The 110,110-nt window shown below is 48.5% G+C and carries 98 protein-coding genes and 4 pseudogenes (1 of these 102 only partly in view); 60 read left to right on the forward strand and 42 right to left on the reverse strand.

The window, feature by feature from the left end; translation table 11 throughout:
• From EQP46_RS12065 to EQP46_RS12085, 5 genes are all read right to left on the reverse strand, one after another.
• Window positions 1-149: the 5' end (the start) of a PilZ domain-containing protein gene (locus EQP46_RS12065; protein WP_129493896.1), read on the reverse strand. 238 nt of this gene lie to the left of the window's left edge; the window shows 149 of its 387 coding nt (coding positions 1-149); the start codon lies at window positions 147-149; the stop codon falls past the left edge of the window.
• A gap of 192 nt (window positions 150-341) precedes the next feature.
• The gene (locus EQP46_RS12070; protein WP_129493897.1) at window positions 342-1,091 is read right to left on the reverse strand and encodes a phosphatase; all 750 of its coding nucleotides are present in this window, start codon (window positions 1,089-1,091) and stop codon (window positions 342-344) included.
• A gap of 17 nt (window positions 1,092-1,108) precedes the next feature.
• The gene (locus tag EQP46_RS12075) at window positions 1,109-3,193 is read right to left on the reverse strand and encodes a tRNA(Met) cytidine acetyltransferase TmcA (protein WP_129493898.1); all 2,085 of its coding nucleotides are present in this window, start codon (window positions 3,191-3,193) and stop codon (window positions 1,109-1,111) included.
• Between the two features lie 85 nt (window positions 3,194-3,278).
• Entirely contained in the window at window positions 3,279-4,244 is a 966-nt protein-coding gene (locus EQP46_RS12080; RefSeq protein ID WP_129493899.1) for a ParB/RepB/Spo0J family partition protein, read from the reverse strand.
• A gap of 3 nt (window positions 4,245-4,247) precedes the next feature.
• Window positions 4,248-5,456, reverse strand: a complete 1,209-nt coding sequence (locus tag EQP46_RS12085) for an AAA family ATPase (RefSeq protein ID WP_129493900.1) — start codon at window positions 5,454-5,456, stop codon at window positions 4,248-4,250.
• Window positions 5,457-6,834: 1,378 nt separating this feature from the next.
• Between EQP46_RS12085 and EQP46_RS12090 the strand changes: the two genes are divergently transcribed.
• The 7 genes from EQP46_RS12090 to EQP46_RS12120 all read left to right on the forward strand — a co-directional run bounded on the left by EQP46_RS12090 (window position 6,835) and on the right by EQP46_RS12120 (window position 15,562).
• The gene (locus EQP46_RS12090) at window positions 6,835-8,817 is read left to right on the forward strand and encodes a replication initiator protein RctB domain-containing protein (protein WP_129493901.1); all 1,983 of its coding nucleotides are present in this window, start codon (window positions 6,835-6,837) and stop codon (window positions 8,815-8,817) included.
• Window positions 8,818-9,296: 479 nt separating this feature from the next.
• A complete protein-coding gene (locus EQP46_RS12095) occupies window positions 9,297-9,659 on the forward strand; it encodes a hypothetical protein (RefSeq protein ID WP_192545505.1) in 363 nt (120 codons plus the stop codon).
• A 29-nt stretch (window positions 9,660-9,688) separates the two neighbouring features.
• Window positions 9,689-10,951 carry an ABC transporter substrate-binding protein gene (locus tag EQP46_RS12100; protein ID WP_129493903.1) on the forward strand — a complete coding sequence of 421 codons (1,263 nt, stop codon included), beginning with the start codon at window positions 9,689-9,691 and terminating at the stop codon, window positions 10,949-10,951.
• Window positions 10,952-11,012: 61 nt separating this feature from the next.
• Window positions 11,013-11,933, forward strand: coding sequence for a carbohydrate ABC transporter permease (locus EQP46_RS12105; protein ID WP_129493904.1), 921 nt, complete (start codon window positions 11,013-11,015; stop codon window positions 11,931-11,933).
• A gap of 1 nt (window position 11,934) precedes the next feature.
• Window positions 11,935-12,765, forward strand: a complete 831-nt coding sequence (locus tag EQP46_RS12110; RefSeq protein WP_129493905.1) for a carbohydrate ABC transporter permease — start codon at window positions 11,935-11,937, stop codon at window positions 12,763-12,765.
• Window positions 12,766-12,772: 7 nt separating this feature from the next.
• A complete protein-coding gene (locus EQP46_RS12115; RefSeq protein ID WP_129493906.1) occupies window positions 12,773-14,416 on the forward strand; it encodes an alpha-glucosidase in 1,644 nt (547 codons plus the stop codon).
• A gap of 9 nt (window positions 14,417-14,425) precedes the next feature.
• Window positions 14,426-15,562 (forward strand): ABC transporter ATP-binding protein, encoded by a 1,137-nt coding sequence (locus tag EQP46_RS12120; protein ID WP_129493907.1) that lies wholly within the window; start codon window positions 14,426-14,428, stop codon window positions 15,560-15,562.
• A gap of 125 nt (window positions 15,563-15,687) precedes the next feature.
• Here EQP46_RS12120 and EQP46_RS12125 read toward each other — a convergent pair whose 3' ends face one another.
• The gene (locus tag EQP46_RS12125; protein WP_129493908.1) at window positions 15,688-17,235 is read right to left on the reverse strand and encodes a glutamate synthase-related protein; all 1,548 of its coding nucleotides are present in this window, start codon (window positions 17,233-17,235) and stop codon (window positions 15,688-15,690) included.
• 178 nt (window positions 17,236-17,413) lie between these two features.
• Window positions 17,414-19,030: an alpha-amylase family glycosyl hydrolase gene (locus tag EQP46_RS12130; protein WP_129493909.1), complete on the reverse strand. Its 1,617-nt coding sequence runs from the start codon at window positions 19,028-19,030 to the stop codon at window positions 17,414-17,416.
• A 270-nt stretch (window positions 19,031-19,300) separates the two neighbouring features.
• Here EQP46_RS12130 and EQP46_RS12135 point away from each other — a divergent pair, with 270 nt between their 5' ends.
• From EQP46_RS12135 to EQP46_RS12145, 3 genes are all read left to right on the forward strand, one after another.
• Window positions 19,301-19,726, forward strand: a complete 426-nt coding sequence (locus tag EQP46_RS12135) for a hypothetical protein (RefSeq protein ID WP_129493910.1) — start codon at window positions 19,301-19,303, stop codon at window positions 19,724-19,726.
• Between the two features lie 81 nt (window positions 19,727-19,807).
• A complete protein-coding gene (locus tag EQP46_RS12140; protein WP_129493911.1) occupies window positions 19,808-20,173 on the forward strand; it encodes a hypothetical protein in 366 nt (121 codons plus the stop codon).
• 341 nt (window positions 20,174-20,514) lie between these two features.
• The gene (locus tag EQP46_RS12145) at window positions 20,515-20,694 is read left to right on the forward strand and encodes a hypothetical protein (RefSeq protein ID WP_129493912.1); all 180 of its coding nucleotides are present in this window, start codon (window positions 20,515-20,517) and stop codon (window positions 20,692-20,694) included.
• A 368-nt stretch (window positions 20,695-21,062) separates the two neighbouring features.
• Here EQP46_RS12145 and EQP46_RS12150 read toward each other — a convergent pair whose 3' ends face one another.
• From EQP46_RS12150 to EQP46_RS24110, 3 genes are all read right to left on the reverse strand, one after another.
• Window positions 21,063-22,925, reverse strand: coding sequence for an AAA family ATPase (locus EQP46_RS12150; protein ID WP_129493913.1), 1,863 nt, complete (start codon window positions 22,923-22,925; stop codon window positions 21,063-21,065).
• Window positions 22,926-23,070: 145 nt separating this feature from the next.
• Complete coding sequence (locus EQP46_RS12155; protein WP_129493914.1) at window positions 23,071-23,787, reverse strand: phage antirepressor KilAC domain-containing protein; 717 nt, start codon at window positions 23,785-23,787, stop codon at window positions 23,071-23,073.
• Complete coding sequence (locus EQP46_RS24110; protein ID WP_161972859.1) at window positions 23,784-23,939, reverse strand: hypothetical protein; 156 nt, start codon at window positions 23,937-23,939, stop codon at window positions 23,784-23,786. The genes EQP46_RS12155 and EQP46_RS24110 overlap by 4 nt, the downstream gene beginning before the upstream one ends.
• Before the next feature lie 365 nt (window positions 23,940-24,304).
• Here EQP46_RS24110 and EQP46_RS12160 point away from each other — a divergent pair, with 365 nt between their 5' ends.
• On the forward strand, window positions 24,305-24,712 hold the full coding sequence (locus EQP46_RS12160) for an Arc family DNA-binding protein (protein ID WP_129493915.1): 408 nt from the start codon (window positions 24,305-24,307) through the stop codon (window positions 24,710-24,712).
• 28 nt (window positions 24,713-24,740) lie between these two features.
• Window positions 24,741-25,208, forward strand: coding sequence for a hypothetical protein (locus tag EQP46_RS12165; RefSeq protein ID WP_129493916.1), 468 nt, complete (start codon window positions 24,741-24,743; stop codon window positions 25,206-25,208).
• A 114-nt stretch (window positions 25,209-25,322) separates the two neighbouring features.
• Here the strand turns inward: EQP46_RS12165 and EQP46_RS12170 are convergent, their stop codons facing one another.
• The 4 genes from EQP46_RS12170 to EQP46_RS12185 form a co-directional block, all read right to left on the reverse strand.
• Window positions 25,323-25,838 (reverse strand): hypothetical protein, encoded by a 516-nt coding sequence (locus EQP46_RS12170; RefSeq protein WP_129493917.1) that lies wholly within the window; start codon window positions 25,836-25,838, stop codon window positions 25,323-25,325.
• A gap of 15 nt (window positions 25,839-25,853) precedes the next feature.
• A complete protein-coding gene (locus EQP46_RS12175; RefSeq protein ID WP_129493918.1) occupies window positions 25,854-27,020 on the reverse strand; it encodes a hypothetical protein in 1,167 nt (388 codons plus the stop codon).
• Between the two features lie 200 nt (window positions 27,021-27,220).
• Window positions 27,221-27,736, reverse strand: coding sequence for a hypothetical protein (locus tag EQP46_RS12180; protein WP_129493919.1), 516 nt, complete (start codon window positions 27,734-27,736; stop codon window positions 27,221-27,223).
• On the reverse strand, window positions 27,733-28,989 hold the full coding sequence (locus EQP46_RS12185) for an AAA family ATPase (RefSeq protein WP_129493920.1): 1,257 nt from the start codon (window positions 28,987-28,989) through the stop codon (window positions 27,733-27,735). The genes EQP46_RS12180 and EQP46_RS12185 overlap by 4 nt, the downstream gene beginning before the upstream one ends.
• Window positions 28,990-29,113: 124 nt before the next feature.
• Between EQP46_RS12185 and EQP46_RS24310 the strand changes: the two genes are divergently transcribed.
• The 7 genes and pseudogenes from EQP46_RS24310 (at window position 29,114) to torA (ending at window position 36,981) form a co-directional block, all read left to right on the forward strand.
• Window positions 29,114-29,344: a phage protease gene (locus EQP46_RS24310; protein WP_205685930.1), complete on the forward strand. Its 231-nt coding sequence runs from the start codon at window positions 29,114-29,116 to the stop codon at window positions 29,342-29,344.
• Window positions 29,345-29,359: 15 nt separating this feature from the next.
• Window positions 29,360-29,752 (forward strand): annotated as a pseudogene (locus EQP46_RS24625) (phage protease); the annotation flags it as partial.
• A gap of 187 nt (window positions 29,753-29,939) precedes the next feature.
• Window positions 29,940-30,980, forward strand: coding sequence for a hypothetical protein (locus EQP46_RS12195; RefSeq protein ID WP_129493921.1), 1,041 nt, complete (start codon window positions 29,940-29,942; stop codon window positions 30,978-30,980).
• Between the two features lie 176 nt (window positions 30,981-31,156).
• On the forward strand, window positions 31,157-32,872 hold the full coding sequence (locus EQP46_RS12200) for a PAS domain S-box protein (RefSeq protein ID WP_129493922.1): 1,716 nt from the start codon (window positions 31,157-31,159) through the stop codon (window positions 32,870-32,872).
• A 217-nt stretch (window positions 32,873-33,089) separates the two neighbouring features.
• A complete protein-coding gene (torE, locus tag EQP46_RS12205; RefSeq protein ID WP_129493923.1) occupies window positions 33,090-33,269 on the forward strand; it encodes a trimethylamine N-oxide reductase system protein TorE in 180 nt (59 codons plus the stop codon).
• Between the two features lie 42 nt (window positions 33,270-33,311).
• Window positions 33,312-34,490 carry a pentaheme c-type cytochrome TorC gene (gene torC / locus EQP46_RS12210; RefSeq protein WP_129493924.1) on the forward strand — a complete coding sequence of 393 codons (1,179 nt, stop codon included), beginning with the start codon at window positions 33,312-33,314 and terminating at the stop codon, window positions 34,488-34,490.
• A gap of 13 nt (window positions 34,491-34,503) precedes the next feature.
• Complete coding sequence (gene torA / locus EQP46_RS12215; protein ID WP_129493925.1) at window positions 34,504-36,981, forward strand: trimethylamine-N-oxide reductase TorA; 2,478 nt, start codon at window positions 34,504-34,506, stop codon at window positions 36,979-36,981.
• Between the two features lie 109 nt (window positions 36,982-37,090).
• Here torA and EQP46_RS12220 read toward each other — a convergent pair whose 3' ends face one another.
• Entirely contained in the window at window positions 37,091-37,504 is a 414-nt protein-coding gene (locus tag EQP46_RS12220) for a globin family protein (RefSeq protein WP_129493926.1), read from the reverse strand.
• Between the two features lie 312 nt (window positions 37,505-37,816).
• On the opposite strand from EQP46_RS12220, the gene EQP46_RS12225 reads away from it, so the two are divergent.
• From EQP46_RS12225 to EQP46_RS24635, 5 genes and pseudogenes are all read left to right on the forward strand, one after another.
• Entirely contained in the window at window positions 37,817-38,380 is a 564-nt protein-coding gene (locus tag EQP46_RS12225; RefSeq protein ID WP_129493927.1) for a GNAT family N-acetyltransferase, read from the forward strand.
• 129 nt (window positions 38,381-38,509) lie between these two features.
• Window positions 38,510-39,310, forward strand: a complete 801-nt coding sequence (locus tag EQP46_RS12230; RefSeq protein WP_129493928.1) for an alpha/beta fold hydrolase — start codon at window positions 38,510-38,512, stop codon at window positions 39,308-39,310.
• Window positions 39,311-39,423: 113 nt separating this feature from the next.
• Complete coding sequence (locus tag EQP46_RS12235) at window positions 39,424-40,263, forward strand: isopenicillin N synthase family dioxygenase (protein WP_129493929.1); 840 nt, start codon at window positions 39,424-39,426, stop codon at window positions 40,261-40,263.
• 189 nt (window positions 40,264-40,452) lie between these two features.
• A pseudogene (locus EQP46_RS24630) lies at window positions 40,453-41,979 on the forward strand (PAS domain S-box protein); the annotation flags it as partial.
• 387 nt (window positions 41,980-42,366) lie between these two features.
• Window positions 42,367-42,885 (forward strand): annotated as a pseudogene (locus EQP46_RS24635) (methyl-accepting chemotaxis protein); the annotation flags it as partial.
• A 220-nt stretch (window positions 42,886-43,105) separates the two neighbouring features.
• On the opposite strand, the gene EQP46_RS12245 reads toward EQP46_RS24635, so the two are convergent.
• From EQP46_RS12245 to EQP46_RS12255, 3 genes are all read right to left on the reverse strand, one after another.
• The gene (locus tag EQP46_RS12245) at window positions 43,106-46,003 is read right to left on the reverse strand and encodes a methyl-accepting chemotaxis protein (protein ID WP_129493931.1); all 2,898 of its coding nucleotides are present in this window, start codon (window positions 46,001-46,003) and stop codon (window positions 43,106-43,108) included.
• Window positions 46,004-46,032: 29 nt separating this feature from the next.
• Complete coding sequence (locus EQP46_RS12250; protein WP_129493932.1) at window positions 46,033-46,659, reverse strand: hypothetical protein; 627 nt, start codon at window positions 46,657-46,659, stop codon at window positions 46,033-46,035.
• A 237-nt stretch (window positions 46,660-46,896) separates the two neighbouring features.
• Complete coding sequence (locus EQP46_RS12255) at window positions 46,897-47,802, reverse strand: LysR substrate-binding domain-containing protein (RefSeq protein WP_129493933.1); 906 nt, start codon at window positions 47,800-47,802, stop codon at window positions 46,897-46,899.
• A gap of 193 nt (window positions 47,803-47,995) precedes the next feature.
• Between EQP46_RS12255 and EQP46_RS12260 the strand changes: the two are divergent.
• Window positions 47,996-48,877, forward strand: a pseudogene (locus EQP46_RS12260) (DMT family transporter); the annotation flags it as partial.
• A gap of 316 nt (window positions 48,878-49,193) precedes the next feature.
• Here the strand turns inward: EQP46_RS12260 and EQP46_RS12265 are convergent.
• A complete protein-coding gene (locus EQP46_RS12265) occupies window positions 49,194-50,111 on the reverse strand; it encodes a LysR family transcriptional regulator (protein WP_129493935.1) in 918 nt (305 codons plus the stop codon).
• Between the two features lie 126 nt (window positions 50,112-50,237).
• Here EQP46_RS12265 and EQP46_RS12270 point away from each other — a divergent pair, with 126 nt between their 5' ends.
• The 3 genes from EQP46_RS12270 to EQP46_RS12280 all read left to right on the forward strand — a co-directional run bounded on the left by EQP46_RS12270 (window position 50,238) and on the right by EQP46_RS12280 (window position 53,034).
• Window positions 50,238-50,957: an SDR family oxidoreductase gene (locus EQP46_RS12270; protein WP_017008976.1), complete on the forward strand. Its 720-nt coding sequence runs from the start codon at window positions 50,238-50,240 to the stop codon at window positions 50,955-50,957.
• A gap of 177 nt (window positions 50,958-51,134) precedes the next feature.
• On the forward strand, window positions 51,135-52,340 hold the full coding sequence (gene zigA / locus EQP46_RS12275; protein WP_129493936.1) for a zinc metallochaperone GTPase ZigA: 1,206 nt from the start codon (window positions 51,135-51,137) through the stop codon (window positions 52,338-52,340).
• A gap of 4 nt (window positions 52,341-52,344) precedes the next feature.
• Window positions 52,345-53,034 (forward strand): DUF1826 domain-containing protein, encoded by a 690-nt coding sequence (locus EQP46_RS12280; RefSeq protein WP_129493937.1) that lies wholly within the window; start codon window positions 52,345-52,347, stop codon window positions 53,032-53,034.
• Between the two features lie 101 nt (window positions 53,035-53,135).
• On the opposite strand, the gene EQP46_RS12285 is transcribed toward EQP46_RS12280, so the two are convergent.
• Window positions 53,136-54,011, reverse strand: a complete 876-nt coding sequence (locus EQP46_RS12285) for a hypothetical protein (RefSeq protein ID WP_129493938.1) — start codon at window positions 54,009-54,011, stop codon at window positions 53,136-53,138.
• A gap of 696 nt (window positions 54,012-54,707) precedes the next feature.
• Between EQP46_RS12285 and EQP46_RS12290 the strand changes: the two genes are divergently transcribed.
• The 3 genes from EQP46_RS12290 (at window position 54,708) to EQP46_RS12300 (ending at window position 58,464) form a co-directional block, all read left to right on the forward strand.
• On the forward strand, window positions 54,708-55,670 hold the full coding sequence (locus tag EQP46_RS12290; protein ID WP_129493939.1) for a hypothetical protein: 963 nt from the start codon (window positions 54,708-54,710) through the stop codon (window positions 55,668-55,670).
• A gap of 315 nt (window positions 55,671-55,985) precedes the next feature.
• Window positions 55,986-57,968 (forward strand): excinuclease ABC subunit UvrB, encoded by a 1,983-nt coding sequence (uvrB, locus tag EQP46_RS12295; RefSeq protein ID WP_129493940.1) that lies wholly within the window; start codon window positions 55,986-55,988, stop codon window positions 57,966-57,968.
• 160 nt (window positions 57,969-58,128) lie between these two features.
• Entirely contained in the window at window positions 58,129-58,464 is a 336-nt protein-coding gene (locus EQP46_RS12300; RefSeq protein WP_129493941.1) for a rhodanese-like domain-containing protein, read from the forward strand.
• A 104-nt stretch (window positions 58,465-58,568) separates the two neighbouring features.
• On the opposite strand, the gene EQP46_RS12305 is transcribed toward EQP46_RS12300, so the two are convergent.
• A complete protein-coding gene (locus EQP46_RS12305; RefSeq protein WP_129493942.1) occupies window positions 58,569-60,287 on the reverse strand; it encodes an RluA family pseudouridine synthase in 1,719 nt (572 codons plus the stop codon).
• Here EQP46_RS12305 and EQP46_RS12310 point away from each other — a divergent pair.
• Both EQP46_RS12310 and EQP46_RS12315 read left to right on the forward strand, forming a co-directional pair.
• Window positions 60,286-60,489 carry a hypothetical protein gene (locus EQP46_RS12310; RefSeq protein ID WP_129493943.1) on the forward strand — a complete coding sequence of 68 codons (204 nt, stop codon included), beginning with the start codon at window positions 60,286-60,288 and terminating at the stop codon, window positions 60,487-60,489. The genes EQP46_RS12305 and EQP46_RS12310 overlap by 2 nt on opposite strands.
• 4 nt (window positions 60,490-60,493) lie before the next feature.
• Entirely contained in the window at window positions 60,494-61,249 is a 756-nt protein-coding gene (locus EQP46_RS12315) for an AAA family ATPase (RefSeq protein ID WP_129493944.1), read from the forward strand.
• A gap of 101 nt (window positions 61,250-61,350) precedes the next feature.
• Here the strand turns inward: EQP46_RS12315 and EQP46_RS12320 are convergent, their stop codons facing one another.
• Window positions 61,351-62,199, reverse strand: coding sequence for a type 1 glutamine amidotransferase domain-containing protein (locus EQP46_RS12320; RefSeq protein ID WP_129493945.1), 849 nt, complete (start codon window positions 62,197-62,199; stop codon window positions 61,351-61,353).
• Window positions 62,200-62,373: 174 nt separating this feature from the next.
• Between EQP46_RS12320 and EQP46_RS12325 the strand changes: the two genes are divergently transcribed.
• The gene (locus tag EQP46_RS12325) at window positions 62,374-63,261 is read left to right on the forward strand and encodes a LysR family transcriptional regulator (RefSeq protein WP_129493946.1); all 888 of its coding nucleotides are present in this window, start codon (window positions 62,374-62,376) and stop codon (window positions 63,259-63,261) included.
• A gap of 6 nt (window positions 63,262-63,267) precedes the next feature.
• On the opposite strand, the gene EQP46_RS12330 is transcribed toward EQP46_RS12325, so the two are convergent.
• The 4 genes from EQP46_RS12330 to EQP46_RS12345 form a co-directional block, all read right to left on the reverse strand.
• Window positions 63,268-63,834: a DUF6151 family protein gene (locus tag EQP46_RS12330; RefSeq protein WP_129493947.1), complete on the reverse strand. Its 567-nt coding sequence runs from the start codon at window positions 63,832-63,834 to the stop codon at window positions 63,268-63,270.
• Between the two features lie 143 nt (window positions 63,835-63,977).
• The gene (locus EQP46_RS12335; RefSeq protein ID WP_129493948.1) at window positions 63,978-65,087 is read right to left on the reverse strand and encodes a cytochrome-c peroxidase; all 1,110 of its coding nucleotides are present in this window, start codon (window positions 65,085-65,087) and stop codon (window positions 63,978-63,980) included.
• 23 nt (window positions 65,088-65,110) lie between these two features.
• Window positions 65,111-65,665, reverse strand: coding sequence for a hypothetical protein (locus EQP46_RS12340; protein ID WP_129493949.1), 555 nt, complete (start codon window positions 65,663-65,665; stop codon window positions 65,111-65,113).
• A 247-nt stretch (window positions 65,666-65,912) separates the two neighbouring features.
• Window positions 65,913-66,260, reverse strand: a complete 348-nt coding sequence (locus EQP46_RS12345) for a DOPA 4,5-dioxygenase family protein (protein WP_129493950.1) — start codon at window positions 66,258-66,260, stop codon at window positions 65,913-65,915.
• A gap of 234 nt (window positions 66,261-66,494) precedes the next feature.
• On the opposite strand from EQP46_RS12345, the gene EQP46_RS12350 reads away from it, so the two are divergent.
• The 13 genes from EQP46_RS12350 (at window position 66,495) to EQP46_RS12410 (ending at window position 75,202) form a co-directional block, all read left to right on the forward strand.
• Complete coding sequence (locus EQP46_RS12350; protein WP_129493951.1) at window positions 66,495-67,271, forward strand: ribonuclease H family protein; 777 nt, start codon at window positions 66,495-66,497, stop codon at window positions 67,269-67,271.
• 320 nt (window positions 67,272-67,591) lie between these two features.
• On the forward strand, window positions 67,592-68,455 hold the full coding sequence (locus EQP46_RS12355) for an SDR family oxidoreductase (protein ID WP_192545503.1): 864 nt from the start codon (window positions 67,592-67,594) through the stop codon (window positions 68,453-68,455).
• Window positions 68,456-68,598: 143 nt separating this feature from the next.
• A complete protein-coding gene (locus EQP46_RS12360) occupies window positions 68,599-68,817 on the forward strand; it encodes a hypothetical protein (RefSeq protein ID WP_129493952.1) in 219 nt (72 codons plus the stop codon).
• Window positions 68,818-69,088: 271 nt separating this feature from the next.
• Window positions 69,089-70,189, forward strand: coding sequence for an agmatine deiminase family protein (locus EQP46_RS12365; RefSeq protein ID WP_129493953.1), 1,101 nt, complete (start codon window positions 69,089-69,091; stop codon window positions 70,187-70,189).
• A 225-nt stretch (window positions 70,190-70,414) separates the two neighbouring features.
• A complete protein-coding gene (locus EQP46_RS12370; RefSeq protein WP_129493990.1) occupies window positions 70,415-70,780 on the forward strand; it encodes a hypothetical protein in 366 nt (121 codons plus the stop codon).
• Window positions 70,781-70,831: 51 nt separating this feature from the next.
• Window positions 70,832-71,263, forward strand: coding sequence for a GNAT family N-acetyltransferase (locus EQP46_RS12375; RefSeq protein WP_129493954.1), 432 nt, complete (start codon window positions 70,832-70,834; stop codon window positions 71,261-71,263).
• An 11-nt stretch (window positions 71,264-71,274) separates the two neighbouring features.
• On the forward strand, window positions 71,275-71,673 hold the full coding sequence (fos, locus tag EQP46_RS12380; protein WP_129493955.1) for a fosfomycin resistance glutathione transferase: 399 nt from the start codon (window positions 71,275-71,277) through the stop codon (window positions 71,671-71,673).
• Window positions 71,674-71,687: 14 nt separating this feature from the next.
• Window positions 71,688-71,936 carry a DUF1272 domain-containing protein gene (locus tag EQP46_RS12385; protein WP_129493956.1) on the forward strand — a complete coding sequence of 83 codons (249 nt, stop codon included), beginning with the start codon at window positions 71,688-71,690 and terminating at the stop codon, window positions 71,934-71,936.
• Between the two features lie 479 nt (window positions 71,937-72,415).
• Entirely contained in the window at window positions 72,416-72,934 is a 519-nt protein-coding gene (gene nusG / locus EQP46_RS12390) for a transcription termination/antitermination protein NusG (RefSeq protein ID WP_129493957.1), read from the forward strand.
• A gap of 178 nt (window positions 72,935-73,112) precedes the next feature.
• Entirely contained in the window at window positions 73,113-73,424 is a 312-nt protein-coding gene (locus EQP46_RS12395; protein WP_129493958.1) for a cupin domain-containing protein, read from the forward strand.
• 38 nt (window positions 73,425-73,462) lie between these two features.
• Window positions 73,463-74,119, forward strand: coding sequence for an alpha/beta hydrolase (locus EQP46_RS12400; RefSeq protein WP_129493959.1), 657 nt, complete (start codon window positions 73,463-73,465; stop codon window positions 74,117-74,119).
• Between the two features lie 240 nt (window positions 74,120-74,359).
• Complete coding sequence (locus EQP46_RS12405; protein ID WP_129493960.1) at window positions 74,360-74,833, forward strand: 2TM domain-containing protein; 474 nt, start codon at window positions 74,360-74,362, stop codon at window positions 74,831-74,833.
• A 189-nt stretch (window positions 74,834-75,022) separates the two neighbouring features.
• The gene (locus tag EQP46_RS12410; RefSeq protein ID WP_129493961.1) at window positions 75,023-75,202 is read left to right on the forward strand and encodes a hypothetical protein; all 180 of its coding nucleotides are present in this window, start codon (window positions 75,023-75,025) and stop codon (window positions 75,200-75,202) included.
• Between the two features lie 166 nt (window positions 75,203-75,368).
• Here the strand turns inward: EQP46_RS12410 and EQP46_RS12415 are convergent, their stop codons facing one another.
• Entirely contained in the window at window positions 75,369-76,682 is a 1,314-nt protein-coding gene (locus EQP46_RS12415) for a hemolysin family protein (protein WP_129493962.1), read from the reverse strand.
• A 345-nt stretch (window positions 76,683-77,027) separates the two neighbouring features.
• Here EQP46_RS12415 and EQP46_RS12420 point away from each other — a divergent pair, with 345 nt between their 5' ends.
• Entirely contained in the window at window positions 77,028-78,059 is a 1,032-nt protein-coding gene (locus EQP46_RS12420) for an endonuclease/exonuclease/phosphatase family protein (RefSeq protein ID WP_129493963.1), read from the forward strand.
• A 46-nt stretch (window positions 78,060-78,105) separates the two neighbouring features.
• Here the strand turns inward: EQP46_RS12420 and EQP46_RS12425 are convergent, their stop codons facing one another.
• From EQP46_RS12425 to EQP46_RS24455, 3 genes are read right to left on the reverse strand one after another with little or no spacing between them, the layout of a single operon-like run.
• Entirely contained in the window at window positions 78,106-78,648 is a 543-nt protein-coding gene (locus EQP46_RS12425; RefSeq protein WP_129493964.1) for a nucleotidyltransferase family protein, read from the reverse strand.
• Window positions 78,649-78,650: 2 nt separating this feature from the next.
• Window positions 78,651-78,941 (reverse strand): YciI family protein, encoded by a 291-nt coding sequence (locus EQP46_RS12430; protein WP_129493965.1) that lies wholly within the window; start codon window positions 78,939-78,941, stop codon window positions 78,651-78,653.
• A 31-nt stretch (window positions 78,942-78,972) separates the two neighbouring features.
• On the reverse strand, window positions 78,973-79,287 hold the full coding sequence (locus EQP46_RS24455; RefSeq protein ID WP_240671719.1) for a Flp family type IVb pilin: 315 nt from the start codon (window positions 79,285-79,287) through the stop codon (window positions 78,973-78,975).
• A gap of 186 nt (window positions 79,288-79,473) precedes the next feature.
• Between EQP46_RS24455 and EQP46_RS12440 the strand changes: the two genes are divergently transcribed.
• Together EQP46_RS12440 and EQP46_RS12445 are read left to right on the forward strand one after the other, a co-directional pair.
• A complete protein-coding gene (locus EQP46_RS12440; protein WP_167482765.1) occupies window positions 79,474-80,067 on the forward strand; it encodes a LysE family translocator in 594 nt (197 codons plus the stop codon).
• 70 nt (window positions 80,068-80,137) lie between these two features.
• The gene (locus EQP46_RS12445) at window positions 80,138-80,959 is read left to right on the forward strand and encodes an AraC family transcriptional regulator (RefSeq protein ID WP_129493967.1); all 822 of its coding nucleotides are present in this window, start codon (window positions 80,138-80,140) and stop codon (window positions 80,957-80,959) included.
• Window positions 80,960-80,961: 2 nt separating this feature from the next.
• Here EQP46_RS12445 and EQP46_RS12450 read toward each other — a convergent pair whose 3' ends face one another.
• The 6 genes from EQP46_RS12450 to murQ all read right to left on the reverse strand — a co-directional run bounded on the left by EQP46_RS12450 (window position 80,962) and on the right by murQ (window position 87,985).
• Window positions 80,962-82,989, reverse strand: coding sequence for a tetratricopeptide repeat protein (locus tag EQP46_RS12450; protein WP_129493968.1), 2,028 nt, complete (start codon window positions 82,987-82,989; stop codon window positions 80,962-80,964).
• 187 nt (window positions 82,990-83,176) lie between these two features.
• Window positions 83,177-84,385 (reverse strand): ammonium transporter, encoded by a 1,209-nt coding sequence (locus EQP46_RS12455; protein ID WP_129493969.1) that lies wholly within the window; start codon window positions 84,383-84,385, stop codon window positions 83,177-83,179.
• A 374-nt stretch (window positions 84,386-84,759) separates the two neighbouring features.
• Complete coding sequence (locus EQP46_RS12460) at window positions 84,760-85,569, reverse strand: hypothetical protein (protein ID WP_129493970.1); 810 nt, start codon at window positions 85,567-85,569, stop codon at window positions 84,760-84,762.
• Window positions 85,554-86,096: an RNA polymerase sigma factor gene (locus tag EQP46_RS12465; protein ID WP_129493971.1), complete on the reverse strand. Its 543-nt coding sequence runs from the start codon at window positions 86,094-86,096 to the stop codon at window positions 85,554-85,556. Before EQP46_RS12465 ends, EQP46_RS12460 begins: the two co-directional genes overlap by 16 nt.
• A 9-nt stretch (window positions 86,097-86,105) precedes the next feature.
• Entirely contained in the window at window positions 86,106-86,816 is a 711-nt protein-coding gene (locus EQP46_RS12470; protein ID WP_129493972.1) for a hypothetical protein, read from the reverse strand.
• Window positions 86,817-87,082: 266 nt separating this feature from the next.
• Window positions 87,083-87,985 carry an N-acetylmuramic acid 6-phosphate etherase gene (gene murQ / locus EQP46_RS12475; RefSeq protein WP_129493973.1) on the reverse strand — a complete coding sequence of 301 codons (903 nt, stop codon included), beginning with the start codon at window positions 87,983-87,985 and terminating at the stop codon, window positions 87,083-87,085.
• Between the two features lie 210 nt (window positions 87,986-88,195).
• Here murQ and rlmC point away from each other — a divergent pair, with 210 nt between their 5' ends.
• Both rlmC and EQP46_RS12485 read left to right on the forward strand, forming a co-directional pair.
• Window positions 88,196-89,365, forward strand: a complete 1,170-nt coding sequence (rlmC, locus tag EQP46_RS12480) for a 23S rRNA (uracil(747)-C(5))-methyltransferase RlmC (RefSeq protein WP_129493974.1) — start codon at window positions 88,196-88,198, stop codon at window positions 89,363-89,365.
• A gap of 354 nt (window positions 89,366-89,719) precedes the next feature.
• Window positions 89,720-91,504 (forward strand): zinc-dependent metalloprotease family protein, encoded by a 1,785-nt coding sequence (locus tag EQP46_RS12485; RefSeq protein ID WP_161972860.1) that lies wholly within the window; start codon window positions 89,720-89,722, stop codon window positions 91,502-91,504.
• 55 nt (window positions 91,505-91,559) lie between these two features.
• On the opposite strand, the gene EQP46_RS12490 is transcribed toward EQP46_RS12485, so the two are convergent.
• Window positions 91,560-91,949 (reverse strand): hypothetical protein, encoded by a 390-nt coding sequence (locus EQP46_RS12490; protein ID WP_129493976.1) that lies wholly within the window; start codon window positions 91,947-91,949, stop codon window positions 91,560-91,562.
• Between the two features lie 393 nt (window positions 91,950-92,342).
• Here EQP46_RS12490 and EQP46_RS12495 point away from each other — a divergent pair, with 393 nt between their 5' ends.
• From EQP46_RS12495 to galK, 4 genes are all read left to right on the forward strand, one after another.
• Window positions 92,343-95,783 (forward strand): M66 family metalloprotease, encoded by a 3,441-nt coding sequence (locus EQP46_RS12495; protein ID WP_129493977.1) that lies wholly within the window; start codon window positions 92,343-92,345, stop codon window positions 95,781-95,783.
• A gap of 263 nt (window positions 95,784-96,046) precedes the next feature.
• Window positions 96,047-97,147 (forward strand): alkene reductase, encoded by a 1,101-nt coding sequence (locus EQP46_RS12500; RefSeq protein WP_129493978.1) that lies wholly within the window; start codon window positions 96,047-96,049, stop codon window positions 97,145-97,147.
• Between the two features lie 439 nt (window positions 97,148-97,586).
• Window positions 97,587-98,645, forward strand: a complete 1,059-nt coding sequence (locus EQP46_RS12505) for a UDP-glucose--hexose-1-phosphate uridylyltransferase (RefSeq protein ID WP_129493979.1) — start codon at window positions 97,587-97,589, stop codon at window positions 98,643-98,645.
• 53 nt (window positions 98,646-98,698) lie between these two features.
• The gene (galK, locus tag EQP46_RS12510) at window positions 98,699-99,868 is read left to right on the forward strand and encodes a galactokinase (protein WP_129493980.1); all 1,170 of its coding nucleotides are present in this window, start codon (window positions 98,699-98,701) and stop codon (window positions 99,866-99,868) included.
• Window positions 99,869-99,995: 127 nt separating this feature from the next.
• Here the strand turns inward: galK and EQP46_RS12515 are convergent, their stop codons facing one another.
• A complete protein-coding gene (locus EQP46_RS12515; RefSeq protein ID WP_129493981.1) occupies window positions 99,996-101,003 on the reverse strand; it encodes a substrate-binding domain-containing protein in 1,008 nt (335 codons plus the stop codon).
• A gap of 280 nt (window positions 101,004-101,283) precedes the next feature.
• Between EQP46_RS12515 and EQP46_RS12520 the strand changes: the two genes are divergently transcribed.
• From EQP46_RS12520 to EQP46_RS12530, 3 genes are all read left to right on the forward strand, one after another.
• Window positions 101,284-102,267, forward strand: a complete 984-nt coding sequence (locus tag EQP46_RS12520; protein WP_129493982.1) for a glutathione S-transferase family protein — start codon at window positions 101,284-101,286, stop codon at window positions 102,265-102,267.
• 54 nt (window positions 102,268-102,321) lie between these two features.
• Entirely contained in the window at window positions 102,322-103,296 is a 975-nt protein-coding gene (locus tag EQP46_RS12525; protein WP_129493983.1) for a glutathione S-transferase family protein, read from the forward strand.
• Window positions 103,297-103,365: 69 nt separating this feature from the next.
• On the forward strand, window positions 103,366-104,535 hold the full coding sequence (locus tag EQP46_RS12530; protein ID WP_129493984.1) for a questin oxidase family protein: 1,170 nt from the start codon (window positions 103,366-103,368) through the stop codon (window positions 104,533-104,535).
• A gap of 87 nt (window positions 104,536-104,622) precedes the next feature.
• On the opposite strand, the gene EQP46_RS12535 is transcribed toward EQP46_RS12530, so the two are convergent.
• A complete protein-coding gene (locus tag EQP46_RS12535; RefSeq protein WP_129493985.1) occupies window positions 104,623-105,018 on the reverse strand; it encodes a DUF2750 domain-containing protein in 396 nt (131 codons plus the stop codon).
• Between the two features lie 308 nt (window positions 105,019-105,326).
• Here EQP46_RS12535 and EQP46_RS12540 point away from each other — a divergent pair, with 308 nt between their 5' ends.
• Complete coding sequence (locus EQP46_RS12540) at window positions 105,327-106,853, forward strand: phospholipase D family protein (protein ID WP_129493986.1); 1,527 nt, start codon at window positions 105,327-105,329, stop codon at window positions 106,851-106,853.
• A gap of 59 nt (window positions 106,854-106,912) precedes the next feature.
• On the opposite strand, the gene EQP46_RS12545 is transcribed toward EQP46_RS12540, so the two are convergent.
• The 3 genes from EQP46_RS12545 to EQP46_RS12555 form a co-directional block, all read right to left on the reverse strand.
• Window positions 106,913-108,532 (reverse strand): GMC family oxidoreductase, encoded by a 1,620-nt coding sequence (locus EQP46_RS12545; protein WP_129493987.1) that lies wholly within the window; start codon window positions 108,530-108,532, stop codon window positions 106,913-106,915.
• 3 nt (window positions 108,533-108,535) lie between these two features.
• On the reverse strand, window positions 108,536-109,834 hold the full coding sequence (locus EQP46_RS12550) for an AMP-binding protein (RefSeq protein ID WP_240671720.1): 1,299 nt from the start codon (window positions 109,832-109,834) through the stop codon (window positions 108,536-108,538).
• A 19-nt stretch (window positions 109,835-109,853) separates the two neighbouring features.
• A partial coding sequence (locus EQP46_RS12555; RefSeq protein WP_161972861.1) for a transposase occupies window positions 109,854-110,110 on the reverse strand: 257 nt, incomplete at its 5' end.

The following is a 110,110-nucleotide window of genomic DNA, read 5'->3' on the forward strand; positions in this document are numbered from 1 at the left end:
TGATCAACCTCCAAATACGGATGAACATGTAAACGTGCGAGTATTCCGCCGTTGCCTAACTCAACCCTTTCTTGAAAACGTTTACAGTTTTCTTCCCCACCAGATTCGCCGATCAGGGCATCACAAAGCTTTTCGAATTCTTCCGCCATACTGCCTCCCAACCACTACTGCCAAGACAGCCCACTAAGCAGCAAAATTTAAGTATATGCGTATATTATTTCAAATATTGTATTGAATGTTAGATGCTTACGTTCGAGTAATACACGGGCACAGCATTCAGATTTGACAGGCTAGGCCTCCCCGATTTCAGTACCGATTGCCTACTTTACAGTGTAAATCGATTATTCAGCGAGAAGCGCTGACACCTTACGTTTTCGAATGGCTTGACGCTTTTCAAGATACTCTTCAAAAATCGATGCCTGACTTGTGACGACTTGCGACTCGCTGAGTCCCACCTTTTTGATGATGTTCGCCACATCATCGAGTCGACCAATGTCATTAGCAAAGTGCGCATCAGAACCTGTTGAAATGAATGCGCCGCAATCGCGGGCAATTTCGGCGATTTCTAAACAGTTAGGTTCGCTTCCCTTTCGGGAACCATTCAGTGAGGAGTTATTGAGCTCAAGCGCAACGCCATGTGCAGCCGCCGTTTTGATAACTGCTTCCGTGTCGATAGGAAAAGAAGGATTGCCGGGGTGGGCAATCGCATCCACCAACCCAGTTTTTATCGCCCCTATCATCGCAGAGGTATGCGCAGCCTTCGTGGATGGGCGGAAGACAGGCTCATGCAAGCTGGCATTCACCCACTCTAAATTGCCGTAAACATAGGTCGGCATATCCAGCTCGCCGTGTTCGTTGAGTATGTTTGCTTCCGTTCCTCTGATGATGCGTACATCGCTCAAAAAATCGGGGATCACGCGTTGATTCACAAAGTGCCAAAAGTGAGGAGCGCCGGGCATTGTCGATGCATGGTCAGTCAAACATAAATAAGCCAGCCCGGCCTCTTTCGCCGCCTTGGCATTTTCTATGACAGTGCTGTACGCGTGGCCACTTGCTAACGTATGAGTGTGCGTGTCCGCAACGAGTTTCATTTTTCATCCCTATCTGTTTAAAGGTGCTGTGCGACCCACTGTCGCATCGCCAATTCCGTGTCTTTTCGCCCTTGATACCCAAACTCATTAGCAACCGCATCCCAAGCTTGTCGATGCAATACACGCGCAACCATCAAGGTACAACCTTTCTCTTCGAGCTTAGCCGTGTTGTTTTGACGAGATAACCAAGAGACCATCCATGCAGACAAACTGCCCGTAACCAGATCATAGCCAAGCGCACCCGATGCAAACAGGGCAACTTGCGTAGTCTGAGCGTCTGACAAAGTGGCAGGCTTCGCGACGAGATTCAGCAGCAACGCAGAAAGACGCGGATCAAGCTGGCGGAATTGCTCTGACAATTGAGCATAGAAGTTAGAGGCAAACAGTGCCTGAATATCATCAAACCAGGCGGGTGGCGCAGACAGCGCCTTAATCAATTGCAGCGAATGCGTTCCACTTGCTGCATCTCGCTGAATACCCAAACGTGCAGGTAGGTAACCTTGCGATGACCAAAACTGCCAAAGAGAAGGTGTCACACCAAAGCTGGTTCCCATGACGTCAATGCCGTCTTTAGATGCTTGGGTCTGTGTCGCATTCAGCAACAAGGTGCCGATGCCGCGTCGTTGAAGCGACGGCAATACCGCTATACGTGATACTCGCACTAACTCTGATGTCAGCGCATCCACGGTGCCGGTATGAGACGCCAGACTTTGCGCCAACAAATGTCCCCGAAGTCTACGCTTACCCCCAACGACATCTGCCGCCAATGCGTCGTCAAAGCCGCCTTCTTTCTGAGCGAGCAACGCGCCGACCACAGTGTCATTGGCAAACGCCCCAAACACCGTCAGTGATTCGTCATCAAGCAACTGCAGCAAATCATTCGGCGATGTTTGATAGTGCGCAGTCACCAATATACTGAACAACTGCCTGAGCATCGCTTCGTCTTGAAGTAACGCATCACGGTTGATACGTCGCACCGAAATATCGCCAATGTCATCGGGGTAAACGGGCTCCGCGTCAAACAAGAACGCATCAAACAGCCAGCGTTCTAACGGATCGTCTTGCGCCCATCTGACAGGCTGAGTCAGGGTGACTTCCTTCCACCCTTTGGCTTTTTCATTGAGCAGGTTTCTAAAGCGAAGGCTGAACGCCCTGCCCGTTCCTTCGTACCCGTGTTCCGTGGTAGAAAAACCGATGCGGCTGTAGCTTGCCAACATTTGGTTGAGCATGGGAACAGGTATTGCAGCGGCTTCATCAACCAAGAGCAAATCGCATGTTGGTGTATCTTGAAGCAAGGCGTCAGGTGCAACAAACTTTAATTGGCTGCCATTGCTGTACGTCACCAAGTATTTGTTGGCCCTCGTGCAATCACCGCCCAGTAGCGCATGTTGAAACAGGGTTTCTGCATTCGCGATCGACGGTGCTGTCACCAACACCGTCTTTACCTCAGACGACAACATCTGTTTTGCTGCGATGCCCATGGCTGAAGACTTGCCGCGACCACGGTCAGCGACGATAAGCACAGGGCGACGACGATGACCTTTGAGAACTTGCTTGATGGCATCCACGGCCAATTGCTGATCGTGTGTCATGCCCTCTGACGTAAACAACGAGGTGTATTCAGGACCGTGCCCAGAGAACGACAGGGATTGAGGAAGCGTCATGCTTTCGGTTTGGCTTACGTGCTGACTTTTTTGTTGAATAAGCGTCGCTGCATCAGCATGGTGATAGAAGGTTCGAAAACGTTGGTAGAAGCGGCTTTCACTTATCCCCTCTTCACCATCCACCAAAAAATACACCAACTCGCCGCCACGAACGCATCCAGCCACGGCACACAACTTTTCGACATCGAGGGCTTGGCGAATATCAAGCGCGAGAGAGTGCGTTTCCTGCCCCAATAAACGCTTCACCTGATTCCAAGGCGTTGCGTCAGGCAATACATCACTCACAATCAATGACGGGGATGCTAACGCCAAAAAGTTGGAAAGATAAGCCTCATCGCCAGCAACAAAAACAGGATATCGAACCACACGTTTTGTTGCGGCTTCTTGAAGCGATTGAAGAAATTCGTTTGGAGTCACGGTCATGGCCAAGGTTGTCATCTACCTTTTCATCATACCGTATCCAAGAGACAAGCAAAAAAAAACGTGCCGTCAGGCACGTTTAGTTTGGTTCGCTGTTTTGTACTCAGCCAAGTCGAGATTCAATAAAATCCAGAATGGCTTGCGCATCATCATCACTCATCTTTTTAAGGTTGATCGACAATGCATCACCTTTACGGCGGTAGCTAACACGCCCCTTAATCAGATCCGTTGCCGGCGACTCTTTCTTCACTGAAGGCTTCAGTGATTCACGCCAATCTTCAATAATGATCGTCACTTCACGGGTTATACGACTCACACCATGGGCATCAACCGTTTGCCAAAGTGGCGCTTCGCCGAGCTTCGTCAGAAGCTGAGATTGCTCGTCATGACTCAGCGAAAAGAACAAGCGGTGAAGTTTCACGATTGTCGGACGGCCAAGCTCAGCAACACTTGGATAAGCTTGAAGTACAGGCAATGGCAAAGAAGCCGCTTTAAGCGCACCACTTACCAGCGCTTCACTGCACTGACACACCTTCGCCAGCTCTTTTTGATCGAGCACATCGCCGCGATCAAGCATGGCTTGCATCTCTTTACCGCGCTCAAACAGAGAAAGCGGTTTATGCGCGTTGGCGACATCAGACAAGAATTTTGCGTGCTTGCTGTTAATGCCCTTGGCGACGTAAACCAGGAAGTCTTGTTTCGCCAAAATACACGACATGCGACGACGGCTACCGTCGAGCACTTCAATCTTGTTATCGTCTAACCAACGACCAACCGCAGGATATTGCTGACCACGGTCTTTCAAGGTCACCAAAATATCGGATAACGCGAGTTCGTTTAGAAACGATTGTTCACGGGCATTTTCTGCAAACACAGACGTACGAGAAACCACGTCCCCTGCTGCCACGCGCACGAGTTCAAATTCAACCGTCGCTTCGCCAGCAACAGAAAGCTCAATCACCGCCGCTTTTTCTGAGGCTGCTTTTTGCGCTTCTTGCGCGGTGGTTGCACGTCGTTTATCTGCTTTACCGAACAGACGCGCGTTCAATTCTGAAGTTTTAATCGCCATTTATCACTCCTGATTTCGCTGCGACCAATGGCTGTGAAGCACGCGTTCTAGCTCCAGCCCTGCACGGTGAACCGCTTCTTGTGCGGTAGATAAGGTTTTTTTGCCGCCTTCAAAGTCTTGCGCGGTCAAATCAAACACAGTGCTGTAGGTATCAGCACAGGTTTCAAATGCACGGCTACGAGGAATGGTGGCCATCATGACTTGGTCACTCAGCAGATAATTCATCTCCGTCAGCACCGACACTTGCTTCTTATTGTCGTCCTCAAACATGGTTGGCATCAAGCGAACAAACTCGAGACCAGGCCAATCTTCAGGGAACATTTCGTAAACCGTTGGCAAATGCTGGAAGAAATTCACGGTAGATGCCCAGTCCAAGCGCTTTGCCGCACACGGAATGATCAAAGCATTCGACGCGTACATGGCGTTCCACACCAATGGATCGATGTGTGGGCCAGTATCAATCATGATGATGTCAAACTCGTCAGCAATCGTGTCGATCACTTTCTCTTTCAGCAACTGAACCACATCCAACGAGCCGTTTGTCGCCAGATTTTGCCATGCTTCAGCGTTAAACATTGCGTCTTCTGGGAAGGCTGCAATGGTTTTCAAATTCGGGTATTGGGTTGGCAAGAGAACATTTTTCATCATGAACTCTTTATCAGCGTCTTGTGGCGTGTTTTCCAACATCACGTCCACCGCAGAGTAAATGCCCTCTTGCTCGTTAACGCTGATCATAGGGTTGAGGAAAAGACGCAAAGAGCCCTGTGGATCAAGGTCAATCAAGCAAATGCGGTAGCGCTTTTCGAGGTTCAATGCCATGCAAGCAGCCATATGAACCGCACTCATGGATTTACCCGTACCACCTTTTTGGTTCTGAATATTGATAACCCAAGGCTTATGCCCTGCACCTTTACCTTGATGAAAAGCAGGCATTTTTGCCGCTTCCATAATCTGGTGAGCTTCATCTAAGGTAATCGAGTAATGGTTTGCATTGTTCTTAGTAAACTGATGACCCGCTTCTTCCATGCGGCTGATCGCTTCATCAAGCTTACGTCGGGTTAACCCAGAACGTGTTTCCATCAACGCTTTAGACATAGGTGGGAACAATTGATCGTGACGCTCTTCCATCACAATCTCAATGCGGTCAGCTTGAACCTGCTTGGTTTGCTCTGCAATAGATTGCAGATTTTGTATCGTCTTTTCCCTATTCATTTTTCTTTTCGCCATAAAAGAGAATTAAATTAATTGTACAGCACTTTACAGAACGCACAATAAAAAGCTGAACGTGCTGCATAAAAAGTAAGACGGCGCTCACTTTATGACAAAGCCTTGAAAAAATTCGACAAAATTATGTGACTTTGTCATGGCGTAAAATGGCAGATTTAAAGTGTTACAGCGTCACCTTTTTACAATGTAAACCGATATTGAAGCTAAAAATTACGCACTTTCCCCGGAACAGTGATAAGAACGCGCTAAATTACGGACGTTGTCGATTCAACTAGCGATCATGCTGAAAATCACCAGTACAAAATAAATAACGTGAAAAGCTTACAGTGAAAAGGGGAGGGTAAAGCGAGTTTATCCCTTTACTTGATCATCTTTCCGAAACGATGATCAAGAGAGCGGTACTTTCTAAGATTTACATTGCGAATCACTCCTCGCCTATCCTTGATCATCTTTCCAAGCCAAAACCGGATTAATGGATGAATGATCAAGGTGTTAATGCGCACAAAATTTCAACACTTCATAGAATTCGACGATCCTATTAGCCCGAATAAATGATCAAGGGAAATAACGGTGAAATGGAGAGGATAAATCGCGCCGGAACGATATTGAGTCCCGACGAAATTACGGTACATGCCTTTTCAATACTGGATCTATGGGCTTAACTCAATGAAAAGAGGGTAAAGATGAAGCTCGAACTCATGTTCATATGACAATATTGAAATGCAGAGACACACACTTGATCATTGTTTCGGGCATCGGACACATATTGTGTGCCGTCTAAAATACGTTGGTTGTCGTTTCAACTTGTGTAAATGGACTGGCTTCGGCCACCAGCCTATATGTACCTTGCTGGAATAATGCGCTTTAAAGGCGGAAACATGGTCAAAAAGACGTTCTCTTGATCATTTATCCAAGGCCAAATACCGGATAAAAGCACATAAGAGGGCAGGGGAGGGCGAAGTTATTATTTTGGCTTGTGGATAACATGTGCAGTTGCCATGATCATGCTTTTGGCGGTTCGATGATCACGTTTTCGATATTCTGATGATCATCGTTTCAGGCTTCTAATGATCATGCTTTCATGCGTTTAATGATCATCTTTCCATGTTTAACATGATCATGCTTTCGAAAGCGCTCTATTTTTAATTAACATTTATCAATCACTTATAGCATCGCGAACGGCCAGATCATAAGATCATATAATCAGTAAGATCATACTTAATCAAAAAGATCAGTTAAAAGGGAACAATAAAAAAGATCTTTCTTTCTTATTTTTTTTCTATTAATCTTCTCGGAAAGATGGCTCATTTACGGCCACATGTATTCTGATAACTTTACAGGCTTAACAAGGAGCTGTGGCAAGATGGCCTCAAGTCCCTCGGAAAAAATTCTGATCCCCGCACCACGATCGCACAAGGATGGTCACCTTTTTGAAGTACATGCGCAATTGATCGATTGGTTACCCCAGTACGAGCATTTCCGTGGTGTCACCAAAAGTATTCTTGAATTGCTTAACCTTATCTCACTTCGAGGCTTCGCTTCAAAAGACGGTGTCGTTTCAACCACCGAGCTTGTTGAGGCAACGGAAGGGCAATTAACCCGCGCTGCCATTCAGCAACGTTTGAGAGCGGCGGTACAGATAGGTTTGTTTACACAACAAGGTGTCCGATTCGAAGAGGGTTTGGCGGGCAAAACCATGCTGCACCGTTTTGTTAACCCAAGTCAGTTGATCTCAGTGCTAGGCTCTGCGGGCCTGCAATCTGAAAAAACCAAGGTGATGGAAAAGCAAAAGCGTTCCAAAGCATTGGCACAAAATCACGTCAATAAGCAGCTGCTTAGCGAGCATGGTTTGGGCATTCCACCGTCGATGCAAGATGAGAAAGATCATATCGTGATCGCGCCGACCAGTTGGGCCGGGATCATCGACCAAGCGCTTGCTCCGCCAAGAACGAAAAAGAGTTATCAAAAATCGATGGTGGCGATCAGCGGCACTAAAGCGATCATCGAAACACGATCGTCAAAGTCGATCATGACCGTTGATGATCTGATGACCTTGTTTGCACTGTTTACGTTGACCGTGCAGTACCATGATCATCATTTGCCAAACTACGAGCTACAGACGCAGAAAGTGGGAAATAAAACGCCCGTCTATATCACTGATATTCTGTCGTTACGTGGCAAAAAGGACAGCGGTCCAGCCCGTGATTCCATCCGTGAAAGTATCGACCGTATTGAATTTACGGACTTCCAGCTTCATGAACTGACAGGGCGCTGGTTGAGTGAAAACATGCCTGAAGGTTTTAAAAGTGATCGTTTTCGCTTTATTGCCCGCACCATCACTGCGTCGGAAGAAGCACCACGTGAAGGTGAAGATGGCGAAATTCGTATTAAGCCGAATTTGTACATCCTGGTCTGGGAACCGTCATTTTTCGAAGAATTGATGACGCGAGACTACTTTTTCTTGTTCCCACCAGAGATTTTGCGCCAGCATACCTTGGTATTCCAGCTCTATAGCCTCTTCAGAAGCCGCCTATCGCGTCGATTGGAAGATTCCATGACATTGAGCGACCTGAACCAGAAAATGGCGAGAAACATCGAATGGCGACGTTTTTCGAGTGATTTGATCAGAGAGCTGCGAAAACTGGCGAAAAAAGAAACCCAAACCGAGGATGTGTTTGCGGTGAACTTGTGGGGTTATCACTTAACCGTGTATCAACTCGACAATGATAAGAAACACCCAGATTACCGTTTGGACATCAAATGTAATGTGGATGAGGTGATCCGTTTTTCTCGTGCTAAAACCTACAACGAAGGAAAACGATCTTTGGCACCGACCATGCCAAACCCTCTTCGCAATGAGATCATGCCGAAGCAAGACCTTGATCAGCTTTCCGAGATCATTGACGGTGAATTCGAACCAATTCAGCGTAAAGAAAAGCGGGGAGGACGCTTAGGGCGCCGCGTTAAGCTGCGTAAGCACCTGGTTGAGATCAATGCTGATGAACTGACGATCACCTTGTCGAAGTACACCTCCCCCGAGGCGATGCAGCGCAGTATTACGGCATTGTCAGCCATGACAGGGCACCCTGCGGCGACCATTACTGAAGAATGTCAAAGCTACATGGACAAATTGGATTGGTTACGTGTGGATGGCGAAATCATGTCATACGAAACCTTGAGCCGCACGATCGAGTTTTACAACAGCCAAAACGAAGCGGGGCATTTGTCGATCGAGCGCTTAATCTCAGGCTTGGCCGTACGTCGTAAGGTATGTCGTCAGGTATTTGATGGCCATTTAGATGGCACCGTGTTGGCCGTTTTAGACGAAGTGGCTGCCGGAGGATAAGACAAAAGGGTTAGATAAAATGACCAAGCGTTGACAAAACGCTGACATGTGCGCACGGCCAGCCTACTAGGATTATTAGCGAATAGATACCTTTGTCCTATTGGCATCCGGGCTCCCACCCGATGCACATTTTGCTAACCCTTTCACGAGCCTACTCCGGCTCGTTTTTTTTGCCTGTCATTCAGGAATGCTGCCTAAATAGCTGTTCAAATTTCAGTCGAATTCACTACTGATAAATTAATTTTTAAGCGAGTGATCCAGCTCTCATCGATATATTGCAAATATGTTAATGCGGTGATAGCGTTTCATTCTGAGTCGCAGATATCGACTTGCCGCCCACGTGGCAAAGCGCACGCAATATCTACCACCCTAAAAATTCAAGAATTTGGTTGTCACCCCGGAAGGGATGTGTGCTGTGAGTGGGCCGCTGCGTGCGTATTTTCACCGGTCAATGATCCTTAAGGAACACTGTGGCATCCATGGTCCCGTCAGCCGCTGACATTAAAAATTTCAAGCGGTTAGCTAAACAACAAAAGCGTCTCTTGCATTGTTCTCATATGCAGGCGTTGGAGTGTGTTGCGCGTCAGCACGGGTACGACAGTTGGCATCAAGTGCTCAAAATCGCCGATCAAGGGATTTTGTTTCATGTGCCTGATGACACCCCTAATGCACAACGTGTTCTGCTTGATAACCCCCTATACTCGTCCGTTCCGGTCGGGTGGTTGATCGGTCGAAAGCCCTACCCAGACTTTGCTCTCCGCCAAGGCGACAGTGCTTCACCAGACAAGATGACTGAGCTGGAAGTACCATCTTCTCGTTGGCAAGCGGAAAAGAAAGGGTAACGCCGGGATGACCCGACAGGGAGTTATCCATGAAACGTTCGATCTTCGGAGCTGTTGTTGCTTCAACTTTTTTGAGCTTTAGTGCGCAAGCGGAAACAGTTTCTATCTCATGTGGTGCGGTTGGGCAGGAGCTTGAACTGTGTCAACAAGGTGTTGCTGCGTGGGAAAAGGAAACTGGCCACACCGCTAAAATCGTCACAACCCCTAACTCGACCACTGAACGTCTTGCGCTCTATCAGCAGCTTCTTGCTGCGGGTGCCAAAGACATCGACGTCTTCCAAATTGATGTGATTTGGCCAGGTATTCTGGGTAATCACTTTATCGATCTAACCGAATACACCAATGGCGCACAAGACGCGCACTTCCCTGCCATCGTGGCGAATAACACAGTGCGAGATCGCTTTGTCGCCATGCCTTGGTTCACCGATGCTGGTGTACTGTATTACCGCACTGATCTGCTCGAAAAGTATGGCGAAACGCCGCCTGTTACTTGGGAACAACTGACTACTACGGCCGAAAAAGTGATGAGCGGCGAGCGTGAAGCGGGCAATGACAAAATGTGGGGCTTTGTATGGCAAGGCCGTGCTTATGAAGGGTTGACCTGTGATGCCCTTGAGTGGGTAGCGTCTTATAACGGTGGCACCATTGTTGATGAGAAAGGCAAGATCACCATCAACAACGACAGTGCGAAACAAGCACTCACCACGGCGGCAGGGTGGGTTGATACCATTTCCCCTCCAGGCGTATTGAACTACGGCGAAGAAGAAGCGCGTGGTGTGTTCCAAACCGGTAACGCTGTGTTCATGCGTAATTGGCCGTATGCATGGTCGCTGGGCAACAGCGAAGACTCCCCTGTGAAAGGCAAGATCGGTGTTGTTGCACTGCCAAAAGGCGGTGAAGACGGCAGCCATGCTGGCACCTTGGGAGGGTGGCAGCTTGCTGTGTCCAAATATTCTGAAAACCCTGACGTGGCTGCAAGCCTCGTGACTTACCTCACCTCTTTTGAAGAGCAAAAGCGCCGCGCAATCGTAGGTTCTTATAACCCAACCATTGAAGCGCTTTACCAAGACGAAGAAGTCCTGACCGCAGTGCCATTCTTTGGCAGCTTGTACACCACCTTTGCAAACGGCACACCGCGTCCGTCGTCTGCAACGGGAGCGAAGTACAACCAAGTGTCAAACGCATTCTGGAACGCCACGCATGGCGTGTTGTCAGGGCGTACGGATGCCGATGCGGCTTTGACCAAACTGCAGAAAGATCTGAAGCGCATTAGCCGCGGCGGTCGCTGGTAATTCTTCGTTATAGCCATCAAACGCGCTGAGCGTTTGATGGCGCTATTCAAAAGGACATTATATGGAACAGACCAGCGCACTCACGCGAAAACGCGTACGCGCCGCCTGGTGGTTTCTAGCGCCAATGCTCATTACGCTCGCTATGGTGGCAGGCTGGCCATTGCTAAGAACGTTTTGGTTCAGTTTGACCAACGCGACTTTGGATGGCAGCGGCGTTGCTGAATTTATTGGTTTTGATAACTACCTGATTTACGAAGACGGCGAATTTTACGGCATCTTGGTTGATCCGACATGGTGGCAAGCGGTGTGGAACACCCTCTACTTTGCCATTGTCTCTGTCAGCTTGGAGACCATGCTAGGCATCATTGTGGCGCTCGTGCTCAACACCAAGTTCAAAGGACAAGGGTTGGTGCGTGCGGCAGTGTTGGTGCCGTGGGCGATCCCTACCATCGTCTCCGCCAAAATGTGGGGGTGGATGCTGCACGATCAATTCGGGATCGTGAACGACTTCCTCATGACCCTGGGCTTGATCGCCGCACCGCTTGCTTGGACTGCTGACAGTGATCTCTCTCTGAACGTGGTGATTGCGGTGGATGTGTGGAAAACCACGCCGTTCATGGCGCTGCTTATCCTCGCTGCGCTGCAAATGCTGCCGTCTGACTGCTACGAAGCCGCCAAAATCGATGGCATTCATCCGCTTAAAGTGTTCTTCAAAGTCACATTGCCACTCATCATGCCAGCCGTGATGGTTGCCGTGGTCTTCCGTGCCTTGGATGCGTTGCGGGTGTTTGATTTGATCTATGTGCTCACACCGTCCAATGAACAAACCATGTCGATGTCGATTTACGCGCGGCAAAACTTGGTGGATTTCCAAGACGTGGGTTACGGCTCCGCGGCCTCAACGCTTCTCTTCCTAATCGTTGCACTGTGCACCATTGCGTATTTGTACGTTGGGCGCAAAAGCATGAATGAGGGCTCTTAATATGTCGAAGAAATGGTATTGGCAAGTCGGGTTCTACCTCTTGGTTGCAGCCATTGTGCTGTTCTCCGTCTTCCCGTTTTATTACGCCATTGTCACCTCATTCAAGTCAGGATCTGCCTTGTTTGAAGTGGAATACTTCCCGTCTGTGTTTGACTGGGCGAACTACGCCAACGTCTTCTCTGGCGGCACGTTTGGGCGAAATCTACTGAACTCAGTCATGGTGTCGACCGTGGTGGTGGCGATCTCCTTGTTGCTGGGTGTGACGGCGTCTTACGCGCTAGGCCGCATTCGCTTCCGTGGTCGAAACGTCGTATTGATGACCATTCTAGGGGTCTCGATGTTCCCGCAGGTGGCCGTGTTGTCAGGCTTGTTTGAGCTTATCCGTGCGATGGGGCTGTATAACTCCATGCCGGGGTTGGCACTGGCTTACATGATCTTCACCTTGCCGTTCACTGTGTGGGTGCTCACCACGTTCATGCAGCAATTGCCGCTTGAACTTGAAGAAGCCGCCATCGTTGATGGTGCGACGCCGTGGCAGATTATCGTCAAAGTATTGATGCCGCTGTTGTGGCCAGCACTGGTCACTACGGGCCTGTTGGCGTTTATCGCGGCGTGGAACGAATTCTTGTTCGCGCTCACTTTCACACTCACCAACGAACAGCGCACCGTGCCTGTCGCCATCGCGCTTATTTCGGGTGCGGGTCAGTACGAATTGCCGTGGGGCACCATCATGGCAGCTTCCGTTATCGTGACCGTTCCACTCATCGTCATGGTGTTGGTGTTCCAACGACGCATTGTATCTGGCCTCACCGCAGGCGCAGTTAAGGGATAAATAAAACATGAAAGATCAACAATTGCCTTGGTGGCGCGGGGCAGTCATTTATCAAATTTACCCACGTAGCTTTAGCGATGCTAACCAAGATGGCATCGGGGATTTGCCGGGGATCACCCAGCAACTTCCGTATGTGGCGGCGCTGGGGGCCGATGCGATCTGGCTATCGCCCTTTTTCCGTTCGCCAATGAAAGATTTTGGCTATGACGTCTCTGACTACTGCGACGTGGATCCGCTGTTTGGATCCTTGGATGATTTCAGAACGCTGATCAAGGTGGCGCACGAGCTTGGTTTGAAAGTGATGATCGACCAAGTGTTGAGTCATACCTCGGATGAACACGCATGGTTTCAAGAAAGCCGTCAAAGCAAAGATAATACGAAGGCAGATTGGTATGTCTGGGCTGACCCCAAGCCTGATGGGACACCGCCAAACAACTGGTTATCCATCTTTGGTGGGTGTGCGTGGCAGTGGGAAAGCCGCCGTCAACAGTACTACCTTCATAACTTCTTGGTCAGTCAGCCAGATCTGAACTTCCACAACCCTGAAGTGGTTGAGCACTTGTTGGAGACGGTAAAGTTCTGGCTTGATCTCGGCGTGGATGGGTACCGACTCGATACCGTGAACTTCTATACCCACGATCGCCAGCTACGCGATAACCCGCCTCTGTCAGAGGGGGACGCCAAATCATTGGGTGTTCCGGGGACCAACCCTTACTCCATGCAGCGTCACCAATACGACATTTCACAACCTGAAAACTTGTCGTTCCTGAAAAAGCTGCGTCAGTTGCTCGACCAATATGACGACATCACGACCGTCGGGGAGATCGGTGACGACAATCCTCTGGCATTGATGGCGGAGTACACGAGCGGCAACGACAAGCTGCACATGGCGTACACCTTCGACCTGCTGAATGTGCACCGCACACCGGCTTACTTGGCGTCGGTGATTGAGAACATTGAAGCTGCGATTGGCGATGGTTGGCCGTGTTGGGCGCTGTCTAATCACGACGTGGTGCGTGCCATCACCCGTTGGGGGGAAAACGAAGCGGATCAGCATGCTTACGGCAAAGTGCTGCTCGCCTTGCTGACCTCATTGCGCGGCAGTGTGTGTTTGTATCAAGGGGAAGAGCTTGGTTTGCCGGAAGCAGAGATCCCGTTTGAGAAGATCCAAGACCCGTATGGCATCCCTTTCTGGCCTGAATACAAAGGCCGTGATGGTTGCCGCACGCCGATCCCTTGGGTCGCTGGCTCTGAAAACGCAGGCTTTAGCCATGCACAACCTTGGTTGCCTGTTGATGAGCGCCATGTGCCGCTCTCAGTGGACGCGCAAGAAACATTGAGTGACAGCATGCTGGCGCACTACCGCACATTCCTGCGTTGGCGCAAGCAGCACCCTGCGTTGGTGCAAGGCGACATCAGTGATGTGAAGGCCAATGATCAAGGGCTGCAATTTGTCCGCACAGACACCCAATCGCCCGATAACGCTCGCGTTCTGGTGGTGCTCAATTTGTCTGATGCGCCGATGACGGTATCGCTCCCGAAAGGCACTTGGCGCGCCTTGGATGGGCATGGTTTCACCTTCGACCTTAGCAACGAGAAGGTTAGCGTTCCGCCCTATCAGGCGGCATTTGCAACAGATTCAACCGGGTAAGGATGCATTATGGCTGAGGTAGTTTTAAATAAAGTGAATAAGAAGTTCGGCAAAGTCCATGTCACCAAAGATGTTGATTTGCACATCAACAAAGGTGATTTCGTGGTGTTTGTTGGGCCATCTGGTTGTGGTAAATCAACGCTTCTTCGTTTGATTGCAGGCTTGGAAGACATCACTGAAGGTGTGTTGAGCATTGATGGTCAAGTCTGTAACGACTTGCCACCGCCTGAGCGCGGCATCGGCATGGTGTTCCAGTCCTACGCGCTGTACCCGCACATGACGGTTTACGAGAACATGGCGTTTGGCCTGCAGTTGGCAAAAACAGACGCCAATGCGGTGAAAGACAAAGTGATGGGCGTGGCGAAAGCGCTGCAACTTGAACCTTTGCTTGAGCGTAAACCGAAAGAGTTGTCGGGCGGTCAGCGTCAACGTGTGGCCATTGGCCGTGCGATTGTGCGTGAGCCAAAAGTCTTCTTGTTTGATGAGCCATTGTCGAACTTGGATGCTTCGTTGCGTGTGCAAATGCGCATGGAAATCGCGCGTCTTCACGAGCGTTTGGGGGCGACGATGATCTACGTGACGCACGATCAAGTCGAAGCCATGACACTCGCGACCAAGATCGTGGTGCTTGATGCGGGACGTGTAGAGCAAGTGGGATCGCCGCTAGAGCTTTACAATCATCCTGCAAATACCTTTGTCGCCGGCTTTATCGGCTCGCCAAAAATGAACTTTTTGACGGCAGATATCGTGGAAACCGGCGAAACGATGACGCGTGTGCAAATTCACCGTGGACAAGAAATTACAGTGGCGGCGGATACGCGCGATGCCAAAGTGGGTGACCCTACGGTGATCGGTATTCGCCCAGAACACATTCAGTTTGGTGAAAAGGATGCGATTCAAGAAGGCGGCGTTGAGCTGAGCGTGGTGGAGCAGTTGGGTAACGAATGCCTGATGTACTTCAGCACGCCACAGAGCAACGAACCTGTTGTTATCCGTGTGGAAGGGCAAACCACCATCAAAGCCGGTGATAAACGTTGTATCGAGTTTCCTGCGGATTACTGCCACTTGTTCGACAAAGACGGTAACGCCTATCCACGTTCCGTGGTGGGTGAAACCAAACCGTCGCTGTTGGTGGGTGGCGAATAAAGGTTCGCGCAATGCGGATGGCTGGCTAAACGGCAGGATCCTTGGGCGAGATAACTAACGCGAAGATCCAAAAAACAAAAGAGGCAGGGACGATCCCTGCCTCTTTTTTATCTACTGTTGGCTCATTACCGTGATCGTGGTGCCACGCCGGAATACGCGATTCCTGTGAGTTCAGCCATGTCTTTGTGGAACGTCGCCAGATCATCAACCACGAACTTACTGAGATGATCATGTCCACACGCACGCGCCATAACCTGCATCAAATGCGTGGAGGCATTGAAGAAGTTCTGCAAGCGCTCAGCGCCCACATCAACATTCATGCGTTTACGAAGCTCTGGGTCTTGCGTGGCAATGCCTGATGGACACATGTTGGAGTTACACATACGCGCGCCCACACAGCCAATGGCTTGCATTGCACTGTTGGACAGCGCAATGCCGTCTGCACCCAATGCCAGCGCCTTCACAAAGTCACTCGGTACACGTAAACCGCCCGTGATGATGAGCGTTACGCCGTCAACGCCTTGCGAATCAAGGAAGTGACGGGCACGCGCTAACGCAGGGATGGTTGGGACACTGATATGATCGCGGAACATCACAGGCGCTGCACCTGTACCGCCGCCACGACCATCAAGGATGATGTAGTCAGCACCCGCTTCCAATGCGAACGCCATGTCGCGCTCAACGTGGTTGGCGCTGAGTTTGAAACCAATCGGAATGCCGCCACTTTCTTTTCTTACATCATCCGCGAAACGCGCAAAATCCGCCGCGGTTTTCATGTCCGTAAACGTTGAAGGCGAAATCGCATCTGTGCCTTCGGCAATGCCGCGCACTTGAGAGATTTTCCCTTTGTTTTTGATGCCAGGAAGGTGACCGCCTGTGCCGGTTTTTGCGCCTTGGCCACCTTTAAAGTGGAAGGCTTGGACTTTTTTCATCAAGTCCTTGTTGTAGCCAAATTCCGCACTGGCAAGCTCGTAGAAATAACGGCTGTTTGCTGCCTGCTCTTCGGGCAGCATGCCACCTTCACCGGAACAAATGCCGGTACCTGCTAACTCTGCGCCTTTTGCAAGCGCGACTTTCGCTTCTTCAGACAGCGCACCAAAGCTCATGTCAGACACAAACAGTGGCGTTTTCAATGTCAGCGGCTTTTTCGCATTTGGGCCAATCACCAACTCTGTGCCGACCGGGGCATCATCGAGTAATGGCTTCGCCGCCATTTGCGCCACCATGATCTGGATTTGATCCCATTCAGGCAATTGATAGCGCGGCACACCCATCGACGTCATAGGACCATGATGACCAAATTTGGTAAGACCATCTTTCGCAAGCTGGTGGATAAGCTCGACGTTCGGTTCTTCTTTGGTCGCTTTCGCAGCAGGTTGTGTGGCGGCGTCGGTAACGATCACTTCTGGTGCAGGTTTACCCACATCATCATCGGTATAGCGGGTATGGGTGCCGTCACAAAATGGCATGTTGGCGGAGTGTTTACAGGCGCAGAAATAGGCTTCGCCATCTTTCTCTGCTTTGTAGGAGAGCGGCGTAATGCCAGTGCCAGCATGGGAGCCATCACAGTAGGGCTGAGAGGCTGATTTACCACAGCGACAGTAGTAATACTCTTTGCCTTTTTCGAGGTCGACTTTTATGGGTTTGTTATCAAACACGACAGGGTCTGTCATCACTTGCTCCTTTTGAATGACATTACTTCCAGTGTCCAAGCTTGTTAATTTATTAGAGTGCTTGGTGATAACAGTATGGCTGTATGTTCCTGTTTTGGTGTGTTCAATAATGAGCTTTATCTAAATTAGTACCCCCTAGAATGGGTTATTTTCAAGAACCCAATGCTTGAATAAACAACTAGTTGCTATGAAGCTCACCTACCCAAACCTGCCAAGGTGCGAGGTGCAATGCGTCATTTTGTGTTGGTGGCGCAACCTGCATATGTGGCAGAGGCAATGTTGTTGCTGGGCTCGGTAAATTGAGGCGGATTGTGGCATCTTGGTTTGAACCATTGATGGCAATCACCAAGGTTTGCGAGGCGTGGTGGCGTTCAAACACCATGAGTGCTTCATTGAACGCCAGTATTCGGCAACTGCCTTCGCACAATGCAGGTTGTTGTTGTCGCCAAGCAAGCATTTCACGGGTGAAATTGAGGGTTGAGTGGGGGTCTTGCTGCTGCGCATCGATGGAAAACGCCTTGTGCTCGTCATCAATGGGGAGCCATGGTGATTGAGTGCTGAATCCAAAGAAGGGAGCATTTTCTTTCCAAGGGAGAGGCGTGCGACACCCATCGCGTCCTACATAGTTAGCGATCACCTGCTGCCCAAACAAATCTTTGCGATCAGACGGGGAAACATGCGCCTCGGGCAAACCGAGTTCCTCACCTTGATAAATGCTGATCACGCCTTGCAGTGAACAAAGCAGAGTCAGCAGCATTTTCGCCGCCGCAGGTTGATTGTTCGCATGCTGCCAGCGAGACACCGTGCGTGCAATGTCGTGATTTCCCAATCCCCAGCAACCTATCCCTGGATGAACAGCATTAAAGAACGCGGTAAATTGCTCGCCCACTTGTTGTACATTTTGGCAAAGGCTCAGTGATTCAAAAATATTGGCGGCATCAAGGGCATCCCCTTCGCTGGTGTAGCGATCAATCACCGCATACGGGGAAGGGTCACTCAATGATCCCAGTAGCCATTTCTTCTCATCATACCCATCCGCAATCACCCGTAATTGTTTGAGCAAATGAATATTCTCAGGACGGCTGATGTTGTAGCGCTGGCTTTGATAACGATAAGGATCGCTTCTGGCTTCATCTTGCCAACCTAAGTGGCGTGGTGGGTTATTGCGCAGTTTATCGTCATGTAAAAACAGATTCACGGAATCAAGGCGAAGCCCTGTAATGCCGGTGTCGAGCCAAAAGCGCACGTCTTTCATCAACTGACGAACCACATTGGGGTTGCGGTAGTTTAAGTCGGGCTGATTACTCAAGGTGTTGTGGAGATAATATTCACCGCGGGTAGGGTGCCAGCGCCATGCTGATTCCCCGAAAATGGTGAGCCAGTTGTTTGGCGGTGTACCGTCTGCCCGCGCGGGCGACCAGATGTACCAATCTGCTTTTTCGCTGGTTTTGCTGCTGGCACTGTCTAAAAACCAAGGGTGTTTACTCGAGGTGTGATTCGCCACGAAATCCAGAAAAACTGCAATGCCTCTTGCTCGGGCCTCTTCCACCAGCGCCTTGAACGTCGACATATCACCGTACTCAGGGTTGATCGCACTGAGGTTGGTAATGTCATACCCAAAATCGCTCAACGGGGATTCAAAAATGGGAGACAGCAAAATGCCATCGACGTTTAACCACGCGAAGTAGTCCAGCTTTTCTCTGATTCCATCAAGATCGCCAACGCCATCTTCATTGCTATCAAAGAAACTTCTAACGTAAATGTGGTAGAGGATGGGCGATGCATTTAGTTTCATTGTTTTTCTTAATTTCATAGCGAGTTAACTATCATAGCGTAGCGCAAGAGTGCACCATGTTGGTGGTTTATTATGTGGACTTTCGGTTTACAGTGTAAATGTTACACATTTTTAATCTTCTAATATTTAAGGGAATATTTTCCTTCGAGTATGCCAAGCCAAACTTGTTTAAATCGCCACGAAGAGCCTACTTTGCACACCATCTGTTAATCACTTAAGCTGAACCTCTGGGCTGGGAGATGCCTGTTATCGCGACATAATGGAGTAACTATGGGTGTGCATCGCTTGATTTTGGTTGGATTCCTATTAGTCGTTGTTGGTTGTTCCAGCACGTCAGAGAGCGACTCAATAGACCAATGCTCAAATAAAACACTAGGGTCTTTGAGTAAAGAACTGGAAATGATAGGGAAACCCAAGAGCGACGAAATTGAAGCCCATACCGTTTCTCAATATGTCTATCGAGCGGCAAAGGTGGCAGCCCTATATGGTTATGACAAGTTCGCCCTCATAAATATTCCGGTGTGTGATGAGCCCGTCAACATAGGCGTGTTCATGCATGATAACCAACAAGAGTTGCAGGGATTTATGAGGCGATGCGGTGGGACAAAAGGTCTAGAGTTGTTAGGTGTGTTTAACACAATGGACTATCAAGGAAAGAGATATCTTGATGTTCGTAGTGTACCAGGTGCGGCTTAGCCTATTACGCGCACACAACTCCCTTGAGGAGGTTTTTATGGGGCTGGGGAGTACTCATCATGTCAATGTTAGGTAAAGCATATGAATTTTGATGTAGATCGATTCAAGCGTTCTAGTGTTTATCAGGTAGCTATTGATATCGAAGCCAATACCGTCGAGATAGGGTTCAGTTGGTATCCTGATAAAACTGAAAGTGTGATACTCATAGGTCTTCTATCTATGAGTTATCAACCTGATTTCACCGACGAACCGCCATGGATGTGCCTTGATTTTAGTGTCGAGTTCATCCATTCGATGGATGAACTCGAACAAAGTGAGGTACTTTGGGAAAAGGGGGCGAATGCGTTAAAAGACCTAAGTTTTCCGATATACAGGTTCCATGTAGGCTCTGCTGATTTTGTATTTTTTGCGGTTTGCCAAGAAATAGAACTTTCTCCTTATAGCTAATACTGATGCTGTCATCTCTCTAGTCTCAGGCTGCCCCGCGCAGCCAGCCCTCAAAATCTGCAACCGCCCGATTTCTATGAAAAAAACCTCCTCAAACGAACTCCCAAGCGATCGAAATCAAGTCTCGGTTTGTTCGCTTTGTGGTACATTCAGGTCAGCAATTTTAGACAGTGATGACGTGTTGCGTGCCGAGAAGGGAAGGGCGGTAGGCTTGAGCTAAATGGCTGAGTTGCCTGCTAATAGGTTTGCATGTTCTCGATGGGAACGATGTTTTATCTATACCTTCATAAATGTATTTATATACGCACAGTATTATATCAATTTTGATTTGGAGGTATCTAATGAAAGCAACGCAAATGCAAGATGTAGAAGAAAAAGATGTACCTAATTGTTCTCATTCTCAACTGTCTAAAGAATACCACTTAGGTTCAGCTACTGGTGACTATGTCTGTAACGATTGTGGTAAGTCAGGTTTTGGTCGTGACTGGCCTGAATATTCGAAAAAACAGGAACAACAGTAAATAACAACAGAGGCTATATATGAAAAGAGCAGGTGCCGTATGTCCGAAATGTGGTTCTACTTCTACACCTCATAAAGAGAAAATTATGGGGCAAGATACACAAGACCTAATCTGTGCAGATTGTAATTATATTGGTTGGTGGACTGAATTTCAGCCAACAAACGAAGACGCAGAATAGTAAAAAGTGTAAGTGATGAGCTCAGACACATCAAAAATGAGTCCCTCTCCGGTATATGGGTCGTAGTTTTCGGTCCCCAAAGGGCTCACATCAGTGAGCCCCTAAAGCCTTCCAATTAATCCAATCTCGCCTCATGGCCAAGTATCGCGTCGGCTTGTTGGGATGGCTGTTACGGTTGTAAATGATTCAGTTAGTTGTGCTTCTCAATAAAATCCCAAATCTTCTCACAAAGACTACTCAATTGAGGCGTTAACTCCCACTGTGTTTCCGGATCGTTCATAATTTCAACTGCAGTGCGGCAGAACTTAACCTTGTCTTTGATAGTGCCTGAGTCGTCGCTATAGAACTTTCGCTCCAGGCTAGTGGGCTTTTTATCTACATACCGTTCGAGAATCCGACCGATGCCATGAGTCTCGTGTTCAAAAATACCTTCTTGGATATTGCTAAAGCGTTCAATGGTTGATTCCTTTTTTCCATTGAATGTATCCCATCTTCTCTTGGCCGTATCAATGAGTATGTTGTGAGGGATGTAGTTCTCAATTTCTTTCCACTCTAACAGCTCAAAGTTATCGCCCAATGCCGTTTCAAGCTGATTTGTTCTGTCACCTTTGCCATCAATATCAGCGTCAGCAATCAGCATGATGTTGTTGGATAGCTTTCTTGCAGGCGTTTGACTATTAGACTCTAGGTCATCACCGAAGTCCCAATGCGTGATATTACTGCCCTGATATTCAGTAAAGACGTAATGGAGATTTTCATGGTAGCTACGAAGCTTGGCTTCACGCTCGCTATCTTTTGACTTCAGTTCTTGAAGATACTTTTCAATGTAGGTTCTGAGATAAAGCTTATCTGTAATGCCTTCTACCCATATAGAACAGTTCGCCAACAAGACGGATGATGCCCTTACGCCCAAGTCTGTAAGCAGTTCCGCATGTTTTGTTGAAGGGCTGATAATCGTTTCATCACCCTCTCTACGAACATGCTGAACTGAAACATCGTCTCTTTCCTGTGCTATATCAAGGAAGTGATTGGAGTGTGTTGTCATGAAGAACATGTGTTCTTCGAAACTCGCCAGTGTTTCAATGAGAGTTCTTTGTAGTCCCGCATGGAGATAGTGCTCCGGCTCCTCGATGAAGAACATGGTCGGTTTTTCAGCCATAAAGACCGGAAAGGTCAGCACGATGATGGACTGAATACCATCACCAAGGTCATAAATAGGTCGCTCTTGTTTGTCACCTTCTTTAAAATAAACAACGTCTGCGTCAATACGAGGGACAATGGTGATCGGCTGACCAAAGAAGAAACTGCGTGATAAATACTCTTCATACTCTCTCACTGTTCTGCGTTGTTCGTGAGAGCCAAGGAGGTGTTTTTTCAGATCCTCATACAGACTGTGGCCCGTGAAGATTTTCGGAGTATCAATAGCTGGTTCACCAAAATAGTCACTTTTAGTCCGGGTTAGAAGGATATCTTCGCTAGCGACATGTCGAAGTGTACGAAGAGTTGGGATGTAGAGCCGTTCCCATTTTAGATGTGAAAGATCATGTTCCACAGTTGGTTTGGCACTTGAGATAAGTACTGAAACAGCTCTATCTATAATCGCCTCTGCTTCTTTCTTGGATTCGCTGACTTCGTTTAAATTGACAACATTGTTGGTTCTTCGGAAGTGTTGCTCTATCGCTGCTGACACAAGTCCCTTTAAATCATGGATTTTCATCGCTGGATTTTTTTCAACTACTTCCTCTAGTAAGGAAGCAAAGAATCTTCCTGACAGCCTATTGATTTCAAATTTAAATAAGTGTGTTCTTGCTGTCGGCTTGATTGTTTCTGCTTTAGTTAGTTCAAGTAGTTTCTGAGTGGAAAGATAGTCGTATTCAAAACTGAAACGATCAAAATCTATACTTGATAGGTTCCTGATAAAGCGGCTTTTCCCTGAGTTATTAGCGCCTATGAAACAGTTTATCTGTTTAGTTTGATATAAGTACCAATCTGACGGAATAATATTGCTGGCCTCAGAAATTGCAATTTTCGATATTCTATTCGTTGTTTTCATGCTCAGAGAGTCGCCTAAAGTCGATGATGCTGTGAGGCTACCATTTAGAGTGCCCAGTTTCAGTTTTGGATGTACATATTTTTGGAGTAGTTATAGCTTTTGTAGAGTTTATGAAGAGGTAATGCCTAAACATTACCCACTACAACTACCTCGCCAACATCCCCAAACTCCCCGGCGCCAACCTCTCAGCCAACACCACCAACCCCTTAGATGTCACACGCACTTGCTCAACGGTCCTTTGATTGACCGTCGTCACTTTATGCTCCAGTAATCCCCGTTGGAGATTGTCTTGATAACCAATCCAGCTTTTTCCATCCGGACGTTTGTATATCCAGCGATTCGCAGCCAGCCAAGCGAAGAGGGCTTTGGGCTGCAGCTGCAGGCTCTTGGCGGCATCGGTGATACAACGCGAGCCTTGGCTATCCGCGATGAGGTGATAGGCCTCAACCTTGGGCCTGTCCTCTGCCACTTGGGCTTGAAGCTTCAGTTTCTCTTCCTCGGCCTGCATGGCTAGTTTGAGGATATACATACGGGAGAGGTCAGCTGTGCTGTAGTTGCCGGTCTTTCGGATCGAGGGCAGCACATCTGACACCACCCAGTCTTCGAACTTCTCCGCTTCAGGTAATTTGGACCGCATGATGAGACGGTAGACGTCGCGCTCGGGGATTATTTTTGCAAGCTGTTCACCGCTATTTGTAGGAAGTCGTGTTTCACGCCCCTCTTTGAAGTACCGATTTACAGCATCTCGAGGGTTGCTGTAGCCAAGAATTGACGCAACATCCTTTGCTACAAACCAGGTTTCACCGCTCTGCTCTATTACCCGGATATTTTCATGCTGGAACTGGAAAGGGATGACGTTCATGCGGCCTCCTTGAACAATTGTTGGCAAGCATGGTCGATGTCGGTGATGCGATCGCTTAACAGCCAAAGTGCATTGGATAGGGTGGCGGTATCGATGGTGCGGTATTGGTCTTCGACGCACAGAACGTCAATAAGCGCATTGGCCTGAGCCAACAGGCGATTGATATCGTTTTTGGATTTCCAAGTGGTTGTTTGTTAGAGTCGACATGTCGATTCTCCTACTAGTACTAGGGTGTTGACATAGGGCCTCAGGAGTTACAGCTCTTGGGGCTCTCCCTTTCTTATCTCTTCTTGGTTTCTTCCGCTTTTCTCAAACTTTCGAAGATAAACAGCATCTCGTTGTGTCGAAAACGCATGTTTTGTTTGGAACGATTTTCCAGCCAGTCATTTAAATGAGCTGGCAATCGAAGGCAGACTTGAATATTGGACTTAGATATTTGCGACATACATACCTCTGATATCATGCAGATATATCACGGTGATATATTATCATCAAATCATCTTAAGGAAGTTTTATCATGGCGAGAAATGACCCTCAGATACTGCTGAGGTTACCTATTGAAACAAAAGAAAGTATCCAGAAAGAGGCGACTGAAAGCGGGCGTTCGATGAATGCCGAACTTGTCCATCGCCTAGAAAAAAGCCTTCTGTCTGCCACCACCCCAACCGGCGAGCTCTCTGCCGCTGATGCGAAAAAGCTGGCTAAACACGCGTTGGAAGATGGTTCAGCAGCGCTCGTCGCCAAGTGCCTGGAAGAAGTTTCACGAATGGCTCGTCAGGGCCTAGCGGAAGTGACCGTGGATACCTGCTTTGATGCCATCAGCGCAGAGATGGAAGAGAAGATTCTCCAGCCTGCGAAGGCGAGGCTTGAGGGGTTGGGGTATACAGTCACCTTTGATTCTGGCAACGTGGTGCTAGCGTTCTGACGTATCACTGCCGAAGGGAATTGAAACAGTGAAAAGAAACATCGCAGTTTTCTTGTTGTTTGGTTACCTCTACTACTTCTTATTCCACGATGTAAGTAGGGCTGAGGCTGTTGTTAGCAAGTTAACGGACTACGAAGACCCCAAGGAATACTGCATTTTAAAGACTGAAAAAGTCGACGGGGAATTTCACATCTACATGATGATTTCAATGGAGGTTGAAGGTATTGACGCTGAAAATATCTGGGATGCCCACGACCCGTTGAGGGATGCTTCCAGGTACGTCAAAGACGCAATAGAAACAGAGCTTAATTCAGCCTTTATCAATATGGATACCCGTCTCTACATCAAAAATAAAGTCAACGAGTTATACATCTACACCTACAGAAGCGAAAAAGGTCCTGATGAAGAGGGATTAATTGCAAAATCTTGGAACGATAAGGATTTGAGCCCAAAGGAGATGGCTTATTATGTCGGAGAGCACGCCGTTAAAGACTAGTTGGCGTTTTCTTTGATTCATCCAGCCTGCGAAGACGAGGCTGGAGCGATGCGATTCGGATAAGAAATATCTATAGTTGTTTTTTAAGTAATGCTGTTTACTTATAGAGGTCGATTAAAACTGGTCATCGATGTCTTTGTTATGAATTTTTTTATATAAGTCATTGATATATGTAACATTTATGACTATTACATATATCACAGCCATGAACTGACATGCACCTAAACCGAATAAGATCGATACACTAATGTATTTTAAAGTTAATAGATGCGGTTTCAGATCTATTAGTCCAGGTAGTATCATTTTTGCGGCTTGGAAAATCAATAAACTAGCCATCACAGCTGCAGATACAACGAGCACTGTAACTAGTAATTCTAATCGCTTGGTGTTTTCGCCAAAATCACCATTCTTAACTTTATCGCTTCTTTGTGTGAGACTAGTAACTGTCGTAGGGTAGGTAGAAGATACCCACAATCCAACTATCGCAAATATCATTGCGGATACATTTTGAAGGACCGACACAAAGTCTTTTATTCCGTCAGTGGAAATGTTTGCATTTAGGTTATCCAGAAGCAAAAAAACACCAACTGATGATAAAGCTATTACGATTGCTGTTGTTTTTAGGTTCATGATATTTTGGCCATTTTAACTGTTTTTCTTTCTTTTTTCGCTAGTGTCAGTAGCGTCTTGTTTGTTTACCTTGCTTAGTAGCTCTTTTCTATTGGCTAAAAGCTTTTGCATAATCTGATTCGCAGAATAGGTGTCTTTGTCAGCCAACTTTTCAGGCATTGAAATTTCACTCTTTACTACATACTTATCTAGCCAGACGGTGTCGTTACTTCTACCGTTAAACTTCAATCCAACATTGTCCCAAAGATTAAATTCATCATAATCTTCATTGTACTGTTTGAATATTTCTTCTAGCTCGGTGTAGGAAGGGAACTCTTCAACAATTACCTCGTAATGCCTAGTCTCTGAAACTTTACCACTATCCACTTTAGGAGCACAGAAGCCAAATTTAGGGAGGAATTTATCCATTAGTTTCGCATACTTTCTGCGATCAGTTGAACTTGCACTAATGGTTGATCGAAACACTAAGTGGGTTACCTTCGATTGTAGGCTCGTAAAGTCATCAACTTTAGTTTTTTGTTTAAGCTGTTTTGCTAAAAATTTGAAAACGAAAGAAAAATTATCTTTAGCACCAGATTCACACCTGTAGTGCTTTCTCTGGACAAATACCGAGGTCTGTCCATCAGCCCTTTCTCTTCTAGTTTCCTTAATTTCACCGACGTGCTTATTGCATCGATATTTTACCCATTCACGAACGTACTTTGATAGTCCGTTTATATCACAGACAGAATCTCTAAATTTTATGGATGCAAGTACATTCAATTCTGGGATAAACCAATAGTACATCACCTGTCCCCATGCTACTTCTCGGGCATTTATACCATCGGCAGATGTGACCGTATCATTGGAATCTGAATCAACATTTGAGTCAAACTTTATACCTTTAACGCCACCATTTTCTGCGCCCACAGATTTTATGAGGACTAAGACAAAGTCTCCAGAAGATGGGTCTCGATAATAGCTCTGGCAGTATATTTTACTAAAAGCACTACCAGTATCGCCCCATGGGACAGTATTTTGAAACCGCTTTCCAACTAACCAATCATTTAACCTCTTAAGCATATCGTCAACATCAATATCATAAGGCTCCCCATCAGCGTTTTGACGAATACGATAATACCCACATTTCTCCAAGTCGAAGAATGTGATGAGGCCCTTTTCAGAAAGATCGATATTACTCACGGTGCCACCTAGCCAATAAAAAATGTTTTGCATAATCTTATCAGTTAACCTTAGTTATGTCATGGTAGTTAGGCATTTGTCGGCATTGTGTATGGCTTTGTATGTGGCTTTATTCGAGGCTCTGCACTATTTTTATTGTTCAACCTTCAATTTCTGGCGATTAATACTGCGATGTTTATTGTCTAGGCGGACTTAAAAAATCAGTGTCTTCTCCTAGGTTTGGCTAGTTGGGCGGGAGCGGTAGGTTGGTAAGCTTTTAAACCTTGGTCACCAGTTAAAATCTCTACGCTAACTGTGTTGCTCTTGGCGTAATACTCTGCAACATCCTTAATTGTCGCATCCCCAATACCAATACCCTGATTAGCAAGTTCTGGCCAAGCATTAGCGAGAGTTATGAGGCTTTCTTTAGACCACAATTCAATTTGCCCGTCAAAAGCGGCCCAAGGTGAGGTCTCGTTTGCAGCTTTTGTCATTAAATCTGAGAGCTTATTTGCTATCTGAAATATATTTCCATTTGCTTGAGCAATGTGATTACCTGTTTCAATTATGGTTGCAATAGGAAGAACAAAAACAGAGTTGGCAGCAATACCTGCCGTTACTAACGCATTTATCCTTTGATTATCCCATCTATCACCTTCGGGCCCACATTCGTCTTTTCCCGGAACTTGTAGCCAGCAGCAAAGAACAGAAGTATCAAAAATGTAGATCGTCCTCAATTTTCTGTTTCCTCTCTGACAGCTCTTTCCAAAGCTCCTTTGGTAGATAAAACCCCGATCTTTCCGTTCGCTAACAATTTGGGAAGTGAGTCTATATCCTCAAGTAAGATAAGTTTACTTTCACCTGTACTCGGGTCTCGGTGAGCCATAGATACGAACGGGATAATTTCTGTTCCAAACGCGTCAAGTAATGCGGGGTTATGAGTTGTTATAAGAATGTCGATGTTTCTTTCTAAACTGATTTCCTTGAGTATGTCCACTAAGATGCTTGCTCTAGAAGGGTGAAGTCCATTGTCAATTTCTTCTACAATCAAAACGCTATTTTGAGGCCTTGTGAGAAGTGCCGTAATTATTGCAATAAACCTCAATGTGCCGTCTGACATTCCTCTTGCATCAACAGTATGGATTTCAGAGTGATCCGCCCATCTTTCATCGCAATATAGCATTGCGTCTGAGTCAAATCGTCCAACAGTCTCCGCATATACGCGTTCTATGTCTTTTTCTGGAAGGTTTTTTACGAACTTTGTAATTTTGTTTTCTAGGTTATTCCTATCTTCCTCTTCCATTGCAGCGATAACTCCCGCCACATTAGATGCGTCTGCTTCAAGAGTCTCCGATTTTAGAGAGTACCCACGCATGTGTGATGGAATTGGATCAAGAATAAAGACGTTATTAAGATCTTTAGTAACAATGTTTATGCCTTCTTGTATTTCTTTTCTTAGTTTTTGAGAGGACAGTTGCGATAATATAGAGCTACCTCTTCCTGATTGTCTTGGAGAGCCCTTCCGCTCGTTATATAGCCTTGCAGTGATCGAAGGGTCTGACGAGTCTGCTTCCTCGGTTTTAAATAGCCATATCTTACCTGGGTTTTTCTTGCTATTTTTTCTGTATTTAATACGTTGAAGAGACTCGTACTTGATTTGCGGATGGCTATCAAAAACTTCAATTTCAATAGAATAGTGATATTCCACATCTAAATCATTTCTATCGGATGAGACTGTTTTCAAACGGAAAGATTTGCTTGGCTTTAAGAAAGCCCACTCAAGTCCACCTCTAATGCCGGTAATATTGTGGTCTCCCGACAATGCCGAGCGAACCATTAACCCGCTAGTAAGCCTATTTAACAGTTGCAGAGCATCCAAAATGTTTGATTTTCCACTAGAGTTTGTACCTATTAACACTGTTAGTGGGTCAAAGTACAACGTTGACTTTCTGTAGCTTTTCCAATCTATAAGCTCTATTTCTCTAAGCATGACTTTTCTCAGTTTGTCTGGCTTTGCGCAATGATATCAATACTATGGTTAACAAGATAGAAATCAAATGATACTGAACCTTTTCACCTAATCCCCTCCAAACTACCCGCGCTACCGTGCGGGCATGAACACAGAAACCTTAATCCTCAACACCGATATCTCAGCTCTCGCGACCAATGGCGCCGAGAGTGGTGCATCTGTGTGGGCAGAATTTATCCCTGCGGGAGAGGCCATTACCGGCCGTGATGGACGAAGCTGGATCAATGACGAGCCTGACGCCATCGTGTCAGCCTTTGCATCTAACGGCGCGGACCTGCCCATTGACATCGAACACGCCACTGAAATCGAGGGCTAAGCCGGTGAACCGGCGCCTGCGGTGGGATGGATCAAAGCCCTGCAAGCCCGTGAGGGTGGCGCTATCTGGGGTCAGATTGAATGGAACGACCAAGGCCGCGACCTTGTGGGTCAGAAGGTCTACCGTTATCTGTCTCCGGTCTTCACTTTCGACATCAATTCCAAACGCATTATTCAGCTTTACTCGGCGGGGCTTACTAACCAGCCGAACCTTCATCTTACCGCGCTGAATCGGCGCAATGCACACGACAGAGAGGACATCATACCTTTACCATTGGTGATATTCGTACCACGCGGGCGCGTTGAGCCAAACCGATGCCGCAATACAGTCAGGTCGCGACCGTCATCAAATCGACCTCGGTGGATAGTGTTCAGTTACTCCTTTATGGCTTTTTTGACCTCACTGTAAAGCTCCACATTGCTAGCGTGTGGATGAGATGAACATCTCTGCAAAGCCTTTTCATGAATGTGATGCTGGTTTTCCGTGACCAATGAAAAAAAGGCGAAATGGTCACTGTCATAGCTTTATGTCTGAGCCGCTGATAACGTGGGTTCACAAGACTTTCCCCAATAACCCCACGCGCAAGGATGTGCCGATGAAAATGAGAACTTGGATTGGTGTTGCTATTGCGTTTCTGTCATGGACAGCAGTCGCTGAAGAAAAAGATGTTTATCGGCAGTTTGTGGACAGAAGTGTTAACCAAAACATACCGCTATCAATAGAAATCTGGGCAAATAAAATCTTTGAGGAAGAAGATGATAAAAAGTTTCTACCAGTGATTGAAGACTTTGTTAACAGTACCTTTTCAGACTCTTTTCGCGAGAGAACAGCAAATACTTACCGTAGAATTTTCAGCAAAGAAGAGATGCAAATACTTGCTGAAAACTTGATGTCTCAAATCTGTGCGCCAATTTTTAACACTGATTTCATTGAACGTGCTAGCGGAGATAAGAGTATATCAAAAGAAGATAAAATATCTGTTGATAGGTGTATTGCTGGCTTACAGGATATCGATAATGCGGAAGAGAAGCTAAACAAGTTGGCGGCGATTAATGGGGAACTTTATGACGCGTCATTTAACGTTCACTTCGAAGAGTTCATAGATAAGCTCAAGCAACAAAAGTTAATATTTTATATCGCTGATGAAACTAGAAAAACGCTACCGTTTATCTTTGATGAAGAGCTTACTTGGTTTGATATTGTCGGTGAGTACTTGGTGCTTGAATACCTTTATACGTTCAATGATGTTTTCAGGGAAGGTGAGAGGTATGAATTTGATAGAGATAGTGTATTGAACGATGTTTGTAGGGAGTTTAAAACCCATTTTCGTGACTATATATCAGTGAGGTATTCTGTGTTCGACTTAGATAGCAAACGGGTCGGAGAGGCAACGATAAGGCTCAGTGAATGCCCATGGCTCTCTAACATGCACGGAGAGTTTCTGCACGAGGTTGAAGTCTTACAAGGCAGTTTTACCGTAGATGGCTTACTGGCGAGGGTAGGTTGCTCGCGGACCTTGCTCAATCCCAACCTTGGGCTTGCTGCGCAGGGTGCTAAATTGTCGGCAAGTGTTCACAGTGTAAATGTCATTACATACCAAATATGCATTCATAAACCTCGATCAAAGACGAATTAACGCTGTCTCGCGCTTTCTTCCGTTGATGCGTCATTTTGAACGTCATGTCCTTATTTATTACCCACCTATCTCTTTAAAAAATCTTATTTGTTGGTCTTAAAATCCCTGTCTACTATTTATACAAATGTCACAACTATGACATAAGTGTTCCTTTTACTCATTGCAGGTCTAGAGATATGGGATTGTTTGGAAGCAAAAAAAATGGCGTGAGCAAGCAAATACTGGATAAGGCATCCGACGCAATTGTTTATACTGACAAAAAGAATCGAATTCATTACATGAACGCCTCTGCTGAGCGCTTTTTTGGTGTTTCAGCAAAAGACAAAATAGGGCAAGATATTACGACTTTGCAGCTTGGTTCTCTCCAGGAAGGCACCACGCGGGTAGAGCTTCAAAATCATGCGAACAAAAACGTTTGGTGTGACCTAACCCTCGACAAAGTTGATGTTGCTGGCGGGGTTGGCTGGTCTGCCTTCATTCGCGACGTAACCGCAGAAGTGCTCGCACGAGAGCGCTCTGAACAAATGGTATCGCAATCGGTGAATGCCGTTGTGTCCATTGATGGTAAAAACTGCGTCACATACATGAACGATGCTGCGGTTGAGCTTTGGGGCTACAGCAAGGAAGAAGTCATTGGGCAGAATGTCAAAATGCTTGTTCCTAAAGACATTCGCTCTGTCCACGACAGCTACGTAAACGCTAACCGTGACTCTCGCGTGGATGTGATTGTTGGCACCAGCCGAGATGTAGAGCTTGAGCGAAAAGATGGCAAAACGCTGTGGGCGAACTTGTCACTTTCTCGTATTGAAGTCGGTGATGAGGTGGGTTACACCGCCTTTGCACGAGATATTACCAAAGAGCGTTTGGCACGTGAAGAAAACGAGCAAGTGCTGCGTCAAGCAATCGATGCTGTGGTGAGTATTGATGCGGACAACAACGTCACCTTCTTTAACCCTGCCGCCGAAGCGCTTTGGGGCTTTAGTAGCGATGAAGTGATTGGCAACAACGTGCGTATGCTTGTGCCAGATGAATTTCAGGCTAATCACGATAATTTCGTGAACAGTAATCGACGCTCTGGACATAACAAAATCGTGGGTTCAGCCCGTGAGCTGGAAATGCAGCGTAAAGACAAGTCTCGCATTTGGGTGAACTTTTCTCTGTCAAAAGTCGACGTGGGCGGCAGTATCGGTTATACCGCATTTGTGCGAGATATTACTGAGCAGCGAATGGCGCAAGAAGCGATCAACCAAACCTTATCACAGGCATTGGATGCGGTTGTCACCATCGATGAAAACAACATCGTGACCTTCTTTAACCCTGCCGCTCAGGAGCTTTGGGGGTATGAGCCTTCCGAGGTGGTAGGCCAAAACATCAAAATGCTGGTACCGCCAGAGATTCAAGCCAACCACGATGGCTATGTGAATGCTAACCGAACAACAGGGCATGACAAGATCGTTGGCTCGAGCCGCGAAGTCCCCGTTCACCGTAAAGACGGCAAATTGGCCTACGGGTTGTTGTCGCTGTCGAAAGTCGAAGTGGATGGTAAAACCATGTACACCGCCTTTGTGAAAGACGTTACCGCGCAAGTGCAGCAGCGTGAAGGCATGAGTGAAATCATGGATGGCGTAGCAAACTCGAGTTCTGAGATTTCCAACATTGCAAAAGTGATCGACGGTATTTCAGAACAAACCAACTTGCTGGCATTGAACGCAGCGATAGAAGCGGCGCGAGCGGGTGAGCATGGTCGAGGGTTCGCAGTGGTGGCTGATGAGGTAAGGCAATTGGCTTCGCGCTCATCAGAGTCAACCAATGAAATTAACCGCCTTTCTGATGACACACAGAAACTGCTCGACGAGTTAGCAGAGGTCTTGAAAGTGTCAACAGGTCAGTAAATTTAGACATGGGGACAGCCTGTCCCCATTCTTACATTTCCGCATAATACGTAGTATCCCGCCCTAACACATACCGTACTGTTATCAATGACTTTACATCCATATCTGCATCAATAAAGAGACACGTTTTTGCGTGCCTTCTTCTAGACTATGTTTGAACATAATTTTAATTCTGGAAGTGACTCGGTCATTGGTACCGGGATAGAGGGACAACGTCATGGATCAACATGAATCAGATATCGTTCAAGAACCCGAAAAGCGGAGTTATGAATGGCGTGCATTTTTCTTTATTGCCGTCTTCTTATTCCCCATTTTGAGCGTGATGCTAATCGGTGGTTATGGCTTCGTCATTTGGATGAGTCAGGTGTTCTTTTTCGGCCCCCCAGGGCATGGCTAAAACAAGCAACACCTACTGAGAGATGATGAAGAGCAGATAACCATGAAAGAATTCGTACAAAAACTGTGGGCAACGTTGAAACGTCCCGCAACCAAAATCAGCCTTGGCACCTTGACCCTTGGTGGGTTCATTGCTGGGGTGATTTTCTGGGGTGGCTTTAACACGGCGTTAGAAGTTACCAATACCGAGAAGTTTTGTATCAGCTGTCACTCTATGCGTGACAACGTGTACCCAGAACTTCAACACACAGTGCATTGGTCGAACACGTCGGGTGTCCGAGCAACCTGTCCCGATTGTCATGTGCCTCACAACTGGACAGACAAAATTGCGCGGAAAATGCAGGCGAGTAAAGAAGTGTACGCGCAGATTTTCGGCATGATTGGCACGCGTGAAAAATTCCTCGATAAACGCCTTGAGCTCGCACAGCACGAGTGGGCGCGATTTACCGCCAACGGCTCTGCCGAATGTAAGGCGTGCCACAAGTACGAAAGCATGCAGATAGAAAACATGCGTCCTGCTGCGCGTTTGCAAATGGCGCAAGCGGCTGAGCGCGACCAAAGCTGTATTGACTGTCACAAAGGGATTGCGCATGAACTGCCTGCTGAAATGGATTCCACCGGCGGCATGCTTGGCAAGCTCATTTCGATGTCTCACAGCACCAGCTACAAAAAAGACAAGCCACTTTACAGCGTGAACTTCCTTGAGCTTTACGTTGATAAAAAACTAAAAGATGACGGTGGTGTGCTTGAACCTGCCTCCATGGTGACCGTGCTTGAAGACAGCGATGCGGCTGTCAGGGTGTCACTGACGGGGTGGCGTAAGCTGAAAGGCTTTGGCCGCGTGATTTATGAAGACTTCGGTCTCAACATTCCATCGGCTGCCTTGTCGAAAGCCGTGGCGCAAAGCGATACCGATATCAGAACCTTTGAAACCAAAGAAGACGAACTGACGGGCCTGACATGGCAGCGTGTTGAAGTCGATCTTTGGGCGAAGAAAGCTGACTTCCTCGACAGCATCGATCCTGTATGGACAGAAGCAAAACAAGCGTATCAAACCAACTGTAGCTTGTGTCACACCCAGCCTGATGAAGCACACTTTGATGCCAATACATGGCCGGGTATGTTTGACGGCATGATGGGCTTTGTGAACTTCGATCAAGCCACACAATCGCTGGTACTCAAGTACCTACAGAAACATTCCAGCACGTTTGTTGAGCACTAAGAGGGATAGCCGAATGAAGATGAACCGACGCAAGTTCCTCAAAGGCATGCTGTCCGTCAGTGCGACGGCAGTGATTGGCCCGAGTTTACTTGTTTCTACTGATGCCAACGCCAGCTCAGAATTGCTGGATGGTGTATGGCGCACAACAGGCTCACACTGGGGCGCATTCCGTGCCCGCGTGGTGGGCGGAGAAGTGGCGGAAATCGAGCCATTTAGCCACGACAAAAATCCAACCCAAATGATCGAGGGAATCAAAGGGCTGATCTACAACCCTTCCCGTGTGCGCTACCCCATGGTGCGTTTGGACTGGCTAAAACGTAATGAAGGGTGGAATACCACGCGCGGCGATAACCGCTTTGTTCGTGTCACGTGGGATCAAGCCCTTGATCTCTTCTATGCCGAACTTGAACGCGTGCAGAAAACCTATGGGCCATCAGGCCTGTTGGCGGGTCAAACTGGCTGGCGCCAAACAGGTCAGTTCCAAAGCTGTACCACCCACATGCAGCGTGCCTTGGCCATGCATGGCTTCTTCGTGAAGAAAATTGGGGATTACTCCACTGGCGCAGGCCAAACCATCTTGCCGTATGTGTTGGGGTCAACGGAGGTATACGCACAACAAACCTCATGGCCATTGGTGCTCGAAAACGCCAAGCAAATCATTATTTGGGCAAACGATCCGGTGAAAAATGCGCAGGTTGGGTGGCAATGCCCAACCCACGATGTGTATGACTACTTCGCCCAACTGAAAGACAAGGTCGCGAAAGGGGAAACGCGCGTTATCTGTGTTGACCCTGTGGCGAGCAAAACCCAGAAATACTTGGGGTGTGAACACCAATACATCAACCCGCAGACCGATGTGCCGTTCATGTTGGCGATTGCGCATACGCTTTACACCGAAAAGCTGTATGACAAAAACTTCCTTGATGTGTACTGCTTAGGCTTTGAGGATTTCATTGGTTATGTCATGGGACAAACCAAAGACAAGGTCGAGAAAACGCCAGAGTGGGCCGCGGAAATCTGTGGTATTTCTGCCGATGGTATCCGTGATTTTGCCCGTATGCTTGCCAGCGATCGCACCCAAATCATGTTTGGTTGGTGCGTTCAGCGTCAGCAACACGGTGAACAGCCATATTGGATGGGCGCGGTGATTGCGAGCATGCTGGGTGGTATTGGCTTACCGGGCGGCGGCGTGTCTTACGCGCACCATTACAGCGGCATTGGTGAGCCAGCAACAGGTGCTGCGGGCCCTGGTGGCTTCCCGCGTAACCTTGACCCAGGTATGACACCGGTTCACAACAACAGCGATTTCAAAGGCTATTCCAGCACCATTCCTGTGGCGCGTTGGATTGAATCCATCGAAGAGCCGGGGAAAGAGATCAATTACAATGGCAGCAAAGTGAAGTTGCCGCCGATCAAAATGGTTGTGGTCAGCGGGAACAACCCTTGGCACCACCACCAAGATCATAACAGGATGAAAAAGGCCTACCACAATATCGAAACGGCAGTGACGATCGACTTTGCGTGGACCGCAACCTGCCGCTTCTCTGACATTGTATTACCAGCCTGTACCCAGTTTGAGCGCGACGACATTGACCTGTATGGCGCGTATTCCGCAACTGGCGTGCTCGCCATGCACAAGCTGGTGGATCCGCTCTATCAATCCCGCACGGATTTCGACATCTTCAAAGGGCTGACACTGCGCTTTGGTGAAGGCAAAGACAAAGAATTCGCGCGCGACATGAATGACATGCAATGGGTGGAAAAACTCTATAACGAGTGTGTCGAAGCCAACAAAGGCAAGTTCCCAATGCCTGATTTCGACACCTTCTGGAAAGACGGTTACGTGAGCTTTGGTGAGGGCAGTACCTTTGTGCGTCATGCGGCTTTCCGTGAAGATCCGGAATTGAACCCGCTTGGCACGCCTTCAGGCTTTATTGAAATCACCAGCCGTAAAATTGGCAGCTACGGTTACGAGTATTGCCAAGAGCACCCTATGTGGTTTGAAAAAGCAGAGCGTTCTCACGGAGGCCCAGGGTCGGACAAATTCCCGTTCTGGCTGCAATCGTGTCACCCAGACAAGCGTTTGCACTCCCAGATGTGTGAATCGCCTGCCATGCGTGAAACCTACGCGGTGCAAGGGCGTGAACCTGCTTACATCAACCCTGCGGATGCAAAAGCCAAAGGGATCAAAGATGGCGACTTGATCCGCGTGTACAACGATCGTGGACAGTTGATCGCAGGGGCTGTGGTATCAGACAGCTACCCACCGGGCGTGATCCGAATTCAAGAAGGCGCGTGGTATGGCCCGACAGGATCGGAAATTGGCGCGATCGATACCTATGGCGACCCTAACACGGTGACGCTGGATGTTGGGACGTCTGAACTGGCGCAAGCGTGTAGCGCGTACACTTGTCTCGTCGAATACGAGAAGTTCAAAGGGGAAGCGCCTGCAGTGAATGCCTTTAGTGGCCCGATAGAAGTGAAAATCTAGCATTAGGCTTAATTGACGGCATGAAACCCAAAAAACGGACGCGTCTCTCGCGTCCGTTTTTTATGGATGGGGTTGGGTGACAGGCGCTTAATTTGGTCGAGGTATAAGCCTAAGCTGGCATTTCTTCTTTCATGGTGTCTGCCACAAAATGCAGCAAAGCAACCCAAGCCGCACGCACCTCTGGCGTGAACGCATCACCCAATCCGAGTTTCAAGGTATTCAGCAACGCATTACACACCGGGGTGAAATGGGATTTTTTCGCCCCATACGCCACATGCCGTTTGGCTAATTCTTGCAATACAGGGACAAGCTTGTCCGGCGCATCTAAACTGTAAACCGCGGCATGCAACATTGCCATTAACTTTCGACCTTGTTGTTTCATGTCGCCTTTGAACAAGCGTTTTAAGCTTGGATCATAGGAAAACAAGGTGTCATAGAAAATGTCCGCCGCTTTCAACGCGATGGGTTCGACTTGGCTAAAACTGTGTGTGATGAGTGCAACTTGCTGTGATGTCAGAGACATAGCGTCAATTCCTCTAGAGCATGTCATTGGCGCCATGTGGTTGAACGCCTTGTCTCAAGATTAGGAAAGACCCCGTCAAAGTCCACTTTTTTATTGTGTCTAAAACGTTCTCAATCGCGAGGTAAGAGAACGGCGCGTTGACAAGGGATTTTCAACCCAAGCAAATGCCTGGTCAGCACGCATTTTCTCGGGAATTTGACGAAGGCGAAACTCTTGATGCTATTGTCATGAATCCAGTTGGCGAAGTGCAGACACCTGCTATAACGTAAGGAAAAACAGACCGCGATACAGCGGCGATGACAAAGGATTGTTATGTTGACGCTAGACGATATTTGCTTGCGACCCGCACGGAGAAATGAAAAAGATTTCCTGTGGCGGTACATCTATATCCATAACGAATGGAAAGCGCACGACGCCCCCTATATTCCTCTTGAATACCAATCGCGATTCCAATTTGGACGCCGTCTCTTTAAGCGATTGAAGGAAGGGGAAACCGCCATGGTGGTCGATTACCATGGCGAAGCCATTGGTTACCTTTCTTGCTACTGGGAAGATCAATCAACCCGTTGGCTTGAAGTGGGGATCACTTTGTTTACCTCCCACCATTGGGGGAAACAACTAGGACGAAAAGCGCTTACCCTTTGGATTACACATTTGTTTGAACATTACGATGTCGCCAGAATTGGCTTAACAACGTGGTCGGGAAACCCGCGCATGATGAAATGTGCCAAGGCACTTGGCATGTGTGAGGAAGGACGAATGCGCAAAGTGCGTTTCTATCAAGGCGAATATTACGATTCGTTACGATACGGCGTGCTGAGGGAAGAATGGCAAGCGCGCCACGCTGAACAGTCGCCGTTAAAAAAAGTCGGTTGATGAGCTTTTACACTGTAAAACTCGGTCTCTCTTACCGTGGCGATGGCCTATATTCAAGCGCGATGACGCTGTTTGGGTGTATTGCGCCGCGTCGATAATATCAATGCGACGGAAAGGGGAAGGTTTTCAATGCCAACTTGTCAGTGTGCAGACACGGCGATTCATTATCAACGCGAGGGAGATGGCCCGACGCTTCTGCTGCTTCACGGATTAGGATCCAGCCATCACGATTGGCAGGCGCAGATTGATGCGTTCAAAACGCATTTCGACGTTATCGCCCCTGATTTCCCGTTACACGGAGAATCCAGCGGCGACATTCGTACCTTTAGCTTGCCCCATTGCGCCAGAATCATTCATGCCTTGCTTGATGAGCTAGAGGTTGATCAAGCCATTGTCGTGGGGATTTCGATGGGAGGCATGGTCGGGCTTGAGCTTGCAATCCATCACCCGCAAAAAGTGGCGCGCTTGGCCGTGGTGAATGCCCTTGCTGAATGCAAACCCCGCCGATGGAATGAATGGTGGATGTTGTTATCTCGCCGATTTTTATTGGCCTACGTCTCTGTCGAAAACATTGCCAAATTAATGGGCAAACAATTGTTGCCGGGCAAAGGCTTGGAAATGGCCCGAAAAGGGGCAGTTGCTCGTTGGTCGCGTAACGACAGAGAAAGCTATATCGCGGCATTTAATGCCGTGGTTGATTGGAGTGTCACGGGCAGGTTGTCGGCGGTGAAGTGCCCGGTTTTTGTTCTCTCGGCTGAGCACGATTACACTCCTGTCGGTGCGAAAAAAGTCCTCGCCTATATTTACCCTGATGGCGAAATGGACAGCCTCAAAGGGGCGCATCACCTTGCGCCGCTCGAAGCCCCAGAGCAATTCAATCAGCGCCTTTCCCTGTGGTTACTTAATTCAGAGCACGTTTCCTCAGTCTAAGGTTTGTTGTCTGTCGAACCATTGCTAGAATTCACAGCAATTCCCTCGTTGGCGCTGTGACTGGGCGCATGGGAAGACATAACAATAATGAAACCCAGAGAAAGTGAGTCACCATGAAATTGGAAGCAGTAGACTTTAACGCGGAAGACGCCGCAGAGCGGTTTGTCGAATCGCTTCGAAACACCGGCTTTGGCGTCCTGAAAAACCATCCAATCAGCCAAGATTTGGTGTCCTCTATTTACGCAAACTGGCAAGGTTTCTTCGATAGCGAAGACAAAGGCGATTTTGCGTTCAACCCAGAAACCCAAGATGGTTTCTTTTCCGCCAAGGTCTCTGAGGTCGCGAAAGGCCATAAGAAGAGAGACATCAAAGAGTTCTTCCATTATTACCCTTGGGGACAATGCCCTGAGGCGTTAAAAGCCGAATTGGATAACTACTACGCGCAAGCCAACAACCTCGCGTCGCAATTGCTTGGCTGGGTTGAGCAACACTCGCCTGAAGACGTTGCCGCGAACTATTCGCAGTCATTGTCGAGCATGGTTGATGGCAGCGACAAAACCCTGCTGCGCGTGCTTCACTACCCGCCAATGAGCGGTGAAGAAGACGTGGATGCCATTCGCGCAGCGGCGCATGAAGACATCAACTTGTTGACCATACTGCCGTCGGCAAATGAGCCGGGGCTGCAAGTGCTATCAAAAGACGGCGATTGGCTGGATGTGCCATGCGATTTTGGTCATTTGATCATCAATATCGGTGACATGCTCCAAGAAGCGTCTGGCGGCTACTTCCCTTCAACGACCCACCGCGTTGTGAATCCTGAAGGGGCTGATATGTCGAAATCCCGCATTTCTCTGCCGCTGTTTTTACACCCAAAACCAGACGTTGTGCTCTCTGAACGCTACACGGCGGACAGTTACCTGATGGAGCGTTTACGCGAACTTGGCCTGATCTAAACGGGCAATATTTTTGTCATCGAAGCCAGTGTTGCATTCACGTAACGCTGGCTTTTTCTTTCCTGCTTTTTACTTCGTTCACCTTCGTTTCGTTTTGACCTCTCAAATGGCGGAATTTAGCGGCAAATCGCGCCTGTCATCCGAAAGAACTCGACTAATATTCATATATTCGGAACAGGAGTCTAAATAATGCGAACGTCTAAACTGACCGATTTTGTGCACGCATTCCGCAAGGTAATAGGCAATCTTAGAACGTCCAGCGATGATGCAAATGCAAAGATAGCGGCATTGGACAAATCTCTCGCAGTGATAGAGTTTGATCCCACGGGAAAGATACTCACGGCAAACGACAATTTTCTCAACATCATGGGGTATGAACTCTTGGATGTTCAGGGTAAACGTCACGCCATGTTTGTCGATGCTGAGTATGCAAAAAGCCCGGAATACAAAAGATTTTGGGCGGAGCTTGCTCGTGGAAAATCGAAGACTGCGGAATTCAAATGTGCGGGTCATGGCGGGAGGATTGTTTGGATCCAGGCGTCTTACAATCCCATTCATGATGATGCTGGTAAGGTTGTGAAAGTCGTGGAATTTGCCTCCGACATTACCAAAGAAAAAATACAATCATTGAATGCTAAAGGTCAGATCGACGCGATCAACCTGAGCCAAGCGGTGATTGAGTTTGATACGTCGGGCCACATCCTGCATGCCAATGAGAACTTTCTGTCCGTCATGGGGTATACCCTCGATGAAGTGAAAGGGAAGCATCACTCCTTATTTGTAGAACCACAGATGGTGAAAAGCCTGGAATACGCAACCTTCTGGGAAAACCTCGCTAACGGTGTGCACAAGAGCGCGCAGTACAAACGCATAGGCAAGGAAGGGAAAGAGGTTTGGATTCAAGCGTCTTACAATCCCATCTTTGATGACAGCGGGAAGCCGTTCAAAGTGGTGAAGTTCGCCACTGATATTTCAGAACAAAAGCTGATGACCGCGAATTTTGAAGGTCAAATTGATGCCATCCATAAATCGCAGGCGGTGATCGAGTTCGATCTCGAAGGCAATATATTAACGGCGAACGAAAACTTCCTTGATGTCATGGGATACGAACTGGAGGACATTGTCGGCAAACATCACTGCATGTTTGTCACAGACACCTACCAGAAGAGCGCCGAATACAAAGGGTTTTGGCGGAAGCTCGCTGAGGGTAAATACCAAGTAGGGGAGTTTTTGCGTGTGGGTAAAGGCGGTCGTGATGTGTGGATTCAAGCGTCTTATAACCCGATTTTTAATGCGTCTGGCAAGCCGTTTAAAGTGGTGAAATTTGCGTCCGATATTACGGAAGCGAAAAATCGAAATGCCAATTTTGAAGGGCAGATTGAAGCCATTGGCAAATCGCAGGCTGTCATCGAATTCAATATGGATGGCACGATCAGAACTGCAAATGACAACTTCCTCAATGCGGTGGGTTATTCGCTCAACGAAGTGGTAGGGCGTCACCACTCGATGTTTGTGGATCCTGAATACAGCGGCAGCGCAGAGTACAAAGCGTTTTGGGACAAACTCAATCGCGGCGAATTTGAAAGTGCAGAATTCAAGCGCTTTGGCAAAGGTGGGCGCGAAGTGTGGATCCAAGCGTCTTATAACCCGATTGCGGATATCAATGGCAACCCGTTCAAGGTGGTGAAATATGCCACTGACATTACTGCGAAAAAACGCGCGGTTGCCATGATCAGTGAAAGTTTAGTCAAGCTGTCTAAAGGGGATTTGAGCCATTCGATTGAAGAATCCTTGGATGAAGAGTTCGAGCCTGTGCGTGATGCACTCAACTCGACAGTGCATCGTTTAAACGAATTGGTCGGTGATATTTCTCGTTTGTCTACCTCAGTGAGTGCGGCGGCAAGGGAAATTAAAATGGGCACCACTGATTTGAGCGACCGTACAGAGTCGCAAGCCTCTAGCCTTGAACAAACCTCTGCCAGTATGCAGGAAATGACCTCTACCGTTCGGCTCAATGCCGACACGGCAGTGACGGCGAACACCTTGTCGGCTGAAGCGACCACCAAAGCTGAGCGCGGTGGTAAGGTGGTGTTGGAAGCGGTGGATGCCATGGCGGAAATCGAAAATTCGAGCAAGCAGATCTCTGACATCATCGGCGTAATTAATGAAATTGCCTTCCAGACAAATTTGTTAGCACTGAATGCGGCGGTAGAAGCGGCGCGTGCGGGCGAGCAAGGTCGCGGGTTTGCCGTGGTGGCGGGGGAAGTGAGGAACCTTGCTCAACGCAGTGCGAAAGCATCAGTGGAAATCAAAGAATTGATCAATGCGAGTGTCACCAAAATCAAAGATGGTACCCATTTGGTGCGAGAGTCTGGTGACAACTTGGTGAACATTGTTGAGGCCATCAAAGAGGTCTCTGGAATGCTCTCTAACATGAGCACCGCGACGCGCGAGCAATCACTCGGGATTGAAGAGATAAACCGCGCTGTGACCGAAATGGACAATATGACGCAGCAAAATGCAGGTTTGGTTGAAGAAACCACGGCGGCGAGTGAGAACTTACTGATTGAAGCTGAAAACCTGCTGGATCTGGTGAAGTACTTCAAAACCTCTGCAGCTTAGCTCTGTGGCTTAGATCGGTGACATAGTTCACGCAGCGTTAAGTCCGTCAGCGACAAACAGAGAAACAAAAAATCCGGGATACTCTCCCGGATTTTTCGTTGTCTGCCTATCTACTGTCGCCTACCATTTCTAGCTTCTAGCTTCTAGCTTCTAGCTTCTAGCTTCTAGCTTCTAGCTTCTAGCTTCTAGCTTCTAGCTTCTAGCTTCTAGCTTCTAGCTTCTAGCTTCGCTCTTCCCATTCAAACTCATCGTCGTCGTCATCACGGGTTGAGCTTTGCGCCATGTTGTCATCTTCAAAGAAGCCATTTTCTTCGATGTCGGAGTCTGAGTAGCGGTTTTCCCTGAGTCGGTGGTCGTCTTGTAACAGTTCGAAGAAGGCCATCATTTCCGTCATGTCTTGAGACAAGATCCACATGTTCTCGCTGGCCGTGGTGGCTTGTTGCACCAAGGTGGCATTTTGTTGAGTAACATTATCCATTCGTGTAATCGCCAAGTTTACCTGCTCAATGCCGACACTCTGCTCTTGGGCGGCATCACTGATGTCTTCCATCTTGCTACCGACTTCTTCCACCATGGAGACGATTTCCGTCAGGGTTTTGCCTGATTCGCTGACCAAGTCCGAGCCGATACAGACCTTTTTATTGCTGGCCTGGATCAGTTCTTTGATTTCTTTTGCGGCACTTGCCGAACGCTGGGCAAGGTTTCGCACCTCTCCGGCTACCACGGCAAACCCGCGGCCTTGTTCACCGGCTCTGGCGGCTTCGACGGCCGCGTTTAATGCGAGCAAATTGGTTTGGAAAGCAATCTCATCAATCACGCCGATGATCTCGCCAATCTCATCGCTGGCGGCGCTGATTTCTTCCATTGCGGTGATGGTGCGTGAAATGGCATGGCCACCTTCGCGGGCTTTTTCTCGGGCTTTCATGCTCACCATTTTGGTCGCGAGAGCATTCTCAGCACTTTGCTTCACCGTGCCCGTCATTTCTTCCATGCTGGTGGCGGTGGCTTGCAAAGAGGTGGCTTGTTCCTCTGTGCGAGCGCTGAGGTCTTGATTGCCTGTCACGATTTCCCGTGATGACACCGAGATGGTGCCTGCGGTTTCACGGATTTTGCTGATCACTTCCGTCAGCTTATCAATGGTGAGGTTGGTGTCTTTTTTCAATGCCGCAAAACTGCCGCCGTACTTTTTCTCCATGCGCTCAGTGAGATCACCTTGTGCCATCGCTGCGAGGATTGTCTGCATGTCTTCCAGTGAGGCTTCAACGTTTCGGGTGAGCGTGTTGAGCCCTTCCGCCAAGTTGTAGAAGAAGCCTTGCTTGCCGTCCATTGTGAGCTTCTGGTTAAAGTCACCGCGAGATGCCGCCAAGATAACGGCATCAATTTCTCGTTCGATAGCCACTTCATCGGTGCGATCTTTCCACTCAATCACAGTGCCAATACGGTGTTTTTCCGTATCGAAAATCGGTACAGCGTTAATCGCCATCACTTTTTTGCCCACCGTGAATTCACTGCGGTGTGACTCTTCGAGGTGAGAGATAATAAATTGCTGATGTGCCGGATTTTTGTGGAACATATCGATGGATTGGCCGATCACGTTTTTCAGGTTGAAATTATGGATCTCTTCTGAAAAGTCGCGTTCGTTTTCGCGCAGCATCTGGTAGGCAGCTTCATTCAAATAGATGATGATGTTGTCGACATTGGCCAGCATGATGTTGTTGGATGCGCTGTCCAATGCCTGACGGACTTGTGCGTTTTCTTCTGCCACTTTTCTCGCTTCTTCTTCGAAAGCGAGTTTGGCGGCTTCGGCGCGTTCAATGTTGTCTAACGAGGTATTGGTCAACTCTTTAATGGCCAGCAAGTCGCCTTTGTAATCCCCTTGTACTCTGACGCTCAAATCCCCTTCAGAAAGGCGTTTCATCACGTTGTTTATTTCACTCAGTGCGCGCTGCGTTGCTTCCATCAAGGTGTTAAATGCATCTGCAGATTGGCTTATCTCGTCATTTCCTCGCACCCGTAAACGTACAGAGTAATCGCCTGATTCTGCGATGTTTTCAAGTCGACGTGTGGTGCCCAGTAACGGTCGTGCCACCGATCGCGTGATCACAAAGGCAATCACGGCACCAATCAACAAACCAAAGACACCCGAAATGCGAAGCACAGTGACGACGGAGGCATTCCACTCTTTTAGCAGACTCACATTTTGTTCGAGCGCCAGTGTTTGGATATCTACCATTTTCTGCACCAGTGCAAGAGCACTCTCGGCAGTGGGTGCGGCTTTGCTGCCGACTAAATATTGCGACATGTTCCAGCGTTCAGAATCGCGAATATCAAACATGCGATCCACCAATGGCGAAAGGTGATTGCGTTTGCTGGCATATTCATTGAACAGCACTTTTTGTTCGGCGGTGAGCAGGTGTTGGCTCTCTTCAATGGCATAGAAGTTCGAACTGTTGGTGGTCCAGTGTTGTAAATAGGCGGCTTTGAACAGCGGGTCGCCGCTTAACAGATAAGAACGAACGGCAGACAGGGCGAGTGAGAAGGACGCGCTGGTTTCGGCAAAATGTCCGAGCATTTTCTTACGCTCAGGGGTGGCCGGCAGGGTTTGCTCTATGGCTGAGAGCTGTCTGACGGTGGCGACCAAGCTTACGATGTCGGGTAAGGCTTCGTTCTCGAAAATCTTCATGGCGGGTTGCTCATCCATGGTATGAGCAATATTCTCAGCGTCGTCTTGTTCCAAGCGAAGTTGCTGGAGTTTTTTGGAAAGCTCAAACAACACGTCTTGGTAGTCTTTTTCTGCTTTGGAAAGCTCGTTGGCTTTTAAAATGGCGAGTTGAGCATCAATGTTTTTCCATACGTCTTGCCTTTCGGCAATTAAGCTGACATCCCCCAACACAAGATAGCCACGCAGTACGGCAAGCGATTTGTTGATTTCACCCATTAAGGCGCTGCCAGCAAGGCTGGTGGGGAAGGTGTCATTCACCAGGTTGTCTTCAACACGCTGCAACTCGGCCAGCCGACTGTTCGAAAAGATGATGGCAGATCCCATGATGGCGAGGACCAAGCCAAACCCCAGCACCAAGCGTTTACCAATCGTGAAATGTAAAATAGGTAATCTCATCACTGTTTCTCACCTTTTCCATAAAAGGGTTATTGCTGCTGTGAACCGACGTCGAGCAACACAAAAAATTTACGATGAACAAGATCGACAAGGGCATACACGTCTGAGGGCGTTTTTGTTTTGTCGTCCTCTTTAAACGCGTAAAAATCACCAAACGATGTATCACTTTCAATGCGCGACATTGTCATCACCAGCGAATCTAAACACGCGCCTGCTTGTAAATAGACTTCCGCGGGAATGGCGTAGCGTTGCTCTCGTTCAATGCGTTTGATTAGAGGGAGGTTGTTGGCTTGCAGAAAACGGTCGATGTTGTCGCTGAGGGCAAGCAATGCCACGAAAACCTGCTCGGGTGTGTAGTTGGACACCCGAATAGGCTCCGTGGGTAAAGCATTGACTTTCTGAGGGTGGTGGCGCTCCGCATAGTGCATCACCAGCATGTCGATATTCTTTACTAATTCATAGACTTGAGAGGGCGTGAGTTCGCCATAGAAATCGGAGTAACCGTACGTCGATTTGTGTGTGTCGGCGGCGGTGGACGACGAGAAAGTGAGGATAAAACAGAGGAATAGGCCAACCATTAAACCAACCAGCAAACGCACGGTTTTTTGCCGGGCGGGAAGAGAGGAATTCGCTATGTTTGACGGTACTGGCGTCATCAGTCGTATCGTCCTGTCGGTTAGTGGTTTGACATGCTCAACTGTAAGAATAATGGCTCATAAATAAGTTTAGTCAGGATTGACGTAAATGCCTGTTTAGCTGGGAAGTGTGCTGGCAAATGGCACTGTGTTCGCTTTCTTTGAAACGAGAATGGGAGGCGTGTGTCTCGTGATGAGACAAAGTGGATGTGTCAGACCTTGTGAATTGGGTGCCTAATACATCCGATGTTGGGCATGTTACTTATCATAAGAGGACGGCTGAGATTCACCTTGTGCCGAAATTTGCTGTAGCCACCGACCTAGCTTCACGATGTCTGGCTGACGTGCACGATGCTTCTTGTAAACAAAGTAGAGACTGTCGCCCGTGGGCATCTCGTGCATAGGAATACGCACTAACTGTTCGCGGTCGATTTCATTCATGAAGTAATAGTTCAACAAGGTGATCCCTTGTTCATAGCGTGCAGCTTCTGTGGCGAGTAGCATGTGACTAAATGCATGAATTTTGACTGTGTTTGGCAGCGGGAAACCGCCCAGTTTGCACCATTGCCCCCAATCGTTTTCCATCAATGAGGTCACGGACAGCAGGGGATAATCCCACATGGCTTCTGGCAGGGGCTTGTCTTTGATTTGTTGCCAAATTTTGCGGCTGCAAACAGGGTAGAGGTATTCATGATAGAGCAAATCGTATTGATAGTTTTTGCCCGGTTCAAAATCGATGATGAAGCAATCTGCAAGTTTGTCTGACAAGTTCGGGTGGTCAGCGAACATTTCAAGGGAAAGGTCGATTTCAGGGTGCTTTTGACGAAAGTCGGCCAATTGGGGCATTAGCCATTTCACGGCCAACGAGCTAAATACCGCGAGACGTAACTGACCAGATTCCCCTTCACGTACTTGATGGCTGGCACGGCCAATGGCTTGAAGTGGATCGCTTACGTCATCGTAATAACGTTGTCCAACGGGCGTCAGTTGTAAGTTGCGCCCTTGTCGCTCAAACAGGGATTCCCCTAAAAAGTCTTCGAGTAGCCGAATTTGGTGGCTCACGGCGCTTTGAGTGACGTTCAGTGTTTCCGCTGCTTTTGAAAAACTATTCAGTCGAGCAACGACATCGAAATATTGCACGGCGCGAAGTGGGGGAAATTTCATTATCTAAAAAACTCATGAATAACGAATATTCATCATTATACGTCATGATAAACCCGCGCTACTATGCCAGTTCTGTGATCTGGATATGATCTTTTGGCCCTTACTCTCGTGAGGTTGCACGTCATAACGTCTTTTGTTTTGACAGCTGCAACACCGTGAGAGAGGAAATACGACATGAACAGGAGCCTTTATCATGCGTAATATTTCAGTTGGGATGGCCATGACCTTGTTGGTGATTGGCAATCTTGCCGCGACGTTCTCTGACGCGCTGGTAAAAACTATGGAAGGGGGTGCTGATGGCGCTATCTTTCAATTTGCTCTATTCCGTCAGGTGTCTGCCGTTCTCATTTTGCTTCCTTTCTGTTTAACGGCACCGAAGAAAAACCTGACGCTTGGTCTTAAATGGCATTTCTTGCGCGCTCACGTGTGGCTTGTCGGTGTGTTCTTTTCGGTGATTGCGTTAACGACCATGCCATTGGCAACGGCGAATGCGATCTTCTATGCCGCACCCTTGATCATGCTTCCGTTGGCTGCGATTTTCTTGCGAGAGAAGTTGTCAACAGCGTCAATTATGGCGGCTGTTGTAGGCTTTATCGGCGTGCTGATTTTGGTCCGTCCGACCGATCTAAGCTGGGCGGCAATTTCAGCTATGATCGTGGCGGTGACGCTGGCCGTGAACAACTTGCTGATCCCTAAGATTCCACGCGAGCAAACAGTGCCGCAAACACTGCTGCTGCATAACTTGATTGGTATTCCAATCGCGCTAGGGCTGGCGTTGTACGAAGGTGTGCCATTTAGCATGGATTTGTTCCTGCGTGCATCCGGTTCAACCGCGTTCATTTTGGTGTATGCCGCTACTTGTGTGATTGCTTATCGTGCTGCGGAAAGTAATAAGATTGCGAGCGCAGAATACAGCGGCCTGGTGTGTGCGGTTGGCGTCGGTCTCGTGTTGTTTGGTGAAGTGCCAGACATGCTGATGATTGTGGGTACGACCTTGATCGTTGTTCCTCTCATCTGGCTTGCGGGTCTCGAGAAGCGCAAAACAAAACGCGCAGCGAAAGCACAAGCATTGGCGGCAGAGACAACCTTTGTCAGCCTCACTGAAGACATGCGCACCGAAGATGATGACATTGCGTTGACTGAAAAATCGGCAATGGCAGATAGCATCGTGTTACCCGATGATGAAGCCTTATCGAATACTGATGAAGCAAATGGCGAGCACATCATCTCTTCGAAAAAAGCCACTGGGGCGGTGTGACCCTGCTCAGTAAGAAGCGATAAACGCACGTCTAAAAACATTAAACGCCACGCTAAACAGCGTGGCTTTTTTATGTCTCATTGAGTTTAGTAAGCATGTACTCACTTTGGCGGTACGACAGAAAAAACAGTGCCTAAGAAAGTTGAGGCGGTACTTCCGCGACCATTCTTTGTATCAAGGCTTTTAGTCGTTTCGGCTGGTGGCGGTCTTTGTGATAAAGCAAATAGAGCGGCACTTTTTCCACTTCCCAATCAGAAAATACGTTCTCTAATCTGCCCGCTTGAACATGGCTTTCGCAGTAAAGCGCTGGGAGTCGACAAATGCCGTTTCCTTGTAGCGACGCGCTCATTAGCACATGGCCATTTTTACATTGTAAATTTCCTTTCACGTCGACATCGACATGCTGAGAATGCGCATCCACTTTTACGTAACGCCAACGCGTGACCGATCCCGTCAAACAATCGTGCTTCTGCAAATCTCTAGGGTGTTCGAGGCGACCGTGCAGCGACAAATAATGCGGCGCTGCGTAGGTGCCGATTTCAATGTCACCCAAGTAGCGGCCAATTAATCGTGAATCATTCAGCGCGCCCATTCGTAGTACGAGGTCAAAACGGGATTCAATCAGATCAACGCGCTCGCTGCTGAAATCCAGTTCAACATGAATATCAGGGTGGTCAAAACAAAAGCGGTGGATCACATCACCCACCAGCGATTCCCCTAATATGCCCCCGACACAGTTCACCGCGATGCGACCGCGCAATTGGTCTGAATCATCAATGGCATCCGAAATGGCATCATCAATCTGCATCATCGCCACTTGGCAACGTGTAAAGAAGGCTTCACCTGCGGTGGTTAAACGTTGAGAACGTGTCGTACGAATAATGAGTTGAACGCCGAGGCGGCTTTCAAGCTGACTAAGCTGACGTGACATGTGCGCCCGTGATGCACCGAGCTTTTCTGCTGCTTTGGAAAAGCTGCCAGATTCGGCAATCGCCACGAACGCACGGATATCACTGAGGTTGTCATTCAATGGATCTTTATTGGTGCTCATTACACAACACTGAGTTTTATTGTGACATATATATCAACAATCATGACTTATTTAGAATGCAGCCTCAATAAGAAACACCCAATAAAAACGCAATAACAAAAACAAACAATCCGATCGAGGTAGAACATGAAAAAGTTAGTTGTTATCACAGGTGCAAGTTCAGGCATTGGTGAAGCCATCGCAAAACAATTCTCAGCGCAAGGTCATCCACTGTTGCTGCTTGCGCGTCGTGTTGATCGCTTAGAAGCCTTAAACCTACCAAACACCTTATGCAAACACGTGGATGTCACTGATAAAGCCTCTTTTGATGACGCGATCGCGGCGGCAGAAGCCATGTATGGCGAAGCGGATTTACTGGTTAACAATGCTGGTGTGATGTTGTTGGGCGACATGGCAACGCAAGATGCTGCGGAATGGCAGACCATGTTTAACGTGAACGTGGTGGGTTTGATGAACGGCATGCAAGCAGTGCTCGCGCCAATGATTGCGCGCAACAGCGGCACCATCATCAACATCAGTTCAGTTGCAGGCCGTAAAACCTTCCCTAACCATGCGGCGTACTGCGGCACAAAATTCGCGGTACATGCGATTTCTGAAAACGTTCGTGAAGAAGTGGCAGCCGCAAACGTTCGCGTGATCACCATTGCCCCTGGCGCAGTAGAAACCGAATTGCTTTCTCACACCACCAGTGACGAAATCAAAGCGGGCTACGAAAGCTGGAAAGAAGACATGGGCGGCATCCTCGCGGCAGATGACATTGCGAATGCCGTGACCTACGCATACAGCCAACCACAGAATGTGTGTGTCCGTGAAATCGTACTAACGGCGACGCGCCAACAGCCGTAAGGTTTTTGGAAGCCAGTTAAGCAAAAAAGCCATCTGAAAAGATGGCTTTTTTCGTTCTGCTGCTCACCGTTGATACGTATCGTGCTTTGTTGCGTTTTGATCAGCGAGTGGCGATGATCCGTCTTGTTCATTATGTTATGTTATAACATAACTAAAAATAGTGAAGAGACGCTAGCAATGTCGTCAAGTGTGCAAAACAAGCTGCCAGTCACTGTGCTGTCTGGCTTCCTTGGTGCTGGAAAAACCACCATCCTCAGTCATTTACTCAACAACGTAGACGGAAAGAAAATCGCCGTCATCGTGAATGACATGAGCGAAATCAACATCGATGCGGCGATCGTGAAAGACCAAGTCTCGTTGAATCACAGCCAAGAAAAACTCGTTGAAATGAGTAACGGCTGCATCTGTTGTACGCTGCGAGAAGATTTACTGATTGAAGTGTCCGCGCTTGCCAACAGCGGAAAGTTTGATTACCTCGTGATTGAATCCACCGGCATTTCAGAGCCTCTTCCTGTTGCTGAAACCTTCACGTTCGCGGATGAAAATGGCGTTTCACTGTCTGATGTTGCCGAGCTCGACACCATGGTCACCGTGGTCGATGCCGTCAACTTTTTAAAGGATTTTGACGAAGCCAAAGATCTTACCGAAACGGCAGAATCGCTGGGCGAAGAGGACGAGCGAAGTGTGGCGGATCTTCTTGTCGATCAAGTTGAGTTCGCCGATGTCATTCTGATCAGCAAAACAGACGTGGCCTCGCCCGACGAGCTTCAGCGTTTAATCGCCATCCTCAAGAGCCTCAACACCGAAGCCAAAATCATCCCGATAGCAGAAGGCAAGGTAGACACAGATGCCATCTTGAACACCCGTCTCTTTGATTTCGAGCGTGCCCAACAAGCCCCGGGTTGGCTAAAGGAAATGCGCGGCGAACACATACCCGAGACGGAAGAGTACAACATTGGCAGCTTCAGCTACTTGGCGCGACGTCCTTTCCATCCTGAAAAATTCCATCAATTCCTTCATCGCACCGAAAACTACGGGAAGTTGCTGCGTTCGAAAGGGTATTTCTGGCTAGCGTCTCACCCTGATTTCGCATGGCAATGGAGCCAAGCGGGTGGCATGGCGAGATACGGTGCAGCGGGACTCTTTTGGAAAGCCGTTCCAAAAGAAGACTGGCCGACAGACAGCGATTACCTCGAATCAATCCAAAAACAATGGGTAGAACCTTTCGGCGATAAGCGACAGGAGCTTGTCTTCATTGGGCAAGGGCTAGATCAGGCGCAAATGATGGCTGATTTGGATGCGTGCTTGTTGAGCGACGATGAACTATCAAAAGGCCACGCTTACTGGCAAGGCGTAAACGACCCATTTATTACCGCGGAGTGACCACATGTATTCTGATATTTCCCCTACTCAAACGAGCGACACCGAACATCATCCAGCGGCGCTTCTGACACGCACAGAAGCGATTGGCCCGCATCCAACCGTGCTGGGTGATATCTACCGTGATGACACCAACATTGCGATTTGGGAGCGCGATCTTCCAGAGGCGGTTCAACATGCGGTTAGCGCCTTGATCAGTGAAAAGCCTCATTACGGCGTATCGCTCAACGTCACACCAGACAATGTGCGTGAAGGCCTAGAAGAGTCGCTCGATCTTGTGGTGCATCAAACGCTGATTAATGACATCGAACTGCTGGTGAACATGTTTTGCTGTTTGTTCGATCTCAAGCGAGTCGGTTTACGATTAACCGTGATTGATAAAGCCATGTGCCCGCGTTTTCACACCGACAAAGTCCCGTGCCGCTTGGTCACCACGTATCAAAACGTCGCGACAGAATGGCTACCGCATAACGTGGTTGATCAAACGAAGTTGGGCAGAGGAAGTAACGGGAAACCGGATAGCGAGTCTGGTCTGTATGCGCATGCAGAAGACATCCGTCAGCTCAACTGTTTTGACGTCGCCTTACTCAAAGGAGAAAGCTGGGAAGGAAACGAAGAAGCAGGTCTTGTGCACCGATCCCCCGCGCATGATCCCGACCAAAGCCGACTGCTTTTAACGCTCGATTTTGCGGATTGATAGGATTATAACGCTGCACGCAGCCCCGCATGGAAGGCTCGAGGTCACGTTTAATGATTGAATGAAAAACGCTGGACCATTGGCCAGCGTTTTTCATGCTATTAATTTTCTACAACCAAACTATCAAATGGTTGCCCTTGCGGATTTTGACCGCTGTACATTGTCTTCAAAACACGCTCGGCGTTTTTGCCCCATGCACCATCGAATCCGAACCCACTAAAATGGTTATACATGCCTAACGCGTGGGAAAACTCATGTGTAGCAACATCTTGAGGCGCTGTTGCATTACATGTAATCAGCCCGTTATTCGCACCTGCAACACTGTCTAAATTCACCCATGTGAATCTATGATCACGGCTCCACTGAATTGCTGGATATTTTATCCCGTAATCGGTGGCAGATACGATATGTGAGGACATATTGTATGAAAACGGTGCGCTGGAGACAGTTCCCTGACTACAGAAGCCACTCATTAAACCAATTGATGTACCTTGGCTTAATATGAATCCCCAATCGGTATCTAAACCGGATAGGTCGATGTTATAGGGGTCAGAAATGTCAATATTAACCACACCTTTGCGGTCAAACATCTGGTAGCCCACTAATCCTTCGATATAGTCCATCGTTGCAACGAAACGTGCATCAGCCTTTTCTCGATAGTAAACAGGGATAAGTTTCCCTTCGACAAATCGCGTTAATCCGGGATTTTGCGGAGCTTCAGAGCCATCATCAAAACAATATAAGGCAGAGTTGCACATGTCTGGGTTTAAGTAGTCTGTTACTCCCCAAGTTTGGCCTGAGCTATTTTTTTCACACAAACCACCTTCAGCTTGGTTTGTACACTTTACTGCACTCGCTACCTGTTCAACTGTGTAGCTCTTACTCTCTTTATCACCACTGTCACTACCAGTGCCACATCCGGTAACGGCAAAAATCGACAATGCGAGTGTTGAGATTTTTAGTGTATTTATACTCAAGAGATTACCAATCAATTAAAAAAAACGGCCAATGGTAAGTGGTTAGCCTTCCTAAATAATTGATTTTTGTCACCGCTAAACTCTTTTGCACAACTTATGAACGTTTTTCACGGCATTTCTGTCAAGAGGAAATGAGGCAACGACATTTGAAGCGTGTTCTTATGCGAAACGGCGTGCTTTTGCCCCATTTTGTGTTACAAAAAACAAATCGAGTCTGTATCATTTAAGGAGTTCTTGCTAGATTTTCTCATGACAATTTTATACAAGTCTTGAAAACTTTCATTCTTTAGCTTTTTCGTAAAATCATACCTCCCTTTTAAGTGTGCTTAGGTTGATCGGGGAGATAAGTCAAGGTTCGATTCCTTGGACGTATGTTGGCTCCATAGCTCTTTTTTTTGTGCTTTTGCGTTACTTTAGTATCCAGTTGGCTTCGTCAACCACTGCAGACAAAAATCAGGAGGTTTCTATGAGACATACATTATTAGCTAGTACTCGCGTTCTCTTTAGTTCATTATTTGAAACAATATGGGCTATTGGAGTCGGCTGCGTCGCTGGCCACTTATCAACCTAAGTGCACTTTTTACTCGCCTTAAAAAGGCAAGTGATCCATAGAGTTATTTTCATTTTTAAATATTTCAACCACGTAGTTAGTTAATTATTATAATTTTATTAAATTTATACGCGAACAAGATAGATATGTATAGAAAAATAATTTTTCCACATGTTCATGAAAAAAAACAATTTGGTCATGCCTTAGTCCGTTGCTTTGAAAAATTTGACAAAATATTTGATACATCACCATATAAATCTTTTGCTGTTTACTCTGACTATTCTGGTAAGACAAATGGCGATTACAATGTGTATAGCTTTTTGTTTACTCCGATTGATACAACTGGAGTCTACTATCACAAAGTTGAACAGGCTCGGAAATACTATGGTCTTGAAAGAGGAGAGATCTCTTTTAAAAAAATGGGGCACAATGAACGCATGCTAAAAGTGGCTAATGAGGCTTTAAGAGCCTCAAATAATAGTCTTCCAGGGATTCTGGTCAATGTATGTATAGATAAAAGTGTAAATTCATTGTTTACTGATCAACAGAGAAATAGTAAGAAATATCTGAATAGAATATTGTTGGATGGTGGGTTTAAGAGCATACCAAAAAATAGCATTGAAACGGCACTTAGAATTTCCCACATATTTTCATTTCTATCCACCACATTTCTTTCAAAAGAACACCTGATTTTTTGGATGTCTGATAACGAAGATGATTTTTACCCTAAGAGTAACGAGAAAATCCGAAAGGAATTTATTCAGTTGCTTGACCGAGTTTTGCCATTGTATACAAAAGAAGGTTTCGAGTTTTTGAATTTCTGTGTTCAAGGTTCGGTAGACGCCAAGTGGCATCGAGAGCTTGTAAGCCTCGTCGATATGAGTGCGGCTGGAATCAATGATATTCTTACTCTTAATAAAAAAGAAAAGGAATTACCAAAAAAATCAGAGTTAGTAGGCAAATGGCTATCGCTACCTACTGGTTTGTCCTTACAAAAGTTCAACTTGCTTATTACCAGAAATAAAACTGATGTACTTAGTGGAAGTATTTCACTAGATTACAACGGAGACCGTTCAAATATGGTAGAAATACCAATTACTCAAATATGATTACTTATTCATTCAATAGACAACAGAATTATTTTGGCTGCATCAGCAGCCAACACCTCTCAAAAAACAAAGCCGTCTACTTCGTTTCCCCAAACTAAAGTTATCCGAAACAGACACTCGAGTGTGCAATCCCTAACTCGAAATTGTCCAAAAGCGATTTAGGGCAATCCCCCTAAACCGCCAAAAAGCTGCCAATGTCGGGCTTTGCTTTCCACAATACCAATATTCCCAGTTCTAGCACGCTATACGGTTTGACAGCTGACGTTGGCCCGTCCTTTACTTGGTGATGCGTATATAGTGACTAGGGAATCAGGCATGGGTCAGCACACTTTTTTGCTTCACTCTAAGAATTCACCGGCGGGCGATCAGCCAGAAGCGATAGCAAAGCTCATCGCAGGGATTGAGGCGGGGAAAACGCATCAGACATTGCGGGGCGTAACAGGATCAGGCAAGACATTCACCATGGCAAACATCATTCATCGTTTGCAGCGACCCACCCTTATTCTTGCGCACAACAAGACGTTAGCCGCCCAGCTTTACCATGAAATGCTGGCGTTTTTTCCGCAAAACGCCGTGGAGTATTTTGTCTCTTACTATGATTACTATCAGCCCGAAGTCTATATTCCTGGCAGTCAACGTTTTATCAGAAAAGACTCCGCGGTGAATGCGCAGCTTGAACGCTTGCGGCTGTCGACCACGAAAGCGCTGATTGAGCGTAAAGATGTGATTGTGGTGGCGTCTGTGTCCTCGGTATATGGTCTGGGCTCACCCGATGACTACCGAGCGCTGCAAATTCCGGTAGCGCTTGGGGCGCAACTCAATCTTATGGCACTGGAGAACCAACTGGCCAAACTCCACTATGAGCCCGGCGGTGAGCCTTTGTCGCGAGGGAGCTACCGTATTAGCCCGCGTAAGGTGGATATTTTCCCGGCAGATTCAGAAAAAGAAGCGATTGTGGTCATGCTCGACAACGCCAACGTCATTACGCAATTGTTGCGGGTGGATAATGCGACCGGAGAAATCCTGGGGGAGTTGGAACACTATCTGGTGTCACCCAAAACCCTGTATTCAACGTCTCCTGAACAGGTTGCCCGTGCCTGCAAAGCGATCGAAGCCGAGCTTGAAGAGCGCACTGCAGCGTTGAGTCGTAACCATCAGGTTGTGGAGGCTGCGCGGCTTTACGAACGCACCACACGTGACATAGAAATGCTGCGCTTGCAGGGGTATTGCGGCGGAATAGAGAACTATGCGTCTTACCTCACGGGTCGAGACACGCGCTTGCCACCAACGACCTTGATGGATTACCTCCCAAAAGGTGGGTTGCTGTTTATGGATGAATCCCACGTCATGGTGCCGCAAATTCATGCCATGTATAAGGGCGATCAAAGTCGTAAAGACACCCTGATTGACTATGGCTTCCGTTTGCCGTCTGCCAAATTTAACCGTCCTCTTAGCTTTGAAGAGTTTGAGAAGATCAAACCACAGACCATTTTTGTGTCAGCGACACCCGGTCATTACGAGGTGCAACGCTCGGGGGGAGAGGTGGTTGATCAGGTGATACGCCCGACCGGATTACTCGACCCAGAGATTGAGATTGTGCCATTGGCGCAAACACAGGAAGACTTAATGGCACGGGTTCGCGCCTGCATTGAGGTTCAAGAACGGGTGTTAGTGACCACGCTCAGTAAGCAAAGTGCTGAAGCGCTTTACCATCAATACATTGAGGCAGGCATCCGCTGCCAATACATTCATAGTGATGTGAAAACGGAAGACCGCATTGAGATCATCCGTCAACTTCGACGTGGTGAGCTGGATGTGTTGATTGGGATAAACCTACTGAGAGAGGGGCTAGATATTCCAGAGGCCTCATTGGTCGCAATTCTGAATGCAGACCATGCTGGCTTCCTACGCTCCACGGAAGCACTGATTCAGATCATTGGACGTGCGGCCAGAAACGCGAAGGGTAAGGCTGTGCTCTATGCCGACAGTATTACACCAGCGATGCAAAGAGCCATGGATGAATCTAACCGTCGCCGTGCTAAGCAAATTGCTTATAACGAGGCGCATCAACTGCAGCCGAGAAGTTCGAGCCGGACGATTGATCCTGCCATAGCGCAACCACGTGAGAGCAAAGATGCCTTAATGTGCGCCACGCTTGAGGAACTGTGCCACCGGATCACGGAAACTGAGCGAGAACTGTTAAAGGAGTGTGCCGAAAATGGCGGAACGGAAAATGCGGAGACCAATGCCTTACGGGCGACGCTCGATACCCTCTATCGGCAGTATATCTTTATGTAAGCGGTTGTCATTTTTGATGGGGGCGACTGCACCTAGACATGATATGAACCGCATCACGATGCAGTGACCTAAAGCTCATCGCTGACTCAGCGCACTGACCATCAATCGCGGATAGCGTTAAAATAGGAAAAACTGTTGATGTTCATAGGACGTGATAGTCATGACGTTGTTAAGTGTGAAAAATGGGATTATTGGCTTGGCGGTCATGCTGCTCAGTGCGGCTGCGCATGCAGAAGCTGTTTGGATTGATACACGAAGTGCGGCGGAGCATTTTTTCGATAACATTCCGGGGGATGTTAGGTTTTCGCATTCGGATATCGTGAAAGAAGTGACGGCGCTTTACCCTGATAAAAACCAAGAAATTCGCCTCTATTGCCTCAGTGGCGTGCGTTCGGGAAAAGCGATGGAAGCGCTCAAGGCAGAAGGCTACCAAAATGTGTTTAACGCGGGCGGCATTGCAGACGCGAGAGCGCAGCGCGGTTTACTTGATGAGTGATTAAGCGACATTTTCCCCATCAGAATTGAAAAAGACCTTCATTGATTCATCACGTGAAGGTCTTTTTTTTGTCTGCTCGGTGGGTGTTTTTTAGCTGTGACGCTTTAAAACTCACACTCAGCATCGAACGTCATGCGTTGATGGTTGTAAGGGTGATCAAACGAAAGCTGTTCGGCATGAAGGTGAAGACGTGTGTCGGGTTCGCCATATAATCCGTCGCCGACCATCGGCATGTTCAAGCCTAAGTGGTGCGCGCAATGCACACGGAGCTGGTGGGTGCGGCCCGTTTTAGGATGCATGTGAAGCTTACTGCGACCTTGTTCAGTCTTGATCAGTTGCCAATACGTGGTTGCAGGTTTTCCATGTTTAAAGCACACCAATTGGCGCGGTCTGTCGTCAGGATCGCCGCGCATTGGCAGGTTAATCTCACCGCTTGGTTGTTCCACAATCCCTTCCACCATGGCGACATAGCGCTTCTCAACACCACGGGTGATGAACTGTTTTTGCAGGTTTTTGTTTGCGCGTCGTGTCAGGGCAAACACCAATAAGCCAGATGTCGCCATGTCTAATCGATGCAGAACAAAGATCTCTTCAACCTCTGGCAGCATGGCAATCACGCGGGTGTAGGCCGAATCTTTAATGGTTTTGCCCGGCACGGAAAGCAGGCCTGATGGCTTGTTCACCACGATGATGGCCTCGTCCTGATAAACCACCTCTAATGTTTTGTCTTCTGCCCAGTTGGTTTCAAGCGGGTTTGGATCAACCTCTAACCCTTCCAGCATGTGACCCAGAATGGGATTGCACTTGCCGTGGCACGATGGGTAGAACTTTTTATGCTGACGCACTTCTGATTTCGGTGAAACGCCCCACCAAAACTCCGCCATCGCGAGCGGGGTATATCCGTGCTTGTAAGCATAGTGCAGCAACTTAGGCGCGGCGCACTCCCCAGCACCTGCAGGCGGCGTCGGGCTGGTGGTTGGGGCAAAAATGGCTTTGAGGGATTTTTCTTCACCGTTCGCATTGAGGAAGCAATATTGCTCAAACAGTTTGTTTTGCAGCGCGTTCGACAAGGTTTTACGTTGCTGCTTCGCATCGTCAATGGCGGCGGTTAGCGCGGTTAACTCAGCGTGAAGGGCGTCGATTTTTTTATCCCATGCCATCTTGAGGTATTTGAGGTCGTTTTTCTCGGCAACGCTTTGCTTGGCAAGCGCCTCTAGCGCGGAGTTCAACGCCTCGCCCGTCAAGTGGGCTTCGGCATGCTGGCGCTGCTGTTTACGCTCTGCGCGTCCTTCAATCATGGTTTGGCGCTGTTGTTGCTCTAGCGCTTTGTAGTCGGCTTGGTATTGCGCGACTTTGCCACTCAAGTGCGATATTTGAGGGTTGGCAGAAAGGGCAGTGACTTGCGCGTTAAGGGCGGTGATCGCTTCCAATTCGGTTTGGAAGAAACATTCCTCGGCCAGCATATCAAACACAGGCGGTACGAAATTCGGCAGGATGTTTTGATCAGCAATTTTGCCGGAAAACGCACTGAAATAGCCGAGCTCCCCGCGTGGAGAGCGCACCAGCAAGACGCCAAACATTTTGCCTGTGCCTTCTGCTGTATTTTCGCCATCCAGTTCGTGCTCACTGTTAAGCCCAAAGTCATGTTGCCAATCGATTTGCGTGGCAAGGTGTTGCTGCAGTTCTTGCGCAGCAAGCACACAGAGCGGGTGTGGCTGATAGTAAAACGGGAAGGTAAACGCGCTCGGCAATTCGAGATGATCGATATCGGCGTTAAAGCGGGTAAATAGCCCGTCTGGGGTGAACGGTGCGTCTGTGTGCATGGTAAAAGTCTATCAGCAACTCGATTGGGGGCGTGATTTTACCTGTTTAGGTGAGAAATACTACTTTGTGTTGGCTCGAGACCATCCACTTTCCTGCCGCATGTTCAGGATCATCATCAAACGTGAGTTCACTTTGGCGTATTCTTCTTCGGCGCGGTATGTTTCACTGTCAACGCTCGCGCCTCCAACGTTAGGAATGTAAACACATGGAAGCATTGCCATATCTAAAAACGGTTAGTTTAAAGCGGGATCGGGTTGATTCATTCAACGCTTACCCGTTTTCTATTCCAGCGGTGAATCATCTTAATACGCTCGAGTTTGCAAAAGACGTGACTATTTTGGTGGGGGAGAATGGCAGCGGGAAATCAACCTTGCTAGAGGCCATTGCCGTTGGAATGGGGTTTAACGCTGAAGGCGGCACCAAAAACTTCAACTTCGGCACCCGATCTACGCACTCGTCTCTCTATGCGCATTTAGGTTTTTCAAAATCCTACAAGAAGCATCGTGATGGTTTTTTTCTGAGGGCGGAAAGCTTTTACAACGTTGCCACGAACATTGATGAATTGGATGAAGAACCTGGACCTCAGCCGCCGATTATCAATTCATACGGCGGTGTTTCTTTGCATCGCCAATCTCACGGCGAGTCGTTTCTTGCTTTGATGGTGGAACGATTTGGAGGGGAGGGTTTGTACATACTTGACGAACCCGAGGCGGCACTGTCGCCAACCCGGCAGCTGTCTGTATTGAGCCGAATGCATCAACTGGTGAAAGCCAATTCCCAGTTTATTATCGCAACGCATTCCCCAATATTGATGGCCTACCCGGGCGCGCGGATTTATCAGATCGATCAGTCTGGTATCAACCAAATCAAATACGAAGACACCGAGCATTATCAGGTCACCAAAGCGTTTCTAAATAATCCTGCACCGATGCTGGCACAATTGTTTCTGGATGAATGCTGACGTTAACTCGAAATATTCAGATCAGAAAAGGCCTGACAATATCGACGTTAAATCGATGTATCTCAGGCCTTCTCTAAGAAGTTAAAGCGTGTTGTTGACGGTTACTTTTGCAGTTTATTAAGCACTTCTGTTGCTACTCCAGCAGCAGATGCAGGGTTTTGACCTGTGATGAGCTCTCTGTCTGTGACAACGTTCGGGTACCATAAATCATTACCAACATTGAACGTTGCGCCAGCTACGCTCAAGGCATCTTGCGGGTAAAACTTCATTTCTCCGCCGCCCAACCAGCCTTTGCTTGCTTCCTCTTCACCATTGCTAAATGCAGTCACTTTGTAGCCGTTGTAGATCCAATCTTTTGGTGTTGCAGGAGATTTGCCTGCTTCTAGCGACTGCACGAACGCTTGCGCGTTTGGCAATGTTGAAATCAGCGCGATGGGTCCGTGGCATACCAGCGCTGTGACTTTCTGATTGTTATGGAAATCAGTCAGCAGTGCCCCCATTTGCTTGTCGGTCAGCAGATCGTTCATTGGTGCGTGTCCGCCTGGTACATAAACAGCATCGAACTTGTCATAACCGATTTGTTCTACGCGGCTCAGGCTAATGACAGGGGAATTTTCTTTGTCAGTGATCTTGAGCTTTTCAAGCAGCGCTTTGTGCTCTGCCATTGATTTTTCATCGTTACCAAAGAACATCACGTTGTCAGACAAAACGTCGACAGTTGGTGCTAAACCGTTAGGGGTTGCGAACGTGAGGTCATGACCCGCATCGAGAAACATTTTTACTGGCTGCATCAACTCATTCAGATAGAAACCTGTTTCGTAGACATCCGTGCCTTTTAGTTTTAGGTGGTCTTCATCTGACATGACGACGAGGATGTTGTCTGCAAGGGCAACTTGGCTGCCTGCCGCGAACACGAGGCTTGCTAGTAGGGTTTTAGTCATTGATTTCATCGTATTCTCCTTGGGTTATTTTTAACTGACGGTTTGTTTCCAAATCATCAACTAAATTTGATGTGTGGAGACTGTGTCAGCGATGAATGCAGTCTATAGGGCAAAGGTTGAGAGAAAAACAGGGTGTTTGTGTATGATTGGTTTCCAAAATGGAAATAAGTGTAGGGCGTTGGTATGGACACATTGAGGGCGATGGCGTTGTTTGTGAAAGTGGCTGAAACGGGCAGTTTTAAGCAAGCGGCGATGGAAATGAATCATTCAAACTCGCTGATAAGTAAAGATATCGGGAAATTGGAGGAGTTAGTGGGCGCGCGCTTATTGCAACGCTCTACCCGCAAAATACAGCTCACTGAAATTGGTCGAGGTTACTTGGAGCATTGTCAGAACATTTTGAGTTCTCATCAAGACGCGCAAGATTATGTGCAAGACATGCAAGGGCGGCCTAAAGGACGCTTGAAGATCAACGCACCGATGACGCTAGGGATTACCGCCTTAGGGCCAGCGTTTGCCGCGTTCACTGCATTGCACCCTGAAGTAGAATTGGATGTGAATTTGAATGATGATCCGGTCGATTTGATTGCTCAGGGGTTTGACTTGGGCTTTCGGGCTTCCAGTGTCGGTGTGGACTCAAACTACATTGGTAAACCCATCACGACATTCTCTTTGCACCTCGTGACAACGCCCAGTTACCTCGATGCACACGCACCACTGCATTCTGCCGATCAACTCAGCCAGCACAATTGCTACATATACAGCTTGGCGATGGGGAAAAACCAGTGGCCTGTAAATGGTGGTATGGCAGTGTCTGGCAACATCATCGCGAATAACACGATCTTCTTGAAAGAGGCATTACTTCAAGGGTTAGGAATTGGTCTTCTCCCCAGCTTTGTGTGCGCTGACGAAATCCAATCGGGGCAGTTTGTGGAGCTTTTGAAAGACGAACCGTTACCGACGCTGAGCTTTTATGTGCTGTATCCGAGTCGGCATTACACGCCGCCGAAATTGGTCAAATTCATTGAGTTTATGCAATCGTGGTTTAATGATGAGCAAAGCCGAGAGTGAAAACGTTTAGTTGCGCTCGTCTGGCTTTACAACCGCTTGGCCATTGTCCTTGAAAAACGGCGTCGGCACGTTGTTGCCCTGAATTTTATTCTTAAGCATGAACGACATCACGGCCGCGAGTGAGGCAAAGGAAAACTTAGGGTGTGGGTTAGTGGGTGGCGTGCCTTTGGCAAATTTGCCCATGACATAACATTTCACTGGGCCAACAGCGGCTTCTTTGCCTTCACCTTGAAGTGCGGTGAGCGGAATGCCGGCAAATGGCATTTTTCTGCTGATGGTGTTCACGATAGGGGAATGACAGCACGCGGTATAGAAGCGATAAACGCCTTTGGGTGTCATGCGCATGCAGCGCAATTGGTCTGCCCCTTGGTGGATTTCAACTTGCGAGGGAGCCAGTTGGAATAAATCCGTGCCACCAAATTCATCGAGCCATTTCTCTTCATTGCCAATGTACTTTGCGAAGCCTTGGCAATCGTCACAGTAGCAAACCATATGGTTGCCTTTCTTGGGTGATACATTCTTGACTGTGCCTTTTAATGTGCCGCAATCACACTGCAATGATAAATCTGTCATAAGAGAATTCCATCCGTTGAAAAAGGTAAGCGAATTATTGCTACCCTCTTTTGACACTATAACGAATGTTATCAAAGCGCGAGTGTATGGACGGGCGATTGAGCGCCCGTCTCATAAAAGATCCCACTATTTCCGCATCTTACTTAAATATTACCGCCCGGATTAAGCCCGCTCGGCACCGCGTCTGGAATGGTTTTGTCAAAGCTCTCGTCAGTCAGTGACATCAAGAAGGCTTCAATCGCGTCTATGGTGTCGCCGTTATTATCAAAGTCTAATGCGGCGAGGTCAGGATCATTGCTTGGGTTACCCACGCCGTTGTAAAAAGCAATGGCATCCCTGAGTGTCCTCTCCGTGCCGTTATGCATGTAAGGCGCGGTGAGGGCGACGTTTCTCAAGCTTGGTGTTCTGAATTTACCGTCAATGCCGTTGTCTTCAATGCCTGCATTCGTCAGTTTAGGGTTGGTTTCAACGGTGAGTTGGTGCAACGAATAATCTGAGAACATTGGTCCACTGTGGCAGGCATTGCAGCCCGCATCTATGAATGCATTTAGCCCGCGAACCTGCTGTTGCGTCAGTGCTGATTCATCGCCTCGTGCATAGCGATCAAAAGGGCTGTTTGCTGAGATCAGTGACCTTTCGAATGCAGCAAGCGCCTGTGCAATGCGTTCATCATTGATGGTGCTATCACCAAAAGCGTCGGTGAACAACGTTATGTATTCACCATTCGCATTGAGACGCGACACCACCTCATCTAAGATTTCAGCTTCCGTAAACTGGTCGCCGCGCATTTCTTCCTTCGAACGAATGGGATCGAGTGCTTGGTCTTCCAGCGAGGTCGCACGGTTATCCCAAAACATGACGGTCGCAGATGGGTCGTAGTTGCTGTTTTCATCAATCCCGTTGTAAGCCGTGTTGACGATGGTGGGGGAGTTTCTCTTAACCAAAGCGCCAGAGATACGCGCTTCGGACAACCCTACACCGCCAACACCCATGCTGACATCAATGTGCTCGGCGTAGCCATTATCAGGGTGATGGCATGTCGCGCAGGCCACATCTTGGTTGCCTGATAAAATTGGATCCCAAAAGAGTTGTTTTCCAAGTGCGACTTTTTCAGCGGATGATGGGTTATTGGCTGGCTCGATAAGGGTTAATGGCAAGCTGCCGACCTGCTCGCTTGTTGGGTCATCACTGGGTGATGCACCACCACAGGCAGCCAGAACGAGAGGAAGCATTACAGCGCTTAATTTCTTCATGATGAAACCTATTTATGTGTGCATTAGAAGGAGTATGAAAAGCTAAGTCCGGCGGTGAGATCATCGGAACCGTATTGGTTTACAACGAGCGTCGTACCAAAGGCTTTTTGCCATTCAACACCCAGCCCCAGCGATGCTTTGAAATCAAAATCCGAGTAGGAATTGTTGGCTTCTCGATCAAGCAGTGAAACGGCAATTTCTTCATTGATGTAAGCCGCGCCAATGGAGGCTTCCAAGAAAGCGCGATTTCCCCAAAATTCTGCAAAATCCCATTGCGATCCAACATCCGCATACACGATATCTACCGCGCTGCCTTCTTTGTCGATGTCAGTTTTGTAGCCAGCAACGAGGAAAGGGTAAAAGGGGTTGGTAGACAGAAAGAAGTATTTGAATTCCGTGCCGACGAGCATTTCATCTTCCCCCCCGAGTGCGCCCGCGGCAAAAGTCTCAGCAGAAATGGCTATTTGAAAGGGGTTGCGCTCCTTGGCTTGAACCATGCCAGAGGAAAGAGCAAGAGGGAGTGCAAGAAAGGGGATAAAAACGGATGCGCTTTGATTTACAAAATGGGGCTTCATCATCTAATCACCAAGGACAAGGTTACGTGAATGGTTCGAGTCGACAGGTATAAGGGATGGGGTGTGAAAAAAATGTAGAAGTTGTTAATTTTTTACAGTGAGGCGTCTTGGTGGGGAGACGTTATGATTGTGGCTCTAAACGTTCAGGCGGGATCGGCGAACAAATAAACAGGCAAACGTGGGTTTACTATGCCACGTTTGCGGTGGGATTCTTCTTATTCACCTCGGAGAGACGCTAATGGTGTTTTCTTTAAAATCCGCTTAGGTCAAGCGCTACGGCATTCCCAAGCCAATAGGCGTGCTGTGTGTGGTCAGCAAGATCGTCGCCGGTGCTGGCATGCACTAACACATTAAGGGTGTCACGTTGCTCATCCAGCCAAGGAATGAAGTTATCAAAATCCGTATCAAAGAAAAGCACCTGATAGCTCCACATCGTGTGGGGGCCAACAGGTCTTTCATGGATTCGCCCGAGTTTGAGTGAAAACGCATGTTGGGTTTTCTCATACAGGCGCTTCGCTGCGTCTAACGTGTTTGCATCAAAATACACATGGGCGTGGTACGCTTTATGTAGGTTTATCGGTTTTCTTGGGCTGTCCATCCTTGTCTCCTCAGCCTTGGATCTTTCTTTCAGCGTAGCGTATTTACCCCTGTAGATTCCATGACTTATTTGCCGCACGCCGTGTGCCTGTTCGTCTTGTTATGTGGCGTCATTGGCAGATTTATGAATAATGACAGGGGGCGGCAATCGCTGTATGAAAGGGGCTTCAACACATGGGCACGTTTCTCTTCACCATCACGTCAGTTCCCCTCAACCATTAAGTAAGGATCCGGTTTGGCTAAAAAATATTATGTTGTGTGGAAAGGCCGTAAGAACGGCATTTACACCGACTGGGCACAGTGCAAAGCGCAAGTGGATGGCTTTCAAGGTGCGAAATTCAAATCTTTTCCAACACTCGCAGAAGCAGAGGCCGCGTTTGGCGGAAAAGCGGGCGCTGGCGCTTCCAAGTCTTCTGCGGCTAAAACATCGTCAAGTTCCACCGCCACGAAATCGAAGCCAGCCGCGCTGACACAGACGCAAATTACCGACATGCCTTTTGATATCAAGATTTTCACAGACGGTGCATGTGAGCCCAACCCTGGCGAAGCGGGAACCGGGCTAGCGGTTTATCAAAACAATACGCTGACTGAACTGTGGTATGGGTTATACCAACCCGTCGGCACGAACAACACGGCTGAGCTTCACGGGCTACACCAAGCCTTCTTGATTGCCAAAGAAAAGCTTGCGAAAGGTCTGTCAGTGGCGATCTATTGTGATTCTCGTTATGCCATTGATTGTGTCACCAAATGGGCATCGGGTTGGGAAAAGAAAGGGTGGAAAAAGGCTGGAGGGGAAATTAAAAACCTCGACATTATTCAACCCGCTTATGCCCTTTATCAAACGCTGCAGTCGCAAATCACGATACATCACGTGAATGGCCATGTTGGCATTGAAGGTAACGAGCTTGCTGATCGCATGTCGATTGTGGCGATTGAGCGTCAAGATGAAGCGTTGAACCTGTATCAAGAAACGACAGAAATCGACGAGATTCTGGCATTGCGAAAAGGCTGATACATACGCGTTAAGGTATTAAATCTGGGGGCGCCTCAGTTTCTCGACCCTGTGTTGAAAAAGAGGCGTGTTCATCTTTGTTTTCCTCCCCCTTTCATTTCCATTGTTTTGTCTGCGACCGCGCCCACCATGCCTCCAAGCTGTTTATAGTAATCAATGGCATAGCTTCGATTACTCACGTTTGGAGAATAATGAATTCAATTTGTGTGTATTTTCTGCACATTGGCTACCCGCTATCATGAATACTCAAGGTGCGTTTTCGTTTCTCTGAGAGACGACATTCGCCATCTACCTGCTACGCAAACCAAGCGAAAAGGATAATGACAGTGAAAGTAGCCGTTACTGCAGCGAGCGGGCAACTGGGCTCTGAGATTGTGAAAGCCACGGTTGCCTTGGTGTCGAAAGAAAACGTCATCGCACTGGCGAGAACGCCGGACAACGCCAAGCACCTTGGTGTTGAGGTTCGTGGAGGGGATTACGACAACCCAGGTCAGCTTGAGGCGTCTTTGCAATCGGTGGACGTGTTGTTGTTGCTTTCAGGTAATGGTGCGCCGGATGGACGAATCGGTCAGCATCGCAATGTGATTGAGGCGGCCAAGCGTGCGGGTGTGAAGAAGATCGTTTACACCAGCGTGCAGGGTGCTGAAGAAGGCACGGCATTTTCGCCGATCATTCAAAGTAACCGACAAACCGAGCGAGACGTGCGTGAAAGCGGATTGGCGTGGTCGATTGGTCGCAATGGCATTTATATGGAGCCTGACGTTGAGTACATCGAAGGCTATAAAAAAGCGGGTGGCATCGCGAACTGTGCAGGTGAAGGGAAATGTGGCTATACCACGCGCCCAGAGCTGGCCTATGCCTATGCAAAAATGCTGACGGAGGACGTGCATAACGGACAAACCTACAATTTGCACGGTGAGGCGCTGACCCAATATCAAGTGGCGGCATATTTGAACAGCGCGTTCGGCACAAAACTGGCTTACACACCCATGACGGTAGATGCCTATCGACAAGATCGTATTGCAGAACTTGGGGATTTTATCGGCACAGTGATCGCCGGCATTTACGAAGGCATTAGCAATGGGAAAGCCGATAACCCTAGCCACTTTGAAGCCGCTGCCGGTAGGCCGCATCAAAGGTGGCAGGCTTACTTTGATGCATTAAAAACCCAACAAACCGGATAAATGTAAACGCTCAAATAGCCAGATGTGAAGCAAGATCATCATGCTGCGAGATTAGGCGTGCTGAGTCAGAAATATGATACATCTTGCGTAGGAATACCCCGCTACCTTAAACGAGCAATGCTTGAAGACACAAAGGAGCGGGTATGAGCGAGATCGATGAAGCATTTGGCGCCGTTGTTGACATGCACAGCAGCGGAAAGAACAAAGTGGAAATTGCAGGCGAACTGTCCCAGCAAGGGTGGAGTTTTTACGAAGCACTGGAATTTACCAAAGGCGTTTATGAATGTGAGTCCCTGTCTGACCCGATCATGATGGGGAGCTCACTTGAAGAGATGCGAAAGAAACCGCCACTCGATATTTGATGCGTTTGAAGAAAAACAGTCAGCAGATTTGCTGGCTGTTTTTTTATGCGCGTCCATCACGCGCGTTTTTGTCCGTTTATCCCCACCGTTCATTTGCCTCTAAGTGCATATTTTTATAGGCAATCAGGTGCATTTTCTCCTAAGTGTTAGCCACGAGAAACGCGCCGCACGTAACATTTCTCCCCTTCAAACAGAGCGTGTTAAATCAAAGCGCTTAGACTGAGAGTGTTTGTGTCTGCAAGGTTTTCCGCATTCATTCTTTGGATTTATAATGCTTTCTCGACGTCGATTTATTCAACAAACAAGTGTGCTCGCCATGACATTACCCTTCACCCGCCATGTAAGTGCCAAAGGTATAACGAGTCGGTGGTCGATGCCTGATGAGGCAGCACCACATGCACGGACATGGATGGTCTTTGGTGCCAATAAAGACATTTGGGGGAAGCGCTTATTGCCCGGGGTGCAGGAAAACCTCGCGAATATCGCCCTGACCATCGCGGAATACGAACCTGTTTCTATGTTGGTTCCCCAAAGAGACATGGCAAGGGCTTATGCTCTGATGGGCGATAAGGTCGATTTCATTGAAAGTAACATGAACGATCTGTGGGCAAGAGACACTGCGCCCTTGTTTGTTGAAAACGCAAACGGTGAATGCGCCGCCGTGGATTTCAATTTTAACGGCTGGGGTGGAAAACAAGCTTACCGATTGGATGCGAAGGTGGCGGCGCAGATCGCCAAATACGCTCAAGTCCCGCTTAAAAAAGCGCCTGTGGTGATGGAAGGCGGGTGCATCGAGGTGGATGGCCACGGCACCGCAATCATTACGGAAAGCTGTACCTTGAACAAAAACCGCAATCCGGGCATGTCCAAAGCGGCGTTTGAAGACGCACTTTCGCCTTTGCTGGGGTTGGAGAAGATCATCTGGTTGCCGGGCATTAAAGGCCGCGATATCACGGATGGACACACAGATTTTTATGCGAGATTCACCACGCCAGGCAATGTAGTGGTGGGGATTGATACCTATCCTGACTCCTACGAATACGATTTAACGCGTGAACATGCCGACATACTTGCGAGTGCTACAGATGCTCAAGGTAATAAGCTGATTGTTCACCCTCTGGAAACGCCAAATACAGTGCGTGAGAAGTACGACAGCCCTGATTTTGCTGCTGGCTACGTGGGTTTTTATGTGTGTAATGGTGCGGTCATCATGCAAGAATTTGGCGACGTTGAGGCAGACACAAAAGCCAAAAACACACTGGTTTCATTATTCCCTGAACGTGACATCGTGGCGCTGAACGTGGATGCCATTGCCGCAGGTGGTGGCAGCATCCATTGTGCCACGCAGCAAGAGCCAAGATGCTTAACCTAAGCGACGGGCGTCAGTATTGGGTGTGAATTCATCGCGCCATTTTAAAATAGTATTGTCTCCAAACTGCACGCGCTAGCGTTTCGTAACAAGAAATGAGAGCGAGATAGGCGTGAACCACTCTGTGCGAGAAAAGGCTTCTGGTATTATCAGCACCTAAGCACAATGAGCATGAAGCAGAAAACAGCATGTGGTCGTTTTCTGTATGGCATGAAAGGAGAGCAATACATGGATCTTAAAGGTCTGGAAAAATATCTGGCAGCAAACAATTACGATTCAAAACCTGTCACCGGTGGTGTTCTGATCAACTTGGGAGCGCTGGTGGGACGTGTGCACGTGAAGTACGACGATGCCTCGAAAACCATGAGTTTTAATGACAAGTCTCGCTGGGTTACTCAGTCCATTCTCGCCCTTATCATGTTGTTTTTCCTTATCACCAACTTCAATGTGTATTCCCAATTGCAATTGTACTCATGCATCGCGGTCACCATTGGTATGTTCCTGATCTTTTGGTTTAAAGAAAAGAAAATCACTGCATTGAAACAGGCCTTAGAAGCGGCTGGCGCTTCACACAGCGCACCCAAAAAGAAATAACCCAGCGATAAAGACGCGAGCGAATTGCAATAACGCGATCAGGAGGAAAGCATGGAATTCCACATCGTGAATGATCCCAACGCGGACGACATCATGGATGTGCGACGAGGCCTGATTGCGTTCAATGACCCGTTTGTTGAGGACGCACAAGACATTGATGTCGGCGTGTATGCCGTGGATGATGCGGGCAAGCGTGTCGGCGGCATCGTTTCAAAGATCTGGGGGAATTGGATGTATATCCGCTTTCTCTGGGTTGATCCCGCCCTGAGTGGAAGTGGCCTCGGTACCCAACTCATGAAACGCATGGAAGACTATGCCATTGCGCAAGGTTGCCATTCGGCGTGGGTTGATACGCTCAGCTTCCAAGCCAAACCCTTCTATGAAAAATGCGGCTATCAATGCCAAATGACCCTCAATGACTACCCAGTCGCTCATCAACTCCATTTCTTGACGAAAAAGCTGGTTATAAACCCCACGCCATAAGGAATTCGCTAATGTTAAGCGGGCTAAACCACATCACGTTAGCCGTGAGCCATCTTGACACATCTCAGGCCTTTTACACTCAGCAACTAGGCTTTAAAGGGCATGTTAAGTGGGATGGCGGCGCGTACCTCTCCCTCGGTGATATCTGGCTTTGTTTGTCGCTAGATAGCCCCTGCGAAAAAACCGATTACACCCATATTGCTTTCTCTGTCGAAGCAAGTGCCTATGCCGCTTTTGTCGAAAAGATAAGGGCGGAGGGTGTGATTGAATGGAAGCAAAACCACAGTGAAGGACGCTCGCTTTATGTGCTTGATCCCGATGGTCACAAATTAGAGATTCATGTGGGAACGCTTGCAGATAGGCTCGAAAGTTTAAAGAGAAAGCCTTACGCTGGATTGGTCTGGCTATAAACAAGGAGAGTGTGATGTTAGAACTTCGACCTAGCTGTGAGTGCTGTGACAAAGCCCTGCCGCCGGAATCTACTGAGGCGTTTATCTGCACCTTTGAATGCACGTTTTGCAAAGACTGTGTGGACTACGTGCTAAAGGGCGTATGCCCGAATTGTGGTGGAAACTTCTCACCTCGCCCACTTCGTCCTGTCACCTTGCTTAAGAAATTTCCTGCATCAACACAACGGATCGTTAAACCCAATGGCTGTGGTGACGTGGCGTAGCCTCTGAATACTGTATCTATTCATGCAATGAGCGATAATGAAGTTGGCGTTTTCTGAGCGTGCGTTACCGCCATTAAACGTTGGCTTTGCGAGGGACACCCAAAACACCATAAACGGCGATGAAAGCATGTCCCATCCTGCTTCAATTCCGCTTTCCTACTGGGCTAGAAGCAGATAGTATCCTGTATCAACCAGTGAGTTTGGGAAATCGGCTAGACCCTTTTCTTTCAAGACTGACTTTTCGTCATCGGCGATAAGGTAGGTCTTACGTTACGCCTTTCGCATATTGCATGTGTTTATCATGGCGATAACGTCCTCAATGTTGGTGCTCACAACGGAGCTTTGTGCGCACGTCTCTAGCCAATCTTTGCCGAACGGAATCTCAATTCTCCCAATCTCATCCCGCTTTTTGCGGAGCTTTTATTTTTCTGAGCGACCCCATTTTTCCGCTCAGTATGTTGCGTCAACAGGAGAGTCCCTTGCACAGTTATCGCTGGTACGTTGCGTTTACGCACGTTGGTGAAGAACAAGAATTCGTCGAGCGCCTTCAACGTAAGGGGATGGATGTGTATTTGCCTGTGCGTACCTTTTCAGAAGTGACGAATGGCAGAAGGCGCACCCGCTACGAGCCATTGTTCAAATGTCATGTCTTTGTTCGAACCACGCCTGAAGGGCTACAGTGGGTAAAAACGGCACCGGAATTGTCTCACTTTGTCAGGCACGGTAAATACTTGGCCTCCGTACCGGGCTGCGACATCGTTAAAATCAAAACCGTGCTGCACTACTACGAGCAAACCGAATCGATCAACAACAACATGGTCGATGGTTGCACGATTGCGGTGATTAACGGGTCGCTAAAAGGCATTACCGGAAAGTTCGTTGAAATGGGCGACGCGAAGTTGATTGCCACACCCGTGACTCAGCTTGGTTACTCAATGCTCCTCGACCTGCCTTCAAGCTGCTATGTAAGAACCGAAATATCCGAATTTACTTGGTGAGCAGTCGTCGCACACGCTGACTGCTCCCACACGCGCCAAGGATGGCGCTTGTCGGTATTCTTTGGCGTCTCAATGCATGACCTTACCGCTGATTTTCCCTGCCTTTGTTTTCAATTCCTCTTACGATCTATAAGCTTTAGCCTCAATCACCAAAGATGAATACCGCAAGGATTGCTGTATGAAGTTTATTAAAAGCGCCAACTTTACCGCTGAACGCCCATGGGGAGCGATGGACATCGCCAACATGAACGGCATTACCACGCGTCTTCATTGGACTGATCAACCTTATAAATGGCACATCAACGACGGAGAAGAAATCTTTGTTGTGCTCGATGGCGTGGTTGAAATGCGTTATCGCGAGAACGGTGTTGAGACATCAAACCTGATGACGGTGGGGGATATTTTTTACGCCTCGGTTGGCACTGAACACGTGGCGCACCCTGTCGGTGAAGCACGCATCTTGGTGATCGAGAAAGAAGGCAGTGTGTAACCCACCCCCAAATAACCTCATAGATATGGAACGAAAAGATGCTGACATGCGTAGAAGTTGAACCGCAAGTTGCCGCGACAGCGGCGGTGATCTGGTTACATGGTTTGGGCTCAAATGGCCATGATTTTGAAGCGATTTTGCCTGAACTCCGCCTTCCGGCCGATGCCCCTGTACGTTTTATTTTTCCGCATTCACCGTCAATGCCTGTCACGGTAAATGGCGGTATGGTGATGCCTGCATGGTATGACATTCTTGAAATGGGCGCTGGGCGTAAGTTGAATACCGCACAACTGCGGGACTCGGCAGCACAAGTGTCTGAGCTTGTTGAGCGTGAAATAGCGCGAGGTATTCCCTCTGAGCGCATTATTCTTGCCGGTTTCTCGCAAGGTGGCGCAGTGGCGTATCAGGCCGCGTTGAGTTTCCCTAAACCTTTGGCTGGGCTATTAACGCTCTCAACCTACTTTCCAACCTCAGATACCATTGAGTATGCCGACGCCAATCGCACTATCCCGATTGAAATCATGCACGGCAGTTATGATCCCGTTGTGCTTCCTGCGATGGGCGAAGATGCGCGTGATGATTTGATTGCCGCGGGTTTTAAACCAAATTGGTCGACTTACCCCATGGAACACCAAGTGTGTATGCCGCAGATAAAAGACATTGCCGCGTGGCTTTCAGCGCGTCTAGGTCTTTAACGCTTCGGCTCTTAATACTTTGGCTTTTAACGCTAAGAGCGAAATGTGGCAGATATTTCATCGGATTGGCCGTTGAGTCGGCTTTCTGTCGCATCGCTGACGCCTAAATTTGAAGTCATGATGATGCAATGATAACTGTATGTTTTTAAAGCACTGTCAGGTAAGTGTCACCATGGTGACGTGGTGAATGTCTTCCCGTTTCTCGTAGATTGAAAGGGCACACAGCAGAAAGGAAACGACATGATTATCAGGAAACTAAGATTGCAACGTGGGTGGTCACAAGAGCAACTTTCGGAGATGAGCGGACTGAGTGTAAGAACCATTCAACGCATCGAAAGGGGTGATAAACCGGGATTGGAATCGCTGAAATCGTTGGCTGCTGTATTCGAAGTCCAAGTATCAGATCTTCAAAAAGAACCGGAGCCCGACATGACAGCTGACGTAAAAATTACAGAAGAAGAAACCCGTGTGATTAACCAAGTGAGAGAAATAAAAGGTTTCTACTCACACCTAATGACCTATGCGTTAGTGATCACGGGATTGTTTATCTTGAACTACATGACCAGTCCGGAATATATCTGGGCGTGGTGGCCTGCAATGGGGTGGGGCATTGGCATTATTTCTCACGGATTAAGCGCATTTGAAGTGCTGAACTTCTTTGGCGCTGATTGGGAGCGCAAGCAAGTTGAAAAGCGGTTAGGCCGAAAACTGTAGCACCACATAGTCTAAAGCCAATCATGGCCTGGCAGTGTCTTACCAACATGCCTAGATACACAGAAAAGTACCATTCAATCTAAACCCGCATTTGGCGGGTTTTCTTTTGGATGTCACCCTGAAAACCCGAAAACACATGGATTTAGTGGTGTGTCGTTGGGGCGTAAAAAATAACGATGAGGGGAAAATGTGACTGAATCTGTTTTCGTGAATATCTATAGAGGTGTTGATTGCGGTGAGCTAGGCAAAATCACTGTGCGAACTGATGGAGAAAGTGACGTGAAAGCGGGAGATCAAATTGGTCTGTCATTTCACACCAACAAGCTTCACTTTTTCGATAGCAAAGGGCTTTCTGCCGCTTACTCGTAACAACACTGCTCACACCTTGTGTGTTGGTATGAGCAGCGAAACATTCTCCCTATTTGTAGCAGTTCTCCCAATGTAATTCTGCTAATAAAACCCGGTATACCTCTTTGGATGCCGGGCTTTTTTTTCTTTATTCTCGCTTCTCGCTTCTCGCTTCTCGCTTCTCGCTTTACGCCGCCTCATGCGTTTTCGTGGGTTCTTTCGGCGGCACGATTAAAGGCATCATCTTCACATCGGCGATACGGTTATGCGCTAATTTGATGATTTCAAAACGCCATGATTGATAGCTGATCACCTCACCTTCATTTGGAAGACGCCCCGCCACCCACATCAACAGACCATTCAGGGTTTGGAAGCCTTCTTCTGCCTCGCCCAGCAAGGTACTGATGCTTAATCGGCTCTTGAATTCGGCGATGGGTATCATGCCATCCATCAACCAACTGCCATCGGGAAGTTGCTTCGCCCATGCATCTTCTTCCGACAAAGACAAATCACCCGCAATGGCTTTTAGTAAATCGTAATGGGTCACTAACCCTTGGATATCACCATATTCGTCGACGATAAACGCCAATTCACCACTTTTTCGCTGCAAGTAGTTCAGCAAGGTTAAGCCGCGCATAGACTCAGGCACGTAGATCGGACGTTTTAACAGGCTGGCGATCACCGGAATGGATAAATTGCCTGCTTGGTTAAGCATGGCTTTAGAAGAGACCGTGCCTACCACGTTATCCAAATTGCCTCGGCAGACTGGAAATACGCTGTGTTTGGTGTTTCGAATGCGCTTGAGAACCTGTTCGACGGGTTGGTCGATGTCGAGGAAATCAATGTCGCGGCGTGGCGTCATCAGTGAACTAACGAGCCTGTCATTGAGATGCAGTATGTTGTTAATCATCTCGTGTTCTTGCGGTTCAATCGCGCCTGATAACGACCCTTCGCTGACCAGTGCCTGAATATCATCTTCCGTCACGGCATCATCATTTTCTTGGCTGACGCTCAGCGCGCGAAGCGATGCCTCTGTTGAATGCGTCAGCAAGGCAACAAAAGGCGTAGCGATTTTGGACAGCCAATAAATCGGCAATGCCACCAACACAGAAAGTTGCTCGGCGTTTGATTGCGCAAAACGTTTAGGCACCAATTCACCGATAACAATGGCGAAGTAAGTAATTGCTAACACGACGCAAGCCGTAGAGAAAATATCTGCGGTGTACACATCCAAGCCCATCACCACCAACCACTCAGCAAAGGGCACAGACAAGGTCGCTTCACCCACGATGCCGCTCAGCAGACCAATCACGGTAATGCCGATTTGAATGGTGGAGAGAAATCGGGTGGGGTTTTCTTTGAGGGTGAGGGCAACGTGCGCGGCTTTGCTCTTTTCCGCTAAACGCTTTAATCGACTGCTTTTGGCGGTGACCAACGCAATCTCCGACATGGCAAAAATGCCGTTAATAACAATTAAACTAACAAGCAGTAGCACGTCCATAGTGTATTGATTCCGCTGATGAAATTATCTACAGATTAATCTGGAATCGTGTTGCTGAATGTGATTGTACCCAAACAACCTGCGCTTACTTTTTCCGCGAAACTAAGCGAATTGATCCGCGACTGAACGCTCGTCATGCCGTTTTATGAAATCTATCTTGGCAAAGTCTTATGGACGTGAAGTTTGCCCACTTTGTTGGCTGATAAAATACACAATATACAGCAGGTGAACGACGTCATGTGTTGTTGCGGTTTGAGCGGTATTTGAATCATACCCAAGCAACCTGAAGCTCGCTGAATCCGGCATCTTCAGGTTGCTTGGGTATATTATAGAGAGGAAAAGAAGATGGATATTCGATTCGGTACATTTAATCTCTACCAATTCGCTGCGCCTCCGGTGGCATGGTACGCCCCTCAGAATACGTATTCAGACAGCGATTGGTTAGACAAAAAAGCATGGGTAACTTCGCAGCTCGATACGATGGCGTGTGATGTGGTGGGCTTTCAAGAAGTGTTCAGCCCCGACGAGCTTGAAGCCTTGGTGAACGCTGCGGGATACCCGCATTTCGCTGTGGTTGATACGCCCGCAAAAGGGGATGACGGCGACAATGTGTATGTGGGGCCTGTGGTGGCAATCGCCTCCAAGTTCCCTCTGGTTTCGGCGGAAAAGGTGTCATTCAATGACAATTCCAGCCAGCATTTACCGCTGAAAGAAGACACAGAGTTTTCGCGCACGCCTATCCGCGCGGAAGTCCAAATCGATGGGGCGGTCAATGCGATTGTTTACGTCGCGCACTTTAAATCAAAACGCCCTGTTTCTATCCCGTCAGATGTCTGCGACAACGCAGCATGGGATGAGCGCGTGTTGGCTTCCATGCAAGCGAGATCCATTGGTAACGTGGCGTCCATGCTGCAACGTGGCGCGGAAGCGAGTGAGCTCTACGAGAACATCTCGAAAGATCTGCACGCATCATCAGAAACGCCAGTGGTGTTGCTGGGGGATTTGAATGACAGCATTCATTCCATTGCCATCGAAGCCCTCTCAAACCGAGGCCGTGTGTATGACATTGACGGTGTCGCTTGGGCTGACCTACCGATTGAGGCCAAAGTCGCAAGTTACAAACTCAAGTTATACGATGCCTTCGACATGGCCCCTAACCCTGATGGCACCGCAAGAACGCCGACCCACTATCATCGTGGCGAAGGCGGTACCTTGGACTACGTGTTTGTTTCAAATGCTTTGAATGAGAAGAACAATAACGCCGCAGGCAGAGTGTCTGGGTTTGATGTGTATGACGCCCATTTGAAAAATGATGGCGTGAGCAATAAGAAGCAATCAGACCATGCGCAAGTGGTGGCGACAGTGGCTTTTAACTGATCTGTCGGTTCTCATCATGAACGAAAGCGGCCATTGCGCCGCTTTTTTAATGGGGCGCGATCTGAAGTTTTGGCCACTGCTGTAACCAGTTCTTAGTTGCAACCCTCTGTTCAAAAAGGCGCTTATCCCTTTTAGGGTTATAAGTCAGAGACAGTGAAAACAGAGACGTCAATCCAAAGGGCGCGATGCACTCATACTCCCTGTCCCCCACTTTTCGGATGCCAATCGCTGTTTCTTTTTCCGGCCAGTAACGCATAGCATCTTCACTGCTTGCGTAAGGGGCATCGCCATTTCTTAGGTGCATGTGCGCTTGATTTCGAACTTGCCAGTTAAGACTTGGCATCATGTTTTTCAGCGTTTCTTCATGCTGTAAATCGGCAGTAGTATCGACACTGATAGGGTCAAAATAGATAACATCTATGTCATTTAGCGGCGTAGGGATGTCCTTTTGATGCAGGTAATCCCACACTCGATTGCGAACAAACCCTGCTGCGATGTATGCATCGGGAAGTGCTAACGTGAAGAGGCAATCGAGGGCTTTTTGGCGAACAGGATCTTGTAAGACGAGAGAAATAACCTTTTCATTCATCGCTAATTGTCTAATAGCCCATCCAGACCTTCGGCAGCCATGGAAGGTTCAAACTCCATCACGTCATAGTCCGCCACACCCGCTTGATAGAAAGGATCTTCACGCAGAATAGCATCAAGGTGTGCGCGATCGTTGGCGCGTGCCAGAATGATCCCGCCAGTGCGCGGCACTTTGCGTCCTGATGCCAGAAAATGCCCCTCAGCGTACTGTTTTTCTAAGTAGGCAATGTGCGCGTCAATGTATTGATCAACCTCAGAGAGCGCGACGGTATACGTGAGTGATACAACAAACATGGAGTGGCTCTCATCGTTAAAAAATCAGGGACTAGTTGGTTACTGAGTCGATATTTGTAGCAATGATTTGAAACGCGGAGATAAGGGTATCTCTGAACGTGGTATCTGTAATGAAGACCGCAAGAATGATGGCGGAAATCCCCACACCCATAATTGCGTACTCTATGGCGGTAACCCCTGATTGATCCTTCATATAGCGGTGAGTAAGTTGAGCTAAGGCTTTCATCGTTATTATCTCGACAACTGACGGCAGATTCTGATTATTTGTTAAACACGGTCGTTCATCCTGAATGACAATGTTTTTCGCAACCCGATCAGCGTAGCCACTAAGTTGCTCATCTTCCAATAAAAAATCAGAATTATTAGAATTATTAATTCGAAATCAAACTCTTATGATTGCAGTGGCATATTGATCTGTTTGAATTTCGAACGTTTCAGCCGCAGCCCACCTCAGTGCAATATCGTTCAATACTTGGCGATGCCGATCTCGTAATCTCAAATGCTCAAAGACGGGTAGACAGGTGTGGTTGTAATGGAAAATATCCTCGTTGCCATGGCGACATTTGCGTTTGTAGGTGCAGTCACGCCAGGGCCGGTAAACATACTGGCGACCAGTACGGCGGTGAACTTCGGCGTGCGTGAAGCGGTTAAACATGTTGTGGGAGCATCGGTCGCGTATGCCGCGGTGGTGTTTTTCTCTGGCAGTGTGATGCAACTGTTGTTGGCGCTGCTGCCCAAGATGGAATTGGGCATGCGGATGTGCGGGAGTGTGTATTTGTTTTATCTGGCGTACAAGATTTTTACCGCGCCAGTATCAGGCATTGATGCATCCCAAAAAACGCGTTCAGGGCTATGGACAGGGTCGCTAACCCAACTGCTGAACCCAAAGGCGTGGCTGGTCGCCATGTCGGGTATCAGTTTGTTTGTGGTCGGGCAAGGTGATGAGCACACCTATCTCATGGTGTTTACCTTGGTGTCTTTGGTCATTTGTTTGATAGGCGTCGGGGTATGGGCGGTTATCGGCACTGTTTTGGCTAACTACCTTGATAATCCCACTCAACAGCGTCACTTTAATAGAGTGATGAGTGTGTTGCTTGCTGTGTCAGTCACCATGATGTGGCTTTGAACGCCATCAGTCATCATTTGCATCGGGCGAGGGAAGGTTCAAGGGTTTTGCGGAAGGACGTCGAGCACGCATGAAGAAGGATAAAAGCGCCAGTTTTAAGCAAAGCACATTGCTGCCTTGGGTTGAACTGCGTGTCGCCAATCAAAGCACTGCTTGTTATGAAGCGCATTCGCACGATGAGTTTTCTTTCGGGATCATTCAGCAGGGCAGTGCTAACTACAAAAACCGGCAGACGACGCATGCGATCGGCAAAGGGGATGTGGTGACGATTAACCCCGCTGACGTGCATTCCTGCAACCCTAACGTGGGGACGTGGTCTTACAACATGTTGTTTGTGGATACCCTCAAAATGGGCGATGTTCAGCGTGATGTGTTACAAAGCGACGCACACGATTACACCCCGTTTATTCATGATCTTGAACGTAGTCCCGACATTCAGCAGCGTTTTCGTGCTTTGTTTGAAGCATTGAAAAGTGATGCGAGTGTGCTGCAGGCACAGGTATGCTTTTACGATTTTATCGAGCACATTTTGGGGAAACAGCAGCAAGATTCGCTCAGGGCGATGATGTCTCAACCGCCGTTAATACGCATTCGGGAAAGGCTACTGGACGATATCGAGCACATCCATCAGCTCGATGAACTGGCGCAGGAAGCAGGCATGAGTCGCTACCAATTGCTCCGCGCGTTTAAACATCAATTTGGCTTGCCGCCGCATGCCTATTTGATGGATGAGAAAATCAAGCGAGCCAAAATCATGCTGAAATCGGGCGATGATATTTCGGATGTTGCACTCAAGCTCGGCTTTTCAGATCAAGCCCACTTCCAACGCCAATTCAAAAAGAAGTTAGCGGTCACGCCGAAGTTCTATCAATCACATTTCGTCATCAAATAGCCTCATATTCCCGTTGGACACGTTGCCGCAAAGGTGTGTTGCGGGGTGAGCACGGCGGCTATTTTCTCATCCGCTTCGTCACTGCCGAGCTTCTTGGCTTCAAAGAAATAACTCACGGATTTCATGATGTCTTTCTCTACGATCACCCCGCGGTTGTGCCAATCTGCCAGAACGAGGTTTGCGCGAATGTTTTGCTTTCTGGCTTGTTCTAGGTAGTAATCACGCACAAGGACGATGTCACTTTCTGTGGCATTGCCTAATTCCACTTGCGCAATGAAGTTGTTGAGCCCGCGCTTGTGGCCTTGGCTGGCGGCCTTTGCGTACCAGGTTACGGCCTCTTTCGTGTTCTCTGGTGCGTTTTCTTCGAGATACACTCCGTAGTTGTTTTGGGCACAAAAATGCCCATTTTCTGCCGCGGTTTTTAGGTAGCGAACGCGAGCTTCGTCATCATAAAGGGGGCTTTCCTTATTGGCATAAAGACTGGAGAGAAACCAATTCGCGAGGTTTTCATTGTTGTCTGCGGCAGCAAGCAACAATGCCTTGGCCTTTTCCTCGTCGGTGTCTAATTCTCCCATGCCACGCATATAGGCTGCGCCTAACCGCATTTGCGCCCGTTGATCGCCTTGTTCATAGGCCAACTGATAGAGCTCAACCGCTTTTACTGGGTCTTTTTCAACACCGTCACCAAACTCATAGAGTTCCCCAAGGTACGTTTGACCTTTTGCATTGTTCTGGTCGGCGGCAAGTTGATAGTGCTTAGCGGCGGTTTCGGCATTCTTTTCAACACCATCGCCATATCGGTAAAGTATGCCTAGATTGACGTGAGCCGATGAATTTTCCAGTTCAGCCGAGCGCGAATACAATTCAAAGGCTTTGTTCAAATCTTTGGGTACGCCTTCGCCTATCTCATATTGCCACCCAAGGTTATTGAGGGCAGTGCTGTGCCCATTGTCGGCAGCTTGTTGAAGTAACGAAATGGCTTTATTAAGGTTTTTAGCCACCCCTTCCCCTTTCCGATAGAGAATCGAAAGGTTGTTTAGTGCCGAGGAATGACCTTGGTCGGCAGCCAGTGTGTAGAGCGCAACCGCGCGCTTAGGATCTTTCTCAACGCCTAAACCTTTGCTGTAGCAATAAGCCAGCGCCCATTGTGCAGAGGCGTTTTCTTGATTTACTGAGAGGGTGTAAAAATGCACCGCTTTTTTTAAGTCAATCTCCGCGCCTTTTCCAAAGCGATACATATCCCCCAAGTGGTACTGGGCATCAGCATTGCCTTTGTTTGCCGCCAGCGTAAATAGGTTCATGGCAGCAGCTAAATCTATGAGAACGCCGTCGTCACCATATTTATACAAGAGAGCCAATTCATATTGTGCGGGGACGTACCCCTGGTTTGCAGCGAGCGTATAAAAATACTCTGCTTTCACTGCGTCTTTAGGCAAGTTTTCTCCCGCCTCGTAGATGGATCCTAAATTGGTTTGCGCCCAAGCAATCCCTTTCCATGCCGCGCGCTCATAGAGTGAGATAGCCTTCTTCTCATCTTTCGCCACGCCGACGCCATTATAGGTTAGCCAACCCAAGGTATATAAGGCTTCGGCATGATCGACTGCGACCAATTTATTGAGTTGAGGTAACGCTTTAGTCGCCCAATACTGTGCGCCATCCTCATCTTTTGGCCCAATTAACCCGCGCCATAGAAACTTGGCTACGGCTGCCTGAGCAAGGGGGTTTTCATCGTTTGCCGCTGCGAGATAGGCAACATATGCCGCTTCATCGTCGTTACCATGGAAATACTCACGTTGACCGATTTTGAAGTTTTCATCATCAAGGTAATCGGTATCACTGGATTTAGCGGTGAGGTATTCGTAGAAAGAGACAATGGGTGGAACGGCTTGAGACAAGGCGATAACCACCGCCGTGATGATAATGATGGATGCGCCAATTGGGTGATTAGCAACGCGCTTTTTTAAGCGAGATACTAAGTCTTCTTTTGGGGGGACAGTGACTTGGTTTTCATTGATATCTTGATGGCTCATTCAACAACTCCCAACGGCGTATCTCATCAAATACAATAGACAGTATTGGCATGTTTGCGAGAGTGGGCTGTCCACATTTCAGGAATTTACAGTGGAGAAAATTATGCAACTGGGTGATTTAAGACAATAAAAAAAGAGCCCAATTCCGTTGGGCTCTTTTACGTTTTGTTGTGTTCGTGTTTAGCAATTAGTCTTCTGAGGTGGACGCAATCTTATGAATGGCCAAGTCAGCGCCGTTGTATTCGTCTTCTTCTGTCATGCGAATACCCGCTGTTTTATCGACCGCCGTGTAAACAATCCAACCGCCAACAAAGGCAACAACCACGCCTGCTATCGTACCGATAAGCTGAGACATAAAGCTTACGCCGCCTAAGCCCCCCAAGGCTTCCAAACCGAAGATACCTGCAGCGAGGCCGCCCCACATGCCACACACACCGTGCAATGGCCAAACACCCAACACGTCATCAATTTTGAAACGGTTTTGCGTCAAGGTGAACAACCAAACAAACAGCGCACCTGCAACGCCACCCGTGAAGAGTGCACCAATTGGGTGCATCAAGTCAGAGCCCGCACACACGGCTACCAATCCTGCGAGTGGACCGTTGTGAAGGAAACCTGGGTCATTTTTACCTACCACGAGTGACGCAACGATGCCGCCGACCATTGCCATTAAGGTGTTCACCGCAACCAAACCGCTGATGCCGTCGAGCGTTTGTGCGGACATGACGTTAAAGCCAAACCAACCGATGGTAAGAATCCATGCGCCGAGGGCAAGGAAAGGAATGTTTGATGGGGCAAATGCAATCAAACGGTCGCCACGGTAGCGGCCTTTACGCACACCAAGAATAAGCACGGCAGCAAGTGCAATCCACCCGCCCACAGCGTGGACGACGACTGAGCCTGCGAAATCATGGAAGGCCGCGCCAAATGTCGCTTCTAGCCAGTCTTGGAAACCAAAATTACCGTTCCAGATAAGACCTTCGAAAAACGGATAAACAAATGCCACGATGGCTGCTGCTGCAATCAGCATTGGCGTAAACTTCGCGCGCTCTGCGACACCACCCGAAATAATGGCAGGGATGGCGGCGGCGAAAGTCATCAAGAAAAAGAATTTAACTAACTCATAACCATTGTTGGCGGAGAGGGTTTCTGCGCTGCTGAAAAAGGTGGTGTCGTAGGCTACCCAGTAGCCAATGAAAAAGTAAGCGAGGGCTGAAAAACCGAAGTCTGACATGATTTTAACCAGTGCATTCACCTGGTTACGGTGTCTGACGGTGCCGACTTCTAAAAAGGCAAATCCGGCGTGCATGGCCAAAACCATGATGGCACCCATCAAGATAAAGAGCGTGTTCGCGCTTTCGGTCAGCGTTTGAATCGCGCTACTGATATTTTCCACAATGTTTTCCTCTACTTCCTTGAGAACAAATTTTCCTAGTGGGTGGTCAAGCACGAATCGTGCCGAGTTGATCAAATAGGGTGCAAGGAAACACCAATAGGGTGCGCTTTGTTTATAAAATATTGATATTAAAAGAATATAAAATCGCCCCGCATTGAATGAATTGCACAAATCGTTAACGTGCGTATAACGTTGAATGCATCATGCTTGTGCAATGAAAAGGTGTTGTACGCACCAAAATGGTGCTTTAGCAGGAAGGCCGAATAGGGAAGAGGGTTTAGGCGGTATGTGTGTTGTCGGTTTCAAGATCAAAGAAAGCACACTCGCGATGGCCAAGTATGCTTTCTGGACCGGTAAATGTCGGATGGCGTGCGCTAAATCGCGTTCCAATCACTCAATTCAACACAATCACCTTGGTAAATCACTGTGCTGTTTGGATCGTTGGTTTCTGTCACCAATAGCTCCGAGCTGTTTTTCAGTGCTTTCCATTCTGTAGGGCTCATAAAGCGCGTGTCGTTGATGCGTCTTAGTGTGTCTATGGGGTTTAGTTTTCCGCTCGCTTTATCACGCATCCACACCATCGCCGTCTCGGACGGCAGATTGGTTTCCCGCAGGTTTCGTTGTAAACGGATTGTGGATTCACCAGGCTTCGCGCCTTGATATGCCACCAATGCGAATTGATTTTCTTCAATGTTAGACGACATCATCGCGAAGTAGGCTGCGGGTTGAACGCGCGAAATCAGAGATGTTGTCTGTGTGGACTCGCTTGTAGGGATGACAGGATCAGGCGTCATTATGGGTCTGATGAACATTCCTAGCATGAGCGCACATGCAAACCCAACAGGCGTAAACCATGCTGGCCATCGACGAGTTGGTTGGCTTGCCTCTAGGTGAGGGGCGTTCCCGTGCGTCCGTGGCAACAGCGCGAGAGAAATGCGATCCCACACTTTTGGGGGGGCGGGTGAAAACCCCTGTTCGTCGAGGTGATCATCCATTGATGGCGTTAGCCCACTAAAGTGCTTTTGCCAATGGGCGATGTTTTCCCACCATGTTGGATCTTGTTGAATCAATTGTTCGAGTCGGCGGCGAACGCGCGGTGTCAACGTACCTAAAACGTACTGCGCAGCGAGTCTGTCGCGAACCTCGAATGCCGCATAGCGTTTGGCTGTTATTCGGTTAGGCATCGTTTTAACTCCTGCAGTCCGCGTCTGATCCATGACTTCACTGTACCCAGTGGCGAATTGATGTGCTCAACGATTTCTTGGTGTGTCATGCCGTGTTGATAGGCAAGCACGATGGCGTTGCGTTTTTCATAAGGCAACGCCTCGAGACACAGATCGAGGCGTTGAGGCTCCTTCGTATTTGTCGATGATGGGCTATCATCCGCTACCGTTTCTCGGGAAAGAAGCGTCGAATCCGCATCGTTTTGTTGTCGCCGTCGTCGTTGGCGTAGCTCATCAATGGCAAGGTTTCTCATGCTTTGGCAAAGCCACGCCCACGGGTGTTCAACCGGATGACGTTTGGCGTTAAACCAAAGCTTTAAAAAACCTTCTTGGAGGAGGTCTGCGGCGAGTTGATCATCTCGCACGATGGATTTTACTAAGCTGAAAAGTCGCGCATTCGTCAGAGCATAAAGCGCCTCGAAAGCCTCTCGGTCTCGAAGCGCTATGCGTGAGAGTAGCGATGTTAGCTGCTGTTTATCGACGCTCACTGAATGTCCTTATTGCTGTACGATATGCCAAACGTTTTTCACTCCATGACCGGTCGTGTCGCCGGGTGCCTTATCTTTAAACCATAGATACAAAGGCTTGTTATTGTGCATCCATTGGTATGTGCCATCTGCTCTTTCTGTGATACCAAAGCCCCCCGAAAGAGAAAGCGTGCTGATGCCTTGAGATGCCAGGGTTGATGGAACGAGGGCTGGCGGCCATTTCACCGCGCAATCGCCATAACATGTCGATTTACCGTCTATGTCTTTATCAAATGTGTAGAGGGTGCGGTTGTTCTCATCAACAATGAAGCGTGCCTTGCCCGCGCTGTAGAGCTTGAGTGACACATCATCTGCACGTGCCAATGGCCATACCCCTTTGATGCCGGCACCAGAGATGTCTCCGCGTTTCTTGTCATTTATCCAGCGGTAAAGTGGTTGCCCATCTTTGGTCCACTGCTTGCTGCCATCAGCCCGACGAATCGTTGAAAAGCCTTCTTCTTCAGCAAAGAGTGCGTTGTTTGCTTGGTCCGCGAGCAATGGTGGCCATTTTGCAGCACATCCGTCATTACAATTCGATACGTTTGGCACATCCTTCGCAAAGGTATACAAGGTTCTACCCTTCGCATCGACATAGACGTCGCCAATGTCAGTGTCTTGTTTGATCGCAGCGGCAGAGGCCAGCGCTGGAAAAAGTAGAGCCAATAAAGTCCAGTGTTTCATTTATTTATCCTTTCAAAGTACTTCGGTGTCGAAGTGGTAAGCGCATTGCTTTTTCTCACGGCCATGTGAAAAGAGTTTTCAAGATAAGAGACGACGGGGTTTGGGATTTAGATGCAGGGCAGATGAAAAAATAGGGATAAGAAGGAAAGCAAGGTCAGAAGCATTTGTTGAAAAGAGGCGTTATGTCGATACAAAAAAGCCCAAGTCCTCAGTGATAGATTTCTTGAGCTTTAGGCGCTGACGTTACATTCAGCTTTTGTCGAGGGTTACTTGGCGTTCAATGCGGCGCGGATAAAACCATTGTGTTGTTCAAGACGCGCTTTTGCTTCTGATGCATCAATCTCTGCCAATAGCATCAAGATGGCGGTTTTACAGTGGCGATGGCAGGCATTGAGTGCAGCTTCTGCCTCTTCTGAGCTTGCGTCTGTTGCTTCCACCACAATGTTCACTTGGCGCTGAACCAGTTTTGCGTTGGTGGCTTCCACATCGACCATCAAGTTACCATATACCTTGCCGCTGCGAATCATCGCGCCGCTGGTGAGCATGTTGAGCACCAACTTCTGCGCCGTGCCCGCTTTCATGCGTGAAGAGCCTGTGACCACTTCAGGGCCAACGATGGGAGTGATGGCGATATCGGCTTCATCCACCATCGCACACTGCGGATTACACGCAATCGCAATGACGGTCGCGCCCAGCGTTTTTGCATAGCGCATACCGCCCAACACATAAGGTGTTCTGCCGCTTGCGGCAATGCCGACAACGACGTCCTTGCTTGTTAAAACCAGCTCTTCAAGGTTGCGTTGACCCAACTCGGCGTTGTCTTCGGCGTTTTCGACCGCTTTCAAAATTGCTGGGTGACCACCCGCAATCAAGCCGACAACCATCTCTGGTTTTGTGCCATACGTTGGGGGGCATTCGCTGGCGTCTAAAATGCCTAATCGGCCAGATGTGCCCGCGCCCATGTAAATCAAACGGCCTTGGTTTTCGAAGGCTTTGGTGATGGTATCAACCGCGAGGGCAATATTGGGTAACTGCGCTTCCACGGCGAGCGCAACTTTCTGATCTTCTTGATTGATCACCGTTAGCATGTCCAGTGTCGATAAGGTATCGATGTCTGCACTGGCGGCATTTCGACTTTCAGTGACTAAGCGGGTTAAATCAATCTTCATTGTGGATCTCTCGTCATCATGATGGTGATCAGTATTCCTTATAGGCATGGGAAACCACAACGATTTTTTGCGCGATTCGCAAAGCTGAAATGCATCGGTTTGCATGGGTTTCCTACCATGAGAATTATTGATTAATACGAGCAATAACTCGAATGGTCATTTTTTCCCAGAAGCATAGACTTGCGTTTTTTTCTTGGCGGTAGAGCCCCTATGCAGTGCAAATTCTACGATCAACACCAGTGCCGTTCTTGCGAACTTAGCCATGTACCCTACATGGAACAGGTCGCGCAGAAAGATCAGGCATTGAAATCATTGTTTGAAAACCGAATGCCTACGCAATGGTTGCCACCTGTGCTGAGTGAAGAAACGGGCTGTCGAAATAAAGCCAAGATGGTGGTGTTGGGGGCGGCGCATGCGCCCGTGCTAGGCGCTGATGTTAAAAGCACCGGTGCAAAAAGTGTCGATGCGAAGTGCGGCGATCCTATTGAGCTGGTGAGCCTGACACATTGCCCTTTGTATACCGAAGACATGCAAGCACTGTTGGCGTATCTGCAAGATTGGATCCGCGTCGCAGGTATTCCGCCGTACAACAAAACCAAGAAAAAAGGCGAACTGAAATACATTCTGCTCACGCGTAGCGATCATAGTGGCGAATTTATGCTGCGTTTTGTGTTGCGCAGCCGTGATGCATTGCCACGTATTGAAGCCAACTTGGAAAGGTTAAAAACCGCGTTTCCAACCCTACGCGTGGTGACGGTGAACCTTCAACCGATTCATATGGCGCGATTGGAAGGGGAAGAAGAAATCTTCCTGACAGAGGCAGAACATTTGGTTGAGCGTTTTAACGATGTGCCGCTGGTGGTGCGTCCTAAAAGCTTCTTCCAAACCAACCCCAAAGTTGCAGCGCAACTGTATGCGACCGCGCGTGAGTGGGTAAAAGAGATTGCGCCAAAACACATGTGGGATTTGTTCTGCGGTGTGGGTGGTTTTGCGCTGCACTGCGCGAGTGTCACTGATACCGTTACTGGCATTGAGATTGAACCTGAAGCGATTGCCAGTGCAAAACGGTCTGCCGCGGAAATGGGGATCACGAACCTGAATTTTGATGCGCTCGATTCTGCCAAATTCTCTGAAATGCAGAACACCGCGCCTGATTTGGTGCTGGTGAACCCGCCGCGCCGTGGTTTGGGCAAGGCCCTTGTTGAGCAGTTGGTCGAACTTGCTCCACAACACATTCTCTATTCAAGCTGCAATCCCGACACGCTGCGCGCTGACATTGAAGCGATGCCTTCTTACTCGGTAAAACGCCTGCAATGGTTTGATATGTTCCCTCACACAGAACATGCGGAAGTCATGGTGTTGCTGGAAAATAAAAAGTAACAAAGGCTGGAAGGCGAGAAAAGAAAATCGACCGATAGTCTTTTGACTTTATTACGCGAATTGACATGAAAAAAGCCATGAATACACCGTCTTAATTCATGGCTTTTCTTTTTTCTCCTACATTTTCTTGTGGCGAAATCTTCGTGCATTACGCCCCCCCGAACTCGTGAGAAACGTAAAACCCTGTTCTTGGGATCTCGTGTTGAAGAAGTGGCGTTGTAGCAATTTTAATAAATTGCTGGGCATTTATTTCTATAAAACAATCAAATACATCTCACTATGTGGACACATTTCTCGACATCCTTTGCGTAGAGTTTCTCTGCAATTCATCGAATGAATCAAAGGATGCTCGAAATGATAGGAATGCTTTTCAGACGCTACATCGCGCTGGCAATCTCGCTTGTGTGTGTATGTGCTTCTAGCCTTGCCGTGGCGGCAAATCTTACGCCCAAAGATGTGGTTGATGGGCAGCTGCCGAGTAACGACAGAAACATCACCTTTACCACCTATAACGGGAATTGGGTACGCGATATAAAACTGCCTTTGACGCCGGAAGATAATACGGTGGTGACCGTGATATCCAAGGCTGGATACGCTTCAAACATTGCGCATGCGACCCTGCAATTTGAACAACTTCTTCTAACGACTGGGGATCGCGTGACTGTTCGTTATAAGGCTAGCAATGCGTCATGGTCTATCGACATGGAAAATCAATCGCCGAATGCGACGGGCAGCCAAATCGATAACAGCGCGGGGCAACAATACGTGCACTACCGTGTGTGGAATGGGAATTGGACGCGCCAAATCACCTTGCCTGAAGACGCGCAAAAATTGCGTGGCATCATTATTTCATCGGATGCCGCGTGGGACGCTGAAATCTCGAGTGATCAACTGCTGACAAAGAGTTCAACGCGTTTGAAAAGGGGCGATACATACAAGCTCACGTACAACACCACCTACAAAAAGTGGGCGTTTCAACACACCCCACAACGTGTGATCAACGCGCGTGATATCCGAGATGGCACCGTCCCAACACCTACATCTCCCGATACCTTGGTGCAGTTTGCCAACGCCAATTTTATCCATACTCTTTCATTACCAGCGCAAGGCAAAGAGGGCGATACGGTGACTGTTCGTTCGCGCGCCGCATGGACAGCCAGCATTCTCAATGCGAACACCAACATGAAAACGCCTGTTTCGTTACGCACTGGGGATGAGTATGTCTTTGTGTATCGAAGCGATCGCCGCCATTGGGCGCTGTTTACGCACCCCGAGAAGTCTTTTAATGCGCGTGATGTGAAAAACGGCCAACTTGCCGTTGTATCGCCAACAACGAAAGTGTATTTCTCAAACGGCAACTGGCAACGCAACCTGTACCTACCACAGAGCCCAGAAGGCTTTCGTGTTCATCTGAAAACCGACGCTTGGTGGTCTTTTACTGTTCAAGCACAAGCCATGAAGAATGAAGCTATCCATCGTGGCGAGCATGTCACCTTTGTGGTGAATGCATCTGGCAATTGGGAACGTGAAACGGTCACCATTGATTTGCTGGGCTACTACAGCCACAGAAATGTAGAGCGGTTGGGGGAGGCTGCTTCAAGAAATCGTCTTGTTGAGGGCATGAGCTTGACGAACGAAGCGCTCATCAATTCACACGCGAACTTCCGTTTTCGTTTCGTCAGCATCGAACGTTTTCAATCGCCTTCTACATGGTTACGACTCGGGGATGCGTTGTCTGCGTTACGCTCAGACAAAACGGCACAAGACAGACGCAATGCGTTGAAAGCTGACGGTATTTACTACGAGGGTACTGAAAGTGGGTGTGGATTGGCGTGGGTTCGTGCTAGCCGATTCAACATGGTTGCGAGTGGCACCATTCATTGCGGGACGACAGTCATGCGTCACGAGTTAGGCCACAATATGTCGTTGAATCACGGCGTGTCATTGCCGGAACAAGCGAGCAACTACAACGTGGGATATTCGCGTGAAGGGACGGTGATGGGAGGCAATCGTCAACCCTATTTCTCGACACCAGAGTTGCTGTCGCCGACCACCAAATTGCCATTGGGTTTTGAAGACCAGATTGATGGTGTGCGCGCGATGAATGCGTTCTCTCATCAGGTCGCAAATTACAACTAACCCTTGTTCTTAACCCATAGAAACCATGGAATGAGCGGGCGAGATGCCCGCTTTTTTAATTTCGATAGTAATCGATCACCTGAATCTCATGCGGCTTTGCACCGCCTAGCAGCGTGACCTCAAACTGGTACGGTGACAATCGTTTGATCGCCTCTTCGGGTTGCCTGCAAACGTCGATGCCTTCTAACTTTTTAAACGGCTGATCTGCGCCGTAATACATGCTAAGAGTGACTGTCTTTGGCTGGTTTGTCGCAAGTTCAAATCGGCATATACCCGTGGGACACACAATATCGACCTGTGTATCTGAGTGTTGCACTATCTGCTCAATGCCTTGAATGGACGTTGCTGAGATGCTGCCCTTGCCGTTCAGAAGGCTTTGCTGGCTACAACCCACCAAAAGCGTGCTGCCAAGTAGCGCCATGGATAGCATGATTTTCTTGGTCATTTTGTTCTTATCCTCTTTTCTGCTCAACGCAACTTTTGCTCGAATAGCGCATTCAAATTGCAAGTCTTTCCATGTGCAAATTTCACATTCACGTCATGCTCAACAAGCATCATTTTTCTTTGCACGCTCTAGTGTGCATTCTTATGCTCTCATTGACCAACAAAATAGACTGTTTTATCGACAGGGATGCTGTTTAACATGATGATTTAGCTTTATTTTTTCGATGTTTTTATCTGCAATAATCTCACTAATGTGGAAGTAATATCGCCAATGAGAAAAAACGCCTTGCACCAAGATCAATGAATTGCATATTGCTGGCTGCGACTTCTTGATAACTAGATGAAAATTGGATCTGAATCACATAATTCTAAGTAGAACGATCAGGGACAATTTATGAAATTAACACTTTTGTCATTGCTTATAGGAAGTGCGTTAGTCAGCCAATCAACATTTGCAGAAAACACCACGTTAGTGGCGTTGGGTGAGCAAACCCGAGCTTCGCTCGAAAATATGCAGTTGTTGGCGCAAAACCCCGTCAATGTTGTTGAACGAGATGGCCGTCGTTTTCTGAAATACCAAGGAAAAGAGTACTGGTTGAATCACGAAAACTACCCCATGTTTCCGTTGAACGACACCCATGGCGAATTCAGCACCGCGTTTCCGTTTGTAGACGCTGATTGGGAATATGTGCCTTACAACGGTGGCTTCTATCTGATGCACCGTGAATGGGGTGTGATGAACGCGAATGACACGGGCTGTTATGTTGAATACGTTCCGGCTGCGCGCGGCTCCAAAGACGATGAAGGCAATTACATTTGGGAGAGTGATTTGATTCTCCGCACTGTCCTGTCTGACTGCGGCGCACAAACCCTACCTGATATTACAGAACTTAACGCTGCGTCTGTGTCTGACTTGGGCGTAGAGCTGGCTTGGAAAGCAACGAGTGAGGACGCGGAATACAACATCGCACTCACGACGTACCCTGAGAATGCATCGTCCATCACGTTTAACTACAAAGCGACGGGTTCCCACTTTTACATTGGCGATCTTGAACCGGACACGGAATACGACGTAGTGCTAACAGGCTGCAATGCCTTGAGCTGTGACACTGAACAGTTGACCTTCAATACCTTGCCAGCGCGCCTCAGCTACAACGACAGCCGAGACGCGCAAAACCACCTACAAGGCAACCTGCGTGCACACGTGAACTTCGCGCAAACACACACCAGTGTGATGCCAACCGGTAACGACGATATTCGCCACCCGAACCTTGTGATGTCCCGTGAAGCGCAGTTGCTGGTAACACCCGCACAATACGGCATCAACCAATTGTGGGTCGATGTCGCTGTGGATGGTGTCAGCATGGGACGTTTCCCTATGCAGCCACCAAGTGCATTGGCAGACGCGGATCAGGTAAAAACCGACCGCAGCAAAGTGGTGTTCTCTCACTATGCATGGAGCTTCCCGTTAAGCTGGGAATGGATGAAGCCGGGCTTATCCCTGCGTTTCAGCGATAACCGTGGCCGCGAAGGCGATCTCACCAGCGACAGCTTGGTCTTTGGTGGCGCACCTGAGATGGTGATCCAAAACATCGATATCGGCATGCTGGTTGAACCGCGTGACCGCTATGACATGATTCAGCAAATGCCAAAACTGGCAACTGACTATTTCCAGAAAATCCCCGTTTCTAAACTGGTGATGGCAGATTACACCCCAGTTCACCTGAAAAAAGTCACCCTACCAAACGGCAAGGTGTATACCAAAGCCAGTGAGTATGAAACGCCGGGATGGCACGGTGGCGACATGCGTGAATACGTCGGTAAGCGCCTGTTCTCTATCGGTATTAATAACGCTAACTTCGGCGTAACCGACACTGCGGGTGGAAACGCAAGCTGGCCGCGTCCATTTAGCCACATCACCTCGCACAACAGCCGCGGACGATACTTGGCGAAAGATGCAGAAACCGGCGTTGTTACCTCTAAAGTTGTACAACACGGCGGAAGCGGTGGTGGCGGCATTGTGACGCTCGATGCAACACGCGGGAATGAATGGTCTCACGAATTAGGCCATAACTATGGCCGAGGACACCATCCTCAGGGCTACTCCATCCATGATATGGAATCCGGTTGGGGTTGGGATGTACGCTACAAGCGCTTTATCGGTAACCTGCACTGGACGGATACACCGATTACGATGGAAAATGAAAACAGCGGTGAAATTGTCCCACCGTTTGCTGGCGAATTCCGCTTTATGCGAGAAGCCATGGGCGGCGGGGAATACGCAAAAACGGGCCTAATCAGCCACTATACGCTTGAGCACCCGATTGCATCACGTGTCACACAGGATTGGTTCAACCAATCAAACAACCTAGACATGAACAGCACCACGGGCTTTTCGCAATGGGAGCACACCTCGCAGCAATATGTTGAGGTAGATTCAGACTTTACCAAGCCTGAATCAAAAGGTGTTCCAGTGATCACTGTGTTGGGTATTTACGACCCTGCAGAGCAGAACGCAAGCCAGATCTATCCGTTGATCTACTCAAACTACGGCAACCTGTTTGAGCTTCCTGCGCCGAACTATATCGAAACGCAATTAGAAGGTTGGCAATCGGTGCGCCACCTGAGCGAATCTGATCGTCTAAGCACGGAATGGCAAACCCTGAAAATTGATAACGCGCAGTTGCCTGTTTGTCAGTTCAGTTATACCAACGCAAACGGCGAGCAAGCGAACTTCGTCGGTTATGAAGATGCTAACGACAACGTGTGCCGCACGGCGCCTGAAATGTATTGGGCGGTTAACGGGCAACGCGAAAACCCTGTTTCTCCGTTAATGGATTATCAGTTGCTCTCGGCCAAAGGTGAGCACCTTGGCGCTGTCATCTATACCCCTACCGCTGCCTTGGGTGAACAAACGCTGTGTAGCTTAGATAAATCAGGCACTTCTCACGATGGCGCAGGATTCATTGCCGACGGGAAATGTCAGCAAATTGATGACGTAAAACACGTCAATGGCGCAAGATGGTCATATGCTGCTCACCAAGGTGGCATTGCGCAATATACTTTGCAGTCCCAAAAACAGTGTGAGTTGGCGGTTGAAGGCGAGAATGGTTCAGTACAACGTATTGCGCTAGCAAGCACTCGCTACAGCAGCGGTGAAAGCAACAAGTTCCACATTAACTTGCCAATGGATAACCACCCTAAACGTCTCACCCTAAGCTGTTCACATGCCGATGGTGCCGTCAGCGTGCTGGATAGCCAAGAGACGCCGCGCAACTCTGCGGTGAATGATTTGGTCGGCCCAGTGATTATTGGTCAAGAGCATGGTTATGAGGCATTCGAATCTGCCTTGCCACCAAGCTGGTTCGCACACACAGAAACCTTTGACCCTGCGGACCTGTCGAAAGCAGACCTAAACAATCTGGCGACATTGCGTTTGGGTAATGATTATCCGTATGTTTGTCGTTTCCCAATGACCGTGAGCGGCGTTGAAAAAACGCTGCACGGTTATGTTGAAGACCTCGGCAACGGTGAATTCCAATGTACGGGTGGGGATGACATTACGGTAAGAGATGCAGATGGTGAACGCCCGATGTTCTCTGCTGTTAATCAGTTTGAATGGCTGTCATTGAACAACCCTGCAGGGATTGGTGAACGCGTCAAAGCCAAAGCTGGCAGCGATGCGAATCTATGTAGCTTAACCAGCGGTGGAGAATTCTACGGTGCAGGCTTTGTGAATGAAGGCGGCCAATGTGTTCAAGAACCTGAAGTGTATTGGTCAAACGGTAACCGTTGGGTTTTCTCAAGCCGACATGGTTCTTACAGTTACCAATAGTGTTTGTCGCTCATTTCTATCGATAAGCGATAAGCAATAACTCGCTTCCCGCCCTCTGGCCGTTTTCGTTGTCAGCGGGCGGGATGTTTTCCCTTCCACGTAGATTGAACCTTGCGAACCTTCCTTCTTGCCTGCTTTACTTCCTCAATCGCAACGTGCTCCTTTGTTCATAACAAAACATTATTCATTTTATAAAAATCGATAATTTCAAATACCAAGTAATCATGCGTATTCTGACTGCTATTAAGTATTAGGAGTCCGACATGACCAATGCATTGTTTCAACCGATCCAACTCGGTTCGCTTTCTCTTAAAAACCGGATTGTGATGCCTCCAATGACCCGCTCACGCGCCAGCCAACCGGGTAATGTTGCCAATGACATCATGGCAACCTACTACGCACAACGCGCCACTGCTGGCTTGATCGTTGCTGAAGGCACGCAAATTTCTGAAATGGGACAAGGTTATGCGTGGACACCTGGCATTTACAGCCAAGAACACATCGCAGGATGGCGCAAAGTGACCGATGCGGTGCATGAGAAAGACGGCGTGATTTTCGCGCAGCTTTGGCACGTTGGCCGTGTGACGCACCCTGATAACATCGGTGGGCAGCAACCTATTTCATCCTCTGCATTAAAAGCAGAAAACGTGCAAGTGTTCATCGACAATGGCACAGACGCACCGGGTTTTGTGGATGTGGTTGAGCCGCGTGAAATGTCGAAAGACGACATCAAACAAGTGATTGCTGAATACCGCCAAGCGGCGTTGAATGCATTAGAAGCCGGATTTGATGGCATTGAGCTGCACGCCGCCAATGGCTACTTGGTCAATCAGTTCATCGACTCTGAAGCCAACAACCGCACTGACGAATACGGTGGCAGCATCGAAAACCGTTTGCGCTTCCTAAAAGAAGTGGTTGAAGCCATGGCGGGTGCGATTGGTGCTGATCGTGTTGGTGTGCGCCTTGCACCCTTTACATCGCTGAATGGCACGGTTGATAGCACGCCAGTGGAAACCTATGTTGCAGCGGCTGCGTTGTTGAACAGTTTGAACGTTGTTTACATTCATATCGCAGAAGTGGATTGGGACGACGCACCAGAAGCACCCGCCGTGTTTAAACATGCGATGCGTGAAGTGTATAAAGGCGTGTTGATCTACGCAGGTCGCTACAACAGTGAAAAAGGCGAGCAAGCCATTCAAGAGGGTGAGGCTGACATGATTGGCTTTGGTCGCCCATTTGTAGCGAACCCTGACTTGCCAGAGCGCTTGAAAAACGGCTACCCGTTAGCGCAGCATGATCCAAACACCTTGTTCGGGGGCGCTGAAAAAGGGTTGTTGGACTACCCCACCTACCAAGCAGGCTAACGACCGCTGTGCATGATGCTTTTGAAAGCCGCTGTTTCCGACAGCGGCTTTTTTGTGCACCTACGTTGTGTCTTGGTACTGAGCTATCGGGGGAGAAAGGCGCATATTGATGGAAAGCAGGTGATCGCATTTCGTCTTGAACCACGTAATGGGTGAGCGGCGTTATCGCCACGTTGTTCACCCACATCCACCGTTTGCCACCACCTTTTACCGATGGCGGCTTGCGGTTTAAGACAAAGGTAGATTTGAAGCGCGCGGATTATTCATCTAGACTGAATGGAAACGTTTACATGGTCTGTTTGCACTTTAAATGGTGGCGAACGGACACGTTCTTGTGAATCGCACCCTAACGTAAGCGCGAGTGGCTAGCAGTGAGGAAACACTGCAGCGCGGTTGAATACAAATGCCACGAAATTCGCTTAAAGGATTGAGAGCTGACATGGATAACACTGAATTTAATCCCGTCGATCACCCACATCGCCGTTATAACCCGCTGACGGGCCAATGGGTGCTGGTGTCTCCACACCGCGCAAAGCGTCCTTGGAGTGGTCAGGACGAGAAGCCTTCGACAGAGGTTCTACCCGCATACAGCGAAAGCTGTTTCTTGTGCCCCGGGAATATCCGTGTGTCGGGTGATCAAAATCCAAACTATGAAGGCACCTATGTGTTTGGCAATGATTTTGCAGCCTTAATGCCCGACTCCCCCCATGCCCCTGAACCGACGAATCCGCTGTTCCAAGCTCAAGGTGTGAGAGGGTTGAGCCGCGTGATTTGTTTTTCACCCGACCACAGTAAAACCCTGCCTGAATTACCCTTGTCAGCGATTCGCGGCGTGATTGAAACCTGGAATGCGCAAATCGAAGAACTGGGTCAAGAGTACATTTGGGTTCAAGCGTTTGAAAATAAGGGTGAAGCCATGGGGTGCTCGCAGCCGCACCCTCATGGGCAAATTTGGGCAAACAGCTTTTTGCCTAACGAAATCGCGCGAAAAGACAAATACCTGCGTGATTATTATCTCCAGCATGGGCGCAATTTGCTGGTGGATTATGTCGAAGCAGAAATGTGTGACGGCGCGCGAACCGTGGTAGACACAGAACATTGGCTGGCGGTTGTGCCGTATTGGGCCGCATGGCCGTTTGAAACCATGCTACTGCCTAAAACGCACATTCGCCGCATGGAAGAACTGACGTATGAGCAACGCGATGATCTGGCCTTGGCCATCAAAAAGCTCACAACCTATTACGATAACCTGTTCCAATGCCCGTTCCCGTATTCGATGGGCTGGCATTACGCGCCGTTTTTTGAACCAGGCACTGACATCGAACATTGGCAATTGCACGCGCTATTCTACCCACCGCTTCTTCGAAGCGCATCGGTGCGCAAATTTATGGTGGGGTATGAAATGTTGGCAGAAACGCAGCGAGATTTAACCGCAGAACAAGCGGCAGAGCGCCTGCGAGCTTTGAGCGACGTGCACTACAAAACTCACATGGATTGAAGAGTAACGCGTTATCCACGCTGTGAAACAGGGGGCTAACGAGAGATAACCTTATGAAGAACATTATTCAAAACGCCAACGACGCGTTTCAACAGGCGTTTAGCTATGACGCCACGCTCGCCATTCAAGCGCCAGGACGCGTGAACTTGATTGGTGAACACACAGATTACAACGACGGTTTCGTGTTGCCGTGCGCCATCAATTACCTAACGGTGGTTGCCGCAGCGAAAAGAGATGACAATCTGGTTCGGGTTGTCGCGGTGGATTTCGATAACGAGCAAGATCAGTTCTCGCTCGATGAAGAGATTGCCTTCCTGCCAGAGAAGATGTGGGCTAACTACATCCGCGGTGTGGTGGTTTGCCTTCAACAACGCGGTTATGACATTGGTGGTGTTGATTTAGCGGTGACGGGTAATGTGCCGCAAGGAGCTGGGCTCAGTTCTTCCGCATCCCTTGAAGTGGTGATCGGGCAAACCTTCAAAATCTTGTTCAAACTGAACGTCACTCAGGCAGACATCGCCTTAATCGGCCAGCAGGCAGAAAATGACTTCGTGGGCTGCAACTGCGGCATCATGGACCAACTGATTTCCGCTGAAGGGCTTGAGAACCACGCCTTGCTCATTGATTGCCGTTCGCTTGATACCTTGCCAGTTTCTATGCCTCAAGACATTGCCGTGGTGATCATCAATTCGAACAAAAAACGCGGCTTGGTGGACAGCGAATACAACACACGTCGATTGCAGTGTGAATCGGCTGCCCGTTTTTTTGGTGTGCTGGCATTGCGTGATGTGACCCTTGAAACATTTGAAGACAACGCTGAGCACCTGAATGAAAAAGTCGCGCGTCGTGCTCGTCATGTGATCACCGAAAATCAACGCACCTTAGAGGCTGCAGATGCCCTTCGCCGTGGTGACTTGCAGACAATGGGGGCGTTGATGGAAGCATCACATGCGTCAATGCGTGATGACTTTGAAATCACGGTGAAAGAAGTGGATACCTTGGTCGACATCGTCAAATCCGTGATTGGTAAAGACGGTGGTGTGCGCATGACGGGTGGAGGTTTTGGTGGGTGCATCGTCGCGTTAGTCACGCCATCTCATGTTGACGCCATCCGTGAGGCTGTTAATACGCAATATGAAGCGTTAACGGGCTTGAAGGCCGATATTTATGTGTGCCAGGCGAAAACGGGTGCGGGGTTAGTGAAAGACGCCGCGATGGCGTAGCGTCTAGACCGCCGTACTATTAGAGGAAGAGGGATTGCGCCTCTTCCTCAACACGTCATGCTTTTCTCGCTTCTCGCTTCTCGCTTCTCGCTTCTCGCTTCTCGCTTCTCGCTTCTCGCTTCTCGCCCTATTTTTTACGAACGGGCGCGACGGAATCTCGTCTTACCAACGTCGGTGTAAACTGCATGGCTTCGGGGATGTCGCCTCGCCCTTTGGAGAGCTGAAGCGCTAGTTGTGTTGCCTGCTCCGCCATCATTTTTATCGGGTAACGAATGGTGGTGAGTTTCGGGTACACATAACGCGCAATCAAGCCATCATCAAAGCCCACAATCGATATGTCCTCAGGAACGTTAATGCCGTTCTCTTGCGCGACCGACATCGCGCCCGCCGCCATGTAATCGTTGTACGCCACCACCGCGGTGAATTCCACAGAGCGCGTCAGCAGTTGCGTCATCGCTTCTTCACCGCCATCACTGCTTGGGTCGCCCAATTCCACCCGTCGTTCGCACGGAGAGATATTGTGGTCATGCAATGCGGCTTCAAATCCTTTCTTACGCTCGTGCGCATCTTCAATGTCGTGGTTAGACGAAATCAGTGCGATCTTGGTATGGCCGTGTTTGATTAGAAACTCGGTGGCCAAATACGCACCACGAAAGTTATCAAGTGAAATGCAGCGTCCTGCCAGTGCATCAATGTGGCGGTTAATCAGCACAAGGCTTTTTACTTCTTCGGCATAGCTGATCAGTGTTTCATCAGACAAGGCTTTGGCGTGAATGATCAGCGCATCGCAGCGATTGTTGATCAGCAGATCGATTGACTCTTGCTCTTCGCGCGGGTCGTGATAACCGTTACCGATTAACGTGTGCTTTCCCGCTGCGCGGGCAACGCGATCGACGGCTTGCGTGAGGGTGCCAAAGAAGGGGTCGGAGACATCCGCGACCAACACGCCGATGGTGGCACTGTTCTGGCTGACCAGCGCTTTTGCGGCGGCATTAGGGCGATAGCCGAGCTTTTTCATCGCCGCGGTCACGGCCTTAATGGATTGCTCGCTGGCATTCGGTGATTTGTTGATCACACGAGAAACGGTCGCGATAGATACGCCGGCTTCCTTCGCCACATCTTTGATCGTTGACATGAAGTACCTCACTGTTCACTTGCAGCCATTATACCCAAACAACGTGAAGATGCAGGATTCGGGGCGAACGCGATCCGATAGCGCGCTCACAATCAGGTGCTTCTTTTGCCTCACCTTGCGTTGTGTTTACGCCATTTCCGCATAATTGCGCGTCGGCATTCTTACGCTTTTACGTTCTCCAATCGAGAACAATTAATTCATGTTATGTCTGTTTATGCAAAACACGACAACCCGTATTGTTACTCCATCAGCACAACACATAGCTTAAGAGGGACACATTATGGGTTTATTGGTCGACGGAACATGGCGCACCGATTGGTATGACACATCGAAAACCAACGGACGTTTTACCCGCAAAGCCACCAGCTTTCGCAGTTGGGTCACGCGGGACGGTTCAGCAGGGCCAAGCGGTGAAGGCGGATTCAAAGCCGAACCCGGTCGCTATCACTTGTATGTGTCTCTCGCGTGCCCTTGGGCGCATCGCACTTTGATCTTCCGAGCGTTAAAAGGGCTAGAAGAGATGATTTCGGTGTCTGTCGTGAATGCCTTTATGGGCGATGACGGTTGGACATTCTTGCCGGGCGACGACGTGATTGCAGACGGCGTGAACGACAAAACGTACCTGCACCAAGTGTATACGGCAGCCCGCTCTGACTATACCGGACGCGTAACCGTGCCTGTGCTTTGGGACAAGAAAACCCACACCATTGTGAGCAATGAATCTGCAGAAATCATTCGCATGTTTAACAGCGCGTTTGACGATGTCGGCGCAAAAGAAGGCGACTTCTACCCCGAAGCGATGAGAGAGGCTATCGATGACATTAATGACTTCATTTACCCGAACATCAATAACGGCGTTTATCGCGCAGGGTTTGCGACAACGCAAGAAGCCTATGACGAAGCGGTGGAGGAGCTCTTCAGCGCCTTGGACAAGCTGGAAACGCGCCTGGCAGAAAGCCGATATTTGGTCGGTGACCAAATCACTGAAGCAGACTGGCGTTTGTTCACCACCTTGGTCCGATTCGATGCTGTTTATGTCGGACATTTCAAGTGTAGCCGTCGCCGCATCGTCGAATACCCAAATCTCTCAGGTTACTTGCGCGAGCTTTATCAACAGCCGGGCATTGCCGAGACAGTGAATATCGACCACATCAAGGCGCACTATTACGGCAGCCATGAAACGGTGAACCCGACGCGCATTGTGCCGCTTGGCCCAGCATTGGATTTCACGACACCACACGGCCGAGAACAAATAGGTCAATGATTCAAACACGTCAACGCAGAGCAAGCGAGTGACGCGCAGTAAAGGAGTGAAGCAATGGGAAAATTAGTTGAAGGCCGTTGGCTGACCGATGATGCGTTGCGTGAATTGGAAGCCAAAGAATATGAAAACGCACAAGGGCGATTTGTGCGCGGCACGGCCAAATTCAGAAGCTGGGTAACCACGACAGGTGAAGCAGGGCCAAGCGGCGATGCAGGCTTTAAAGCCGAAGCAGGTCGTTACCACCTCTTTGCCGCGCTGAACTGCCCATGGGCGCACCGTACCTTGATTTATCGCCAAGTGAAAAAGCTGCAAGACGTGGTGAGCGTGTCGTTAGTCGCGCCGCTGCGCACCGATCAAGGTTGGGTGTTTGATGCGAGCAATCCGCGCTTTACCGACGAACTGCTAGGCCTTGAAGCCATGCACCAGCTTTACGTGAAATCGAACCCTGATTTCACCGGGCGCGTCACGGTGCCCGTGCTCTGGGATAAGAAAACCCAAACCATTGTCAGCAATGAATCCTCAGAGATCATTCGCATGTTCAACAGTGCGTTTAATGACGTCACGGGTGATGAGCAAGATTTTTACCCAGCCGCATTGGCGCAAGACATTGATGCGCTGAACGATTGGATTTTTAACACGGTCAATAACGGCGTGTACAAAGCGGGTTTTGCACGAACGCAAGACGCTTATAGCGAAGCGGTGACGGTGTTGTTCGAATCGCTTGAAAAGATCGAAGCCCGCCTTGGCGAGCAGACCTTCTTGCTGGGCGATGCGATCACCGAAGCGGATTGGCGATTATTGCCCACGCTGGTGCGCTTTGATGTGGGGTATTTCACCGCCTTCAAATGCAACCTGAAAGCGTTACGTGATTACCCGAATATCTCGGCGTATTTAAAAACACTGGTGAAACAACCGGGCGTGCGAGACACCATCGATCTGGATGTGTATCGCCGCGGCTACAACTCAAAAAGTCCACTGCGCAACCCGCATGGTATTGTGCCGGTTGCCCCAACGGTCGACTTTTTGTAAGCGCATTTTTTCTATGCGTTAAGAAAAACACGAACAAAGAATTCATTACCAACGTACGGAGGAGTCATTATGTTATTCACAAAATCAAACACGGCGACAAGGCTATTCAACGCAGCGCCAGACATGTCTGCGTTGGTAAACGATGAAATGCAAAAAGACAGCGCGTTTCACCCCAACTTGGGGGGCGTGACAAAAGGCGGCATGGCGAACCATTACCCGATGACCATCATGTCATTGCAAGGTTTGGGAGCGAGCGATGAAGACATTCGTAACTTCCGTTCAACCTGGCCGCGTTATCGTTCAAAAATCAGCGATGATTTACGCCTGATGGACAAAGGCGTGATCACCCAAGAAAACTGGCCTGACTATTTAGGGCAAGCCAACATGCTGGCAGATTTCCAGCGGGTTTTCTTTGAAGGCTTGAATGCGACTGACGATCAAAACGCGTACTTGCTTTCCGTGCTTGAAAGGCTGCAATACGCACTGCCAATGGGCTTGTTTCACCCATTGATCAGATTGAGTTTTGCCATGATGCACGGCGATAAAGGCTTGATTGCGGATGCACTCGCTTACTGGGCGATCCGTTACGAAGATTTGTATAAGCGTATGCTGCCACCTCGCACGAATTTGACAACGGTGTCAGCCAGTGCCGCGGAGAATTGGGCACTGCTGCATGCGGCAAAACCCCAAATCAGTTTCTGGGGTGGAAGCCTGAGTGTGTGTGAACGCTTGTGTTCTGAACCTGTGCTTCACGACATCGCCGTTGCTGAGAATTTCTTTATTACAGAAGAAAACCTTGAGCTTAAAATCCAAGAGATTGGTGATCGTGCCATTAGCTTGTACTTGTTCGAGCCAGCACTCACGACCTTACATGGTGTGACGGCGTATCAAGCACTGGCGGATATCACTCAGCAAATGCTGCAAAGTGGTAACAGTGTTCGCCCTGTATTGGCCGAGCTTTGGCAGCGCTATTGGGTATGGCTGACAGGCTTGTACCTTGAAAAAGGTTTCCCTGAAACCTTGCCGACGATAGCCTCAGAAGCGCAAGCGTATGTGGATGCGACGGAATGGCAAGACATTGCAAGCGGCATCACGTCAGTGCCAGAAGTGCACGCCATTAAAATGGTGTTTAGCTGCAAGTGGCTTTACGAAAACATTGAAGCCAATCCGCTCTACAAAGCGGCGGCCATCAATGTGCTGGCAGAGCACACGAGGGTGAACCCTGTGGCTTTACGCTAGAACAGCAAAAACAAAAAGAGCGGGCAATGCCCGCTCTTTTTCTATTCAGCATTGAATAGCCGCCAGCCTTAAAGAGGCAACGAGCAATTAGCGCTTTTGTTTTTTTGCTTGGTCAGACAGGTCGAAATCGAACTCGTCTGGGAACAGCACAACGCCTTCCAGTTCGATGTTCGGGAACGCAACAATAGACAACTCATCGTCCATCAAACCGTTCGTCCAGCGGCTGTGCCATTTGTTTAGGCCAATCGCTTCTGGTTTACAATGTTCCCACTCACCGGTCGCCCATTCTTGTGCGAACGCTTCGTTAGGCCACACTGGCACGCAATCTTCGTCTTCGGTATTCAGCATCACGCAGCCGTGTTCATCGGTCAGGATCCAAATTTCACGGTTCTCGACAACTTCCTTCACTAAATACTTATAGCGTTGGTCTACGTCGAATTTAAGGATCTCTGCGATACGTTCCTGAGTCAGGGTCTTAGCCATTTTCAATTCCACCTGGCGATGTTAGTTGCCGCTAGTATACCCAAAGACGGAGATGAAACGATGCCTAATTTCCAGTGAGCGATTTTGCGACTGAGCTGAATATTAAAAGGTGGTTTTGGGGAGTGCTAAATATTGGGAGATTGTAAAAAAGAAATGCAGTTTTAAAGTGAGTTGTCAGTACTCAAAGTGTGAAATTTAGAGCGCTACATCAATCCAGATTCAAAATTCGTTAACCTGTCTCACTATATGCGCCAAATTGAACACGATGTGGTAATTTATGGGCAACGAAATTGAATGGATTCAACCTTTTGAGAAAGACACTTTTACTTTCTTTTTTAGCCATCCTCACTGTGTGTGTCATTGTGGCTTTCACTTATCAGCCAAATTATGGCGAAGGGCATGCGCCTAAAGCAGTGCAGTACCACACGGGCTATCAAGCCAATACCTTGCTGTCTGATTACTTTTCGAAGCCAAAGGATGTGCCAGACGTCTTTTCAGGCTTCTTCCCACTAGAAACAGGGCATGATGCGTTACTGACGCGCTTGGCCATGATTGAGTCGGCGGCGCATAGCCTCGATCTGCAGTACTACATTTTCAGTAACGATGAAACGAGCCAACTGATTGCTTGGCGTTTGTATGAGGCGGCGGAACGTGGCGTAAAAGTCAGGTTACTGATCGATGATATGCAAAATCGTAAAGACAGTGATATTGCGTACCTGAATGGGCATCCCAACATTCATGTTCGCTTGTTTAATCCTCACCAGTTTCGCGCCCTTAGAATGCTCTCTTGGATCACCGATTCAGAGCGTTTAAATCGCCGCATGCACAATAAGTCGATCACGGCTGATGGTGTGGTTTCAGTGGTGGGTGGGCGCAATATTGGTAACGAGTACTTCTCATTTCGCTCCAGCGTGGAATTTGGTGATTTCGACGTTTTACTCAATGGCCCCGTGGTAGAAGACACCGCGGAACAGTTCGATTTGTATTGGAACAGCGAACATTCCGTGCCGATGTCTTGGATCCAAAAGAGTAAACGTGTCCCTAACGCGGAAGATGTTGCCCGTTGGCGCGCGGATTCGCGCATCGAACACAAGTTCACCAGTGATGAATACAACTTCGCGACCTTGCCGCTGTACAAGAAAATCAAAGACAACCAGATTGCTCTGAATTGGGGGCCCGCGCGTTTGTTGTTTGATTCTCCCGCGAAGGTCGATGATGGCGACAGCTTATTGATCACTGGGCTTACTGAGGTGCTGGAAGGGGTGGAAACCTCGATGGTGCTCATTTCGCCGTATTTTGTACCCACGGAGGCGGGTACGCGCGCGTTGATTCAAGCCTCGCTAAGTGGCAAGCGCATTGTGGTGCTGACCAATTCCTTAGCGTCGAACGATGTTTTCGCCGTGCATGGCTGGTATGCGAAATATCGCCAAGCGCTGGTGGAAGGGGGCGTTGAGCTTTGGGAAATGAAGGCGCACACCTATTTGCGCCATCATTGGAGTGTGACGGGGAGCAGTCGCTCAAGCCTTCATGCCAAAGTCATGATGCTTGATTCGCAACAGCTCTTTGTTGGCTCAATGAACTTGGACCCACGCTCTGCCCGTTTGAACACGGAAATGGCGGTGATGTTTGATACGCCAAACTACGTCTACAGTGCGCAGCGAACGTTCTTTGAAGCACTGAGCAAGAACGCGTATCAAGTGAAGATGGACAACGGAGAAATGCGCTGGGTTGATCATTACTATCACCGTTCGTTTGATACTGAGCCCGATTCGGGATTCTTGCTGCGCACTGGGGCATGGCTGAGCGGTTTGTTGCCCATTGAAAGCTGGCTCTGAGTGATGGCAATAAGTGCATGAAAAAGTGAAAGAGTTCGCCCAAACTGAGCGAACTTTTTTTATGCAGCAGCGCTTTTGATTGCGTATTTCGCTTTTATCGCAGCGACTGTTTTTTCTGCAATCATGATGGTGGGTGCATTGGTGTTACCGCCCACCAGCGTAGGCATAATAGACGCGTCGATCACTCTGAGGTTCTCGAGTCCATACACCTTGAGCTCGTCATCAACAACGGCCATGGGGTCATCTTTGGTGCCCATTTTACACGTGCCAACCGGGTGGTATTGGGTGTCTGCACGGTTACGCAAGTCTTGCTCAATCGCGTCATCATCGTTTGGATCCACGGGATAGAACCCCGCTTGCCTTACATCGTCAAACGCCTTACTTTCAAGCATTGCATATTGCTTCTTCCATCCTTTGATCATCACCGACATGTCGTCTGGGTGAGCAAAGAAATTGGGATCGATGCGCGGTGAGTCATAAGGGTTTGCACTGTTCAATTTCACCGTGCCAATGCTTTTAGGACGCAACAGCGTGAGGTGGCTGCTGAACCCGTGGCTAGCATGAATTTTTCGCGCATGATCATCAACGACAGCAACAACAAATACAAACTCCAAATCTGGCACGTCAACGTCATCACTTGAGCGAAGAAAGCCAATGCCTTCGGCAAAATTACTGCTGAGTTTTCCTTTTCGATGTTTGGTCCAGTCAGGAATGGCTTTGGTCAGTTCGGAGGCCATGCTGAGCGATACACCAAAAGAATCACGTTTTGCACTGCAGCGGTAGGAATGAATAAGGTCGATATGATCTTGAAGGTTTTCCCCCACACCAGGCAGCTCATGAATGGGGGTAATGCCGTGTTGCTCGAGATCTGCATTTGCCCCAACACCTGATAACAGCAGCAACTGAGGTGAGCCAAAGGCACCAGCAGAAAGAATGACTTCTCGTTTGCAGTGAATCTGATATCGCTTCCCCTGTGAACCGTACTCGACGCCTATCGCTTTTTTCCCCTCAAAGAGCACCTTATGTGTCGTGGCTTTGGTAATCACGGTGAGGTTGGGGCGTCCTAAATGGGGGGTTAAATACGCTTTTGCAGCGCTGCACCGTTCGCCATTGCGTTGGGTGACTTGTGTGGCCATTGCACCGAATTGCTCTTCGCCGTTGATGTCAGGGTTCCTGGGTACACCAATCGATTCGCAGGCTAGAAGATATCGCTCTAACAATGGGCTGGGAGAGCGAAGATCGGTGACATTCAACGGGCCATGTTGGCCGTGATAGGCGTTATGGTGGATTTCATTGTGTTCTGCGCGTTTAAAAAAGGGCAGACAATCGGCATAACTCCAGCCTTGGTTACCGAGGCTCGCCCAGTGGTCATAATCAAACGCATGACCGCGCGCATACATCATGGCATTGATGGAGCTGGAGCCACCCAGCGTTTTCCCTCTGGGCTGATAGCCTTTTCGGCCGTTTAACCCTTTTTGTGGCACAGTTTCAAACCCCCAGTTATTGATTTTGGTGGGCATCATCGCAACCATGCCCACGGGGGTATGAATGAGTGCGCTGTCGTCTTTGCCTCCCGCCTCCAAAAGGCAAACGGAAACGCGAGGGTCTTCTGTTAAACGTGACGCCAAGACGCAACCCGCTGATCCACCGCCAACCACAATAAAATCGTAGTGATCCATGGTTCATTCTCCTTGTTGTTCTTGGTGCAATTCCCGTTTGAGAATTTTCCCTGTGGCGGTCATCGGAAAGGTTTGGCGGACGATTATACGTCTTGGGTATTTGTAGTCCGCGAGTTGTTCTTTACACCATGCAATCAGGGTGTCTTCGCTGGTATCGTCCGCATCTGCTTTCAATATGACGTGTGCGTGTATTTCCTCCCCGAGCCGTTCGTGCGGTTCACCGATCACGGCAACGGTATCGATGCTGGGATGACACATCATCATCTCTTCGATCTCACGCGGGTACACGTTGTAACCCCCTCGAATGATCATGTCTTTCACGCGATCGACAATGAACAAATTGCAGTGCGCGTCCAGATACCCGATGTCGCCGGTTTTAAACCAGCCATTAGCGAATGCGTCTTTGGTGGCGTCAGGGCGATTGAAGTAGCCCTTCATCACACTCGGACTTTTCACGCATATCTCGCCGTGCGCATGGGTTGGCATGAGATTCCCCGCGAGGTCGATGATCTTAATCATGTGTCCACAAAGGGGTTGACCAACACTGCCTGCGAGGCGATCACTGTCGATATGATTGAAGGTGGCGACAGGCGCGGTTTCGGAAAGCCCGTAGCCTTCAAGGATGGGCAGTTCAAAGCGGGATTCAAATTGCCTGATGGTTTCCAAGGGAAGCGCAGAGCCACCAGAGATACCGACACGCAGGCTTTGCTTTACCTTCTCAGACAGTGTGGTGGATTGCTCACTGGCGCGAAGTAATGCGATGTACATGGTTGGTACACCGGCAAAAACGCTGACTTTGTTGTTTACGATAAGGTTCATCACGTCGTTGGGCTCAAAACGAGGGACCAACACCATGGTTGCTCCTGTCAGAATGCTGGCATTCATGATCACGGTTTGGCCGAAGCTGTGAAAAAGTGGCAATGTCGCCATGGTTGTGTCGCTGTATTCCAGTCGCATCAGGTTTTGTGATGACATGGCATTTGTCATCATGTTGCTGTGAGACAACTCCGCACCTTTGGGTTGGCCGGTAGTGCCTGATGTATAGAGGATCACGGCGGTGTCATCGCCTTGGCGGACAATCGATTCAAAGGGCGAAGCGGGCGCTGACAACCAGTGTTGAAACGAAGGCGCTGTTGACGAAGCATGCCCAGGCATAGCGATGAAATGCTTGCAAGCGTCTGCGTGCTGGAAGCCTTCATGGCCGAATTTCCCCATGGGTAAATCCTCGGTTCCATCAAAACACAGGTAGGCTTTGGCTTCGCAGTCATTGAGGTGGTAGGCAATTTCCCGCTGTTTTAACAAACGACTATGGCGTCAATGATTAATTCTTAGCACTGTTTTCATCCCACATGCTGCCGTCTCTGAGCATAGAATTTAAGATAACAACCATCTTTCTCACACAGGCAATGATGGCGACTTTTTTGGGTTTTCCAGCGTTGACTAAACGCGTGTAGGTTGCTTTAAAAGTAGGGTTACATTGCATCGCAGACATCATTGCCATGTAAAGAACTGTCCGCACTTGAGCGCGTCCTCCTTGGATGACGCGTTTTCCTTTGTAGCGTCCACTTTCTTTTGTCA

This window comes from Enterovibrio baiacu, from assembly GCF_004120195.1.
GTDB classification, from domain to species: Bacteria; Pseudomonadota; Gammaproteobacteria; order Enterobacterales; family Vibrionaceae; genus Enterovibrio; species Enterovibrio baiacui.

Coding starts and splice junctions, on each gene's coding strand:
- EQP46_RS12280 (WP_129493937.1), top strand. CDS start 52,345: ATGTATTCTGATATTTCCCCTACTCAAACGAGCGACACCGAACATCAT.
- EQP46_RS12360 (WP_129493952.1), top strand. CDS start 68,599: ATGAGCGAGATCGATGAAGCATTTGGCGCCGTTGTTGACATGCACAGC.
- EQP46_RS12075 (WP_129493898.1), bottom strand. CDS start 3,193: ATGACAACCTTGGCCATGACCGTGACTCCAAACGAATTTCTTCAATCG.
- EQP46_RS12320 (WP_129493945.1), bottom strand. CDS start 62,199: ATGAAATCAATGACTAAAACCCTACTAGCAAGCCTCGTGTTCGCGGCA.
- EQP46_RS12115 (WP_129493906.1), top strand. CDS start 12,773: ATGAAAGATCAACAATTGCCTTGGTGGCGCGGGGCAGTCATTTATCAA.
- EQP46_RS12490 (WP_129493976.1), bottom strand. CDS start 91,949: ATGACCAAGAAAATCATGCTATCCATGGCGCTACTTGGCAGCACGCTT.
- EQP46_RS12070 (WP_129493897.1), bottom strand. CDS start 1,091: ATGAAACTCGTTGCGGACACGCACACTCATACGTTAGCAAGTGGCCAC.
- zigA (WP_129493936.1), top strand. CDS start 51,135: ATGTCGTCAAGTGTGCAAAACAAGCTGCCAGTCACTGTGCTGTCTGGC.
- EQP46_RS12145 (WP_129493912.1), top strand. CDS start 20,515: ATGAAAGCAACGCAAATGCAAGATGTAGAAGAAAAAGATGTACCTAAT.
- EQP46_RS12150 (WP_129493913.1), bottom strand. CDS start 22,925: ATGAAAACAACGAATAGAATATCGAAAATTGCAATTTCTGAGGCCAGC.
- EQP46_RS12445 (WP_129493967.1), top strand. CDS start 80,138: ATGAAGAAGGATAAAAGCGCCAGTTTTAAGCAAAGCACATTGCTGCCT.
- EQP46_RS12300 (WP_129493941.1), top strand. CDS start 58,129: ATGACGTTGTTAAGTGTGAAAAATGGGATTATTGGCTTGGCGGTCATG.
- EQP46_RS12140 (WP_129493911.1), top strand. CDS start 19,808: ATGAATTTTGATGTAGATCGATTCAAGCGTTCTAGTGTTTATCAGGTA.
- EQP46_RS12130 (WP_129493909.1), bottom strand. CDS start 19,030: ATGAAACTAAATGCATCGCCCATCCTCTACCACATTTACGTTAGAAGT.
- fos (WP_129493955.1), top strand. CDS start 71,275: ATGTTAAGCGGGCTAAACCACATCACGTTAGCCGTGAGCCATCTTGAC.
- EQP46_RS12425 (WP_129493964.1), bottom strand. CDS start 78,648: ATGAATGAAAAGGTTATTTCTCTCGTCTTACAAGATCCTGTTCGCCAA.
- EQP46_RS12355 (WP_192545503.1), top strand. CDS start 67,592: ATGACAGTGAAAGTAGCCGTTACTGCAGCGAGCGGGCAACTGGGCTCT.
- torE (WP_129493923.1), top strand. CDS start 33,090: ATGGATCAACATGAATCAGATATCGTTCAAGAACCCGAAAAGCGGAGT.
- EQP46_RS12290 (WP_129493939.1), top strand. CDS start 54,708: ATGTATAGAAAAATAATTTTTCCACATGTTCATGAAAAAAAACAATTT.
- uvrB (WP_129493940.1), top strand. CDS start 55,986: ATGGGTCAGCACACTTTTTTGCTTCACTCTAAGAATTCACCGGCGGGC.
- EQP46_RS12265 (WP_129493935.1), bottom strand. CDS start 50,111: ATGAGCACCAATAAAGATCCATTGAATGACAACCTCAGTGATATCCGT.
- EQP46_RS12225 (WP_129493927.1), top strand. CDS start 37,817: ATGTTGACGCTAGACGATATTTGCTTGCGACCCGCACGGAGAAATGAA.
- EQP46_RS12195 (WP_129493921.1), top strand. CDS start 29,940: ATGAAAATGAGAACTTGGATTGGTGTTGCTATTGCGTTTCTGTCATGG.
- EQP46_RS12370 (WP_129493990.1), top strand. CDS start 70,415: ATGGATCTTAAAGGTCTGGAAAAATATCTGGCAGCAAACAATTACGAT.
- EQP46_RS12400 (WP_129493959.1), top strand. CDS start 73,463: ATGCTGACATGCGTAGAAGTTGAACCGCAAGTTGCCGCGACAGCGGCG.
- EQP46_RS12535 (WP_129493985.1), bottom strand. CDS start 105,018: ATGGCTAAGACCCTGACTCAGGAACGTATCGCAGAGATCCTTAAATTC.
- EQP46_RS12110 (WP_129493905.1), top strand. CDS start 11,935: ATGTCGAAGAAATGGTATTGGCAAGTCGGGTTCTACCTCTTGGTTGCA.
- EQP46_RS12460 (WP_129493970.1), bottom strand. CDS start 85,569: ATGCCTAACCGAATAACAGCCAAACGCTATGCGGCATTCGAGGTTCGC.
- EQP46_RS12085 (WP_129493900.1), bottom strand. CDS start 5,456: ATGAATAGGGAAAAGACGATACAAAATCTGCAATCTATTGCAGAGCAA.
- murQ (WP_129493973.1), bottom strand. CDS start 87,985: ATGAAGATTGATTTAACCCGCTTAGTCACTGAAAGTCGAAATGCCGCC.
- EQP46_RS12185 (WP_129493920.1), bottom strand. CDS start 28,989: ATGCTTAGAGAAATAGAGCTTATAGATTGGAAAAGCTACAGAAAGTCA.
- EQP46_RS12155 (WP_129493914.1), bottom strand. CDS start 23,787: ATGAACGTCATCCCTTTCCAGTTCCAGCATGAAAATATCCGGGTAATA.
- EQP46_RS12125 (WP_129493908.1), bottom strand. CDS start 17,235: ATGACAGACCCTGTCGTGTTTGATAACAAACCCATAAAAGTCGACCTC.
- EQP46_RS12120 (WP_129493907.1), top strand. CDS start 14,426: ATGGCTGAGGTAGTTTTAAATAAAGTGAATAAGAAGTTCGGCAAAGTC.
- EQP46_RS12220 (WP_129493926.1), bottom strand. CDS start 37,504: ATGTCTCTGACATCACAGCAAGTTGCACTCATCACACACAGTTTTAGC.
- EQP46_RS12375 (WP_129493954.1), top strand. CDS start 70,832: ATGGAATTCCACATCGTGAATGATCCCAACGCGGACGACATCATGGAT.
- EQP46_RS12515 (WP_129493981.1), bottom strand. CDS start 101,003: ATGTCAACGATCAAAGATGTGGCGAAGGAAGCCGGCGTATCTATCGCG.
- EQP46_RS12270 (WP_017008976.1), top strand. CDS start 50,238: ATGAAAAAGTTAGTTGTTATCACAGGTGCAAGTTCAGGCATTGGTGAA.
- EQP46_RS12420 (WP_129493963.1), top strand. CDS start 77,028: ATGGATATTCGATTCGGTACATTTAATCTCTACCAATTCGCTGCGCCT.
- EQP46_RS12385 (WP_129493956.1), top strand. CDS start 71,688: ATGTTAGAACTTCGACCTAGCTGTGAGTGCTGTGACAAAGCCCTGCCG.
- torC (WP_129493924.1), top strand. CDS start 33,312: ATGAAAGAATTCGTACAAAAACTGTGGGCAACGTTGAAACGTCCCGCA.
- EQP46_RS12245 (WP_129493931.1), bottom strand. CDS start 46,003: ATGAGATTACCTATTTTACATTTCACGATTGGTAAACGCTTGGTGCTG.
- EQP46_RS12235 (WP_129493929.1), top strand. CDS start 39,424: ATGAAATTGGAAGCAGTAGACTTTAACGCGGAAGACGCCGCAGAGCGG.
- EQP46_RS12470 (WP_129493972.1), bottom strand. CDS start 86,816: ATGAAACACTGGACTTTATTGGCTCTACTTTTTCCAGCGCTGGCCTCT.
- EQP46_RS12395 (WP_129493958.1), top strand. CDS start 73,113: ATGAAGTTTATTAAAAGCGCCAACTTTACCGCTGAACGCCCATGGGGA.
- EQP46_RS12090 (WP_129493901.1), top strand. CDS start 6,835: ATGGCCTCAAGTCCCTCGGAAAAAATTCTGATCCCCGCACCACGATCG.
- EQP46_RS12545 (WP_129493987.1), bottom strand. CDS start 108,532: ATGGATCACTACGATTTTATTGTGGTTGGCGGTGGATCAGCGGGTTGC.
- EQP46_RS12415 (WP_129493962.1), bottom strand. CDS start 76,682: ATGGACGTGCTACTGCTTGTTAGTTTAATTGTTATTAACGGCATTTTT.
- EQP46_RS12505 (WP_129493979.1), top strand. CDS start 97,587: ATGGATAACACTGAATTTAATCCCGTCGATCACCCACATCGCCGTTAT.
- EQP46_RS12100 (WP_129493903.1), top strand. CDS start 9,689: ATGAAACGTTCGATCTTCGGAGCTGTTGTTGCTTCAACTTTTTTGAGC.
- EQP46_RS12525 (WP_129493983.1), top strand. CDS start 102,322: ATGGGAAAATTAGTTGAAGGCCGTTGGCTGACCGATGATGCGTTGCGT.
- EQP46_RS12450 (WP_129493968.1), bottom strand. CDS start 82,989: ATGAGCCATCAAGATATCAATGAAAACCAAGTCACTGTCCCCCCAAAA.
- EQP46_RS12310 (WP_129493943.1), top strand. CDS start 60,286: ATGGTAAAAGTCTATCAGCAACTCGATTGGGGGCGTGATTTTACCTGT.
- EQP46_RS12105 (WP_129493904.1), top strand. CDS start 11,013: ATGGAACAGACCAGCGCACTCACGCGAAAACGCGTACGCGCCGCCTGG.
- EQP46_RS12335 (WP_129493948.1), bottom strand. CDS start 65,087: ATGAAGAAATTAAGCGCTGTAATGCTTCCTCTCGTTCTGGCTGCCTGT.
- EQP46_RS12170 (WP_129493917.1), bottom strand. CDS start 25,838: ATGAACCTAAAAACAACAGCAATCGTAATAGCTTTATCATCAGTTGGT.
- EQP46_RS12365 (WP_129493953.1), top strand. CDS start 69,089: ATGCTTTCTCGACGTCGATTTATTCAACAAACAAGTGTGCTCGCCATG.
- EQP46_RS12340 (WP_129493949.1), bottom strand. CDS start 65,665: ATGATGAAGCCCCATTTTGTAAATCAAAGCGCATCCGTTTTTATCCCC.
- EQP46_RS12250 (WP_129493932.1), bottom strand. CDS start 46,659: ATGACGCCAGTACCGTCAAACATAGCGAATTCCTCTCTTCCCGCCCGG.
- EQP46_RS12230 (WP_129493928.1), top strand. CDS start 38,510: ATGCCAACTTGTCAGTGTGCAGACACGGCGATTCATTATCAACGCGAG.
- torA (WP_129493925.1), top strand. CDS start 34,504: ATGAAGATGAACCGACGCAAGTTCCTCAAAGGCATGCTGTCCGTCAGT.
- EQP46_RS12200 (WP_129493922.1), top strand. CDS start 31,157: ATGGGATTGTTTGGAAGCAAAAAAAATGGCGTGAGCAAGCAAATACTG.
- EQP46_RS12345 (WP_129493950.1), bottom strand. CDS start 66,260: ATGGACAGCCCAAGAAAACCGATAAACCTACATAAAGCGTACCACGCC.
- EQP46_RS12305 (WP_129493942.1), bottom strand. CDS start 60,287: ATGCACACAGACGCACCGTTCACCCCAGACGGGCTATTTACCCGCTTT.
- rlmC (WP_129493974.1), top strand. CDS start 88,196: ATGCAGTGCAAATTCTACGATCAACACCAGTGCCGTTCTTGCGAACTT.
- EQP46_RS12530 (WP_129493984.1), top strand. CDS start 103,366: ATGTTATTCACAAAATCAAACACGGCGACAAGGCTATTCAACGCAGCG.
- EQP46_RS12160 (WP_129493915.1), top strand. CDS start 24,305: ATGGCGAGAAATGACCCTCAGATACTGCTGAGGTTACCTATTGAAACA.
- EQP46_RS12095 (WP_192545505.1), top strand. CDS start 9,297: ATGGTCCCGTCAGCCGCTGACATTAAAAATTTCAAGCGGTTAGCTAAA.
- EQP46_RS12485 (WP_161972860.1), top strand. CDS start 89,720: ATGATAGGAATGCTTTTCAGACGCTACATCGCGCTGGCAATCTCGCTT.
- EQP46_RS12255 (WP_129493933.1), bottom strand. CDS start 47,802: ATGAAATTTCCCCCACTTCGCGCCGTGCAATATTTCGATGTCGTTGCT.
- galK (WP_129493980.1), top strand. CDS start 98,699: ATGAAGAACATTATTCAAAACGCCAACGACGCGTTTCAACAGGCGTTT.
- EQP46_RS12135 (WP_129493910.1), top strand. CDS start 19,301: ATGGGTGTGCATCGCTTGATTTTGGTTGGATTCCTATTAGTCGTTGTT.
- EQP46_RS12500 (WP_129493978.1), top strand. CDS start 96,047: ATGACCAATGCATTGTTTCAACCGATCCAACTCGGTTCGCTTTCTCTT.
- EQP46_RS12495 (WP_129493977.1), top strand. CDS start 92,343: ATGAAATTAACACTTTTGTCATTGCTTATAGGAAGTGCGTTAGTCAGC.
- EQP46_RS12430 (WP_129493965.1), bottom strand. CDS start 78,941: ATGTTTGTTGTATCACTCACGTATACCGTCGCGCTCTCTGAGGTTGAT.
- EQP46_RS12325 (WP_129493946.1), top strand. CDS start 62,374: ATGGACACATTGAGGGCGATGGCGTTGTTTGTGAAAGTGGCTGAAACG.
- EQP46_RS12080 (WP_129493899.1), bottom strand. CDS start 4,244: ATGGCGATTAAAACTTCAGAATTGAACGCGCGTCTGTTCGGTAAAGCA.
- EQP46_RS12440 (WP_167482765.1), top strand. CDS start 79,474: ATGGAAAATATCCTCGTTGCCATGGCGACATTTGCGTTTGTAGGTGCA.
- EQP46_RS12520 (WP_129493982.1), top strand. CDS start 101,284: ATGGGTTTATTGGTCGACGGAACATGGCGCACCGATTGGTATGACACA.
- EQP46_RS12405 (WP_129493960.1), top strand. CDS start 74,360: ATGATTATCAGGAAACTAAGATTGCAACGTGGGTGGTCACAAGAGCAA.
- EQP46_RS12330 (WP_129493947.1), bottom strand. CDS start 63,834: ATGACAGATTTATCATTGCAGTGTGATTGCGGCACATTAAAAGGCACA.
- EQP46_RS12315 (WP_129493944.1), top strand. CDS start 60,494: ATGGAAGCATTGCCATATCTAAAAACGGTTAGTTTAAAGCGGGATCGG.
- EQP46_RS24310 (WP_205685930.1), top strand. CDS start 29,114: ATGAACACAGAAACCTTAATCCTCAACACCGATATCTCAGCTCTCGCG.